Raw genomic sequence first — 109,982 nt, forward strand, 5'->3', positions numbered from 1 at the left:
TGTTTGACCCAGGTCAGCGGGTAGTGGCCGAGCAGCACATCACGCACCGAGCCGCCGCCAAGGGCCGTGACGCACGCGATCAGCACCACGCCAAACCAGTCCATGCCACGACGGCCGGCCGACAAGGCACCGGTCATGGCTTCAGCGGTGATGGCAATGAGGTAGAGCATCAACAGCATGATGGCGATCCTTGCAATGAGGCGCGCAGTCTAATCATTTGGCGCAGGCACCAAAAGGGGGCGCGCGGCGAAAGACCCAGTCGCACCCAATCGCGAACACCATAGAATCAAGCCTTGATGAAATGCTTGCGGTAATGCTGCAACTCGGCAATCGACTCACGAATATCGTCCAGGGCCAGGTGGGTGCTGCCCTTGTGGAAGCTGTCCTTGACCTCCGGTGCCCAGCGCGCGGCCAGTTCTTTCAAGGTCGATACGTCCAGGTTGCGATAGTGGAAATAGCTCTCCAACCCCTTCATATGGGTATAAAGGAAGCGCCGGTCCTGGCAGATGCTGTTGCCACAGATCGGCGACTTGCCCTTGGGCACCCACTTTTCCAGGAAGGCAATGGTCTGGGCTTCAGCCTCGGCCATGCTGATACGGCTATCGCGCACGCGCTGGGTCAGGCCCGAGTTGCCGTGGGTGCGGGTGTTCCACTCGTCCATGGTGGCCAGGACCGCATCGCTATGGTGGATGGCGATCACCGGACCTTCGGCCAAGGTGTTGAGGTTGCTGTCGGTGACGATGGTCGCCATCTCGATGATGACGTCGGTGTCAGGGTTCAGACCGGTCATTTCCAGATCGATCCAAATCAGGTTCTGTGGGTTTTGCATGTCGTGGTTCCTTGGCACCTTGGCGTAGCTGCGCAGTTTAGCAGGCGGCGGCGTGCTAGACTCGCGACCGTTTTACCCAACCTTTTGCATTATCGACACGGAACACCAATGGCCAAACGCCAGCTCAACCGTCGCCAAAACTGGCGCATCGAAAAGATCCAGGGTGAACGCGCTGCCCGCGCCGCCAAACGTGAATCCTCTGCCGTGGAAGCGCTGGAGGGTGGCGACCTGGGCCCCGAGCAAACGGGCCTGGTGATCGCGCACTTTGGCGTGCAGGTCGAAGTCGAGGCGCTGGAAGGCGAACTGGCGGGCCAGGTTTTCCGCTGCCACTTGCGCGCCAACCTGCCGGCACTGGTAACCGGCGATAAAGTCGTCTGGCGTGCCGGCAACCAGGGCATCGGGGTGATCGTCGCGCAGCTGCCGCGCACCACCGAACTGCGTCGCCCGGACAGCCGCGGCCAACTCAAGCCGGTAGCGGCCAACGTCGACATGATTGTCATCGTCTTCGCCCCGCTGCCCGAGCCGCACGCCAACCTGATCGACCGCTATCTGGTGGCGGCCGAACACGCCGGCATCCGCCCGCTGTTGCTATTGAATAAATTCGACCTGATCGACGAACAGAACGCGCCAGCGCTCAATGCATTGCTCGCGGTTTATCGGCAGTTGGGTTACCCGGTGCTGGAAGTCTCGGCGCACCATGGCAATGGTATGGAACAACTGCAACAGCAGTTGGACGGGCGCATCAGCGTGTTCGTCGGCCAGTCGGGCGTGGGCAAGTCGTCGCTGGTCAACAGCCTGCTGCCGGAAGTCGAAACCCGCGTCGGCCCGCTGTCGGAACTGTCCGGCCAGGGCACGCACACCACCACCACCGCCCGCCTGTTTCACTTCCCGGGGGGCGGCGAGTTGATCGACTCACCAGGCATCCGTGAGTTCGGCCTGGGTCACGTCAGCCGCAGCGACGTGGAAGCCGGCTTCATCGAGTTCAACGACTTGATCGGCACCTGCCGCTTTCGTGACTGCAAGCACGACCGCGAGCCGGGCTGCGCCTTGCTCAAGGCACTGGAAGACGGACGCGTGCAGCAGCAGCGGATGAACAGCTATCGCTCGATCATCGCCAGCTTGCCGGAGAGCAGCTACTGAACAGCCATGCCTTGATACATATAAATTGCGCCCTAAGACCCGCTACTCCATTGATTTAATGAGGGTTGGCATCAAGACTTCAGAGCAACTGGGTGGCTCGTCATGCAAGCCCGCTTGAATTCGAAATTCCTGATGCCCATAATCGCTCCGTCACCGGCACAAGCCGGCAGGAGTCTGGATCCTTTGCGAAGTTGATCCAGCGGCGCAGAAGGGGCGAAGCAAGCTCCACTGCGTGTCGAATGAAGCCGCCTTCGGGCGGCTTTGCTTTTTGCAGGACATTCGATTGACTCTCTACTATCACCCCAAACAAGGCGACGTTCTTCTCTGCGATTTCACACGTGGCTTTGTCGCCCCCGAAATGCTGAAGATTCGTAAAGTCGTGGTGATATCCCCTACCTCCACTCACAATCGCAAACTCTGCACAGTGGTGCCGATCTCTTCAACAGCCCCCCAGATCCAGCATGATTGGCACCACCTGCTACGCACCAACCCGCTTCAATCAGATGGCTACAAGGAGCTTTGGGTGAAATGCGACATGATTTATACCGTGAGCTTCGAGCGCCTCGACAAACTCCACAGAAAAACCCGGTCAAAGGGGCGAGAGTACTTCGTACCGCGCCTGCATATCGATGACATGCAAGGTGTGATCGGTGGCGTCAAAGCCTACCTCCCGCTCTGACCAGAAATGAAAACGCCCCGATTGATCGGGGCGTTTTCATTGGGGCAATATGTCATTACCCGCTTACGAGCCCGGCGTAGGCAACGTAGGCTCCTTCACCCCACCCTCATCAAACAGATTGAGCTTCTGTCGCAACTCATGGGCCGGCAATGGCTCCTGCTCTGGCGGCAAGGCGTTCGGGTCCACCGGCACTTCGCCCGGCGCACCCTCGCCCTGGGTCGGCACTGGCGGCGTTGGCACCTGGTCACCTTCAATCGCACGCTGGGCCTTCTTGGTCAGCACCACAATATCAATGCGCCGGTTGACCGGGTTGAACGGGTCCTGGACATCAAACAGCTGTGACGAGGCAAACCCCACCACGCGCGCTACTTGTGGATCCGGATAACTGCCGGCCACCAGGGCACGGCGCGCAGCGTTGGCACGATTGGCGGAAAGCTCCCAGTTACCGAAGTCACCCTGCCCCGAATAAGGCTTGGCATCGGTATGGCCGCTGACGCTGATCTTGTTCGGCACCGCCTTGATGGTGTCAGCCATGGCTAGCAGGATGTCTTCGAAGTAGGGCTTCAGACGTGCGCTGCCCGAATCGAACATCGGTCGGTTGGCGGCATCCATGATCTGGATACGCAGGCCATCCGGAGTGATCTGGAAGTGGATCTGGTCCTTGAATTTTTGCAGTTGCGGATTCTCATCCACCTTGTTCTGCAACTCTTGCAGCAGCAACTCCAGGCGTTCCTGCTCGACCTGCTCGGCCATGCTTTCGACGGTCTGGCGCTCGATCGGGATGTTTTCCTGGGGCGCTTCGGTCTGCACCTCCGGGTTGATGGTGCGTTCGGGGGCCAGTTCTGGGGAGCCACCCAGATCGATCACAAACGGCGTGCCGCTCTCGGAGAATCCGATGGGGTCCTTGAAGTAGCCGGCAATGGCGATTTTCTGTTCCGGGGTTGCAGTGGACATCAGCCACAGCACCAGGAAGAACGCCATCATCGCTGTCGCAAAGTCGGCGAACGCAATTTTCCAGGCGCCGCCGTGGTGCCCGGCAGCGAAGCGCTTGACGCGCTTGATGATGATTGGCTGGTTGTTTTCCATGACTTAGCGACCGCGAACTGCTTGTTCCAGCTCGGCAAAGCTTGGACGGTGCTTCGGATACAGCACCTTGCGCCCGAATTCCACCGCCAGGGATGGCGGCATGCCCGAGGCGGAGGCCACCAGGGACGCCTTGATCGCTTCGTAGATGTTCAACTCTTCCTTGGCATCGTGGGCCAGGGAGGTGGCCAACGGGCCAAAGAAACCGTATGCGGCGAGAATACCGAAGAAGGTGCCCACCAACGCCGCACCAACGTGCATGCCGATCGCAGCCTGGTCGCCTTCGCCCAGGGATGCCATGGTCACTACGATGCCGAGTACCGCCGCGACGATACCGAAGCCAGGCATGCCGTCGGCGATACCGGTCACCGCGTGGGAGGGGTGTTCGAGCTCTTCCTTGAGACTGAACAGCTCCATGTCGAACAAGCCTTCGAGCTCGTGCGGGGCCATGTTGCCGGAGGACATGATGCGCAGGTAGTCACAGACGTACGCCGTCATGCGGTCGTCCTTGAGCACGGCCGGGTACTTGGCGAAGATCGGGCTCGCCGCAGCGTCCTCGATATCAGCCTCGATGGCCATCATGCCTTCGCGGCGGCTCTTGTTGAGGATCTCGTAGACCAGGCCCAACACCTCCAGATAAAAGGTGTGGGAGAAACGTGAGCCGAACATGCCCAGCGATTTCTTGATCACGTGCATGGTCATATAGCTTGGGTTAGCCTGCAGGAAAGCGCCAAACGCCGCACCGCCGATGATCAGCACTTCGAAGGGCTGGATCAGCGCAGCAATTTTACCGTGGGACAGAACATATCCGCCGAGCACGCTTGCGATGACGACGATGATGCCGATAATTTTAGCCATAGGGGATGAGTACTTGCGCCGTCGGGTTCATGGACATATTCGGAAGATCTAAAAACTCTTCTTCTACTTATCGGCAAATCTGCGCCAGACTATAGCCCGTTAAGGCGAAAAGCCAGTTCGGCCCACTCCGGGCGTGTTGACCGCAAGTGATGATCGCGCCCCAATCATGGCAAATGAAACGACAGTCCCAACTGCAAAACCCAACTCCCTGGCTGGCTGGATCAAGCGTCTGGACGAGGTTCACCTGCCCGTCCCGCAAGCGAGCCACGTTGCCGTGTGCAAGGCCATCGGCGACAGTCGCCGTTCGTTGCGAGATATTGCAGAGCTGATGCAAGACAGCCCGGCGCTGGTCCTGAGCGTCATGCGCGAGGCCAACAACCAGGCCCACGGCAGCCTGGCAGAGCCCGCAGAAAACCTTGAAGTGGCGATCAACCGCCTGGGTTTGAAGCGCACTGAAGAACTGCTCGCCCGCCTGCCGTCAGTCCCGCTCAATGAAATCCCCGTGGCCCTGCGCCAACTGCAACTGGTCAGCCAGCATGCCTCGCAACAAGCCAGCGGCCTGTTCGCCAGCCGTCTGGCGCGCCTGTGGCAGGATATTCACTGGGGCAGCCTGCTGTTTCTCTCGCCGTTGTGGCCGATGGCCGTTGCCTACCCCAAGCTCCTGGAAGAGTGGGAACTGCGGGTGATCCACAAGGGCCAATCGGCGCACAAGGTCGAGCAGGAATTGTTTGGCGTGCGCCTGCTGGAGTTGTGCCTGGGCTTGACCGAAGCCTGGCGCCTGCCGATCTGGGTCTCCCAGGGCTACCAGTTACTGCTCAAGGAACAACGTTTGCTGGTCAAGGCCCTGCATATCGCCCGCGATGAAGCGCCGTTGAGCCAGCAGCAAAAACTCGATGCCGACCCGGCGCTACGGCGCTGGTTGAACCAGCCCGCCAACACTGTGCTGCTAGCCAATGGCATGGCGCTGGCGGCGCAGGAATCCTGGACCTGCCCGCACACCCAGCGCTGGCAATACCTCACCGCGCTGTACCTGCAACAACCGCTGGCCGACGTTCAGCAACAGGTGCACCAACAGGCCGTGATCAGCGCCCGACACACCTTGAGCGCCAGTCTCTGGCATCCGGCGCTGGCGCTGATCTGGCCGTGGCATGTGCAACGGGTCCATCGCGGCCTGCTGCCAGCACCGCCACCCACGGCCGAAGCCCTGGCGATCTGGCGCAAGCGCTGCAGCGAATTACTGGTGGAGCCGAGCCGCTTCGCCAACGCCATGCACTTGACCACCTGCGCCAAGGAAGCCCTGGCGGCCAGCGGCATGCAGCGCGTCATGCTGCTGATGGCCGACAAGGCCCTGGCCACGTTGCGCGTGCATCAGGTCGATGGCCTGCCCAAGGACGCCGCCAACCTGACCCTTGAGGCCGCACAAAGCACGCTGCTGCAACGCTTGCTGGAAAAGTCTGCGCAGGTGCGCCTGACCCCGGACAATCACGCGCAATTCGCAGCACTGCTGCCTGCCTCATTGCGCCGCCTGTTCGTTGGCGAGCACCTGCTGTTGCGCTCCCTGAGCTGTAACGGCCGGGTGGTGATGCTGATGATTGCCGACCAGGGCGGCGGGCCGTTCTCCGAAACCACCGTCCAGGCCTTCGGCAAAACCGCCCAGTGCATCGAAAAAGCCCTGCACTGCTTTACCAACCGCAGCGCCTGATGCTTGCGTTACAATCGCCCTCTTTTATCGCTCAACCTAGTGCCCGGGAGACCTCACATGCCTGACTTTTCTGGCTTGCCGCTGGTGATCGAGCCCAGCGACCTGCTTGGCCGGCTCGCCGCCGAGCCGTTGATTCTGGTGGATCTCACCAGCGCCGCACGCTACGCCGAAGGGCATATCCCCGGCGCGCACTTCGTTGACCCAAAGCGCACCCAACTGGGCCAGCCACCCGCACCAGGGCTGCTGCCAGCCAAGGCCGATCTGGAAAAGCTGTTCGGCGAACTGGGCCACACCCCGGATGCCACCTACGTGGTGTATGACGACGAGGGCGGCGGCTGGGCCGGGCGGTTTATCTGGCTGCTCGACGTTATTGGTCACAAGAAGTATCACTACCTCGATGGCGGCCTGCTGGCGTGGCTGGATGAAAAACACCCTGTGTCCACCGAGGTCGCCGCACCCGTCGGCGGCCCGATCAGCCTGACCCTGCACGACGAACCCACCGCCACCCGCGAGTACCTGCAAAGCCGCCTCGGCGCTGCTGACCTGGGGATCTGGGATGCACGCGGGCCGCTGGAATACTCGGGAGAGAAAGTCCTTGCAGCCAAAGGCGGGCATATTCCCGGCGCCGTGAACTTCGAATGGACTGCGGGCATGGACAAGGCGCGCAACCTGCGGATCCGCCGCGACATGCCGCAGATCCTCGAAGACCTGGGCCTGACCAAAGACAAAGAAATCATTACCCACTGCCAGACTCACCACCGTTCTGGCTTCACCTACCTGGTGGCCAAGGCGCTCGGTTATCCGCGAGTCAAAGGTTATGCCGGTTCCTGGGGCGAATGGGGCAACCACCCCGACACCCCCGTCGAGATTTAAGGTTTAAGGACAGTTCATGAAAAAGCGTTTGTTTATCCTCAGCCAGTACCTGCTGCCTCACCACCTGCTGTCGCGCCTGGCCGGCTGCATTGCCGAGTGCCGCGTGCGTTGGTTCAAGAATGCCTTCACCACATGGTTCGCCAAGCGCTATCAGGTGGACATGTCCCAGGCCCTGGTCGAAGACGTGACCGCTTACGAGCACTTCAACGCCTTCTTCACCCGCGCCTTGAAAGAGGGCGCACGCCCACTGGATCAAACCCCTGGCGCGATCTTGAGCCCGGCAGACGGCGCCGTCAGCCAGCTCGGCCCGATTGAACACGGCCGAGTGTTCCAGGCCAAGGGTCACAGCTTCAGCGTGCTGGAATTGCTCGGTGGCGACGCCGCTGTTGCCGCACCCTTCATGGGCGGTGACTTTGCCACCATCTACCTGTCGCCAAAGGACTACCACCGCGTGCACATGCCACTGGCCGGCACCCTGCGGGAAATGGTCTACGTGCCTGGGCGGATTTTCTCGGTCAACCAGACCACCGCCGAAAACGTGCCGGAACTGTTCGCACGTAACGAGCGCGTTGTCTGTGTGTTCGATACCGAACGTGGGCCGATGGCCGTGGTATTGGTCGGCGCGATGATTGTGGCGTCGATCGAGACCGTCTGGGCCGGCCTGGTGACGCCGCCTAAGCGCGAACTGAAAACCGTCCGTTACGACGAAGCCGCCCGCGCACCGATCCACCTGGGAAAAGGTGCGGAACTGGGGCGTTTCAAGCTGGGTTCGACCGCCATCGTGCTGTTTGGGCCGGATCAGGTGAAGTGGGCCGAAGAACTGGCGGCGGGTACGCCGGTGCAGATGGGCCAGGGTATCGCGCTGCCGAAAGCCTGATCCGAATACAGCGAAAATCAAATGTGGGAGCGGCGGTGCGAGCAAGTCGAATCGTCGCACCGCCGCTCCCACATTTTTGACCGCGTTCCTGTCGTTATTGGCCGTCGCGGTCGCGAAAGCCCAACAGATACAGCACACCGTCCAGCCCCAGGGTCGAAATCGCCTGCTTAGCCGATTGCTTGACCAAAGGCTTGGCACGGAACGCTACGCCCAGCCCGGCGATTGCCAGCATCGGCAAGTCGTTGGCACCGTCGCCGACCGCAATGGTCTGCTCCAGACGCAAACCTTCCTTGTGCGCCAACTCCCGTAGCAGATCAGCTTTGCGCTGCGCGTCGACAATCGGCTCGACCGCCACGCCCGTCACCTTGCCATCCACCACTTCCAGCTCGTTGGCGAACACATAGTCGATGCCCAGCTTGGCCTGCAATTGCTTGGCGAAGTAGGTAAAGCCGCCCGACAGGATCGCGGTCTTGTAGCCCAGGCGCTTGAGTTCGGCGAACAGGGTCTCGGCGCCTTCGGTCAAGCGCAGGGATGCGCCGATGGAGTCCAACACACTGACATCCAGGCCCTTGAGCAGCGCCAGGCGCTCCTTGAAGCTGGCGCGAAAGTCCAACTCACCCGCCATCGCGCGTTCAGTGATCGCGCAAACTTGCTCGCCAACGCCCGCAGCCTTGGCCAACTCGTCGATGACTTCGGCTTCGATCAGCGTCGAGTCCATGTCGAACACCGCCAGGCGGCGGTTACGACGGAACAGCGAGTCTTCCTGGAAGGCGATATCGACATTCAACTCCTGGGCAACACTGAGGAACTCGGCGCGCAGGGCCTGCGGATCGGCCGGCTCACCGCGCACGGAGAACTCGATACAGCCCTTGCCCTGGTCTGCCGGGGTATCCAATGGCATGCGACCCGACAGACGGTCAATATGGTCGATGTTCAAACCGTACTGCGCGGTGATCGAACTGACACGCTGCAATTGCTCGGCGGTCACCTTGCGCGTCAGCAGCGTGACGATATGGCGCTTTTTGCCTTGGCCGGCCACCCAGTGCTGGTAATCCTCTTCGGAAACCGGAGTAAAGCGAACCTGCTGATCCAGCTTATAGGCCGTAAACAGGATGTCTTTGAGCACGGACGAGGCCTGCTCGGTGCTCGGGATCTCGACCAGGATGCCGAACGACAGGGTGTCGTGGATCACGGCCTGGCCGATGTCGAGAATGGTCACGCCACCCTGGGCCAGAACACCAGTGATGGCCGCGGTAAGACCCGGACGGTCCTCACCTGTGATGTTAATCAGGACAATTTCGCGCAAAGCGCACCCCCGGGCTGGAAAAAAACCGCATTCTACCCACTTTCAGTGACCATCGGGCACAGCCAGCGCTTTGCCGGTCTTGGGCCTGTCGCTATACTGCGCGTCAACTTCACGGACCAAGAGCCGAGCGCAAGTGAACCGGCCCACGCCAGTAAAAACCGATAACTTCTTCCTGCTGATCTTCCGGGCACTGCGCCACCGCCGTGTACCGATCGCATTACGCATCGCCAGCCATAACGTGATCCTGGTCGCCCTGGCCCTGGTGATCTATGCGTGCGTGATGGGTTTGCAGTTCAAACAGGCCATGCACGAGCAAGCCGACGCCCTGGGCGAGAGCTTGACGACCCAGACCGCCACCTCGGCGACTGAGTTGCTGGTGTCCAACGACATCCTCAGCCTCAACGTGCTGCTCAACAACCTGACCAAGAACCCGCTGGTGGCCCACGCCGCCATCTACAGCGTGGACAACCGGATCATGGCCGAGGCTGGGCAACGCCCGAAGAACGGCCTGCTGGGTGAAGCCGAAGGCCTGTACCAGAGCAATATCACGTTTCAGGATGTGAAGGCCGGTCAATTGCGTATCAGCCTGGACATGCAACAGTTCCAGCAGCCGATGACCATCAGCCTGCAAAGCATGGGGATCCTCAGCGCGATCCTGCTGGCGCTGGCCCTGGCCTTGAGCCTGCGCCTGGGCCGGCATATCTCCACGCCTCTGATGCAATTGCGCATCTGGCTGCGCGATATCGACGAGCACACCCCGGCCACTGACCGCCAGGATGAAATCGGCGACCTTGCCCGCCAGTTGCACACCAGCTTCGCTCCAGAGCCCGTGGTACAGGAAGTCGAGCCTGAACCGGAGCTTGACGACACCGATTACGACGACGAACCCGAGTTTGAAGTGCGCAACCTGCGCGACCCGAGCTTCGACGAGTCGGCGCCAGTGGCGGGCCTCAAGCCAGTACCGCGCACAGCCATCAAGGCCGACGAAGACAGCCTGGACGATGACGACCCGTTTGCCGACCTGCGCGACGAGTCGGTGCCTACCCCGGTGGTAGCGCCAAAACCTGCGGTCTCGCACAACACACAGCCACAGCACAGTGCGGTATTGGCCGTGCAACTGGGCGCCCAGGAACAGCTGCGCCGCCTGCCCCGCGCACGCTTGACCGAGCTGCTGGAACGCTACCGCGACTGCCTCGACCAGGCGGCCTCGCTGTACCAGAGCGAGCTGCACACCCTGAACGACGGCAGCACCTTGATGCTGTTCCACAGCGAAGACAGCGGCGAAGACTACCTGACCAACGCTATCTGCTGCGGTGAGCTGTTGCGGGCGCTGGGCCATGCGTTGCAGATCGAAGTCGCTGATAGCGGCATCACCCTGCAACTGCAACTGGGCCTGACCCTGGGCGACGACCTGTATGGCATGAGCCAGATCGACCTGCTGCTGACCGAAAACGCCCAGGACGCCCTGGCCTTGTCGCAACACAGCCGCAACCTGCTGCTGGTGGAGCGCAAGATCAGCGACGACGCCTTGATCCGCCAGCGTGCGCGGATCCGCCCGATTGCAAGCCCCGAAGGCGCGTGCTGTGTAGAGCGGTTGATGGAGCCTTATCCGTCGATGCTGGAGCGCCAGTTGGCGCGGATGCATGAGACCCGCAACAAGGGGTGAATCCTCCCCCAATAAAAAGCCCACCCATGAGTGATCATGGGTGGGCTTTTTATTGGCTCTGTGTAGGAGCGAGCTTGCTCGCGAAGATCGTCAACGTTAACGCGCTTATCCTGAATGAGCGCGTTGCCCTTGAGTTTTTCGCGAGCAAGCTCGCTCCTACAGGGGGCTGTTACCTCAGAAGCGGAACACTTCCATGTCCGTGCGAATCGGCGAAGCCATTGGGATCTTCGGCTTTTCCGGGGCTGCCGGCTTGGCAGGAGCCGGGGCCTGTTTGCGCGGGGCCTCGGCAATCGGTGGCTGGTTGGCCAATGGCTTGAGGGCTACCGACAGTTGTTCTGCCAGGCGCTGCAACAACACACCCTGGGCCTGAACCTGGGAAGCGGTACTGCCAGCGTGTTGTTCTTGCAGATGCACGATGCGGTTGTCCCGCACCTGGCCGCGGCGGTCGATCAGGCGCCATTGCGCATCAAGGATTGCCGGCTGCGATGCCCCGGAGTCCAGGCGCGTGATGGTCAGCAGCACCTGAACATCGGGCGAGAAACTGGTAGGTGCCGGCGACAGCACCACACGCTGGCTGTCGAGGTGGCCGGCCACCTGGCGCAGCATCAACTGGTTGATATCCGACGACAGGCTGCCCGCCCAACGGCCATCGACGGAGCCTTGCAGGCTGCCATCGTCCTGGCGTTGCAGCAGGGTTTCACGTTGCAGGTAATCGGCAACCACGACCGGCCCGAGCAAGACCGCCATGCCAGCACTTTGCGCTGGCTGCGCAGGGTTTCCGCTATCCAGTTGGTACAGCGACACCGGCTGGTGCGTAGCGCAACCCGCCAACCCCAAAAGGCCAGCGAGCATCAAAAATAAAGGAAGGCGTGGAGCAGTCATCATCCCATCCAGGTGGCTGCCACAAGGCAAACCACAATGTAATACTAAAAATAACCTATACGCGCTCAGCCACGCCGGCGCTGGAAAGGCCATATCATCCGTGAATATGCGCCATGACTCCAGCGCGAAAGCGCCGATCTACGGGTTAAATTCGTAGATCGGGTGCTCTATATCGCCTTAAGCCGGTGTTTCCACCAGCAATGCATCTACTCGCTGGAAGCCACGGGGCAATTTGTTCCCGCGGCGACCGCGCTCGCCCTTGTAGTGCTCAAGATCGTCAGGACGCAGCGACAGCGTGCGTTTGCCGGCCTGCAGCACCAGGGTCGAACCTTCCGGGATCACTGCGATGTCGGTCACGTACTCTTCGCGACTGGCCACCCGCTCTCCTGGAATCCCAATGATCTTGTTGCCCTTGCCCTTGCCCAGCTGCGGCAGGTCGCTGATCTTGAACACCAGCAAGCGCCCTTCTGTGGTCACCGATGCCAGCCAATTGCCTTCACGGTCCTCGACCGGACGCGGCAAGATCACCTTGGCGTTGTTCGGCAGGCTCAACAGGGCCTTGCCCGCCTTGTTCTTGGCCTGCAAATCCTCGCCCTTGACCACGAAGCCGTAGCCGGCGTCGGAGGCGATGACGTACAGCGAGTCATCATCAGGCAGCAATACACATTCAAAACTTGCCCCTGGCGGTGGTGTCAGGCGCCCGGTCAACGGTTCGCCCTGGCCTCGTGCTGACGGCAAGGTATGCGCCGGCACCGAATAACTGCGCCCGGTGGAGTCGATAAACACCGCAAACTGGTTGGAGCGCCCGGCTGCAGCAGTCTTGAACCCATCGCCGGCCTTGTAAGACAGGCCGGTGGCGTCAATATCATGCCCCTTGGCGGAGCGAACCCAACCCTTTTCCGACAGAACGACGGTAATTTTCTCGTTGGGCAACAGCTCGGTTTCGGTCAGGGCCTTGGCTTCGGTACGCTCGACAATCGGCGAACGACGGTCGTCACCATAGGTTTCTGCGTCCTTGATCAGCTCGCTGCGCACCAGTTTCTTGAGCTTGGCTTCACTACCCAGCAGCGCTTGCAGCTTGGCTTGTTCCTTGAGCAACGCGTCCTGCTCGTCGCGCAACTTCATCTCTTCCAGGCGCGCCAACTGGCGCAAACGGGTATCGAGGATGTAGTCGGCCTGGATCTCGCTCAACTCGAAACGCGCGATCAACTCGGCTTTCGGGTGCTCGGCGGTACGGATGATATGAATCACTTCATCCAGGTTGAGATAGGCAATCAGCAAGCCGTCCAACAGGTGCAGGCGACGCTCGACCTTGTCCAGGCGAAATTGCAGGCGGCGGCGTACGGTATTGACCCGGAACTCCAGCCACTCCACCAGCAGGTTGCGCAGGTTTTTCAGCTGCGGCTTGCCATCCAGGCCGATGATATTGACGTTGACCCGGTAACTGGATTCCAGCTCGGTGCTGGCAAACAGGTGCTGCATCAGCACTTCATGGTCGACCCGGCTGTTGGTCGGAATGATCACGATGCGGCACGGGTTTTCGTGGTCGGACTCGTCACGCAGGTCTGCGACTTGCGGCAGTTTCGACGGCTTGGCCTGCATCAGCGCGGCAATCTGTTCCAGCACTTTGGCGCCGGAGACCTGGTGCGGCAAGGCGGTGACGATAATGTCGCCATCTTCGATGTGGTACACGGCACGCATGCGCACCGAGCCCTTGCCGGTCTCGTACATTTTCAGCAGGTCGGCGCGCGGGGTGATGATTTCCGCTTCGGTCGGGTAGTCCGGGCCCTGGATATGCTCGCACAACTGCTCGACCGTGGCCTTGGGCTCATCGAGCAAACGCACGCAGGCCGTGGCGACTTCGCGCAGGTTGTGCGGCGGTACGTCGGTGGCCATGCCCACGGCGATGCCGGTGGTGCCGTTGAGCAGGATATTGGGCAGGCGCGCCGGCAAGACCAGCGGTTCGTCGAGGGTGCCGTCGAAGTTCGGGCCCCAGTCTGCGGTGCCCTGGCCCAGCTCGCTGAGCAGCACTTCGGAATAGCGCGACAGCCGCGCCTCGGTGTAACGCATGGCGGCGAACGACTTGGGATCATCCGGCGCACCCCAGTTGCCCTGGCCGTCGACCAGGGTGTAGCGGTAGCTGAACGGCTGGGCCATCAGCACCATGGCTTCGTAGCACGCCGAGTCGCCGTGGGGGTGGAACTTGCCGAGCACGTCACCGACGGTACGCGCCGATTTCTTGTGCTTGGAGTCGGCGTCCAGGCCCAACTCACTCATGGCGTAGATAATGCGCCGCTGTACTGGTTTCAGGCCGTCGCCGATATGCGGCAGGGCACGGTCCATGATCACGTACATGGAGTAGTTGAGGTAGGCATTTTCGGTGAAGTCAGCCAGCGACCGGCGTTCTACGCCGTCTAAGCTGTCTGCAAGGATGTCACTCATGCGGGCCTCATCATTGTCTGGTCTGGCGCAGCAGCATGGTGCCGCCGCGCTGGGTAAATTCAAGTTGTTTCAATGCGCTCATGCCCAACAGCACTTGCTCGCCACCCAGGCCCGGCGCCACCAGGGCACGCACGTCCTGCAAGACGATATCGCCCAGTTGCAGGCGGTCGAGGTGGGTCCGATAGCCCTGGCTGCGGCCGTTGGCGGTGCTCAAGGTCACCGGCAAACCGCGCTTGAGCCCCAGGCGTTCGGCCAGCTCGGCCGGTACCGCCACGTCGGTGGCGCCGGTATCGAGCATGAAATCCACCGGCTGGCCGTTGATCTGGCCAGTGGCAACAAAATGCCCCTGGCCGTTGCCGACCAGTTTCACTTCTATATAACCCGCGTGTTGCTGCGAGGTGACCACGGCGTTGGGGTTTTCCTGACGCGCTTCCCATTGCCCAAAAAACCGTGTTGCCAGAAACAGCCCGGCGCCCCACGCCACGAACATCAATATACGTCCGGCGCGCTTGCCAGGCGCTTGCGCGCTCATGGCTGGGCGCTCCAACCACCGGCCGGCGCAGCAAAACGGTAGACCACCGGGCGTTTTTCACCATCGGCCCGGGCGCCGAAATTATTGTCGATACCCACCCAGGCGCCCTCGGCATCAATCAGCAAGGCTTCCGCCAGGCCATAGCTCTGGGGATAACGTCGATTCGGCACCAGGGCCTCATCGGCGTACGACCAGCACCGCTCGACCTTGGCCGTCACGCTGTCGCGCCGGCAGATCTGGAACGCATTGCGCTCCAGGGTAAACAGCTTGCCGTTGAACAGCGCAAGGTCAGCAAAATCCTTGGAAACGGCCTTGGCGCCCGGAAACTGCGCGGGTTGCATTTCCTGGCCAGCCTCGCTCAACAGCACGCACGGCCCGTCACAATCCCAAACGCTTTGCCCACGCTTGATCGAAATCAGCCCGCGCCGTTCACGTTCGGCCGCCAGCCAGATCTGATTGCCCTCGGGGTTGACCGCCAGGCCTTCAAACAAGGCATTGAAGTGCAGCAACAGGCCACTGGCCCGCGCCTCGCGAACCATCCCAGGGGCAATCTTCAGCCATTCCGGATCCCCACTTGCCGGTACCTGCAGCACCGCCGCGTGGGCTTCGCTGACGATATAACGATTACCCGCGGCGTCACAGCTGATGCCTTCAAAATCCAGGTCGCCGCCACGAATCACCGAAGCCGCCGTGGTGCGTGCGCGCAAGCCCCACGGCAAGCCCGATTCAGGCACTGGCGGCACGTCGATCCTGACCGTTTCGGCCTGCCAGGTCTCGGCACGGGTATCGAGGCGGTAGATCTGGTCGTCGTCGCGGTCGGAGACCGTCCACAAGTCCTTGCCGCACAAGGCCAGGCCCGACAGATTACCGCCGCGCATGCCCTCGACCGGGTGTTCGGACAACAACTTGAGCTCAACCGCAGGTTCGGCCACTGCCAACCCACTCAACAACAGTATCGCCAGGGCGAAACCGCTGCGCATCAGCCCAATACCTCGGCCAGGTTGCCTTTGGACTCCAGCCAGGCCTTGCGGTCACCGGCGCGCTTCTTGGCCAGCAGCATGTCCATCATTTCCGAGGTGGCGGCGTAGTCTTCCAGGGTCAACTGCACCAGGCGCCGGGTGTTCGGGTCCATGGTGGTTTCCCGCAGTTGCGGCGGGTTCATTTCACCCAGGCCTTTGAATCGAGTGACTTGCGGCTTGCCGCGCTTCTTCTCGGCCACCAGGCGGTCGAGGATGCCGTCGCGCTCGGCTTCGTCCAGGGCGTAGTAGATCTCTTTGCCCAGGTCGATACGGTACAGCGGTGGCATGGCGACATAGACGTGACCGGCATCCACCAGCGGGCGGAAATGCTGGACGAACAGTGCGCAGAGCAAAGTAGCAATGTGCAGGCCGTCGGAGTCGGCGTCGGCGAGGATGCAGATCTTGCCGTAGCGCAGTTGGCTCATGTCCTCGGCGCCCGGATCGACGCCGATGGCCACGGCGATGTTGTGCACTTCCTGGCTGGCCAGTACTTCGCTGCCGTCGACTTCCCAGGTATTGAGGATCTTGCCGCGCAACGGCAGGATCGCCTGGAACTCTTTATCCCGCGCTTGCTTGGCGGAACCGCCGGCAGAATCACCTTCCACCAAAAACAGTTCGGAGCGCATCGGGTCCTGCCCGGCGCAGTCTGCCAGCTTGCCGGGCAATGCCGGGCCCTGGGTGATGCGCTTGCGCTCGACCTTTTTGCTGGCCTTGAGACGACGCCCCGCGTTGTTGATCGCCAGCTCGGCCAGGGCCAGGCCCAGCTCCGGGTGCTCGTTGAGCCACAGGCTGAACGCGTCCTTGACCACACCCGAGACAAACGCCGCCGCCTCACGGGACGACAGGCGTTCCTTGGTCTGGCCGGAGAATTGCGGCTCCTGCATTTTCATCGACAGAACGAAGGCGATGCGCTCCCAGACGTCCTCCGGCGCCAGCTTCACGCCGCGCGGCAGCAGGCTGCGGTATTCGCAGAACTCGCGCATGGCATCCAGCAAACCCTGGCGCAAACCGTTGACATGGGTGCCGCCCTGGGCAGTGGGGATCAGGTTGACGTAGCTTTCCTGGACACTGTCGCCGCCCTCGGGCAACCACAACAGCGCCCAGTCAACCGCTTCCTTATTGCCCGCCAAACTGCCGCAGAAAGGCTCATTGGGTAGGCGTTCGAAGTCGCTGACCGAATCTTCCAGATAGGAGCGCAGACCGTCTTCGTAATGCCACTCGACCTTTTCGCCGGTGCCTTTGTCTTCGAAACTGACCAGCAGCCCCGGGCACAATACGGCCTTGGCCTTGAGTACGTGCTTGAGGCGGCTGATGGAGAATTTGGGGGAGTCGAAGTATTTCGGGTCCGGCGCGAAGTACACACTGGTCCCGGTATTGCGCTTGCCGACGGTGCCGACCACTTCCAGCTCAGTGGCTTTGTAGCCATCGGCGAAGGTCATCTGGTACTCGTTGCCGTCGCGCTTGACCTTGACCCGAACCTGCGTGGACAGGGCGTTGACCACGGAAATACCCACACCGTGCAAGCCGCCGGAAAACTGATAGTTCTTGTTGGAGAACTTACCGCCCGCGTGGAGCTTGGTGAGGATCAGCTCGACACCCGACACCCCTTCTTCCGGGTGAATGTCCACCGGCATGCCGCGCCCGTCGTCGGACACTTCCAGGGAATGGTCGGCGTGCAAAATGACCTGTACCGACTTGGCGTGCCCGGCCAAGGCTTCGTCGACGCTGTTGTCGATGACTTCCTGGGCAAGGTGGTTCGGCCGACTGGTGTCGGTGTACATGCCGGGGCGTTTGCGCACCGGGTCGAGGCCCGAGAGGACTTCGATGGCGTCGGCGTTATAAGAGCTAGCGCTGGGAGTGGCCATGGGGTCTCATCGTGAGTCGTTCGATTAAAAAGTAACCTGCGGTTTCACAATGCCGTGAAATCGAAGGATTGGTACTGATCTGCGCCAATGCCGGCAAAACTCAACAGCGCCGGCAACTGTCGGCCAAAGCCCTGGTAACTGTGGTCGCCGCCGGCCTGGATACGCAAGGCACAGGCCCGGTAATACTGCTCGGCGAGGCGATAATCCAGTGTTTCGTCCCCGGTCTGCAACCATACCTGATAGCGCTGGGCATCCTGGGGCGCCGCCACTTCAAGCTCAGCCAGGGCCGCGACGTGATCGTGGGTCAATTCCCAGGTTTCATCGGTGTAGAGGTTCTTCTGGGTGCCCAGGTAACCGTCGAACATGCGATGGGGGCTGACCGCCGGGTTGACCAACAGGGCCTTGAGACCATGGCGTTCGGCAAGATGGGTTGCATAGTAGCCGCCGAGTGAGCTGCCGACCAGCAGTGGCCGCCCCAGCTCGCTGATCGCCTGCTCCAGCTGGGCAATCGCCTGGCGCGGGTGGTGATGCAGGGCCGGCACCCGTAGCTGGTCGGCCAGACCCAGACTGTCCATCACGCCCATCAGTTGGCTGGCCTTGGTCGAGGCTGGCGCGCTGTTGAAACCGTGGATATACAAGATCGAAGCGGACATGCCGGGCTCTCCGTGCGTTATCGGCCAAAGGGGCGCAGTTTACAGGGAACGGGGGGGTTGTGGGTGCAGCCCATCGCCGCTGGCGGTACTATCGGTTCCGCCGCGTTGATGAGCCGCCAAGCAGGAAAACCGCATGCAACTTGAATGGCTTGAGGATTTTATCGAACTGGCCCGCACCCGCAGCCTGTCGCGTGCCGCCGAAAATCGCTGTGTCACGCACCCCGCGTTCGGCCGACGTATCCGGGCGCTGGAAGAATGGGTCGGCACGCCATTGATCGAGCGCAAACAACCCCTGTCACTGACGCCTTGCGGCGCGCTGTTCCTGGATGCTGCGACACAATCACTGCAATTGCTGACCGCTGTCAGAGCGCAATTCAAAGGCACCACCCTGAGCCGCGACGAACCCGTGCGCATCGCCACCGGTCGGACCCTGGCCTGCGATTTTTTCCCGGACTGGTACGAGTCATTGCACCAGCGCCTGGGCAATTTTGCGGTGTCATTGGTCACCAGCGGGGCGCAAGAAGCGATCAGTAAGTTGTCCGCCGGCGAGGTCGACCTGCTGTTGAGCTTTTCCAGCCCATTGACCCATACGCTGTTGGACCCGGAGCGTTTCGACTCCCGAGTACTGGCCAATGAGGAACTGCTGCCGGTCAGCGCGCCAGACACAAAGGAGCAGCCGCGACAGCGGATATCCGTCGATCATAACGCCCTGAGCATCCCGTGGCTGGCCTTCTCACCCTCCCTGGCCCTACGCGGCGTGCTGGCCCAGCACCTGGAGCGGCTACCACAGCACCTAGCGTTGCGGATGGTCTACCAGGCTGATTCTTATGACGCCATCCTGGAAATGGCCAAGCGTGGCAGAGGCCTGGCGTGGCTGCCGCGCATGGTGGTCAAAGGTGCGCTGGCCTCGGGCGAGCTGGTGATTGCAGGCGGCCCCGAGTTTCACGTGGCCTTCGACGTCTCGCTGCATCGCCTGCGCGCCAACCAGAGCGAAATGGTCATGAATATCTGGGAAGGCCTGTGACGCTGTCGTTGCATCAACTTAAAGACGCGTAAATCCCAATGCCTGTCGGCCCCGTGCCAAAACAGCTCAAACCTGTGCCGAAACAGCAATTGCTGTTGACCCGCACTTGATTCAATTTCACCCGGGCTTTCACCCATAACAATTAATGCCTTCGATCTCGCCAGGCCACCCTGCGGCTCGGCGAATCCGAATGCCAACTGTGAAACAGACCCGGTGCACATCCATGACAGTCCCATCATCCGTCTTATCATCGGCACAGGCTCCAACCCAGCGAGGTCCATGGAAGGAAATCATCGCTGCCAGTGTCGGCAACGCGCTGGAGTTTTATGATTTGCTGATCTACGGCTATTTTGCGGTAGTTATCAGCAAACAGTTTTTCCCGTCCGATAACGAAACCACCTCACTGTTGCTGGCCGTAGGCTCATTTGGCATTTCCTTCCTGATGCGCCCGCTAGGTGCCATCGTGCTCGGTTCATACACCGACAGGGCTGGCCGAAAGGCATCGTTGACGATGTCCATCATGATCATGCTGATCGGCACCGCAATGATTACCTTCGCCCCGACCTATGAGCAGATCGGCTTGGCTGCACCGCTGTTGATCATCGTTGCGCGCATGCTCCAGGGGTTTTCTACGGGCGGTGAGTTTGGTGCGGCCACCGCGTTTATGGTCGAACATGCAGATGCCAAGCGTCGTGGTTTCTTTGCCAGCTGGCAATTGTCGACCCAGGGGCTGGCAACGGTACTGGCCGCAGGTGTCAGTGCAATCCTCAGCTATGCGCTGTCGGATGTGCAGTTGAACGACTGGGGTTGGCGCGTGGCATTCGGCTTCGGCCTGCTGATCGGGCCGGTGGGCTTCTACATTCGCACGCAAATCGATGAAACCCCGGACTTCAAGAAAACCGTAGCCAGCACAGTGGTGAGGACGCCGCTACGAGATGTGTTGATCAAAGGACACGTCAGCCTGTTACTGGCTATCGGGGTGGTGGCCGGTGCGACAGCGTTCAACTACGTGCACAAGCTGTACATGCCTATCTACGCCCTGAAACAACTGAATATCACCGCTACCTCCTCGTATCTCGGGGCGCTGATGACCGGCATCACGCTGATGCTGATGGCTCCGATATTTGGCGGTTTATCCGATCGCCACGGACGTTTTCGGGTACTGACGATCGCATTGCTGATTACCGGGTTTTCGTCTTATCCGATGTTCGTTCTGCTTAATACCTTCCCAAGCTTCACTACGCTGCTGATTGTGCAAGCGATTGTCGGTGTGCTGATCGCCGCCTGCCTGGGGCCGATTCCGGCGATGCTTGCCGACATCTTCCCAACCAGTATTCGCGGGACCGGTCTGGCGCTGAGCTACAACTTTTCCGTCACTCTATTTGGTGGCTTTGCGCCATTGATCGTGACCTGGATGATCGACGCCACCGGCAGCAAGCTGGCCCCCAGTTTTTATGTGATGGCGACCATTTTGATCAGCGTACTGGCGATTGTCTGCCTGGGCCGCCGCATGCGCGGCACCCACCCCGCTGCCAATTAAACACACTCTTCCTGCTTGTCGCGCCCCAACCCCTCGCGACAAGTACACACATCGGTCAGTCGGAGACTGAAATGAAAACCCTTGAGCAGGTTCGTGCATCACTCAAACCCTACCCCGTGGAAGTCCAGTTCCCTGACCTGAGCCAATGGAAAACCGGTAACTGTGGAATCGACTACATCCACAGCTTCGACAGCGGCAAGCCAGGACCGCATGTGCTGGTCATGGCGCTGACCCATGGCAATGAAGTCAGTGGGGCAATCGCGGTGGATACCCTGTTACGCAGTGGGGTGCGCCCGCGCCAGGGGCGGTTGTCACTGGGGTTTGCCAACATACAGGCCTATCAACGCTTCGACCCACAGGACATTGATGCGACCCGCTTTATTGACGAGGACATGAACCGTATCTGGCTGCCATCGGCCCTCGACGGCCCGCGCGACTCCGCCGAACTGCGCCGAGCACGGGAGTTACGACCGCTGATCGACAGTGTTGATTTGTTGCTCGATATCCACTCAATGCACGAAGAATCCCCGCCGCTGATGATGTGCGGTGCATGCGCCAAAGGCTTGGAGTTCGCCCAATCATTAGGTGTACCTGCAACCATCGTCGCAGACGCCGGCCATGCCAACGGCCGGCGCATGCGTGACTACGGTGGGTTTGGCGATGCCGCCAGCCCCAAGAATGCGCTGCTGATCGAGACGGGCCAGCATTTTTCAAAAAAGAGTGAATACGTCGCCCTCGATGTGACAGCACGCTTCCTGATTGCGACTCAAGCAGTTGCCGAGGCTGATGTGTCGAGGTTTCTTAGCCAGGAAAAGCCTGCGCCCCAGCAATGCCTGCAAGTCACCGACCCGGTGATCGCCCACAGCATGGACTTCAGTTTCACTGATGATTTCCGTGGACTGGAGCGGATCACTCACGCTGGAACGGTGATCGCCCGAGATGCTCAGCGCGAGATCGTCACACCGTATGACAATTGCGTGCTGATCCAGCCATCGCTGCGGCATCTGGGGCAAGGCGTCACGGTGGTGAGGTTAGCCCGGGACTATCGCCATCAGTAGCCAGTACTACCGTAATCGACGGTGAATGCAAACCCCTGGACCCGCTCCACGCCTGTTTCCAACCGCCCATCGGGATGCAGACGCAGCCAGCGATAGCCCGGTGCCTCTTCGCTGACCTTGAAATCCTCACTGCCCGGGGCGAACTGGATGCAGGTCGACGGCGACGCCAGCAGGCGCACGCCGTTGCGTTCCCGGTCGATCTCCTGGTGCACATGCCCCCACAACACCGCCCGCACCTGGGGAAAACGGTCGAGCACAGCAAACAGCGCCTCGGGGTTACGCAAACCGATGGGCTCCATCCAGGCACTGCCAATGGGCACGGGGTGATGATGGAAGCAGACCAGATGATGGCGACCCGGCGCTTCACTCAAGGCTTGCGCCAGCAGTTGCAGTTGCGGCTCGGCCAGATAACCCGGCACCGAACCCGGCACGGCGGAGTCCAGCAAGGTAATGCGCCAGTTGCCCACATCCACCACCGACTCCAGCAACGCACTGCCCATGGTCGCCTGGGCCATGATTTGCGGCTCATCGTGGTTGCCGGGAATCCAGCGCGCCGGGGCGCCGATTGGCTGGGTCAGGTCGCGAAACAGCTGGTAGGACTCAAGCGTACCGTCCTGGGACAAGTCGCCGGTGGCCAGCAGCAAATCAATCTGCGGCTGCCGGGCCCGCACCAGCTCGATCACCCGTTGCAGGCTGTCACGGGTATTCATGCCCAGCAGCGTACCGTCGGCCTCGGCAAACAAGTGGCTGTCAGACAGTTGCACCAGCAACGCCGGTGCATCAGGGTTCACGGTGGATACGCTCGGCAAGGCGTTCTCCCAGGGCGATCACGAAAAATGGGCAATGGGCGCAATTATGCTGGGGCAGGACGCAAAGAGGAAACCTGTGAAGCAGACGCAGTTCACATCTACCGCACGACTTCAAACTCATGGCCCAAGGCCAGGCAATGGCTCAACCATTCACCGAGGAACACATTGAGCTGTGCTTTCTCATCGGGCTGGTGCATGAACACATTGGGATAAGGATAGATGCTGCGAAAGCGCCGCGCATGTTCGGCGCTGATCACCTCAGCCATCCGCGCATCGTGATACACCTGCACTTCCAACTGCGGCACCGGCAACCATGGCAGGCTGTGTTCCTGGCGCACGCGCAAGGTGCTGGTATACGGGCAAGTGAGGATCACTTCCAGGGTCAGCACGCCGAGCATCTGGTCGCCATGGGTCACGGCAATGCGCCGCGCCTCGGGCGTGTGGCGCATGTCCGGCAGCAAGCGCATCAGCCGTGCGTAGTTGGCCTCGCAAGCGGCTTGCAAGCCGATCAGGTCGACCCGGTAACGTTCCCGTGCCTTTACTGCCATAGCCCCCTCACTTCCGCGCGATTAAGCGCAAGCCATTGCAGGGCGATAATGCTGGCTGCGTTGGAAATCTTACCGTCGCGTACCGCTTGCAGGGCATCTTCAAAGGCCCACACGGTGACGCGGATATCTTCTGCTTCTTCGGCCAGGCCATGAATGCCGCCAGCACCGCTACTGTCGCAACGCCCCAAAAACAGGTGGACGAATTCGGTGCTGCCCCCTGGCGAGGGGAAATACTGGGTGATCGGCCACAGCGCGCTGAAGGTCAACCCAGCTTCCTCCTCGGCTTCGCGGTGTGCAACCTCCTCCGGTTGCTCGTCCTTGTCGATCAGCCCGGCAACCATCTCCACCAGCCAGGGGTTGTCGGTGCGGCCCATGGCGCCAACGCGAAATTGCTCGATCAGTACCACTTGATCACGTTGCGGGTCGTAGGGCAGTACACACACCGCGTCATGGCGCACAAAGACTTCACGATCGATCACCCGGCTCATGCCACCGTCGAACAGCTCGTGACGCAGCTGCACGCGATCGAGCTTGTAGAAGCCCTGGTAGGCATTGTCGCGCTGAACCACTTCAATTCTGTTCGGCGTCGATTTCGCACTGTCGGTCATATCAACCCTCGTTTATTGCGGTGTGTGTCTTGGCATCGCGCCATCCTACAGCGCCCGCGTCCCTCGGTGCAGCCCCTTTGCGGTTGCCGGGACAGGCGGCTCAGGTCAAACTCACTGTAATCAGCTTAGTGGCGAACTGACTGGGATGCCGGTAGTCGAAGCCCCATATCTTTCGCTCTTCTCCGCTTTATGAAGGACGCCCATGTCGCTGTTAAAAGTCGCCTCCGTGGCCTGTATTGCCTTGACCCTCGGCGCTTGCCAGAGCCTGTTCCAACCCAGCTACCGAGCGCCGCTGGAAGCCACCCGCGATGCATCCGAAGTGGTGCAACCCGGCTGCACCACTGCCGATTGCCCACTGGTGAACATCGACACCGTGCATTTCGCCAGCGAGCCCAAGCTCGATGCGCTGATCGAGCAGCGCCTGCTGGAAATGACCCGCACCACCCCCGGCGCGCCACTGCCGGCGTCGCTGAACGCCTATCGGGAAAAATTCCTGCGCGAATCCGGCCCGCGCAACAGCATGTACTTGCAGGCCAAGGTACGGGAGCAGCATGACGGCTTGGTGATCATCGAGCTGTCCAGCTACCTGGACACCGGCGGTGCCCATGGCGAACCTGGCCGCGGCTTCATCAACTACTCGCGCCAGCAGCAAAAAAACCTGACCCTCGCGGACATGCTGCGTCCCGGCAAGGAAGACGCGTTCTGGAAAGCCGCCCAGGTGGCCCACAACAGTTGGCTGATCAGCACCCGCCTGAGCCTGGAGCCGGACTACGTGAAAAGCTGGCCCTTCCAGAAAACCCCGAACGTGGCGCTGACCTATGGAGCAGTGGTGCTCAAGTACCCTACGACCACCATTGCGCCCTACGCCATGGGCCACGTCGAGTTGCAGATCCCTTATGCGCGCCTCGACGGCATCATCAAGCCTGAACTGGTGCCCGTGCGCCACTGAAGGCGCGCCCGAGGATAAATTGCAGCAGCCCTGTCAGCGCCAGTGCCGGCAGGGTTGCGCCGATATCCGGGTACAGATTGGCCAACAGATGATAGGTGCTGATACCACCCAGCCAGGCCAGCAGCGCACCGGTTTGCAGGACCATCAGGCCGATACCGAGGGAGAACCACAGGGAGAACAGATCGCGGGCGCCGAAGACACGTTGGTCTATGGGGACTGCAATGTCGGGAGAGTAGGTACTCGGTTGAATGCTCGGGGGTGGAATCTCTGAGGAGTATTGGTTGTTTGAGAGATTGCTTTCGCGAGCAAGCCCGCTCCCACATTCGATCGCATTCCATGTGGAGCTCGATCGAGTGGGAGCGGGCTTGCTCGCGATGAGGCCCTTACAGGCGCCTGCGATCTCGGATCAAACCTTTTTGTAGAGCTGGCTGCCTTCCTGCTTGAACCGCTCCGCCTGCTCGGCCAAGCCCTTGGCCACATCCACATCCACCGCCTCGATACGCTGGTTGGCCGCGTACTCGCGCACTTCCTGGGTAATTTTCATCGAACAGAATTTCGGCCCGCACATCGAGCAGAAATGCGCGACCTTGGCCGAATCCTTGGGCAGGGTTTCATCGTGGTAGGAGCGCGCGGTGTCCGGGTCCAGGCCGAGGTTGAACTGGTCTTCCCAACGGAACTCGAACCGCGCCTTGCTCAAGGCGTTGTCACGGATCTGTGCGCCCGGATGACCTTTTGCCAAGTCTGCCGCATGGGCCGCGATCTTGTAGGTGATGATCCCGGTCTTCACGTCATCCTTGTTCGGCAAGCCCAGGTGCTCCTTGGGCGTGACGTAGCAGAGCATCGCGCAACCGAACCAGCCGATCATCGCCGCGCCGATGCCGGAGGTGATGTGGTCGTAGCCCGGTGCAATGTCAGTGGTCAGCGGGCCGAGGGTGTAGAACGGCGCTTCGTCACAGCACTCCAGCTGCTTGTCCATGTTCTCCTTGATCAACTGCATCGGCACGTGGCCCGGGCCTTCGATCATGGTTTGTACGTCGTGCTTCCAGGCGATCTTGGTCAATTCGCCAAGGGTTTCCAGCTCACCGAACTGCGCAGCGTCGTTGGCGTCGGCAATCGACCCCGGACGCAGGCCATCGCCGAGGGAGAAGCTGACGTCGTAGGCCTTCATGATTTCGCAGATTTCATCGAAATGCGTGTAGGTGAAGTTCTCTTTGTGATGCGCCAGGCACCACTTGGCCATGATCGAGCCGCCACGGGAAACGATACCGGTGACACGCTTGGCGGTCAGCGGTACATAGCGCAACAGCACGCCGGCGTGGATGGTGAAGTAGTCGACGCCCTGCTCGGCCTGCTCGATCAGGGTGTCGCGGAACAGCTCCCAGGTCAGGTCTTCGGCAGCGCCACCGACTTTTTCCAGGGCCTGGTAGATCGGCACCGTACCGATCGGCACCGGCGAGTTACGGATGATCCACTCGCGGGTTTCGTGGATGTGCTTGCCGGTGGACAGGTCCATCACCGTGTCCGAACCCCAGCGAATGCCCCAGGTGAGTTTCGCCACTTCTTCTTCGATGGACGAGCCCAGGGCGCTGTTGCCGATGTTGCCGTTGATCTTCACCAGGAAGTTACGGCCGATGATCATCGGTTCCAGTTCGGTGTGGTTGATGTTGGCCGGGATGATCGCCCGGCCGCGGGCGATTTCTTCGCGCACAAATTCGGGAGTGATGATTTTCGGCACGCTGGCGCCGAAGCTGTGGCCGGCGTGTTGCTGGGTCAGAAGACCGGCGGCGCGGGCTTCTTCAAGCTTCATGTTTTCGCGGATGGCGACGTATTCCATCTCGGCGGTGATGATGCCCTGGCGCGCGTAGTGCATTTGCGTGACGTTGGCCCCGGCCTTGGCGCGGCGCGGGTTTTTCACGTGGGCAAAACGCAGGGCGGTCAGTTCGGCGTCGCTCAGGCGCTGCTGGCCGAAGTGCGAACTGAGGCCCGACAGACGCTCGGTGTCGCCACGGGATTCGATCCACGGCGAACGCACATCGCCCAGGCCCTTGCGCACGTCAATGATGACATTCGGGTCGGTGTACGGGCCGGAGGTGTCGTAGACCACCACAGGCGCATTGATTTCGCCGCCGAAGTCGGTGGGCGTCACGTCGAGGCTGACCTCACGCATCGGTACGCGGATGTCCGGGCGGGTGCCCTGCACATAGACTTTTTGCGAGCGGGTAAACGGCTGCACGGATCCCGAGTCAACCTTGGCCGACTCACTCAAATGCACGGTGTTTTTTAGTTTTGTACTCATCACGGGCTCTCCAGACACATCCAGGCAGTGGATTTTTGTCGGAGCGAACCTGTGACGGACGGACGCACTGGAACCAGTGCTGTGCTTGGCGCACGAGGGCTGTTCGATTGTCGAACAACATCCCGGACGAAGCACAAGAGGACTCGCCGGGTGACGAGAAATCTTGTTCCCTACGCAGGCGCTAACCTGATCAGGTTCAACGGGATCCGGTATTTACCGATCTCAGCCTCATAACAAGGCACCCCGACAAGAACGCGGCCAGTCTAGACCATGGAGCAGGCAAATTGCCAATAGCGGTGCATTCAGCGTGATGAATGGCGCAATTACAGGATTGTTGCGCCGTGATACGGCCACTACACTCGGCTACTGTCTCAACGCCTTGACGCTATGGATTGCTCGTCGTAGCCTTGGGCGCTAAATTATCGCCGTAATATTTATCTAGGAATCGCCTCATGCTGCGCAAACTTTCACTGGCTCTTGCCGTGTCTTGTGCGACCAATGGAATGGTCTGGGCAGCTGAAGCGCCCTTGTCGACCAAAACCGACCTGGTCAGCGTCTACCAGGAAGCGGTGGACAATAATGCCGACCTGGCCGCCGCCCGTGCGCAATACGGCGCGCAGAAAGAAGTGGTGCCCCAGGCCCGTGCCGGCCTGCTGCCCAATCTCTCGGCCGGTGCCGACATCAACAATGTGCGCACCCAGATCGACACACCGTCGGCCACCGCCAATCGCGACGCCCATACCTGGCGCGCAACCTTGAGCCAGCCGCTGTTCCGTGCCGACCGCTGGTTCCAGTTGCAAGCCGCCGAAGCGGTCAACGAGCAGGCTGCACTGCAACTCTCGGCCACCGAACAGGAACTGATCCTGCAAAGCGCCGAAAACTACTTCGCCGTGCTGCGCGCCCAGGACAACCTGGCCTCGACCAAGGCCGAAGAGGCTGCCTTCAAGCGCCAACTGGACCAGTCCAACGAACGTTTCGACGTGGGCCTGTCGGACAAGACCGACGTGCTGCAATCCCAGGCCAGCTACGACACCGCGCGGGCCAACCGGATCCTCGCCCAGCGCCAGGTGGATGACGCGTTTGAAGCGCTGATCACCCTGACCAACCGCCAGTACAACGCGATCCAGGGCATCGTCCACACCCTGCCGGTATTGCCGCCGTCGCCCAACGACGCCAAGGCCTGGGTCGACACCGCCGGCCGGCAGAATCTGAATTTGCTGGCCAGCAACTATGCAGTCACCGCCGCCGAAGAAACCCTCAAGCAACGCAAGGCCGGCCACGCGCCGACCCTGGACGCCGTGGCGCAATACGAGAAAGGCGACAACGACGCCCTGGGTTTCAGCAACCCCAATGCCTTCGGCCAGCCGTATCGCGGCGATGTCGAACAACGCACCATCGGCCTGCGCCTGAATATCCCGCTGTACAGCGGCGGCCTCACCAGTTCCCAAGTGCGCGAATCCTATTCGCGCCTGGGCCAGACCGAGCAGCAACGCGAAGGCCTGCGCCGCCAGGTGGTGGAAAACACCCGCAACCTGCACCGCGCAGTGAATACCGATGTGGAACAGGTGCAGGCACGCCGCCAGTCGATCATCTCCAACCAGAGCGCAGTGGAAGCCACGGAAATCGGTTACCAGGTGGGCACACGCAATATCGTCGATGTGCTGGATTCGCAGCGCCAGCTCTACGCGTCGGTGCGCAACTACAACAACAGCCGCTACGACTACATCCTCGACAACCTGCGCTTGAAGCAGGCGGCGGGGACATTGAACCCGGGGGACTTGCAGGATCTGGCGCGCTACCTGAAGGCTGACTACAACCCGGACAAGGACTTCCTGCCGCCAGACCTGGCCAAGGCTGCGGCCGAACAACTGAAGGCCCGCCCCGGCTACTAAACCCACCGCATAATAAAATGTGGGAGCGAGCTTGCTCGCTCCCACAAGGTCAGCGGTTGATCAGGCGATCGAGGCCATCGAGCAAGCGCTTCAACGCCCCCTGATTGCCCTGCATCACCTTGAGCCCCGCCTGCGCCATCTTCTGGGCATCCTGCGGCAGTTCAAACAACTGCCGCACTGCCTCGGCCAATCCCTCGGCATCCTCCACCTCCCGCAACGCCCCGGCTTCGCGCATCATCGCGGCGATTTCGAGGAAGTTGAACAGATGCGGGCCGCTGATCACCGGTTTGGCCAACGCTGCGGGCTCCAGCAGGTTGTGCCCCCCATTGGGCACCAGGCTGCCGCCGACAAAAGCGCTGTCGGCCAAGGCATACAAAAACAGCAACTCGCCCATGGTGTCGCCCAGCAACACCGAGGTCTGGGCGTTGACCGGCGCGCCGCTGGAGCGCCGTACCGTGGCAAAACCCTGCTGCTGGCACAGCTCAAACATCGTGTTGAAACGCTCCGGATGCCGGGGCACCAGAATCAACAGGGCGTTGGGATAGCTGACCAGCAACTGCCGGTGGGCCGCCAGCACCACTTCATCTTCACCCTCGTGGGTACTGGCCGCGATCCACACCGGGCGCTCGCTGGCCTGCCACTGCTCGCGCAACGCGGCGGCACGCTCCAGCAATTGTGGGTCAATGGTCAGGTCAAACTTGATCGAGCCGGTGACTTCGACCGTTTCCGGGCGTGCGCCCAGGCTGCGAAAACGCTCGGCCTCGGTGGCGGTCTGCACGGCGAACAGGCTCATTTCTGCCAGCATCGGTGCTGTCAGTTTGGCGAAACGTCCGTAGCCCTTGGCAGAGCGGGCCGACAGCCGCGCATTGGCCAGGGCCACGGGAATCCCGCGCTTGGCGCATTGGTGGATATGGTTGGGCCACAACTCGGTCTCCATGATGACCGCAAGCCTGGGCTGGGCCCGGTCCAGAAAACGCTTGGCCGCACACGGCAAGTCATAGGGCAGGTAGCAATGCTGGATGCGCGGCTCATTGGCGAACAACGCCTGGATCCGCTCGGAACCGGTGGGCGTCATACAGGTGACGGTGATCGGCAATCCAGGGTGGCGCTCCAGCAAACCGCGGATCATCGGCGCGGCAGCGATGCTCTCGCCCACCGACACCGCGTGCACCCAGATCCCGCCGGGCTTGAGTACCGGCAAACCGTAGGAAAAGCGCTCGCTGACGCGCTTGGCGTAGGCCGGCGCCTTGCGTGCCCGTAGCCATAGACGTAAGGCCACCAACGGTAGCGCCAGATAAAACAGACAGCTGTAGAGAGTTCTATTCATGGCGGCGGAGTTTATCGACTTTTTCAGCCGATCGCCTGCAAACACTCGGTAAACCGTTCGGCAAGAAAGCGCGCCGCCGGGCCCAGGGGTTCATCCCGGCGCCAGACTAGCTCCACCACCAGGGCCGGCGGCGTCCATTCGCTATCCAACTCGACCATCTGCCCGTGATAGGTCGGGTATTGCACCACATGCCGCGGCAACCAGGCCCAACCCAGGCCACGGGCCAGCCACTCGGCCAGCACGTAGAAGCTGTCGGCACGCCAGACCTGCGGGCTGGCCGCCTCGCTGCCGGGGTAAACACTGGTCTGGGTCGACATCAGCAACTGGCGAAACTGCGCCAGGCGCTGGCAATCGACAAAACCACCGCTGGCCAGCGGATGGCCGACGCCGCACACCGTGACCATCTCCACACTGCCGACCACCCGCCGCTCCAGCGCTTCGGGGATCTGGTCGTGATAGAACAGCAATCCCAGGTCCGCTTTGCGCTCGACTAATTTGCGTGCGACATCCCCCTGGGCCGTGCTCGATAATTGCACTTCCAGGCTAGGAAACTTCCCGGCCAGCGCCTCAAGGCTGTCGAGTACCGGCTGATACAGCATGGCTTCGTCCTGGGCCAGGCGCAGCCGTGCTTCTTCGCCACGCATCAGGGACAAGGCGCGGCCATTGAGGCGCTCGCACTGGCGCAGCACTTCCCGGGCCTCTTCCAGCAGCACCGTGCCGGCCTCGGTCAATCGGGGCTGGCGGCCGCTGCTACGATCAAACAGGCTCACACCCAGGTCGGCCTCCAGCAAGGCAATACCATTGCTCACCGCCGATTGCGCCTTGCGCTGGTCCCGCGCCACCGCCGAAAACGAGCGCTGTTCGGCGACGCTGACAAACAGGCGCATCTGCTCCAGGTTCCATTGCACGCTCATGGGTTAAACCTATCTTTAATTCGGATAGGTAATGACTTTACCCCATCTGAGAACGCACTAAAATGCCCACCTTTGTAGGAGCGAGCTTGCTCGCGAAAAACCCAAGAACACCACGTTCAACCAGGTTATACGCGTAATCGTTAACGATTTTCGCGAGCAAGCTCGCTCCTACAGTATTGAGCCCATTCCGAGGATTGCCCCATGACCGCCGCCTACTACTATCTGGCCATTGCCATTTGCTCGGAAGTGATCGCCACCGTTTCCATGAAAGCGATCAAGGGCTGGAGCACGCCGATTCCTCTGCTGTTGGTGATCGTGGGTTACGGCGTGGCGTTCTGGATGCTGACCCTGGTGGTGCGCACCGTTCCGGTGGGCGTGGCCTACGCGGTGTGGGCGGGGCTGGGGATCGTCATGGTCAGCATCGCGGCGCTGTTTATCTATGGGCAGAAGCTCGATCTGCCGGCGATGCTCGGGATGGGTTTGATTGTGCTGGGAGTGGTGGTGATTCAGTTGTTTTCGAAAACGGCAGGGCACTGACCTCCTACAGTTGTTGATCCTGAGCAAAGATCCCGCCGTCGAGTCTGTATACTTGGCCTCTTGTTCTGAACACTGAGGTCGCCCCATGCCATCCGTTATTTCCACCGACGTCCTGATTGTCGGCGCCGGGGTTGCCGGCCTCTGGCTCAATGCGCGCCTGCGCAGCCAGGGGTTTTCCACGATTGTGGTGGAGAACGCGACCCTGGGTGGCGGGCAGAGCGTGAAGTCCCAGGGGATCATTCACGGTGGTGCGAAATACGCCTTGCACGGCGCCCTGACCGGCGCCTCCGAAGCCATTGCCGACATGCCGCGACGCTGGCGTGAAGCGCTGGCGGGCACAGGCGAGTTGGACCTGACAGGCGTGCGCCTGCTGTCCCAGGCCCATTACCTGTGGTCGCCGGGCACCCTGGCCGGCAATCTCACCAGTTTCTTCGCCAGCAAAGCGGTGCGCGGCCGTGTCGACCAGGTCAAGGGCGACGATTTGCCGCCGGCCCTGCAAAACCGTCGCTTCAAGGGCAAGGTCTATCGCCTGGCCGAACTGGTGGTGGATGTGCCGAGCCTGATCGAACGCCTGGCGCAACTGGCCGGTGACGGCCTGCTCGCCGGGCAACAGATCGAGCCACTGCTTGAGGGTGGCATCCTGGTTGGCCTGAAAGTCGATGGCCGGGCGATTCGCGCCCAGCGCATCGTGCTGAGTGCCGGCGGTGGCACCGCCGAGTTGCTGACGGCCCTGGGCCTGAGCCAGCCAGCCATGCAAAAGCGCCCGCTGCATATGATCATCGCCAAGGGCCCTGGCCTCAAACCCTTGTACGCACATTGCCTGGGTGGCGGTACCAAGCCACGGATCACCATCACCACGCACCCGGCCGCCGATGGCAATTGGGTGTGGTACATGGGCGGCGATATCGCCGAGGCCGAAGGTGTGCACCGCACGCCCGCCGAGCAGATCGCCACGGCGCAAAAGGAGCTGGCGCAGTTGCTACCGTGGATCGATATGAACCAGACCCAATGGGCAACCTTGCGTGTAGATCGCGCCGAGCCCCTGCAATCAGGCCTGACCCGGCCGGACAACGCGTTCCTCGCCGAACAGGGCCGCCTGCTGGTGGGCTGGCCAACCAAGCTGGCCCTGGCGCCGGACTTCGCCGACCGAGTGCTCAACGCCCTGGAACGTGACGGCATCCAGCCAGCACCCAGCGAACCCTTGCCGGAACTGCCGCGCCCAGCCATCGCCCAACCTGCCTGGGAGCAATTGTTGCCATGAGCCTGCCGACCCTGCACGACCTTCATCGCCCCCTGGGCAGCACCGGCCTGTTGGTGTCGCCACTGGGCCTGGGCACCGTGAAGCTGGGGCGCGACCAGGGCGTGAAGTACCCCAATGGTTTCCAGATTCCCGATGATGAGCAGGCGCGGATGTTACTGCGCCAGGCGCGCGAGCTGGGGATCAACCTGATCGACACCGCCCCCGCCTACGGCCACAGCGAAGAACGCCTGGGCCCGCTGCTGCGTGGTCAGCGCCAGGATTGGGTAATTGTCAGCAAGGTCGGCGAAGAATTTGTCGACGGCGTGTCCCATCACGATTTCAGCGCAGCCCACACCCGGCTGTCCGTGGAGCGCAGCCTGAAACGCCTGGAAACGGATTTTATCGACCTGGTGCTGGTGCACTCCGATGGTAACGATTTGCATATCCTCAACGACTGCGAGGTCTACCAGACCCTGGCGGACCTCAAGGCCGAGGGCAAGATTCGCGGTTTCGGCTTCTCCGGCAAAACCGTCGAAGGCGGCGTGAAGGCTCTGGAACAAGGTGATTGCGCCATGGTCACCTACAATCTGAACGAACAAAACGAAAAGGCCGTGATTGATTACGCCGCCGCCCACGGCAAAGGCATCCTGGTGAAAAAGGCCCTGGCCAGTGGTCATGCCTGCCTTGAGCCAGGAGTGGATCCAATTCATGCCAGTTTCATCTTGTTGTTTGCGCAAACGGGCGTGGCCAGTGCTATTGTCGGGACCATCAACCCGTTGCACCTTGCCCACAATGTGGCAACCGCTGCCAAGATCATTCGCCAATCCTGATGCCGCCGACGCGGCCGACCCCGACGCAAGAAGGAGCCGACATGCCGCGAACGCTCATAAGAAAAAACCCCAGTAACTTTAAAACACTGCCGCTGTACGTCGAAGCCACCCCCGAAGGCCTGAGCTACCAGAGCGTGGGCATGCCGCTCAATTTTGCCCAGACCCTGCAGCGGCGCAAGCCGGTAGAAGTGGCAGACGCCGAGCGCTTCGCCCTGGAACTGGCCAACCTCGGGGTGTCGGTGCGACTGACATTGCATTGGCAAAACCGCGATTACTGGGTGCTGGTGCGCCAGCGTCGCCAGGACCGTGGCGATGTGGTGCTCAAGTTGATTTCCGGCTACGTGCCGGCCCACGAGTTGAACCTGCCGCTGCACACCGCCATTCAGGAAATCGCCGAGGAATGCCTGCTGGAAACCCCGGAGGGCTGGCTGGGCGGACGTTTCAACGATACCTGGCTGCCGGCGCCCTACTCCAGCGCGCTGCATTACCGTGAGGCCTTGCCGTTTCGTCTGTCGCCGTTGTCCGGCGCCGCCCGCCCGGTGCGCTGCGCCAACATGCAGTTGATCGAACGCCCGCGGGCCTATGTGCACCTGCCCACGGCCTCACTGCAATTGATCTACGACCTGCGCCTGGAAGTGCCGAAGGAAGCCAAGTCCCTGAGCTTGTTCCATGTCGATGAACGCCTGGAGGGCGATCAACTGGTGGCACGCCTGGACCGCCAGCGTCCGGACTTGTACCTGATGCCCCTGAAGGACGGCCAGCCTTGCGCCGAGCTGTATACCCTGAAGAAGGATCAACTGGTGCCGGCGAGCACGCGCGGGTTGTACCTGGCCGAAAGTTTTGCCCAGCAGGAAGGCTGGCTGGTGCGCGATGAGCGGATTCGCTGGAAGGACTGGCTCAGGCAACAGGGCCTCAGCGCGCCGGAGAAGGAATCGAAGTTGAAACAGCTGACTGGCCGGGCCCGGCAGATCTTGCGCAAGATCGTACCGAAGAAGGCGGGTCACTAAAGCAGCCCCGCCTGTGGCAAGTGGTACTTACTGGTTGAGCAGTTTTTCCAGCCCAACCTTCAGCGGCGTCGGCTCAGGCAATGTGAAACTCGCTGCCAAGCGCTGGTTATTGGCCCTTGAGTGCCGGATGTCCCCCGAACGCGGTTCTGTGTAGCTGACAGCCGGCAACGAACCGATGATTTCCGACAGCGCCTGCAGCAACTGCTTGAGCGTGGTGGTGCGGTTCCAGCCGACATTGATCGCACCCAGGGGTGCCTCGGCCATTTCCACCGCTTGCACCAACACCGCCACCAGATCCCCGACGTACATGAAGTCCCGGGTTTGCTCCCCGTCGCCAAACACCGCAATCGGCAGGCCTTTTTGCGCACGCTCGCTGAAGATGCTGATCACCCCGGAATACGGCGATGAAGGATCCTGGCGCGGGCCAAAAATATTGAAGAAGCGGAAAATCACCGGCTCCAGGCCATGCTGGCGACGGTAGAAATCGAAGTAGTGCTCGCTCGCAAGCTTGTCCGAAGCATAAGGCGTCAACGGCGCCTTGGCGGTTTGCTCATCGATGGAGTCGCCCTCGCCGTTGTTGCCATACACCGCAGCACTGGAGGCAAACACCACGCGCTTGACCCCGGCCTGGCGCATGGCCTCGCAGACATTCAGGCTACCGACAAAGTTGCTCTGGTGCGTACTGACAGGGTCATCCACCGACGCCTGCACCGAAGCGACTGCCGCCAGGTGCACCACTGCCGTCGCCCCTACAGCCGCTCGGGCCACCAGTGCAGCATCGGCCACGTCGCCTTCGAGCAATTGCAGGCGCGGGTTGTCCAGGGGCAGGTTACTGCGCTTGCCAGTGGACAGGTTATCCAGCACCCGCACCGCATAGCCCTTGGCAAGCAGTGCATCAACCAGATTGGAACCGATAAAGCCGGCACCGCCGGTAATCAGTACGAGAGCATCAGACATAACGGTAAAACCTATTGAGCGGCATCGTTGGTTTGGCGGATTTTTTCGACAATCGCGGTGGTCGAGCTGTTTTCCACCAACCCGAGGACTTTGACCTTGCCACCATAGGCGTTGACGATATCGGCGCCGACCACCTGGTCGACCGAGTAATCACCGCCCTTGACCAACACATCAGGCTTGACCTGGGCCAGGAGATTTTCCGGGGTGCCCTCGGAGAAGCTGATAACCCAGTCCACCGCGCCCAACCCAGCCAGAACCGCCATGCGCCGGTCGACACTGTTGATCGGCCGGCCCGGCCCTTTCAGGCGGCTGACCGAAGCATCGTCGTTGATCGCCACGATCAGGCGATCACCCTGGGCGCGAGCCTGCTCCAGGTAGGTCACATGCCCGGCGTGCAGAATGTCGAAACAACCGTTGGTGAAAACGATGCTTTCGTTATGGGCACGGGCATCGTCAATCGCCAGCAGCAATTGGTCCAGGCTCAACACACCACGCTCCGAGCCTTCCTCGCGCTGGATCGCACGGCGCAGTTCCGGGGCGCTGATGGACGCCGTACCGAGCTTGCCCACCACGATGCTCGCCGCCAGGTTGGCCAGGGCTACCGCATGGGGCAACTCCTCCCCCGCCGCGATCGCCGCCGCCAGGGTGGAGATCACCGTGTCGCCGGCACCAGTGACGTCGAACACTTCCCGCGCACGCGCCGGCAAGTGCATGGCCGGGTGACCGGGGCGCAGCAGGGTCATGCCGTGTTCGCCACGGGTTACCAGCAAGGCGCCGAGGTCGAGCTCGGCCATCAGGCTTGCGCCTTTGCTCACCAGTTCGTGCTCATCGGCGCAGCCGCCGACGATGGTTTCAAATTCGCTGAGGTTCGGCGTGATCAGGCTGGCGCCCCGGTAAACCGAGAAGTCCTTGCCCTTGGGATCGGCCAGCACCGGGATGCCACGGGCCTTGGCGGCCTGGATCAGCATCTGGTGGTTTTTCAGTGCGCCTTTGCCGTAGTCCGACAGCACCAGCACCTTGATGCCTTCGAGCAACTCGTCGACCTGCTCACTGAGGGCCAGGGCGTCGGTGGCAAAAGGTTCTTCAAAATCGATACGCAGCAATTGCTGGTGACGGCTCATGACCCGCAGCTTGACGATGGTCGGCTGATGGGCGATGCGCTGGAACAGGGCACGCACACCAGCGCCGCGCAGGCTGTTGGTCAGGCTGTCGGCGGCTTCGTCGTCACCGGTCACGCCGACCAGGGAGGCCGGGGCGCCGAGTGCGGCGATGTTAAGGGCGACGTTGGCAGCGCCGCCTGGACGGTCTTCGATTTGCTCGACCTTGACTACCGGTACCGGTGCCTCAGGGGAAATCCGTGAGGTACCGCCATGCCAGTAACGGTCGAGCATGACATCGCCGACCACCAAGACAGGGGCTTGATCGAATCGCGGCATGGACAACTTCATGGAGCAACCCACATACAAAATGAACAGGGGCGCGATATTAGCACAGGGAAAAGCATCGACCGCTTCAATCCTGGCGGTCGATTCCAGCCCGGCGCCAATGACGCCTCAATAGGCATCCGTCACGTGGGAGGGCGCCACCGGGTCGCCTTCTTCAAACTCCTTGGCGTGCAGGCGGGCGTAGTAGCCATTCTTCGCCAGCAACTCGACATGAGTGCCGCGCTCGACAATCTGGCCATCGTCCATCACCAGGATCAGGTCGGCTTTCTCGATGGTGCTCAAGCGGTGGGCAATCACCAGGGTCGTGCGGTTCTTCACCACATGGTCCAGGGCGGCCTGGATGTGGCGCTCGGACTCGGTATCCAGGGCCGAGGTCGCCTCATCGAGAATCAGCAGCGGTGCATCCTTGAGCAAGGCCCGGGCAATTGCGATGCGCTGGCGCTGGCCGCCGGACAGCAGCACGCCGTTCTCGCCCACCATAGTTTCGTAGCCCTGGGGCATCTTCACGATGAACTCATCGGCATACGCTTCGCGAGCGGCATGGTGCACGGCGTCGGTTGGCGCGCCGGCCAGATCACCATAGGCGATGTTGTTGGTCACGGTGTCGTTGAACAAGGTGACCTGCTGGGTCACCAGGGCAATTTGCCGGCGCAGGTTGCGCAGAGTGAAATCCTGCACGCGCACGCCATCAAGCAGAATCTGCCCCTGCTCATGCTGATAGAAGCGTGGGATCAAGCCCGCCAGGGTCGACTTGCCGCTGCCCGAACGCCCCACCAACGCGACCATTTGCCCAGGTTCGACGATAAAGCTGATGTCGTTGAGCACCTTCTTGTCGCTTTCCGGGTATTGGAAGCTGAGGTTGCGCACTTCAATGCGCCCAGCCAGACGTTCATGCTCAATCACGCCCTGGTCGACTTCTACCGGCTCATCCAATTGCTCGAAAATACTCTCGGCACCCGCCACGCCCTTCTGGATGGTGGAGCTGACTTCGGAAAGCTGGCGAATCGGCTTGGGCAACAAGCCGGCCATGGTGATATAGGCCACCAAGTCACCCGGCGAGGCATCGCCACGCAAATACAGGACCAGGAACATGACCACGGCCATCGCGCTGTAGGTCACCAACTGCAGCATCGGCGTGTACACCGCGCCGGTCTTGGTCATCGCCAGTTGTTTCTCGGTATTGCTCAGGCTCGCCTGTTCGAAGCGCACCTTTTCATACTGCTCGCCGCCAAAGCTGCGGACCACGCGGTAACCGTGGATCGTCTCGGAGGCCACATGGGTCACGTCGCCCATGGACACCTGGATCTTCTTGCTTTGCTTGCGGAATTTACGGCTGGTGCTGTTCACCATCATGCCGATCACCGGCAGGATCGCCAGCATCACCAGGGTCAGCTTCCAGTTCATCCACACCAGGGTGCAAAACAGGAAAATCACGGTCATGCCTTCACGGATAACCACCTTGATCGCATCGGTGGCAGCCCCGGTGACCATGGTGACGTTGAAGGTAATGCGGGAAATCAGGTGGCCGGAGTTGTTCTTGTCAAAGAAGCGGTTCGGCAGCTCCAACAGCTTGTTGAACAGCACCACGCGCAAGTCGTGGACCAGCCCCAGGGAAACCCGGGCCAGGAAGAAGTTGCCGAGGAAAGAACCCACGCCCTGCCAGGCTGCGATCAGCACGATCATCAGCGGCACGGTTTCCAGCAACTGCAACTTGCCAAGATAAGGGTTACCGGGGAACAGGCTGGCCTCGGGGTTCGCCAGGCCATCGACGAAATACTTGAGGATGTAAGCGAGCATCGGCTGGGTCGATGCGAAGATCAGGAACCCGACGATACTCAGGATGAACAGACCCACATAAGGCCGTACGTAAGTCAGGAGGCGAAAGTAAATCGCCAGCGTCGACTGGGTTTTCGGTTCAGGACTGCTCATGGGAATCCGCGCAAATCAGTAAGGCGCGGATCATATCACAGGCCTCTTCGCCCCAAAAAACACGAGCAGGGGCCAGCCTTGCACCAAGTCGGTTAAGATAACCGGCTATTGATGGGAGTCAGGCATGCAAGTAATCGATCACAACACCTACGAGGCATTGCGCGCCGGCGCGCAGGTGCTGGAAGCCGATGGTTCTGGCGACAAGGTGCTCCGGTTGACCGATGGTTGCATACTCAAACTGTTCCGGCGCAAGCGTCTGCTCAGTTCGGCGCTGTTCTACCCCTATGCACAACGCTTCGCCAACAACACCCGCGCGCTACAGCAACGGGACATCCCCTGCCCGCGCATCATTGCGGTGTATCGCATCCCCAGCATTGTGCGGGATGCGGTGTACTACAGCCCGCTGGCCGGGGAAACCATCCGCCAACTGAAACTCGCCAAGCAAGACGCCGACGCCCTGCGTGGGCGCCTCGGCTGTTTCATCGCGCAATTGCATGAGAAAGGCGTGTACTTTCGCTCGCTGCACTTTGGCAACGTGGTCCTGACACCGGAAAACACCCTGGGGCTGATCGACATTGCCGACCTGAGCTGCCAGAGCGTCCCGCTGAGCCAGAGCAAGCGGCTGCGCAACTTCAGCCATCTGCGGCGCTATCCCGAGGATCGGCAATGGCTGCTGGGGGATGATGCCGGGCAAGCCTTCTTCGATGGCTATCGCCAAGGCTTGCCGGCAGGTAGCCAGCAGGCGCCGTTGATTGAGCGCCTGCAGCAATTACTGGGCTGACTTTACTGGGTGATGACCAGTACCGTGGCGCCTCGGCGATTGGCGAAGCGCTCGACAATGCGCAGGTTGCGCTCGGCCAGCCAGCTGGTGAGCCAGGGTTCGTTACCGCGGGCCTCGATCAGGAAGTAGCGGAATTTATCTGCATGGGCCGGCGACATGGCCGCTTCCCGGGTCAATTGCTTGAGCAGATAACCACGCCCGGCGTAATAGCCGATCCGGCCGTCATCGAAATAGGCCGGGACGTCCGGCTCGACATTCGCCGCCATCCAACGCCCAGCGTCGACGTACTGGACCTTGCCCGGCCCGGTGGACACCACGTTGGATAGCATCACCAGCAGGCACACCGCCACCAAGACCTTACCGAGGCGCGGGAACTGCCGGGCAAACATCTGCAGCGCTATCGCCAACGCCGGCACAAACAGCAGGTTCAAGAAGCTCATGTAGCGCACATTCATGAACTGCTGCTGGATAAAGAACAGCAGCAACACCAGCAGGTACAACGCCGCCGCCCAGGCAAAAGGCCGATATTCATGCCAATAGCGCTTTATTGCCTGCCAATTGCTACCCCGTAAAAACGGCACGGCAAAGGGTCCGCAAATATTCACAAAGCTGATGGCCATGGCCGCCAGAATGCCAAAAAAGATGATGCGCCCCGTTTCATCCTGGGAGTACTTGTTGATCAGCGAGTTGGCAAACTGCTCGCGCAGCAAATCGAATGACGCCAGCACACTGCTTGGGTTGATCAGGTCCAAATAGTAGGCAACACGGGCCGATGTAAAGCCGCCCGTCACCGAGATCAGCACCATCCCCGCCACAACCGCAAGCAGCGGCAGCGCGACAAACTGCAAGAGCGCCAGGCGCCGCTCGCGCACCCACAGGCCAGGCAACTGCCACAAACCCAACGCAGGCAACAGCAACAACGCTTCCAGCCGGAAAGCTGCCGCCGCGACAATCGCCAGATGGATGGTTATTGCCCGCAGCCACCCGCCTCGGGCCTGCCAACGCATGGCCAGCCAGAGCGTCAGGATGCAGAAGAACCAGAAGCCGAACTCACGCAGGATCTCGCCACGAAACATATTGAATGCTGGCATCGCCAGCACCACCAGGCAAGCCCATGGCGCCACCTGTACCGAGCGCTGGCGCACGCAGTCAACCAGCAGCGCACAGGTGCCCGCGGCAAACAGCGAGCACCACAAGTAAGCGCTCAGTTCTATGGGCAGGCCTGAAACCGAATGGGTACCCGCCAGGAGCAGGGAGAACCAGGGCCAGTTGAAGACGGCAAAGGCGACTTTCGGGCCGTGGACTTGAACATCCTGGGCAATGGTCAGGTAGAAAGCAGCATCACGCCCGACAGTCGCCGCGCCCAGCACGGCGATCAGGGAGAGCAGCAGGCTCCCAAAAAATGCCACTCGAACGGGATGTTCGACGACCACATTCAAAGCCCGAGCCCACACCTTGCTACCTATACCAACCACACCCCCCCCTTAAAACCTGGCGTCACATCGCGTGCACAAGATTTGGAAAACATCCATTTCAGAAAACCATCACGCCGCCAAAAACCAAGCGCCCGGTCGTTGCAATCAACTCAGGCGCTGTATTGGTGATTCACGGCGTAGCCTAACAGGCTATAAAACTCTTACTTGAACAACAGCTGAAGCGCCTTGCGGGTGTACGACCAACGTGTCAGCGCGCGCCAGTCGGTACGCACCGCCTGGCAGTAAAACTGCCGGGCCAGCGTGTATTCACCAGCGCTCAGGCAATTGCGAAACAGAGACAGGCAGCGCTGCGCGAGAAACGCACTGCGCAGGCCTTGCAACGCCTTGGGCATACGCACTGGCGAGAAGACCTCGTCAACCAGACTTACGCCTACCGCGACGCTGTGCTGGATGTCATGCCGCAAGCTGTCAGAATGTTTGTATATCAGCGCCAGGGGCTGATCAATGACACTGCAGGAAAAGCGCGCCAGAGCCTGGGCAAATATCGGAATATCTTCAGCATTACGCAAATGCTCTGGGTAACGACCTACGCTAAAGATGTCTCTGTGCATCACGCATGCGCCATTGGAGAAAGCCAGAGTCTTGTCCAGTAAGTAACCACGTACCCGCAGATAAGCACTGGCAGGAAGCGACTTGACGGTATGCAATCGACGCTTGCCATCCCCGAATACCGACCAGTGGCCACCGACGATTAAGCGGCTGTCCGGATGTGTCGCAATATGTTGCGCCACTGCTGCCAGTGCCCCAGATGCCATTTCATCATCGGCATCCAGAAACATCAGGTAGTCACCCACACACTCTTCAATCCCTAAGTTACGGGCCGAAGCCGCCCCGCCATTGGGTTTGCGTAGAGTGCGGAAACGCCCGGGGTGCTTGGCCAACAAAGCCTCCAGCACTTGCGGCGTCTCATCGGTAGAGCCGTCATCAATCACCAACAACTGCGCATCGGCTTCGTCGAGTTGTGCCAGCACCGATTCAACCGCGCGCCCCAGAGTGCGCGCATAGTTGTAGGCGGGGATGACGACGCCAATCAGTGCTTCAGTCAATGACTTGCCCTTCCACACCGTCTTTGACGACCAGGATGTCTTCCATGATCAGGTACTGCAGGTCAGAGCCGAAGAACATGTTCAGTGCGTCGGTCGGCGAGCAGATCATCGCTTCGCCACGGCGATTGAGCGAGGTGTTCAGGGACACGCCGTTACCGGTCAGCACTTCCAGCTCTTTCATCATGTCGTAGTAGCGCGGGTTGTATTCGCGCTTGAGCACCTGGGCGCGGGAGGTGCCATCTTCATGGACCACTTCCGGCACGCGGGTTTTCCATTCCTCCGCCACTTCAAAGGTGAAGGTCATGAACGGGGCCGGGTGATCGACCTTGATCATCTGCGGGGCCACGGTGTCGAGCATCGACGGGCAGAAAGGCCTCCAGCGCTCGCGGAACTTGATCTGGTGGTTGATCCGGTCAGCCACGCCCACGGCGCTCGGGCAACCGATGATCGAACGACCGCCCAAGGCACGTGGACCGAACTCCATGCGGCCCTGGAACCAGGCCACCGGGTTGCCGTCGACCATGATCTGGGCGATGCGCTTTGGCATGTCGTCGATCTGGCGCCACTTCGGCTTGCTCGGGTGCTTGGCGCACGCGGCAATCACTTCTTCGTTGCTGTAGGACGGGCCGAGATAGACGTGCTCCATCTTCTCTACCGGTACACCACGGGCATGGGACACATAGGCCGCCGCGCCCACGGCGGTGCCGGCATCGCCGGACGCCGGCTGCACGAACAGCTCCTTGACGTCGTCGCGGGCAATGATCTTCTGGTTCAACTTGACGTTCAGCGCACAGCCGCCGGCGAAGGCCAGCTTGCCGGTTTCCTTGAGGATATCGCCCAGGTAATGGTCGATCATCTGCAAGGCCAGTTTCTCGAACAGGGCCTGCATGCTCGCCGCGTAGTGGATGTACGGTTCGTCGGCGATGTCGCCTTCGCGCTTGGGACCCAGCCATTCGATCAGTTTTGGCGAGAAGTAGAACCCCTTGCCCTTCTCTTTATAGCGGCGCAGGCCGATGACGTTGGCGTAGTCGGTATTGATCACCAACTCGCCGTTTTCAAAGGAGGCCAGGCGCGAGAAGTCGTACTTGCTGGCATCGCCATACGGCGCCATGCCCATGACCTTGAACTCGCCATCAAGCATCTCGAAACCGAGGAACTCGGTGATCGCGCCGTACAGGCCGCCGAGGGAGTCCGGATCGTAGAACTCCTTGATCTTGTGGATCTTGCCGTTCTCGCCGTAGCCGAAGAAGGTAGTGGCGTACTCACCCTTACCGTCGATCCCGAGGATCGCGGTCTTCTCCTGGAAACCCGAGCAGTGATAGGCGCTGGAAGCGTGGGCCAGGTGGTGCTCAACCGGCTCGATCTTGATCTTCTTCGGATCGAAGCCCAGTTGCTCCAGGCACCAGACAATCTTGTTGCGATAGCGCTTGTAGCGGCGGTTACCCATCAGGATCGCGTCAAGGGCGCGGTCCGGGGCGTACCAGTACCGCTTGGCATAGTGCCAGCGGGCCTCGCCGAACAAGCTGATCGGGGCGAACGGGATCGCTACCACATCAACGTCGGAAGGCTTGATACCGGCCTGCTCCAGGCAGAATTTCGCCGATTCGTAGGGCATGCGGTTCTTTGCATGTTTATCGCGTACGAAGCGCTCTTCTTCGGCAGCCGCGATCAGCTTGCCGTCGATATACAGGGCTGCGGAAGGATCATGGCTAAGGGCGCCGGACAGGCCAAGAATCGTCAATGCCACTGGGGTCTAGCCTCTTTTAGTCTGCAAGCAGGCGCTTGCGCCTGAAAAATGTGTGCCCCTCGCCTCGGCGAGAAAAGCTAAAGGGCGGGATTATAGCTTAAAAGAGGCAAAACGCCTCTAGCTGCAAATGGCAGGGAGAAACAAGAGGTGTTATCGGAAAATCTCGATACTGCCATCGCGACTCTGCCGGTAGACGGTGTAGGGCAGTACCAAAGTATCGAGAACGCCTGACAGGGCGAAATCAACGGCAATCCACGGCAGCGGGCCGATCTGCTGGTCGTCCAGGCTTTTCTTGCTGTTGGGTTCGCCATTCAGGGAGCAGAAGTCGTACACCACGCCGCTGTAGATACGGGGCACGCTCTCGCAATGGCTGCGCAGGTCCTTGAGTTTCTGGCTGGCCACCGCGTCTTCGCGAAACACCGTATCGATGGTGCCACAGGCCGTGGTCGAAAGGACAATGGCGGCAAGCAGCAGAATGTTTGTAGGATTCACGGGCAACCCTCCTTTGGCATGAGGCGGGCAGCCTAACCCAAGACTGCGTAAGACGAATATGCCGAAATTGTGCGGGAATATTCTTCGGAAAAGCCTCACAGAATCGTTAAACTCGCGCCCTTTTTTCCGCGCCCGCGCTGCGCGTCATGGAAGTTGGTTCGCTCATGAAAGTCGTTGTCCCCACCTGTTTTGCGATGTTGCTCCCCGGCCTGCTGGGCCTGCAGCAACCCGCCCAGGCAGAAGATGCCCCGCTGATCCTCGACCCCAGCGTGGTGACAGGCTCGCGCAGCGTCAGTCGCAGTTTCGACCTGCCCTACTCGGTGGACAGCATCAGCCGTGAACAGATCAGCGATGGCCAACTGGGCATCAACGCTTCGGAGGCCCTGGCCCGCGTGCCGGGGCTGGTGGTGCAGAACCGCCAGAACTATGCCCAGGACCTGCAGATTTCGTCCCGGGGCTTTGGCGCGCGCTCGGCGTTTGGCGTGCGCGGGATCAAGCTGATTGCCGATGGCATCCCCGCCAGCACCCCGGATGGCCAGGGCCAGGCGGCCACGTTCAACCTTGACACTGCCGAGCGCATAGAAGTGCTGCGCGGTCCAGCCGCCACCTTGTATGGCAGCAACGCCGGCGGGGTGATCCAGATGTTCTCGCGCAACGGCGAGGGCCCGCCACGCATCGGTGCCGAAACCCTGTTCGGCAGCGACGGCCTGAACAAGAACCACCTCAGCGCCGAAGGCGCGGTGGACGGTGCCGGGTTTGTCCTCGACGCCTCGCGCATGGACACCGACGGCTACCGCGACCACAGCAGCGCCCGTCGCGACCAGACCTTCGCCAAGCTTAATGTCGAGCCCGATGACGACAGCAAGCTGGCCCTGATCTACAGCAGCCTGGAGCAGAACGGCACCCAGGATCCACTGGGGCAAAAGTGGGCTGACTATAAGGCCGACCCGCGTTCGGTCACCAGCAACGCGTTGACGTATAACACGCGCAAGAGCATTGACCATCAGCAGTTGGGGATGAATTACGAGCGGTACATTGGCGATGCGACGTTGCAGGTGAATGCCTATACCGGGCGGCGGAGTGTGATTCAGTATTTGTCGATTCCCAAGGGCGTCCCAAGCAACGAACGCGGTGGCGGCGTGGTGCAATTCGACCGCAAGTTCTACGGCGCCGGCGTACGCTGGATGCAGCCCATCGCCAGCGTGCCGGGTGAACTGATGATCATCACCGGCCTGGACTTCGACCAGAGCGAAGACAGCCGCCACGGCTACAAGAACTACAACGGCAACACCCTGGGCGTGAAAGGCGAATTGCGCCGCAATGAAATCGACACCGCCCGCAGCCTCGACCCATATATCCAGGCCAACTGGGCCATTGACCGCTGGACCCTGCAAGCCGGGCTGCGCCACAGCACCATGGAACTGGACGTCGATGACCAATTCCTGAGCAATGGTGACGCCAGCGGCAGCAAGACCTATCAGAAAAACACGCCCTCGATGAGCGTGATGTACGCCTTCACCCCTGATCTGCATGGCTACGTCAGCGCCGGCAAGGGATTCGAAACCCCGACCCAGGCCGAACTGGCTTATGCGCCCGGCGATGTAGAGGGTTTCAACTTTGGCCTGAAACCGGCTGAAAGCACTCAGTATGAAGTAGGTCTAAAGGCACAAATCAACAACAGCACACGGGTCAATGCTGCGGTGTTCCAAATCACAACCGATGATGAGCTGGTAGTCACTGCCTCAAAGGATGGCCGCACCAGTTACCAAAACGCCGGCCGCACCCTGCGCCGCGGCTTTGAACTGGGCATCGAAAGTCAACTGAGCGAGCAGTGGAGCGCCAACCTCGCCTACACCCGCCTGCAAGCCACCTACGACAGTGACTTCAGCAACAACGGCAAATCCATCGACAAAGGCAACTACCTGCCCGGCGTCCCGCAGACCCTGCTGTTTGCCGAGCTGAACTGGAAACCACGGGATTGGCTCAGCACCGCTGTCGAAGGCATGTACCGCAGCAAGATCTATGTCGAGGACACCAACCAGGAGCGTGCTGCGCCGGGCTACAGCGTCTTCAACTGGCGTGCACGGTTTGAGCAGAAGGTGGAGCACTGGACCTTTCATCAGACTTTGCGCCTGGATAACTTGCTGGATCGCCAATACGTGGGGTCGGTGATCGTAGGCGACAGCAACCAGCGCTATTACGAGGCCGCGCCAGGCCGATCCTGGTATGCCGGTGCAGGAGCCCAATACAGCTTCTGAACAATACAAAACCGATGGGCAACTTGCGCTGCCCAATCGGCTCCCATGTTAATCACAGACATTACCTACAAACCATCAGCAAAATAACTACATAGCAAACAACAAAACGAAAGCCCCATGCGACTTTCAAGCAATCACCTGCTGCCGTTTGATTGCACCCAATCACCATTCGGTCCAGCCACTATTTCAAAATCTATAGGCTCCCGATACGGATCACCGAGATTTGCATATCCACCGCTTCCCTTACCATCAGAGGCCGTTGGCTGCCACTCCTGGGTTTCAGCACTGAAATACTCGGCATCATCGCCAGCAGTAGGGTCCAGCGGATTACGAGAACCCGACTGCACGTTATCTATTGGCCGAACAGGGTTCACGGGATCTATTGGTTTGTTTTTATTAGCAAGATCATTATAAAAAGAAAATGAGGGGGAACCAGTAATTGATGTCATTTGCACACTCCCAAGATTAAGTCACCGGACACTTGATGAAATTATCCAGACAGACAAACCCACCAAGTACCGGCACAACTTATTAACCCCGAGAAATAAAGTCCAGAGTGCAACTTAGTCAAAACATTAATCAGGCGCGATCCCCTTGGGCAAACGCTGATCAATTACCCGGTAAAGCGCGCTACTCTCAGGCCAATTGCGCATAAACCGCGCGCGATCCTTGGCAAACGCCGGGGCGAAACTGCCTAGGGATCCATGCTGGCACATCGAGTCCAGGTCAATCATCACCCAGCGCCCCTCCTGCCAGAACAGATTGCGTCCCTTGAAATCACCATGACTGATCCGCTCACGAATCAGTTCGCCAAACAAGCGCTCCAGGGCCAGCAGTTCAGGCTCGGGCACCTCGCCGTTTTCCACGTACGGCGCCAGATGCTCAATCAGGTCCGGCCCGGTCAAGTGTTCCGTCACCAGGTAAGCCCGGCTGCGCAGCCAGAAAAACCGCCGCTCCAGGAGTGCCAGCGGCTTGGGTGTGGCGATTCCCAGGAACGCCAGGCGGTTGCCTTCGCACCAGGCGTGCCAGGCGCGGCTTGGTCGCCAGAAGCGCTTGAGCCAGTGGGCAAAGCCCTTGATATTGTAACGCTTGATCACCAGCGGACGGCCCGCGACATCCACCCCGGCCACCGTGGCCGAGGCGCCGGCCTTGTACATTTGGCCCTGGTCGATAAACGCATCGACCTGCGCCAGTACCGGCAGCAGGGTCGCTTCTTCTTCACGACGAATCGCCCGCAGCCCAAAGGCCCCGCGCACGACACTGAACAAGGTACATTCGCGGCCAACCTTGCCCAGGAAGTCTTTCAGGCGCCAGGCCCGGACTTTGCGCACCTGCTTTTGCAGGGCTTCAAGGGGCAAGGCGTGCTCGCCATTGCTTAACAGGTAATGCACCAGCAATTCTTCGGTAAACGGCTCAAGGTTGCTCGGCAACTGGGCAAAAAACACCCCGAGGTTTTCCAGTACCCGGTTGCGTGACAGGGGGTTCCCCGCCTGTTCGACGCAGATCCCGCCACCATCGATCAAATACAGTTTTTCGCCCTGGCGCATCAGGTTGTCCAGGTGCAGGTCTTCCTGCCACAGTCCCTTGGCGTGCATCTGTGCAATCGCGCCCAGCGCTTCGGCCAACACAGCCTGCTGCTCATCCGCCAGAGGCGGCATGGTTTCAACAGCCGCCCAGGCCTCAGCCAGGCTTTGTGCGCCTTCGAGAAATTCGAACAGCAGCCAGCCGCCCTCACCGTCTTGCAGACCGTCAGCCAGCAACAGCGGCGTGCTCAGGCCTTGTTCGGCCAGCAGGCGCACACCCTGGAGTTCACGCTGGAAATGCCGGGCCGCGCTGCCACCCACCAGCAACTTGGCCAGCACCGGCCGGCCGCGCCAGATAGCCGCGCCCACATAACGCTGGCCCGGCAACACCCGCAGCAGGCTCAGCAGTTGCAATTGCCCAGGCCCCGCCGCATCCGCCAACTCAATACTCAAGGGCAGCGCAGGGGTGCGCCCGGCGTTTTTGAGTTCAGACAGGCGCATCAACGGGCCTCCTTGTGACTGCGTCGACCCGCCAGGAGCTGCGCCCAGTTATCGACCAACGAGCTATCCAGAGGCTGATCGAGGTAGGCCGCCAGAAACTGTCGTACTTGCTCTTGCGACCACGCCCCGGCGCGGCGCAGCAGCGGCTCAAGGTCCTTGACCCGATCGCGCCGGCCCAGCAACAGCGGCCGGGTTTTTTCCAGGTCGATCAACTGCGCCGCGTAACCGTCGCCGGTGGCCTGCAGGAAGATATGCTTGGGGTAAAAACAGCCATGCACCTGGCCGACACCATGAAGCTTGCGCGCCAATTGGCCGCAGGCCACGAGGATTGCGCGGTGCTGGGCGTCGCTCAGGGTCGGCCACTGTTCCAGCAGTGAATCCAGGTCATTCCAGCCATCCAGCGCGCGGGTCAGCAACAAGGCGCGGTATTCGCCGGCGACTTTGCGCTCCCCATAAAAGGCCGCCTGCAAGGCCGGGATCGCCTTCTGCCGATAGCGGCTAATGTTGCGAAACTCACGGGCAAAGGTCGGCTCGCCCAACGGCCGATGCAGGGTGCGCGTCAGGTAGTTGCTCTGGCGCTTGAGGTAAAAGCCACGGCCTTCCAGCTCCAGGCGAAACACGCTGCTCCAGCCGCCGCGACTGGTGTTGGGCTCATCCACCGCATCCAGTTGCCTGGCCCACAGGGCATCGAAATCAGCCAGGCCATGCCGTTCCAGCAAGGCCCGGTCTTCAGTTGCCAGGAAGTCGTTCATTCGCGTCCCTCGAAAAACTTCAGCACATGGCGAATCCGTTGCTTGTCCGACACGTTCAAGTGCTTGCGCCGACAATATTGCATGTAGAAACGCAGGCGTTGGGTGGCCGACAGATGGTATTTGGCGACCTTGTCCAGGCACGCCAGGTCCTTGGTGATCCGGTACTTGAGCCAGAACCCGCGCCAGAAGTCGCCGTTGGGGCAGTCGATCAGGTACAGGGTCTGCTGGTCGTCGATCAGCAGGTTGCGCCACTTCAAATCGTTGTGGGTAAACCGCTGGTCGTGCAGGGTCCGGGTGTATTCGGCGAGCTGGCGGCTGACCTTGTCGACCCACACCGGGTCGGACAGTTGCGGATCCTTGCGCTCGGCCAAGGCTGCCAGGTCTTCGGTCCTGGGCAACTCGCGGGTGATCATCGCCCCACGGTCATAGGCCAGGCCCTTACGCTCCAGGCCCCAGGCCACGACTTCGGCGGTGGGAATGCCCCACTTGGCGAAGCGCTTGAGGTTCTGCCACTCGGACTTGACCCGTGGCTTGCCCAGGTAACGGCGCAAGCCTTTGCCGGCGCCGGTGTAGCGCTTGACGTAATAGTTGACCCCGCCGCGCTCTACACGAATCACTTCGGACAACGGGTCGCGGGTCAGCCGCTCGCCTTGCAGGGCAAACACTGCGTCGAGGCTACCAAAATCGTCCACAAGCTCCGAGTAAGCAGGTTCCAGGTTCCAACCCGCCATCAGAGCGCGCCTCCGTACCGGACTTTGCGGTCATAGAGCTTGCTGGCCTTGCGCTCCAGCCACTGCAGCAACGCGCCTTCTTCGGCCAGGATCTGGCGCAGGGGTTGCTGGAAGTAGTCTTTGAGGAAGCGCAACTTGTCGCGGCGGGTCAGGCCGATATCCAGGATCGAGAAATACAGGGCCGCCAGGTCCTTGTTGCGCCAGCGCTGGCTGATGCGCGGCCGCACCTGGGCACGGTGCAGGTCGATCACCGAGAGTTTGAAGTCATCGGCCGTCACCGGTTTGTCGGTGTGCAGCAGGAAATGGCAGATGTAGCAGTCGCGATGGTTGACGCCCGCGCGGTGCATCATCCCGGTCATGCGCGCTACTTCGGCAATCAGCGCGCGCTTGAGACGCGGCTCTGGCGGTTGCTTGAGCCAGTCCATGCTCAAGTCTTCCAGGCTGATGGTCGGCGCCAGCTCTTCGGTGACAATAAAGGAATGCTGGTCGGCCGGGTTGGCGCCGCGTTCGCCGTAGGCCACGGCGGTCATGGTCGGTACGCCAACTTCGTGCAAGCGCTGGATTGCCTGCCACTCCTGCCCGGCGCCCAGCACCGGCAATTTGGCGGTGAACAGGTTCTTGAAGATTTCACCCCAGCCGATGCCACGGTGGATTTTCACAAAGTAGCCGCGCCCATCCACCTCGGTACGCAAGGTGCGACGGGCTTCCAGTTCACGGTAAACCTCGCCGTCCAACAGCTCGACTTCGGCGAACGCATCGCGTCCGGCCCAAAGGCTTTTGAACGGTTCGGCAAGAATCAACTTCATCAGTGTTGCTCCGCCAGAATTACATCCGCAGCGTGCTGCGGCATGCTATAGAGGTCGGCCGTCTCGGCGAAGGCCAGACCATTGCGGCTCCAGGCCGCACGTTGCTGCTGATCACCGAGCATCCCGGCCAGGTAGTGGTTGAGCTGGGCCTGTTCGAACGGCTCGTCCAGCACGCGCCCGCAATCAGCCTCGCTGATGTAATGGGCATACCCGCACACTGCCGTGACCAACACCGGCAACCCGGCCACCACTGCTTCGAGCAGCACAGTCCCGGTATTTTCGTTGTACGCCGGGTGAATCAACAGGTCGGCGCCCAGCAGAAAACGCGGGATATCACTGCGCCCCTTGAGGAACTGCACATTGTCGCCCAGGCCAAGGGTAGCACTCTGCAATTGGAATACTTTGGGGTCGTCCTGGCCAATTACAAACAGGCGGGTGCGTTTTTTCAGATCCGCGGGCAGTGCGGCCAGCGCCTTGAGGCTGCGGTCCACGCCCTTGGTCTTGAAGCCCGAACCGATCTGCACCAGCAGCAAATCGTCGTCCGCGAGGTTGAATTCGGCGCGAAACCCCGCACGAATCTCGGCCGCATTCGGCGGCGCCCGACGATCCTGGGCAATGCCCGGCGGCAACAGGTGGAAGCGCTCAAGCGGCGTGTCGTAATGCTTGATAAACAACGGCTGCTGGACCTCGGAGATCATCAGGACTTCAGTCTTGGCGTCCTTGGCAAACACCGCGCGCTCGTACTCGGAAAAGTGCCGGTAGCGACCAAAACTGCGGTACAGCGAGTGGCGCAGGTTTTGCGCCTTGTCTTCAAAACAGCCATCTGCCGCGTAGTACACATCCAGGCCTGGCATTTTGTTGAAGCCGATCAAGCGGTCCACCGGGCGCTTGGCCAGGTCAGCCTGCATCCAGGCGGTCAGCTTCTCGTTGCGGCGGTGGTTGAAGAACGCCTTGACCGGCGCCACCAGCACTTCAAAACCTGGCGGGATGTCGCCTTCCCAAATCAGGGTATAGACACGGATCTGGTGGCCGCGCTGCTGGCACTCAAGGGCGATGCGCATGAAGTCGCGCTGCAAGCCACCAAAGGGGAAATATTTGTACAGAACAAATGCCAGTTGCATCAGTGCAGCTCCTCAGCCAATAACAACGTGCTCAGTCGGCTGGCCACACGCTCAGGGTTCAGGCGAGTAAAGCACAGTGGCCACTCGCGCTTGAGATCAAACCGACGCTGGTCTTCAGCGGTCGGTTGGTAGGTACATTTTTTTTGCAGGCACGGCGCGCAGGGGAAATCGCTGCCCAAGTGGATCTGCGCCTTGCCATAGGCACCGGTCAGGCCCGGGTTGGTTGGGCCGAACAGGGAAATCGTCGGTACATCCAGTGCAGCCGCCAGATGCCCCAGGCCGGTATCCACGGCGACACAGGCCCGGGCGCCAGCCAGGACGCGCGCCACACCGGCCAGATTCAATTTAGGCAACACTTCGGCGTTGGCCAGGCCTTGGGCCAGGCGCTCGGCACGGGCTTTTTCGGCGGCATTGCCCCACGGCAACTTCACATCCACGCCCAGGCTGCCCATGCGCTCGGCCAGGTCGCGCCAGTAGGCTTCGGGCCAATGCTTGGTGTCCCAGGTGGTGCCATGAAGCAGCAGCACGAATGGTTTTTTCGGCGGCAGGCCCAGCAGTTTTTCGGTGCTCAAGCCGTAATCCCCCAGCCCCTTGGGCAGGTCATAACCCAGGGCCACGGCGAACAACTGGCGTAAGCGCTCAACCGCATGCTGGCCACGGGCAACCGCCAGGCGACGGGAATAGAAACGTGCGGCGATTGGCTCGCGGGCCGACTGCTTGTCGAAGCCGGCCACCGGTGCCCGCACATAGCGGGTCAGCCAGGCGCTTTTGAGCAAGCCCTGGGCGTCGATCACCAGGTCATATTTGGTGGACTGGATCTGCTTCTTGAAGCGCCGCCACTCGCCGCTCTTGAAGGTCTGCCAGAGGTTCTTGCGCCAGCGGCGAATCGCCACCGGGATCACCTTGTCCACCGCCGGATGCCAGGTGGGGATTTCGGCGAAGCCTTCTTCCACCACCCAGTCGAAACGAATCCCCGGAATCGCCCGGGCCGCGTCGGTCAATGCCGGCAAGGCGTGAATCACATCGCCCAGGGATGAGGTCTTGATTACCAGTACCCGCAACTCAGTGAACCTCGACCACGTTGCCCTGCAACCGCTGCAAGGCTTCAGTCACCGGCTCTGGCAGCAATTGGCGCAGGCAATTGTAGTGACCGAAACGGCAGGTACGGTCAAAGCAGGGACTGCAATCGAGGCCCAGGCGCACCACTTCGACCTTGTCGGCCAACGGCGGCGTAAAGCCTGGCGAAGTGGAGCCATACACTGCCACCAGCGGGCGGTTCAGCGCAGCAGCCACGTGCATCAGGCCGGAGTCGTTGGACACCACCGAATCGGCACAGGACAGCAGGTCAATGGCCTCGGCCAGCGAGGTATCGCCACTGAGGTTGACCGCTTCTTCGCGCAGGCCGGGGATCAGGCGCTGGCGGATGTCTTCACCCACCGAATGATCGTTTTTCGAGCCAAACAGCCAGACTTGCCAGCCTTCGCGGATTTTCAGCTCGGCAACCTTGGCGTAATGCTCCGACGGCCAACGCTTGGATTCGCCAAACTCGGCACCAGGGCACAGCGCCAGCACCGGCCGGTCCAGGGTCAAGCCGAACTTGGCCAGGGCCGCATCGCGGGTAACCGGGTCGATTTGCAGGCTCGGCCGTGGATACGGCGTCGGCAACTCGGCATCGGGCGCGTAGGCCAGGGCCATGAAGCGCTCGATCATCAGCGGGTAGCGGGCCTTGTCGAGCTTGCGCACATCATTGAGCAAGCCATAGCGGAACTCGCCACGCCAGCCAGTGCGCTTGGGGATACCGGCGAAGAACGGCACCAGCGCCGACTTCATCGAGTTGGGCAGCAGGATCGCCTGGTCGTACTGGCCGGCCAGGGACTTGCCGATACGCCGCCGGGTCGCCAGCTCCAGCGCGCCATGGCCGAGCGGGAAGCTCAAGGCCTGGCGCACCTCGGGCATGCGCTCCAGGATCGGCCGGCTCCACTCGGGGGCGAGCACGTCGATTTGGCAGTCGGGATGACGCTGTTTCAGGCACTGGAACAGTGTCTGCGCCATCACCATGTCACCGACCCAACTGGGCCCAACGATCAGAATATTCATGTAGTTTCCACAAACGATTCGGGGAGGCTCATGCCTCCCCGCCTCGATATAACTGTAAGACCGTACTCATGTGAGTGCAGGCTTGTGTGGGAGCGGGCTTGCTCGCGATAGCATCGCCGCGGCCTGACTGACAGACCACAGCGCCTGCATCGCGAGCAAGCCCGCTCCCACATAAGTCCTGCTCCCACATCAGCATCGTGTCGCTGTGTTGATCTGGTTCAGTTTAGCCCCAGCTCATGCCAGATCCGTTTCACCTGGCGCCGTTCGTCAGCAAACTGATCCCCGGCAACCACCCCTGCCTCGTTCTGCAAGGCCTGGCGATGGGCCGCCGAGCGATAAGCCTTATACACCTCACGCAACAGGTGGGCATCGGCGGCGGGCATCAGCCCGACCTGCTCCAGGCCTTCCAGGATGCGGATGTTATCGGTATAGCGCAGCAACGATGGATGTTGCGCAGACCACGCCAAAGCGGCGTATTGCACCATAAATTCAATATCGACGATACCTCCGGCATCCTGCTTGAGATCGAACACCGCCGTGGGCTCGAAGGCATTCGCAGCTGTGCCGGCCCCGGTCGACTTGGTGCCCAGGTTGTCGCGCATCTTGGCGCGCATCTCGCTGACCTCCTGGCGCAGCTTCGCCAGGTCCTGCGTGCGCCCCAGCACCTGCGCCCGCACGGCCTCAAACGCCCGGCCCACGTCCTGGCTGCCAACCAACACCCGTGCCCGCACCAGGGCCTGGTGCTCCCAGGTCCAGGCCTCGTTTTCCTGATAACGGGCAAAGGCCCCCAGGGAGCTGACCAGCAGCCCGGATGCGCCAGAAGGTCGCAGGCGCATATCCACTTCGTACAGCTGCCCGGAGTTGGTCTGGGTGGTCAACAGGTGAATGATCCGCTGGCCCAGCCGGGTAAAGAACTGCGCACCGTCGATCGGCTTGGCGCCGTCGGTTTCGGCTTGCGGATCACCGTCATGGATAAACACCAGGTCCAGGTCCGAACCATGGCCCAGCTCGATACCACCAACCTTGCCATAACCGACAATGATGAAGCCCGGATCGCACAAGGTCCCGTCCAACCGCTGCGGCGAACCATGGCGGGCGACGGTCTGGCGCCAGGCCAGGGCCAGCACTTGCTCAAGAATCGCCTCGGCGAGCCAGGTCAGGTAATCGCTGACTTTCATCAATGGCAGGCTGCCGGCGATTTCCGACGCCGCGACCCGCAGGCGGTGCGCCAACTTGAAGTGGCGCAAGGCCTCCATCTGCTGCTCAAGATCATCCTCAGGGATACGCGTCAGGCGCTCGCGCAATTCGGCAGCCAACTCCGGCGCCAACGGCGGCTTGAACAGGCGGCCTTCGTTAAGCAATTCGTCCAGCAGCAACGGGAAGCGGGTGATCTGCTCGGCAATCCACGGGCTGGCGGCGCATAGGGTCAACAGCCGACGCAGGGCGTCAGGGTTTTCCGTCAACAGCACCAGATACGCAGAACGTCGGGCAACGGCTTCTACCAGCGGCAGTACGCGCTCCAGCACCAGGTCCGGGTTGGCGTGCTCGACCGCCTGGGCCAGCAGGCGCGGGATGAATGCGTCCAGACGCTCACGCCCCAGGCGCTGCATCGCCCGCAGTTGCGGGCTGCTGCGCAGGCCGGCCAAGGCTTTCAGGGCCTTGGGCGCGTCGGCAAAGCCGCCTTCAGCCAATTGGCGACAGGCAGCCTCTTCATTTTGGGATTCTTCCCACAGGGGCAACCACTCACCGCCCACCACCAATTCGCTTTCTGCACCGTCCTCTTCGTCCGGATCGGCAATCACCTGGCGGAAATGCCAGTCCACCCGGCCACGCCAGTACATCAATTGCTCATGGAACGCGGTCCAATTGGCAAAACCCAGCATGAACGCAATACGCGCCTGGTCTTCATCATTGTTGGGCAGCATCTGTGTCTGACGGTCGGCGATGGCCTGGATCGCATGTTCGGTGTAGCGCAGGAACTCATAGCCACTGCGCAACTCGGCAATCACCGCCGGCGGCAGGTAGCCCTGGCCTTCCAGGGTGCCCAGCACCTTCAACAATGGCCGTTGTTGCAGGCTCAGGTCACGACCACCGTGGATCAACTGGAACGCCTGGGCGATAAACTCCACCTCGCGGATGCCGCCAGCGCCCAGCTTGATATTCTCGGCCATGCCCTTGCGCCGCACTTCCTGCTGGATCAACTGCTTCATGGTGCGCAGCGCTTCGATGGCGGAAAAATCCAGGTAGCGCCGATAGACGAACGGGCGCAACAGATCGAGCAACTGCGCGCCGGCCTGTTGATCGCCGGCCACCACCCGCGCCTTGATCATCGCGTAGCGTTCCCAGTCGCGGCCCTGATCCTGGTAGTACTGCTCCAATGCATTGAAACTGAGCACCAGCGCCCCGGCCGAACCATAGGGCCGCAGGCGCATGTCGACACGGAACACAAAGCCGTCGACGGTCATCGGGTCCAGGGCCTTGATCAGTTTCTGGCCCAGGCGGATAAAGAACTCCTGGTTATCCAGGGCACGCTTGGCGCCCACGGTCTCGCCGCCCTCGGGGTAGGCGAAGATCAGGTCGATGTCCGACGACAGGTTCAACTCCACCGCGCCCAGCTTGCCCATGCCGAGGATGACCATCTGCTGCGGCTCGCCGCTGCGCCCGCCGGTGGGGATGCCGAATTGCGCGCAGTGGCGCTGGTACAACCACTGGTACGCCTGGTCGATGCTGGCGTCGGCCATGTCCGACAGGTCACGGCAGGTCTGCACCAGGTCCGCCTGTCGGGTCAGGTCGCGCCAAATAATCCGCACTTGCTGGCGAGTGCGTTGGCGACGCAGCACGCGGCCCAGTTCTTCTTCTGTTTCAGCCTGCTGCACCGCTGCGGCAATCTGCCCGCACAGTTCATCGGGCGCAAAGCCGCGATCCAGCTCGCCCTTGGCCACCAGTTCGAGCAACATCAAAGGGTCACGAACACTCTGTTCAATGACGAAATCACTGGCAGCGCATACCCGGGAAAAGTCAGCCCAGCGTTGCGGCGTCCACGCGGACAGGCCATGATCGGCCTCCAGCATGGCCACCGCGTCACGAAATGACTGCTCGGCCCTGCTCGCAAATGGCAACAGAATGGCTGGGAGTTCAACCAGCATTGGAAGGCTCATGGTCTATCCTTGATCGGCGCGCAAATGGCTTGTGGCTGTGAACGCAAGAACCGCGCGCGATGAAGGACTGTCGAACAAAAGTTAGAAATAGCTGAAAAAACATTAATTTTGGCAGGCAACATTAAACTTCTACCTTTTCTCGTTCGCAAAAGATCAACAATAACGATTATGCTCACCAGCCAGACCGAGCCATACGCTCAGTCTTGTGTAGTTTTACTACTCGTATATACATTCGAAAGGCTGAAATGGCCGACGATTTGTAGTAAAACTACAGGACGCCGAAGCAACCTTCGGCCATCCAAGAATTTATGTCGTCTGCCCACAAGGCCAGTCGCAAACTTCAGGCAACCGATTCTGGTAGCCTTTCCGCCCTGGAGCAAGCCATGCAAGACCTCGATCCCGTCGAAACCCAGGAATGGCTGGACGCCCTGGAATCGGTTCTCGATAAAGAAGGCGAAGACCGTGCTCACTACCTGATGACCCGTATGGGCGAACTCGCGACCCGCAGCGGCTCGCAACTGCCCTACGCCATCACCACGCCATACCGCAACACCATCCCTGTTACCCACGAAGCACGCATGCCTGGCGACCTGTTCATGGAACGCCGCATTCGCTCGCTGGTACGCTGGAACGCGATGGCGATGGTTATGCGCACGAACTTGAAAGATTCTGACCTGGGCGGTCACATCTCCAGCTTCGCTTCCAGCGCAACCCTGTATGACATCGGCTTCAACTACTTCTTCCAGGCCCCGACCGACGAACACGGCGGCGACCTGATCTACTTCCAGGGTCACACCTCGCCAGGCGTCTACGCCCGTGCGTTCATGGAAGGTCGCATCACCGAAGACCAGATGAACAACTTCCGCCAGGAAGTCGACGGTGGCGGCCTGTCGTCCTACCCGCACCCTTGGCTGATGCCTGACTTCTGGCAGTTCCCGACCGTTTCCATGGGTCTGGGCCCGATCCAGGCGATCTACCAGGCACGTTTCATGAAGTACCTGGAAGCCCGTGGCTTCATCCCCGAAGGCAAGCAGAAGGTCTGGTGCTTCCTGGGCGACGGCGAGTGCGACGAGCCGGAATCCCTGGGCGCAATCTCCCTGGCCGGCCGCGAGAAGCTGGACAACCTGATCTTCGTCATCAACTGCAACCTGCAGCGCCTCGACGGCCCGGTTCGCGGCAACGGCAAGATCATCCAGGAACTCGAAGGCGTGTTCCGCGGTGCTCAGTGGAACGTGACCAAAGTCATCTGGGGCCGTTTCTGGGACCCACTGCTGGCCAAGGACGTCGACGGCATCCTGCAACGTCGCATGGACGAAGTCATCGACGGCGAATACCAGAACTACAAGGCCAAAGACGGCGCGTTCGTACGTGAACACTTCTTCAACACGCCAGAACTCAAGGCGATGGTTGCAGACCTGTCCGACGACGAGATCTGGAAACTCAACCGTGGCGGCCACGACCCGTACAAGGTCTACGCGGCGTACCACGAAGCGGTCAACCACAAAGAACAACCTACCGTCATCCTGGCCAAGACCATCAAGGGTTATGGCACCGGTGCCGGCGAAGCGAAGAACACCGCGCACAACACCAAGAAAGTCGATGTCGACAGCCTGAAGTTGTTCCGTGACCGCTTCGACATCCCGGTCAAGGATGAAGAACTGGAAAACCTGCCGTTCTTCAAGCCGGAGCCAAACAGCGCCGAAGCCCGCTACCTCAGCGAACGTCGCACTGCCCTGGGCGGTTTCGTGCCACAACGCCGCGCACAGAGCTTCGGTGTGCCGACACCAGACCTCAGCACCCTCAAGGCTATCCTTGACGGTTCGGGCGACCGTGAAATCTCCACCACCATGGCCTTCGTGCGGATCCTCGCGCAACTGGTCAAGGACAAGGAAATCGGCCCGCGCATCGTCCCGATCATCCCGGACGAAGCCCGTACCTTCGGTATGGAAGGCATGTTCCGTCAGTTGGGCATCTACTCCTCCGTCGGCCAGCTCTACGAGCCAGTCGATAAAGACCAGGTGATGTTCTACAAAGAAGACAAGAAGGGCCAGATCCTCGAAGAAGGCATCAACGAAGCGGGCGCCATGAGCTCCTTCATCGCTGCCGGTACTTCGTACTCCAGCCACAACCAGCCGATGCTGCCGTTCTACATCTTCTACTCGATGTTCGGCTTCCAGCGCATTGGCGACCTGGCCTGGGCTGCCGGCGACAGCCGTACCCGTGGCTTCCTGATCGGCGGTACTGCCGGGCGGACCACGCTGAACGGCGAAGGCCTGCAACACGAAGACGGTCACAGCCACATCCTGGCTGCCACCATCCCGAACTGCCGCACCTTTGATCCAACCTACGGCTACGAGCTGGCGGTGATCATCCAGGACGGCATGAAGAAGATGACCGAAGAGCAGCAGGACGTTTTCTACTACATCACCGTGATGAACGAGTCCTACCAGCAGCCAGCCATGCCGGCCGGTGTTGAAGAAGGCATCATCAAGGGCATGTACCTGCTCGAAGAAGACACCAAGGAAGCGGCACACCACGTACAGCTGATGGGCTCCGGCACCATCCTGCGCGAAGTGCGTGAAGCGGCGAAGATCCTGCGTGAAGAGTTCAACGTCGGCGCTGACGTGTGGAGCGTGACCAGCTTCAACGAACTGCGTCGCGACGGCCTGGCCGTAGAGCGCAGCAACCGCCTGCACCCTGGCCAGAAGCCAGCCAAGAGCTATGTCGAAGAGTGCCTGGCCGGCCGTAAAGGTCCAGTCATTGCCTCTACCGACTACATGAAACTGTTTGCTGAACAAATTCGCCAGTGGGTCCCGTCCAAGGAATTCAAAGTCCTGGGCACCGACGGTTTCGGCCGCAGTGACAGCCGCAAGAAGCTGCGTCACTTCTTCGAAGTCGACCGTCACTTCGTGGTGTTGGCAGCCCTGGAAGCCTTGGCTGACCGTGGTGAGATCGAACCCAAGGTGGTGGCGGATGCCATCGTCAAGTTCGGGATCAACCCGGAAAAACGCAACCCACTGGACTGCTGAGGAGACTATCTGTGAGCGAGCTCATTCGCGTACCTGACATCGGCAGCGGTGAAGGTGAAGTAATTGAACTGTTTGTGAAGGTCGGCGACAAAGTCGAAGCCGACCAGAGCATCCTGACCCTGGAGTCGGACAAGGCGAGCATGGAAATCCCTGCTCCCAAGGCCGGCGTGGTCAAAAGCCTGAAAGTGAAGCTGGGCGACCGCTTGAAAGAAGGCGACGAACTGCTTGAGCTGGAAATCGAAGGTGCCGCTGATGCGGCCCCTGCGGCGGCCGCTCCTGCTGCTGCCCCGGCTCCCGCTGAAAAGCCTGCCGCTGCTGCCGAGGCCCCAGCGGCCCCGGCTGCTGCACCTGCCGCCGCTGCTACCGTCCAGGACATTCACGTTCCGGACATCGGCTCGTCGGGCAAGGCCAAGATCATCGAGCTGCTGGTTAAAGTCGGCGACACCGTCGAAGCCGACCAGTCGCTGATCACCCTGGAGTCCGACAAGGCCTCCATGGAAATCCCATCGCCGGCTGCCGGCGTGGTGGAAAGCATTGCCGTGAAGCTGGAAGACGAAGTCGGCACTGGTGACTTCATCCTCAAGCTGAAAGTAGCGGGCGCTGCGGCTCCTGCTGCTGCCGCTCCAGCCGCCGCTGCTCCGGCCGCCAAGGCTGAAGCTGCACCTGCTGCTGCCCCGGCGCCTGCGGCAAAAGCCGAGGCCGCTCCGGCCCCGGCTGCTGCCCCAGCACCAAGCGGTGCCAAGACCCATGCCGGTCCTGCTGTGCGCCAACTGGCCCGTGAGTTCGGCGTCGAGTTGAGCGCAGTCAGCCCAACCGGTCCGCACGGTCGTGTGCTCAAGGAAGACGTACAGGTTTACGTCAAATCCATGATGCAAAAAGCCAAGGAAGCTCCGGCTGCCGGCGCTGCTACCGGTGGCTCGGGCATTCCGCCAATCCGCACCGTGGACTTCAGCCGCTTCGGCGAAATCGAAGAAGTGCCGATGACCCGCCTGATGCAAATCGGCGCAGCCGGTCTGCACGCCAGCTGGCTGAACATTCCGCACGTGACTCAGTTCGACCAGGCCGACATCACCGACCTGGAAGCTTTCCGCGTTGCGCAGAAAGCCGTGGCCGAGAAGGCCGGCGTGAAACTGACTGTACTGCCACTGCTGCTCAAGGCCTGCGCGCACCTGCTCAAGGAACTGCCGGACTTCAACAGTTCGCTGGCACCCAGCGGCAAAGCGATCATTCGCAAGAAGTACGTGCACATCGGTTTTGCGGTCGACACCCCGGATGGCCTGCTGGTACCGGTCATCAAGAACGTCGACCAGAAGAGCCTGCTGCAGCTGGCTGGCGAAGCGGCTGCACTGGCTGCCAAGGCCCGTGACAAGAAGCTGACTCCGGACGACATGCAAGGTGCCTGCTTCACCATCTCCAGCCTCGGGCACATTGGCGGCACTGGCTTCACGCCAATCGTCAACGCGCCGGAAGTGGCGATCCTCGGTGTCTCCAAGGCCACCATCCAGCCTGTGTGGGACGGCAAGGCCTTCCAGCCGAAGCTGATGCTGCCGCTGTCGTTGTCCTACGATCACCGTGTGATCAATGGCGCGGCCGCTGCACGTTTCACCCAGCGCCTGAGCCAGTTGCTGAACGACATCCGCACGATCCTGCTGTAACCCAACGGGCCTCCCCTTCACCGGGGAGGCCTGGCTGCACCGATTTCCGAGCGCCACGCTCGTACCTCAACCCCGCCAATTTGGCGGGGCTTTTTTTGCCCACCTGAATTGCCCATGCCCTTCTGTAGGAGCGAGCTTGCTCGCGAAAAAACTCAAGGACGCCACGCTCATTCAGGTTAGGCGCGTTATCGTTAACGATTTTCGCGAGCAAGCTCGCGCCTACAAAGGGCATGCAGGATAACCGTCCATCATTGCGACTGTAGAAAACCGCTGCGCGGCCGATAACCCACTTATAGCACTTAGCCTTCATCCTCACTTGTCAGTCCGTGCTGCATGATGCAACCTTGCCGCAGACAACAGTAAAGAGGGCGATAGCCCGGCGCGATGCGCATTTTTCCAAGCGAGTTTCCCCATGAAAAGCCAACCCGATGTCGCCCGAACGGCGGCCGAGGTCGTGACGCAATTACCGGTGCCTTCGCGCCTCGGTATGCTGCGTTTCGAGCGGCTGAATGAGGCAAGCTGGGCGCTGCTGTACCTCGACCCCAATTGTGAACGCCAATTCGGCCTGCCCGCGGTAGAGCTGTGCTCGCTGGTCGGCTCGCCCTACGCCAGCCTGATGGAGCCCCAGGCGCGCTACCAACTGCACGATGCGATCCAGCAGCAACTGACCCTCAGCCCCCATTACCTGGTGCGCTACACCCTGCACACCAACGACGGCCCGCTGAGCCTGCTGGAGGTGGGTGAGGCCTACAAGCAGCACAATCGCCATCTGCTGCGCGGCTACCTGATGGTGGTGGACGGTTTGTTCAGTAACCTGACACCTGTGCCCGCCGCCGACCTGGAAGACCAGAACAGTCGCCTGCAGATCGCCCTGGAGCTCAACCAGCGCGCGCAGCAGGAGCAGTTGCAGCACCTGGAACGGGTGCGTGCCCAACAGGAACTGATCCTGCTGCTGGCCCGCCAGCGCTACAGCACCAACAACTCCCTGCAAGAAGCCGCCGAACTGATCACCCGCAGCGCCTGTGACATCTACCAGATCGACTGTGCCAGCATCTGGAACCTGGAAGGTCAGCAACTGGTGCCGATTTCGGCCTTTAATCGCGCCGACCAACAGCACCATCTGCCATTGTCGATTGATGCCAGCGGCTTCCCGGATTATCTGGAAGCCCTGCACAGCAGCCGTGCCATCGATGCCAGCAATGCCATGCGCGACCCGCGCACCCGGGAAATGGTCGAAACCCTGCGCCCCATGGACGTCCACGCGATGCTCGATGCCAGCATCCGCATCGACGGCCAGGTAGTGGGCGTGCTGTGCCTGGAGCAAAGCACCGGCACCCGGGATTGGCTATCTGATGAGATAGCCTTTGCCGGCGAGTTGGCCGACCAGTTCGCCCAGGTCATCAACAACCATAACCGCCGCGCCGCCACCAGCGCCCTGCACCTGTTCCAGCGCGCCGTGGAGCAAAGTGCCAATGCCTTCCTGCTGGTCAATTGCGACGGCGTGGTGGAGTACGTCAACCCCAGCTTCACCGCGATCACCCAGTACAGCACCGAGGAAGTCCACGGTCATCGCCTGGCCCAGTTGCCGGCCCTGGAAAACCTCAGCGAACTGTTGTTCGACGCGCCCTCCAGCCTGGCCAAGAGCAACAGCTGGCAGGGCGAATTCAAGAGCCGGCGCAAAAACCTCGAACCGTACTGGGGCCAACTGTCGATTTCCAAGGTCTATGGCGACAATCGCGAACTGACCCACTACATCGGCATCTACGAAGACATCACCCAGACCAAACTGGCCCAGCAGCGTATCGAACGCCTGGCCTACACCGACAACCTGACCAACCTGGGCAACCGCCCGGCATTCATCCGCAACCTCGATGAACGCTTCGCCCGCGACAGCGACGCGCCCATCAGCCTGCTGCTGGTGGACATCGACAACTTCAAGCGGATCAATGACAGCCTCGGCCACCAGACCGGCGACAAGTTGCTGATCAGCCTGGCCCGGCGCCTGCGCAACAGTCTCAATGCCGGCGGTAGCCTGGCGCGCTTTGCCAGTAACGAATTTGCAGTGCTGCTCGACAACGCCGACCTTGAGGTCGGCCAGCAAATGGCCTGCCAACTGCTGATGACCCTCGATAAGCCGATGTTCGTCGACAACCAACTGATCAGTGTCACCGGCTCCGTGGGCCTGGCCTGCGCGCCGCTGCATGGCCGCGACCCGCAGACCCTGATGCGCAACGCCGGCCTGGCGCTGCACAAGGCCAAGGCTAACGGCAAACACCAGGTGCAGGTGTTTACCGAGGCCCTGAATGCCGAGGCCAGCTACAAACTGTTCGTGGAAAACAACCTGCGCCGCGCCCTGACCCAGAACGAGCTGGACGTGTTCTACCAACCCAAGCTGTGCCTGCGCAGCGGTCGCTTGTTGGGCATGGAAGCGCTGCTGCGCTGGAACCATCCGGAAAAGGGCATGATCCGTCCGGACCAGTTCATCAGCGTTGCCGAAGAGACCGGGCTGATCATCCCCATCGGCAAATGGATCGCGCGCCAGGCCTGCCGCATGAGCAAGCAGTTGAGCGCCGCCGGCATGGGCAACCTGCAGGTGGCGATCAACCTGTCGCCCAAGCAGTTTTCCGACCCGGACCTGGTGGCGTCCATCGCCAGTATCCTCAAGGAAGAGCAATTGCCCGCCAACCTGCTGGAGCTGGAACTGACCGAAGGCCTGCTGCTGGAAGCCACCGAGGACACGCGCCTGCAACTGGACCAGTTGAAGAGCTTTGGCCTGACCCTGGCCATGGATGATTTCGGCACCGGTTACTCATCCCTGAGTTACCTGAAGAAATTCCCCATCGACATCATCAAGATCGACCGCAGCTTTATCCATGAAATCCCGGATAACCAGGACGACATGGAAATCACCTCGGCGGTGATCGCCATGGCGCACAACCTCAAGCTTAAGGTGGTCGCCGAAGGCATCGAGACCGCCGAGCAACTGGCGTTCCTGCGCCGCCATCGATGCGACGTCGGCCAGGGCTACCTGTTCGACCGGCCAATCCCCGGCTCCGAGTTGCTGGACAAGCTCAAACGCTATCCACGCGGGCCAATCGCCTGACAGCGCTGTAACACTCGGGCACACTGGTGGTCTGAACTGTTAACTCAACCTGACGAGAGGACTGATCATGGTCTTGCGCTCGGAAATCCTGGTGAATAAAAACGTGCTGCCTACTGCCGAACAAGCTTTGCCTGGTCGTGAAACCCCGATGAGCCTGCCCGAGACGCACTTCGTCAACGGCAATCCGCTGCTGGGCCCGTTCATGGATGATGTGGGATTCGCGATCTTTGGCCTGGGGTGTTTCTGGGGCGCCGAACGCAAATTCTGGCAGCGCGACGGCGTGGTCAGCACCGTGGTCGGCTATGCCGGCGGCTTAACGCCAAACCCGACCTATGAAGAAGTCTGCTCGGGCCTGACCGGTCATAGCGAAGTGGTACTGGTGGTGTATGACCAGGCCAAACTCAAGTACGAAGACCTGCTGAAGATGTTCTGGGAACTGCACAACCCGACCCAGGGCATGCGCCAGGGCAACGACATCGGCAGCCAGTATCGCTCGGTGATCTATGCCACCACGCCAGAGCAACTGGACGCTGCGAATGCCAGCGCACAGGCCTATCAGCAAGAATTGACCAAGGCTGGGCTGGGCGAAATCACCACTGAAATCGACCAGGCGCCGACGGTGTACTTCGCCGAGGCCTATCACCAGCAGTACCTGGCGAAGAACCCGCAGGGTTACTGCGGTATCGGCGGTACTGGCGTGACCTGCCCGATCTAAAAGACAACCCAATCAAAATGTGGGAGCGGGCTTGCTCGCTCCCACATTTGTTCTGTGACCGCCTTTAGATCCGGTTACTCGGCAATCAGCCAATCCATCTGCCACCCACCCTGGGTCTGCCCCAGCTTCTTCGACAGCCACGGCAGCAGCTCACGCAACTCCTCCTCCAGCCCCCACGGCGGATTGGCAATCGCCAGGCCCGAGCCGGTGAGGGTGTTGGGCGTGTCCAGCGGATGCACCAGCAATTCCACGCGCAGCAGCTTTGGCGCGCCGGTACCTGCCAGGTCCTGATAGAAGCGACGCAACATGCGCTGGTCCTTCACCGGGTACCAGATCGCGGCGACCGTCTGGCGCATGCGGCCCACGGCCTCCTTGAGGGAGGCGGCGCAGCGCTGCATCTCGTCGAGTTGCTCGAACGGCGGGTCGATCAGCATCAACGCACGCTTTTCCGGCACCGGCAGCAAAGCCCGTGGCACATGCCAACCTTCGCCCAGATGCACCTTCACCCGGCGGTCGCCCTTCATGTTGTCCTTGAGCAGCACGCCGTCTTCCGGGTGTTTTTCATTGAGCAGCACGCGGTCCTGGGGACGAGTCAGGCGTCGCGCCAGCTCTGGCGAACCTGGGTAATAGCGCAACTGGCCATCCGGGTTCATCTCGTGCAGCACCTGCATGTAGTCAGCGGTCAGCGCCGGCAGGTCCGCCTCGCCCCACAGGCGGGCGATGCCCTCCAGGTATTCACCGGTGCGGTTGGCCTGGTCGCCTTGCAGGTCGTACAGACCAATCCCGGCGTGGGTGTCGAGATAGGCAAACGGCTGCTCCTTGCGCGACATCAGGGCGATGAGGCGGGTCAAGGTCAGGTGTTTGAAGACATCGGCGTGGTTGCCGGCGTGAAAGGCGTGACGATAATTCATGGTTGCTCCTGCGCAGGGGGCGAAGTTTACCTTCTACGCGGGCAAAGGTGCAGGGCTGCATGCCGGGCGGTGCTTTTTGTCGGACACCGGACTGGATTGAGTAGCCCATTTCCCAAAACCGTAAAAGCCCCCCGAATTCAGCCGCCACAAGCACGACAGACGTGAGTCGGGTCCTTAAATTGCTGCGTCATCACCATTCAAAGGAATGCCTGCATGACACGCAACCACCCTATTGTGAAATGCCTCCACACCGACAAAAACTGCTGGGCTTCGCTTCGCTGGGTATAGGTACGGCGGGCGACGCCTGGAGTCGCCATCTGCAAGGCATTGGCAAAACCCTTGAAGACATTGATGCCCTGCACAAACAGTCCCTGCGCCAGGGCGGGGGCACGGTGCGAGATGATTTCCTGGCCCGACGCCAAACCTTGTTTGCCAAGCTGGAGTCGCAGATGCGCGGGTTCGCCCGATATGGCACGGGTTTACGCAATGAGGGCTCGATCAAGAAAATGCTGGGGATATCCACCAGGAGTTACCTGCATACCGGGGAGATCACTCGGTATGCCGAAACCGTTGCGCGGATTTCAAAGACCGCGAAGCTGCTTAAGAACGGCACGCCACTGGGAATTGCGTTGAGTACGACCTCGACGGCGCTGCAAATTAAGGAGGCATGTTCTACTGGAAGAGAAGAGCAGTGCAGGATGGCAAAATATACCGAACTGGGAAAACTGGCCGGCGGGGTTGCTGGTGGCTCACTCGGTGGCGCTGCCGGATCGCTACTATGCCTCACCATTTTAGCCCCCACCACTGGCCCAGGAGCCTTGACTTGCCTGCTGATTGGCGCAGGGATTGGCGGCGCAGCAGGTGGGAGCCTCGGGGGTACGGGCGGCGAAAAGGCAGGATTACTTTTGTATGAATATTGATTATTTCTTGAATCTCCCTGCCAGCGCCCAGATCGTAATCGGCTCGCTAACGGCGGTAGTTATTACCAATATTCTCGGAGTGTTTTTGTGTTATCGAAAGCTTGAGGCTATGGAAGCTCACTTAAACAAGTGTCGACTCGTCAGCTTTCACGGCAGTTACTTCGGGAACTCACCGCGAGGAAGAATGATGAGGCTTTGCGCAGTGTATGCAGCCATTGCGCTGCCCAGGCTGAATGCGCGACGTGGTGTCGTTGACCTTCAGCAGGTACAGGCCTTTCCACGCGACATCAAGATTCTGCTTCACGGAACCGCCCTTCTGGGTGTGGCCGGTATGGCAGGGCTGATCATCACTTACTTCGATTAACTTTGGGCAAAAAAACGGCCCGTCATCCAAAGGATGCGGGCCGTTTTCAGTTCAGCGGGCCATCAAGGCTCGCATGAACGCCTCATTTATTGAGGTTGTAGTCTTTCTCGGCAGCAGTGAAGCGCTCAACCATACCGGCGGTAGGTGCGCCCATCTTGCTCACGAAGTAGATCGCCAGGCTGGCGAAGATAAAGCCTGGGATGATTTCGTACAGGCCCAGCAGTTCGAAGTGCTTCCACACGATCACGGTGATCGCGCCGACCAGGATACCGGCCAGTGCGCCGTTGCGGGTCATGCCTTTCCACAGTACCGAGATCAGCACCACTGGACCGAACGCGGCACCGAAGCCTGCCCAGGCGTAGCTCACCAGGCCCAGTACACGGTTTTCCGGGTTGGCAGCCATCGCGATGGCGATCAACGCAACCACCAGCACCATGATGCGGCCGACCCATACCAGCTCAAGCTGGGAAGCACCTTTGCGCAGGAAAGCCTTGTAGAAGTCTTCGGTCAGGGCGCTGGAGCACACCAGCAATTGGCAGCTCAGGGTGCTCATCACGGCAGCCAGGATGGCCGACAGCAGCACGCCCGCGATCCATGGGTTGAACAGCAGCTTGGCCAGCTCGATGAATACACGCTCAGGGTTTTCGGTCACGGGACCGGCGACTTCTGGGTGCGCCGAGAAGTAGGCAATACCGAAGAAGCCTACAGCCACGGTACCGGCCAGGCACAGGATCATCCAGGTCATGGAGATGCGACGCGCCTTGGCAATCGACTTCACCGAATCCGCCGCCATGAAACGCGCGAGGATGTGCGGCTGGCCGAAGTAGCCCAGGCCCCAGCCCATCAGCGAGATGATGCCGATGAAGGTGGTGTTTTTCAGCATGTCGAAGCTGGTTGGATCTTTCGCTTCAATGGCCAGGAACGTGGTGTCCACGCCGCCGGTGGCCAGCAGCACGATGATGGGCGTCAGGATCAACGCGAAGATCATCAGGGTGGCTTGTACGGTATCTGTCCAGCTCACTGCCAGGAAACCACCGATGAAGGTGTAGGCAATCGTCGCCGCAGCACCGGCCCACAGCGCCGTCTCGTAGGACATGCCGAAGGTGCTTTCGAACAGACGGGCACCGGCCACAATGCCGGAGGCGCAGTAGATGGTGAAGAACACCAGGATCACGACGGCCGAGATAATCCGCAGCAGGCCGCTTTTGTCTTCAAAGCGGCTGGAGAAGTAGTCCGGCAGGGTCAGGGCGTCGCCGTTGTGTTCGGTCTGCACGCGCAGGCGACCGGCCACAAACAGCCAGTTCAGGTAAGCACCGACAACCAGGCCGATGGCGATCCAGCTTTCCGACAGGCCCGACATGTAGATGGCACCTGGCAGGCCCATCAACAACCAGCCGCTCATATCCGAGGCGCCAGCCGAGAGTGCGGTGACGACGCTGCCGAGGCTGCGACCGCCTAGAATGTAATCGGAAAGGTTATTGGTGGAGCGATAGGCCATGAGACCAATCAACACCATTGCCGCGATGTAGATCACAAATGTGATCAGGGTTGGATTACTTACGCTCATTGAGTTACGCCCTGGCTTTGTTTTTATGTAGCGGCGGTCTGTCAGCCCACCTACAAGAGAGTAGCTTGTAGACGAAGCTGCATGCCGCGCATTTATGACTGACGTTTCCCCAGGAAAGCCATCAGCCGATGAACCGAACTTTGCAGATGGTTGCACCTTGGTGCGCGAATGCTATTCAACAAAGCAAATAAGGTGCAACCAGTTTCGTGAGAATTAGTTGCACCTAAGCGCGTTTTTCGGCAAACGGCGGTTTTTTGCTCCTTTTCGGAGCAAGAACAGCCAAATCCAGAAGCAAATGCACCAATATCAAGCAGATTCCGTCGAGTGAAATTGTTTTCTGACGAGCAGCGCGGGTTTCATGAAGAAAATGGGTTGCACCCGGTTGCACCTCGTTCAGCGCAAAGCTAATCTTGCCGCCAGCTGATGCCACGCAGTAGTGGCACCCATGAGGATAAAAATATGGCTACGACCACCCTTGGGGTCAAACTCGATGACCCAACCCGCGAACGCCTCAAGGCCGCCGCGACCTCCATTGATCGCACGCCGCACTGGCTGATCAAGCAGGCAATTTTCAATTACCTGGAGAAACTTGAGGGTGGTGCAACCCTGACCGAGCTCAACGGCTCGGGCATCAAGGACGCAGACGACGCCGGCGAGGTGCAGAACGATCACGCCCACCAGTGCTTCCTGGAATTCGCTGAAAGCATCCTCCCGCAATCGGTACTGCGCGCTTCGATCACTGCTGCTTACCGTCGCCCCGAGCCAGAAGTGGTGCCGATGCTGATCGAGCAGGCACGCCTGCCGGCCCCAATGGCCGAGGCCACCAACAAGCTGGCCGCCTCGATTGCCGAGAAACTGCGCAATCAGAAGAGCGCCGGCGGCCGTGCCGGGATTGTTCAGGGCCTGTTGCAGGAATTCTCCCTGTCGTCCCAGGAAGGCGTGGCACTGATGTGCCTGGCCGAAGCGCTGCTGCGCATCCCGGACAAGGGCACCCGTGACGCGCTGATCCGCGACAAGATCAGCACCGGCAACTGGCACCCACACTTGGGTAACAGCCCATCGCTGTTCGTCAACGCCGCCACCTGGGGCCTGTTGCTGACCGGTAAACTGGTGGCCACGCACAACGAGGCGGGTTTGACCTCGTCCCTGAGCCGCATCATCGGCAAAAGCGGCGAGCCGATGATCCGCAAGGGTGTCGACATGGCCATGCGCCTGATGGGCGAGCAGTTCGTCACCGGCGAAACCATCGCCGAAGCCCTGGCCAACGCGAGCAAGTTCGAAGCCAAGGGTTTCCGTTATTCCTACGACATGCTCGGTGAAGCCGCACTCACCGAACACGATGCGCAGAAATACCTGGCCTCGTACGAGCAAGCCATTCACTCCATCGGCAAAGCCTCCCATGGCCGTGGGATTTATGAAGGCCCGGGTATCTCCATCAAGCTGTCGGCCCTGCACCCTCGCTACAGCCGCGCCCAGTACGAGCGCGTGATGGACGAGCTGTACCCGCGTCTGCTGTCCCTGACCCTGCTGGCCAAGCAATACGACATCGGCCTGAACATCGACGCCGAAGAAGCCGACCGCCTGGAACTGTCCCTGGACCTGCTGGAGCGCCTGTGCTTCGAGCCTCAACTGACCGGCTGGAACGGCATCGGTTTCGTGATCCAGGCTTACCAGAAGCGTTGCCCGTACGTGATCGACTACGTGATCGACCTGGCACGCCGCAGCCGTCACCGCCTGATGATCCGCCTGGTAAAAGGCGCGTACTGGGACAGCGAAATCAAGCGCGCCCAGGTCGAAGGCCTGGAAGGCTATCCGGTCTATACCCGCAAGGTGTACACCGACGTTTCCTACATTGCCTGCGCACGCAAGCTGCTGTCGGTACCGGAAGTCATCTACCCGCAGTTCGCCACGCACAACGCCCACACCCTGTCGGCCATCTACCATATTGCCGGCCAGAACTATTACCCCGGCCAGTACGAGTTCCAGTGCCTGCACGGCATGGGTGAACCGCTGTACGAACAGGTTGTAGGCAAGGTTTCCGAAGGCAAGCTGAACCGTCCGTGCCGCGTGTACGCCCCGGTTGGCACCCACGAAACACTGTTGGCCTACCTCGTGCGTCGCCTGCTGGAAAACGGCGCCAACACTTCGTTCGTCAACCGTATCGCCGACCAATCCATCTCGATCCAGGAGCTGGTGGCCGATCCAGTGGCCAGCATCGAGCAGATGGCGACGCTGGAAGGCGGCTTCGGCCTGCCGCACCCGCGTATCCCGCTGCCGCGTGACCTGTATGGCAGCGAGCGTGCCAACTCGGCCGGTATCGACCTGGCCAACGAACACCGCCTGGCGTCACTGTCCTGCGCCTTGCTGGCCACCGCGCACAACCACTGGAAAGCTGCGCCGATGCTCGGTTGCGCGTCCAGCAATGAAGTTGCTGCGCCGGTACTGAACCCGTCCGACCTGCGTGATGTGGTCGGCCATGTCCAGGAAGCCACCGTCGAAGACGTCGACAACGCGATCCAGTGCGCCCTTAACGCCGCACCGATCTGGCAGGCTACCCCGCCGGCCGAACGCGCGGCGATCCTGGAACGCGCCGCTGACCTGATGGAAGGCGAGATCCAGCCATTGATGGGCCTGCTGGCCCGTGAAGCCGGCAAGACCTTCGCCAACGCCATCGCCGAAGTGCGTGAAGCCGTGGACTTCCTGCGTTACTACGCGGTGCAGGCCCGTAACGATTTCACCAACGACGCCCACCGCCCATTGGGCCCGGTGGTCTGCATCAGCCCGTGGAACTTCCCGCTGGCGATCTTCAGTGGCCAAGTCGCCGCTGCACTGGCCGCCGGTAACCCGGTGCTGGCCAAGCCGGCCGAACAAACCCCGCTGGTGGCCGCGCAGGCCGTGCGCCTGTTGCTGGAAGCCGGCATTCCGCAAGGCGTGCTGCAACTGCTGCCGGGCCAGGGCGAAAGCGTCGGTGCCCGACTGGTCGGTGATGAGCGCGTCAAAGGCGTGATGTTCACCGGTTCCACCGAAGTGGCGCGCCTGCTGCAACGCAACGTCGCCGGTCGCCTGGATGCCCAGGGCCGCCCGATTCCGCTGATCGCCGAAACCGGCGGCCAGAACGCAATGATCGTCGACTCCTCGGCCCTCACCGAGCAGGTGGTGATCGACGTCGTCTCCTCGGCCTTCGACAGTGCCGGTCAACGTTGCTCGGCCCTGCGTGTACTGTGCCTGCAGGAAGATTCGGCAGACCGCGTCATCGAAATGCTCAAGGGTGCCATGGCTGAATGCCGCCTGGGCAACCCGGAGCGCCTGTCCGTGGATATCGGCCCGGTGATCGACGCCGAAGCCAAGGCAGGCATCGAGAAGCACATCCAGGCCATGCGCGACAAAGGCCGCACCGTGTACCAGGTGGCGATTGCCGACAGCGAAGAAATCAAGCGCGGCACCTTCGTGATGCCAACCCTGATCGAGCTGGAAAGCTTCGACGAGCTGCAACGGGAGATCTTCGGCCCGGTGCTGCACGTGGTGCGCTACAAGCGTAAAGAGATCGACCAGTTGATCGGCCAGATCAATGCTTCTGGCTACGGCCTGACCCTGGGCGTGCACACCCGTATCGACGAGACCATCGCCAAGGTGATCGACAACGTCCATGCCGGTAACGTCTACGTCAACCGCAACATCGTCGGTGCCGTGGTCGGCGTGCAGCCATTCGGCGGCGAAGGCCTGTCGGGCACTGGCCCGAAAGCCGGTGGCCCGCTGTACCTGTACCGCTTGCTGTCGACGCGCCCTACCGATGCGATCGAGCAATCCTTCGTACGCGGTGATGCACTGGCCGCGCCGGATGTACGCCTGCGTGACGCCATGAGCCAACCGCTGACCGCCCTGAAAACCTGGGCCGACAGCAACAAGTTCAGCGACCTGAGCAGCCTGTGCAGCCAGTTCGCGGCGCAATCGCAGAGCGGCATCACCCGCCAACTGGCCGGCCCGACCGGCGAGCGCAACAGCTACGCCATCCTGCCCCGCGAGCACGTGCTGTGCCTGGCAGAGGTGGAAGGCGACCTGTTGTCGCAACTGGCGGCCGTACTGGCTGTGGGTAGCTCGGCAGTGTGGCCGGAATCCGACCTGACCAAGGCGCTGTTCCCACGGCTGCCGAAGGAAGTTCAGGCGAAGATCCAGCGTGTGGCCGACTGGACCAAGGACGAAGTGATCTTCGATGCGGTCCTGCACCACGGCGACAGCGACCAACTGCGTGGGGTTTGCCAGCAAGTGGCCCAGCGCAGTGGCGCGATTGTCGGGGTCAACGGCCTGTCTTCGGGCGAAACCAACATTGCGTTGGAGCGCCTGGTGATCGAGCGCGCGTTGAGCGTCAACACCGCTGCGGCCGGCGGTAATGCGAGCTTGATGACTATCGGCTGATCAATGCCAACGTGGGGCGCCTGCAATGGGCGCCCCACTGCATTGCATCAGTCGAAACCAGCTCCTACATTGACCGCGTCATACCTTTACGTTGTGTTTTGCTGCTCTATCACCCAGATCAATCTTGCTATCGCGCCTCTATTCCCAGACTTAGACTCCGACCTATTCCCTCATAGGTAAGCCGCCATGTCCGAGACGCTCCTCAGTTCCCGCAATCTGGCTTTCGAGCTGTACGAAGTCCTCGATGCCGAGGGCCTGACCCAGCGCGAGCGGTTTGCCGAGCACAACCGCGAAACCTTCGATGCTGCCATTGGCACCGCCCGCAACATCGCCGAAAAGTACTTCGCACCGCACAACCGCAAGGGTGACGAGAACGAGCCGCGCTATGAAAACGGTCAGGCCATCCTGATTCCAGAAGTGAAACCTGCCGTTGATGCCTTTCTCGAAGCCGGCTTCCTCAACGCTGCCCGCAGCTTCGAAGCAGGCGGCATGCAACTGCCAACCCTGCTGTCCCAAGCGTGTTTTGCGCACTTTCAGTCAGCCAATGCGGCCTCGACCTCGTACCCGTTCCTGACCATGGGCGCGGCCAATCTGATCGAGAGTTTTGGCAGCGCGGAACAGAAACAACGCTTCCTGCAACCGATGATCGAAGGCCGCTTCTTCGGCACCATGGCCCTGACCGAGCCCCATGCCGGTTCGTCGCTGTCGGATATCCGCACCCGCGCCGAGCCCGCGCCAGATGGCACCTACCGCCTCAAGGGCAACAAGATCTTCATCTCCGGCGGCGATCATCCGCTGTCGGAAAACATCGTGCACATGGTGCTGGCCAAGCTGCCGGATGCGCCCGCCGGGGTGAAGGGCATTTCGCTGTTTATCGTGCCCAAGTTCCTGGTCAACGATGATGGCAGTCTGGGCAAGCGCAACGATGTGTTGCTGGCCGGGCTGTTCCACAAGATGGGTTGGCGCGGCACCACCTCCACCGCACTGAATTTCGGCGATAACGGCGAGTGTGTCGGCTATCTGGTGGGCAAGCCGCACCAGGGCCTGGCCTGCATGTTCCAGATGATGAACGAGGCACGGATTGGCGTCGGCATGGGTGCGGTGATGCTCGGCTACGCCGGTTACCTGTATTCCCTGGACTACGCCCGGGAGCGCCCGCAAGGCCGACTGCCGGACAGCAAGGACCCGAACACCGCCCCGGTGTCGATCATCCAGCACGCCGATATCAAGCGCATGCTGCTCACGCAAAAAGCCTATGTGGAAGGCGCCTTCGACCTGGGCCTGTATACCGCGCGGCTGTTCGATGACACCACCACCCTGGACAGTGAGGCCGGACGCAAGCAGGCCCATGAGTTACTGGACCTGCTGACCCCCATCGTCAAGTCCTGGCCCTCGGAGTTCTGCCTGAAGGCCAACGAGCTGGCGATCCAGATTCTCGGCGGCCACGGTTACACCCGTGAATACCCGGTGGAGCAGTACTACCGCGACAACCGCCTGAACCCGATCCACGAAGGCACCCACGGCATCCAGTCCCTGGACCTGCTGGGGCGCAAGCTCGCACAAAACGGCGGTGCGGGCTTGAAGCAGTTGATCCGCCTGATCGCCGAGACCGGAGCCCGGGCCCAGCAATATGAGTCACTCACAGCATTGCGCGAGCCGTTGGAGCAACTGGTGGCACGCCTGCAAAGCGTGACCCTCGGGTTGTTGGCGGATCTCGCCCAGGGCAAGGTCAACAGCAGCCTGGCGAACTCGGCGCTGTACCTGAAAGTGTTTGGGCATACGGTGATTGGCTGGCGCTGGCTGGAACAGGCGATCCGCGCCGAAGAAGGGCTGGCCAAAGGCAATGCGGCGGATGTGGCCTTCTATAAAGGCAAGCTGCAAGCCGCCCGGTACTTCCTGACCTGGGAAATACCGGGGTGCCATCATGAACTGGCGATCCTGCAGGCACGGGACGATACGTGCCTGGCCATGCAGGACGAATGGTTCTGATCAGGGCTGGCCGATGGCCTTGGAAATCACCTCGACCGTGGCGCTGACTTGCTCTTGGTAACGGTCGAGTTCCTGCTGGTGACGCTGCTGCATCTCGATCTGCTCGGCACATAGGTTCAGCGCCGCCAGCACCAGCAGTTTGTCGCCGATCAAGGTCGGGTACTTCTGCTTGGTGGTGGCCAAGGATGCCTTGAGCAGGGTCACAGCCTTGAGCAGGGTGTTGTCTTCCCCGTCCGGGGCCTTGATCGAGTAATCCTCACCGAGAATCGAAACGACCTTTATCCCTTCATTCATGCGCTGACAGGACCTGCGCTCACACGCTCAACCAACGCCTGGATACGGGCTGCGGTGGCGCCCTGCTTTTCTTCCTGCTCCATCAGGTTCAGCTGCAAGCTGTCGTTTTCGTCCTTGGCACGGGCCAGTTCCGCCTTGAGGGATTCATTGGTGCCCAGCAGTTCCTGATTCTGCTGTACCAGGTCACTGACCAGTTGTTCCAGTTGGCTGAGGGATGTTTCTAACATTTTGAATTCTCGGGCTTTTTCAAAGGGCGGTGACGATAAAGAAAATTCACCGTGGAAGCCAGGGATATCCTGGCGCGCAGCCTTGATTGCACGGGGCAGGCCACGCTTGCGAGCCTTAGTGACTGCATTTACGCCATCTGGTTCCTGAATCCATTCCGATCCACCGAGGGTGCGACAAAAGCGCGCAGCCCCTCAAGACTTTAGTCGTACGTCCGATAGGTCATGCATACCCCGCCTCAACGCCGCACGGATCGCGCCTCTCCCAGGACCATTGCATGTCTCTTCGTAATATGAATATCGCGCCGCGCGCGTTTCTCGGCTTCGCGTGCATTGGTGCGCTGATGTTGTTTCTCGGTATTTTTGCCCTGAACCAGATGAGCAAGATCCGTGGCGCCACCGAAGACATCACCCTGCGCAGTGTGCCAAGCATTCGCGCCCTCGATGACTTCACCCAACTGACCCTGCGCCTGCGCGTGCTGTCCTACCGCTTGCTGACCAACCGCGAACCGGAGGTGCAACAAAAGACCCTGGAAGCCTTCGAACTGCGCAACCAGCAGATCCGCGAAGCCCAGACTGTCTACGAAAAGCTGATCGACAGCCGTGAGGAGCGTTCAGCCTACGACGATTACGTGCGCCTGTTGGGCCAGTACCGCCAGATTGAAGAGCGGATGAAGAGCCTGTCGCGCAACAACCAGACCGAAGAGCTGCGTACCTTGCTCAACACCGAACTGTTGAGCAACTCCGAGGCGGTCAACACGGTCCTGACGCGCCTGCTGGACATCAACAATTCGATGGCCAACGACAGCAACCAGAAAGCCGCCGATCAATATGATTCAGCCTTTGACCTGGTGGTTGCCTTGTTGGTGCTGGCCACGGCGCTGACAGTGCTGTTCGCCTGGCTGCTGACACGCAGCATCACCCTGCCCATCGCCCAGGCCCTGGACGCCGCCGAGAACATTGCCGAAGGCAACCTGACCCGGCCGATCAAGGTCGATGGCGACGACGAAGCCGGCCGCCTGTTGCGGGCAATGAATAAAATGCAGGAAAAATTGCGCGACACCCTGCAGCGTATTTCCGGCTCGGCCACCCAGCTCGCCTCGGCAGCGGAAGAACTGAACGCCGTCACCGACGAAAGCGCTCGCGGCCTGACCCAGCAGAACAACGAGATCGAACAGGCGGCCACTGCAGTCAACGAAATGACCAGCGCCGTCGAAGAAGTCGCGCGCAATGCCGTCAGCACCTCCGAAGCCTCGAAAAACGCCACCACCTCTGCCGGCGACGGGCGTGATCTGGTGCAGGAAACCGTCAGCGCCATCGAGCGCATGAGTGGTGACGTGCAAGGCACAGCCACCTTGATTGGCGCCCTGGCCGAAGAGTCCCGGGACATCGGCAAGGTGCTGGACGTGATTCGCGGCCTGGCCGACCAGACCAACCTGCTGGCCCTGAACGCCGCCATTGAAGCAGCCCGCGCAGGGGAAGCCGGCCGCGGCTTTGCCGTGGTTGCCGATGAAGTGCGGGCCCTGGCCCATCGCACCCAGCAGTCCACCAGCGAAATCGAGCGGATGATCGGCAGCATCCAGGCCGGCACCGAACAGGCAGTGGACTCGATGCGCAACAGCACCGAGCGTGCCGAATCGACGCTGAATATCGCCAAAGGCGCAGGAATATCCCTGGATACCATCAACAGCGCGATCGTCGAAATCAACGAGCGCAACCTGGTGATCGCCAGCGCAGCGGAAGAACAGGCGCAAGTGGCGCGGGAAGTGGACCGCAACCTGGTGAACATTCGCGACTTGTCGGTGCAATCGGCGACGGGTGCCAGCCAGACCAGTGCGGCCAGCAACGAGTTGTCGCGCCTGGCGGTGGATTTGAATGGGATGGTGGGGCGTTTTCGGCTCTGATTGAAATAATGAAGAATGGAGGGCATCAACCTCCATTCTCAGCCCGAAGCATTTCAAACGAGTTTGTATTTATATAAACCCCTCCTTCCAACCAACTCATCGCACGCCGAACTATTCAATAGCCCGCCAAGTACTTTCCCCCCAAGAAAACCCACTATAAAAATAATATCAAAAACGCAAACATTCGAAACACACCCGCCATGGTAAATAAAAAGTCAGTCATGGAATACTTAATTCTCGCACTAGCGAAAATCAAACCATTTAATTCGGGACACACATTCAAACAAAGAGAGAGTAAAACATCATGACCATTTCGAGCGTGAACACCTTAGAAACAGCCTCATCCATTCAGGACTCCTCCACCACCCCAGCGGACACAGCCCGCGGCATCAGAGTAAGCCCCAACGATACAGGAGGAAACACCTACTCGATCTACGGCCCATCCAACCCAAGCGCCGGTTCTCATAAAATCTATGGTTTCCAAACCGGCAACGATCGCATAGACCTTTCTGACACTCTGAAACACATGGGGCTGGACTCTTTCACCATCCAGACCCTAGGTCCTGAGGCCATAAAAAAACCGGGCGACACGTTTTTGAACTGGGACTCGGAAGAAGGTAAAACCCATATTTTTGTGCTCGGCCGGCAGCCTCTTAGCATTACTGTAGAAGGGCAAGTAAAGAATGGAGACCTTGTCGGTTCCGGCTGGACGTGACCATCCTACTAAAGTTGTCCAAGCCAATAACAGACAGACCACTCAACTAGACATACAAGTTCATGCCTTTCAATTGGCGCATAAAAACCAACTCTGACCGTACAAACACATATTGATTTGATAAATAGCCGCAGGCCTGCGACGAGTACTGGAACTGCCCGCCATTTTATAGGCACAACCTGAAAGCTTTTGACAGCGCAGCAATTCAACAGGTTAGAATCGCTGGCACGCAGACTGCATGGTCAGTCTGCGCCTCGCCTTTCTTTCCGGAGTACTGCCTTTGAATGCAACAACCATCAACAGCCTGTTCTTGATCGGCGCGTTGCTGGTAAGTGCGAGCATTCTGGTGAGTTCTCTTTCGTCCCGCCTGGGGATTCCGATCCTGGTGATCATCCTGGCCGTGGGCATGCTCGCCGGCGTCGATGGCGGCGGGATTATTTTCGATAACTACCCGACCGCGTACCTGGTGGGCAACCTGGCATTGGCAGTGATCCTGCTCGATGGCGGCTTGCGTACGCGGGTCGCGAGTTTTCGCGTGGCACTGTGGCCAGCCCTGTCGCTGGCGACCGTGGGGGTGTTGATTACCACCGGCCTCACTGGCATGGCGGCGGCCTGGCTGTTCGACCTCAATATGATCCAAGGCCTGCTGATCGGCGCCATCGTCGGCTCCACCGACGCCGCCGCCGTGTTCTCGCTGCTGGGCGGCAAGGGCCTGAACGAACGGGTCAGCGCCAGCCTGGAAATCGAATCCGGCAGCAACGACCCCATGGCGGTGTTCCTCACCGTGACCCTGATCGACATGCTCGCCAGCGGCCAGACCGGCCTGCACTGGAGCCTGTTGACCCACCTGATCCGCGAATTCGGCATCGGCGGCATTATCGGCCTGGGCGGCGGCTGGCTGATGCTGCAATTGGTCAACCGCATCAACCTGGCCAACGGCCTGTATCCGATCCTGGTGATCGCCGGCGGCCTGTTCGTCTTTGCCCTGACCAACGCCTTGCACGGCAGCGGCTTCCTGGCCGTGTACCTGTGCGGCCTGGTGATCGGTAACCGCCCGGTACGCAGCCGCCACGGGATCCTGCATATGCTCGACGGCATGGCCTGGCTGGCGCAGATCGGCATGTTCCTGGTGCTGGGCCTGCTGGTCACGCCTCATGACCTGCTGCCGATCGCCCTGCCGGCCCTGGGCCTGGCGCTGTGGATGATCCTGTTTGCCCGGCCGCTGTCAGTGGCGGTTGGCCTGCTGCCGTTCAAGGCGTTCCATGGCCGCGAAAAAGTGTTTATCGCCTGGGTCGGCCTGCGCGGCGCGGTGCCGATCATTCTTGCGGTGTTCCCGCTGATGGCCGGCCTGCCCCACGCCCAACTGTATTTCAACCTGGCGTTCTTTATCGTGCTGGTGTCGTTGCTGGTCCAGGGCACCAGCCTGCCTTGGGTCGCCAAGTTGCTGAAAGTGACGGTACCGCCCGAGCCCGCGCCGATTTCCCGGGCAGCCCTGGAAGTGCACGTCACCAGCGAGTGGGAGCTGTTCGTCTATCGCCTGGGTGCCGAAAAATGGTGCATCGGCGCCGCCCTGCGCGAGCTGAAAATGCCCGAAGGCACGCGGATCGCTGCGTTATTTCGTGGCCAGCAACTGCTCCACCCGTCGGGTAGTACAGTGCTGGAAGTCGGTGATCTGCTCTGTGTCATCGGCCATGAACACAACCTCGCCGCCCTCGGCAAACTGTTCAGCCAGGCACCACAACGGGGCCTGGACCTGCGCTTCTTCGGTGATTTCGTGCTGGAAGGCGACGCCCAGTTGGGCGCGGTCTCGGCACTCTACGGGCTCAAGCTCGACGGTATCGACCCGGACATGCCGCTGGGCCAGTTCATCACCCACAAAGTCGGCGGTGCGCCGATTGTTGGCGACCAGGTGGAGTGGAACAACACCATTTGGACCGTCGCGGTGATGGAGGGGAACAAGATCGGCAAAGTCGGCGTCAGATTCCCCGAAGGAAGTCGCCCGGGCCCCGGACTCTTCCTCTAAACTGCGGGGCGACGGCGTGCCATTGGATGCCAGGACGCCCCCTACTCTTCATCTTGTTCGACCGGTCTCTATGACAATCCTGCGCACTTTTTTAGCCACTGCCCTGCTCGGCCTGAGCCTCTGCGTCAGCCCTGTGTATGCCGCCGACCCGCCGAGCACCGAGAGTGTCCAGCAGACCCTGGACAAACTGCCTGACCGAAAATTGCCTGACGCCGACATGAAGGCGCTGCAAAACGTACTGCAGCAGACCCTGACATTCCTCGGCAACAAGCAGGATTACGAGCAACGCCTGGCCGATCTCAAGCGCCAGCTGGAAGACGCCCCGCGCCAGACCACGGAAAACGCCCGCGAACTGACCCGGCTCAAGGCCAGCAAGGTCGTCCCGGTCGCGCAGCGCTATGCCAGCCTGCCAATCCCGCAACTTGAACAACTGCTGGTGCAGCGCAGCACCCAGCAAGGTGATCTGCAAAAGGAGCTGGCCGACGCCAACAGCTTGAGCATCGCCGCCCAGACCCGGCCCGAGCGCGCCCAGACCGAGATCAGCAACAGCCAGACGCGCATCCAGCAAATCAACGCCACCCTCAAGGCCGGCAAGGACAATGGCAAACCCCTCACTAGCGACCAGCGCAACCTGCTGAACGCCGAACTGGCGGCGCTCAATGCCTTGATCCCGTTGCGCCGCCAGGAGCTGGCAGGCAACAGCCAACTGCAGGACCTGGGCAACAGCCAGCATGACCTGGTGGTGGAAAAAACCGCGCGCATGGAACAGGAAATCCAGGACCTGCAGACGCTGATCAACCAGAAGCGCCTGGCCCAGTCCCAGGAGACCGTGACCCAGCAGTCCATCGAAGCGCAGAAGGCCGGCGGCAGCAGCCTGCTGGCGACGGAAAGTGCAGCCAACCTGAAACTCTCTGACTACCTGCTCAAGAGCACCGACCGGCTCAATGAGCTGACCCAGCAGAACCTGCAGACCAAGCAGTTGCTGGACAACGTGACCCAAAGTGACTCGGCCCTGGACGAGCAGATCAACGTGCTCAAGGGCAGCCTGTTGCTGTCGAAGATCCTCTACAAGCAGAAGCAGGCATTGCCGCGCCTGAAGGTCGACCGCGACCTGGCCGACGATATTGCCAACATTCGCCTGTACCAGTTCGAGGTCAACCAGCAGCGCGAACTGATCAGCTCGCCGAGCACTTACGTCGAAAACCTGCTGGCCAATCAGCCAGAGGATCAGGTCACCCCGCAATTGCGCCGCACCCTGATGGAACTGGCCGTGACCCGCAGCGACCTGCTGGAGCGCCTGAGCCGGGAACTGAGTGCGCTGCTCAATGAATCCATCACCCTGCAGTTGAACCAGAAGCAACTGCTGAGTACCGCGTCCAGCTTGCGCGCGACCCTCGACGAACAGATGTTCTGGATCCCCAGCAACAAACCGCTGGACATCGAATGGCTGGAAACCGTACCCAACCGCCTGGAAAAGCAGGTCGACACCCTGCCCTGGGCTTCCAGCCTCAGCGAGTTGTATGACGGCCTGACCCAACGCCCGCTGCTGTTTTTACCCCTGCTGCTGTTGATCGGCGCACTGTTGTGGCGGCGCAGCAACCTGTACGAGCGCCTGAAAAAGATCCACATGGATATCGGTCACTTCAAACGTGACAGCCAGTGGCACACTCCCATCGCAATTCTGGTCAACATCTTCCTGGCTCTGCCGGTGAGCCTCGGCCTGGCGCTGTGCGGCTACGCCCTGCAAATCGACGCCCGTGGGCAGAACGCCAACCTGGGCATGGCCCTGGTGCAGATCGCCCAGGCATGGCTGGTGTTCTACACCGCCTATCGGATCCTGGCGCCGGGCGGTGTGGCCGAGCTGCATTTCCGCTGGGAAAAACCCCAGGTCGAATTCCTCCAGGGCTGGATCCGTAAGCTGGGGCTGGTGGTCCTGGCGCTGGTGGCCGTGGTGTCGATCGCCGAACATCAACCTGCCGCCCTGGCGGACGATGTGCTGGGTATCGCCGTAGTCCTGACCTGTTATGGGCTGATGGCCTGGCTGCTCAGCCGCCTGTTGCTCAACAGCCCGACCCATGAGAAAGCCTCGCTGTTTCGCAAACTGGTGGGCGTACTGTTTACCGCGCTGCCTATCGCTCTGTTTATCGCCGTGTGCTTTGGCTACTACTACACCGCCCTCAAGCTCAGTGATCGCCTGATCAACACCCTGTACCTGTTGATGTTCTGGCTGGTGATCGAAGCCACCTTCGTCCGTGGCCTGAGCGTTGCCGCGCGGCGCCTGGCCTACTCCCGGGCCCTGGCCAAGCGCCAGGCTGCCAAGGAAGCCGGCGATGGCGAAGTGGTGGTCGAAGAGCCGACCCTGGACATCGAGCAGGTCAACGAACAGTCCATGCGCCTGATTCGCCTGGCCCTGCTCGGCGGCTTTATCGCCGCGCTGTACTGGGTCTGGTCGGACCTGATCTCGGTGTTCTCCTACCTGGACAACGTCACCCTCTACGAATACACCAGCGGCACCGGCGCCAATATCAGCATGGTGCCCATCAGCATCGGCGACATGCTCGGCGCACTGATCATCATCGGCATCACCTTCGCCCTGGCGCGCAACCTGCCGGGGCTTCTGGAAGTGCTGGTGCTGTCCAAACTCGACCTGGCCCAGGGCAGCGCCTACGCCACCACCACCTTGCTGTCGTATGTAATTGCCGGCGTGGGTTTCGTGTCCACCCTGTCGACCCTCGGGGTGAGTTGGGACAAGCTGCAATGGCTGGTGGCGGCACTGTCGGTGGGCCTGGGTTTCGGCATGCAGGAGATCTTCGCCAACTTCATCTCCGGCATCATGATCCTGTTCGAGCGCCCGGTACGGATTGGCGACACCATCACCATCGGCAACCTGTCGGGCACGGTGAGCAAGATCCGTATCCGCGCCACCACCATCACCGACTTCGACCGCAAGGACATCATTGTCCCGAACAAAACCTTCATCACCGGGCAACTGATCAACTGGTCGCTCACCGACACCATCACCCGAGTCACCCTCAAGCTGGGCGTGGACTACGGCTCCGACCTGGACCTGGTGAAGGAATTGCTGCTCAAGGCCGCCAGGGATAACCCACGGGTACTGAAAGATCCGGAACCCCACGTGTACTTCCTAAACTTCGGCGAAAGTACCCTGGACCACGAATTGCGCATGCACGTACGCGACCTGGGCGACCGGAACCCGGTGATCGATGAGGTCAACCGCTTCATCAACCGTGAGTTCAAGAAGCAGAGCATCAACATTTCGTTCCGCCAGATGGAGGTCTACCTGAAGAACCTGCACGGCCAGGAATACAAGCTGGTGGAAATCGAGCCCCTGAGCAAACCGGCGAATGACGGTTCGCCACAACCACCACCGCCCACCAAACTCGACTAACCGCGCTATCCCCAGCAGAATGCTCGGACATTCTGCTGGAGACGGCCAGTGAAAGCCCTCGACGAACTGACCTTCGACAACCGCTTCGCCCGCCTGGGCGATGGTTTCTCAACCCACGTCCTGCCCGAACCCATCGACGCCCCGCGCCTGGTGGTGGCGAGCAATGCGGCCATGGCCCTGCTTGATCTCGACCCGGCTATCGCCCAAACACCGGTATTCGCCGAACTGTTCAGCGGCCATAAGCTGTGGGCCGAAGCCGAACCGCGGGCGATGGTCTATTCAGGGCATCAGTTCGGCTCATACAACCCGCAACTGGGTGATGGCCGGGGCTTGCTGCTGGGCGAGGTGTATAACGCCGCTGGCGAACACTGGGACTTGCACCTCAAGGGCGCCGGGCAAACGCCCTACTCACGCATGGGCGATGGCCGTGCGGTGTTGCGCTCCTCGATCCGCGAGTTTCTCGCCTGCGAAGCCTTGCATGCCCTGGGCATTCCCAGCAGCCGCGCCCTGTGCGTGATCGGCTCCGACACCCCGGTGTGGCGCGAAAAACAGGAGCGCGCCGCGATGGTCCTGCGCCTGGCACCGAGCCATATCCGCTTTGGGCACTTCGAATACTTCTACTACACCCAGAAAACCGAGTTGCACCAGCAACTGGCCGAGCACGTCCTGAGCCTGCACTTCCCCGAGTGCCAGGAACAACCCGAGCCCTACCTGGCGATGTTCCGCGAGATCGTCGAGCGCAACGCCGAACTGATCGCCAAATGGCAGGCCTATGGCTTCTGCCATGGGGTGATGAATACCGACAACATGTCGATCCTGGGCATTACCTTCGACTTCGGGCCATTTGCCTTCCTGGATGACTTCGACGCCCATTTCATCTGCAACCACTCCGATCACGAAGGGCGTTACTCCTTCAGCAACCAGGTACCGATTGGCCAATGGAACCTCAGCGCCCTGGCCCAGGCGCTGACGCCGTATATCAGCGTTGACGCCCTGCGCGAAACCCTCGGCCTGTACCTGCCGCTCTACCAGGCCCACTACCTGGACCTGATGCGCCGCCGCCTGGGCTTGACCAGCGCCGAAGACGACGACCAGAAACTGGTGGAGCGATTGCTGCAATTGATGCAGGACAGCGGCGTGGACTACACCTTGTTCTTCCGCCGCCTGGGGGATGAGTCCGCCGCACTGGCCGTGGCGCAGTTGCGCGATGACTTTGTTGACCTCAATGGGTTCGATACCTGGGCAGACCTATACAAAGCCCGTGTCGAGCGCGATGGCAACAGCCCCCAGGCAGAACGCCGCGAGCGGATGCACGCAGTGAACCCGCTGTACATCCTGCGCAACTACCTTGCACAAAACGCCATCACCGCCGCCGAGTCAGGCGACTACCATGAAGTGCGAAGGTTGCATGAGGTGTTGAGCAAGCCATTTGAAGAACAGGCGGGAATGGAGCAATACGCGCAGCGGCCGCCCGATTGGGGCAAGCATTTGGAGATCAGTTGCTCCTCTTGAGGGCACTGTTGCTTGATAAGTCTTCGCAACGGCTCCAAATAACAATCATTGGCCACATCAACCACAGAGCCCACCATGTCCGATCCCCTGGTAATCCCCTGCCCTCATTGCAACGGCCTCAACCGCATCCCCCACGAACGCCTGGGTGATGCGCCCAAGTGCGGGCGCTGCAAGCAGCCGGTGCTGCTGAACAAACCGTTTGACCTGAAACAGGGCGACTACTCCAGCCAGATCAAGGGCGATTTGCCGCTGCTGGTGGATGTGTGGGCCGAGTGGTGCGGGCCGTGCAAGTCGTTTGCGCCGGTGTTTGAACAGGCGGCTGGGCAGTTGGCGGGCAAGTGCCGCCTGGCCAAGCTCGATAGCGAGGCCAACCAGCAACTGTCGGCGCAATTGGGGATTCGCTCGATACCCAGCCTGATCCTGTTCAAGAACGGCCGGGAAGTGGCGCGCCAGAGCGGGGCATTGGCGTTACCACAGTTGATGAGCTGGTTGCGCAGCCAGGGAGTATGACCCCCTCACTGTAGGAGCCGGCTTGCCGGCGAAGAACCCGAGAACAATACGGGGCACCAGATGCCCCGCGTTATTGTTGACGTTTTTCGCCGGCAAGCCGGCGCCTACATGGATCAGGTGTTTTCCAGCAGGTTATGCAGTTCCACGAACTGTCGGGTGAGTTTGTGTCGCGGGTCGAGGTGGATCAGCGGTTTGCTTTCCTGGTGGGACTCACGCATGCGCACCGAGCTGGCCAGGTACACCGGCAGCACCGGCAGGCCTTCGGCAATCAACTCATCGAGCATTTGCTGTGGCAGGCTCGCCCGGGCCTGGAACTGATTGACCACGATGCCTTCCACTTCCAGGCCTTCGTTGTGGTCGTCCTTGAGTTCTTCGATTTCCGCCAGCAGGCCGTACAGCGCCTGGCGCGAGAAGCTGTCGCAATCGAACGGGATTAATACGCGATCAGCTGCAATCAGCGCGGAAACCGCATAGAAGTTCAAGGCCGGCGGCGTATCCAGGTAAATTCGGTCGTAATCCTCGGCCAGCTCATCGAGCAGCTTTCGCAGCTTGTTGATCTTGTGCTTGGCCTCAAGCTTGGGCTGCAGGTCTGCCAGTTCTGCGGTGGCGGTGATGACGTGCAGGTTGTCGAAGGGGGTTTCGTAGATATCGACCTGGTTTTTCTTCGAAAACGGCCCGGAAGACAGGGTCTGCTTGAAGAAATCGGCAATGCCCATGGGGATATCGTCGCCCGTCAACCCCGTCAGGTACTGGGTCGAATTGGCCTGCGCATCGAGGTCCACCAACAGGGTTCGATAGCCTTCACTGGCGCTGACTGCCGCCAGATTACAGGCGATGCTGGATTTGCCAACACCACCTTTTTGATTGAACACCACGCGCCGCATGGAAAAACCTCCGTGTATCAATGAATGATCGAGTGTAGAGGGCAAAAGCGCCGGTTAGCTACCTTGTTCACTCCTGTACTACAACATCGACGGCTAGATCTCACCTCACAAACCTGTAGCGGCCCTACAAAGTAGGAGCCTTCTGATATTCGCCCCCACCGCCATAACGGACAATCAGTGATTCTTTTCAGAAAATTTGTAATATCCCGTGAACAATTCTTTACCAAAGTTTGCTAGAACCCCACCGCACCGGGATAATGCGCGCCACTCGGCCATCGCGCCATGCCCCGGTTTTATGGGCAATTTGCAGCACAAGGAAGCCCGCAGGGGCGGGATATTTTCTCAGTGATCAACTTCAACATCGCCCAATGGCGCGCCTGGGCCCCCGGGCTCGACAGCGTGGATGCCTGGCGCGACTGGTGCCAGGCCCCGACGTTGCTGGCCCAAAGCGATGCTGCTCCCGATGTGTCGTTTCTGCCCGCCATGCAACGCCGGCGCCTGAGCCGCCTGGCCCGGATGGCCTTCAGTGTCGGCTGGCCATTGGCCGAAGGCCTGCAGGACCTGCCACTGGTGTTTGTTTCACGCCATGGCGAAACCCCGCGCACCCTGGATATCCTCAGCGACCTGGCCAATGACCAGCCCCTGTCGCCCACCCAGTTCAGCCTGTCGGTACACAACGCGGTGATTGGCCTGTGGTCGATCCTGCGCAATGAAACCAGTGAAATGACCGCCCTGGCCGCAGCAGGCGATGGCCTGGAGCACGGTATGCTGGAAGCCGCAGCCCTGCTCAACGAAGGCGCACCGGCCGTGCTGCTGGTGATCACCGAAGAACAGCCACCCCAAGCCTATGCCAGTTGGATCAACGACGTGCCGTTCCCTTACGCCCTGGGCCTGTTGCTGACCCCAGGCGACGAATGGCAACTGGCGCTGCACACCGCGACTGTCCAACCGACCAACACCCAGTGGCCTCACGCCCTGAACCTGCTGCGCACCCTGCTCACCGAGCAAGGCGCCTGCCAACATGCCTGGAAGAACCGAGTATGGAACTGGCAACGCAAACACTGACCGACAAACCCCGGGACGCCTACTACTGGCGCCTGTTTGCCACGGCGGCCAGCTTCACGCTGTTTGGCCTGGGCGGCCTGTGCCTGCGCCTTCTGGTGTTTCCGCTGCTCAGTTGCCTGCCGGGGGACGCACAGCAGCACCAACGGCGGGCGCGCCTGACCATCGGGCGGTTGTTCTGGTTCTTTATCAACATGATGCAGCGCGCCGGCATCCTGACCTACAGCGTCGAAGGCGCTGAGAAACTCGGGCGCCCCGGGCAGATGATCATCGCCAACCACCCGTCGCTGATTGACGTCGTGGTGCTGATCGGCCTGGTGCGCCAGGCCAATTGCGTGGTCAAGCAAAGCCTCTGGCAGAACCCCTTCACCCGTGGCCCGGTGAGCGATGCCGGCTATATCAGCAATGACGGCAGCATCGACATGCTCGATGCCGCAGCGGGCGCCCTGCGGGGCGGCCAGACCCTGATTATCTTCCCCGAAGGCACCCGCACCGTGCCAGGCGCAGCGCCGGCCTTTCATCGCGGGGCCGCCGCCATCGCCCTGCGGGGTGCGACAATCATCACCCCCGTGGTGCTCAAGGTCAGCCCGACCACGCTGACCAAGGCCGAGCCCTGGTATCGCATCCCCCACCGCCGCTTTCACTTCAGTTTGCAGGTGGGTGCCGATATAGACCCACAGGTGTTTGCCTCACAAGGGTCCGCACCCCAGGCCTCACGCAAGCTCAACGATTACCTGCATCACTATTTCATTAAGGAGCTCGCCGAAGATGAGCAACCCCAACAGCCTTGAGCACGAAATTAAAACCCTGATCATCGAGGCCCTGGGCCTGGAAGACATCGATGCCTGCGACATCGGCAGCGAGCAAACCCTGTTCGGCGAAGGCCTGGGCCTGGATTCGGTAGACGCCCTGGAATTGGGCCTGGCGATCCAGAAAAAGTACGGCATCAAGATCGATGCCGACGCCAAGGACACCCGCAATCACTTCATCAACGTGGCCAGCCTCGCGGCGTTCGTCACGGCCAGACAGGCAGCTTGAGACTTAACCATGCAAACTCGTGACGATATCTTCAACACCCTGCGCGATGCCTTGGTGGAATTATTTGAACTGGACCCGGCACGGGTCACCCTCGACGCCAACCTGTACCAGGACCTGGAAATCGACAGCATCGACGCGGTGGACCTGATCGACCACATCAAGCGCCAGACCGGCAAGAAAATCGCCGCCGAAGAGTTCAAGGCTGTGCGTACGGTCAACGACGTGGTCGAGGCGGTCTACCGTCTGGTCCAACCGGCCGCATGAGCCGGCTGATCGGCCTTGGCCTGTTGCTGGTAGGGCTGCTGTATCCTTTTGCGGTGTATTACGGCACGGAGCATTTCGCCCCGTGGCAATTCGGCCTGCTGCTGGCCAGCCTGTGGCTGCTGCGCGCACTGACCGGTGCCCGGCGCCCCGGCAGCGGCTGGATGGCCTTTGTCGCGGTCGTGTTCTGCCTGCTGCTGGCCTGGTTCGACAACCCGCAGATGCTGCGCTGGTACCCCAGCCTGGTCAGCGTCTTCATGTTGGCGCTGTTTGGCCTGAGCCTGAAATACGGCCCGCCGATGGTCGAGCGCCTGGCACGCCTGAGCGACCCGCAATTGCCCGAGAAAGCCATTGCGTACACACGCAAGGTCACCGTGGTGTGGAGTGTATTTTTCTTGTGTAACGGCCTGCTCGCCGCCGCGCTCACCCTGTGGGCACCGCTGAGCTGGTGGATGTTGTACAACGGTCTGATCGCCTATGGCTTGATGGGCCTGTTGTTTGCCGTGGAATGGCTGGTACGACAAAGGGTTCGAGGCCGCGTATGAATTGGGTCAATCTTGAGCACCTGTTGCTTGAGCCTGTGCAACTGCGTTCGGTCACCACCGAGCCTTCGATGAGTCACGCACAGCTGTGTGAGCGGGCCCTGAGCCTGGCGGCCGGGCTGCAAACCCGTGGCATCCAGCGCCTGGCCGTCCATCTGACCGATGCCGGCCTGCTGGCTGTGGCCTTGCTAGGTGCCTGGCGTGCCGGGGTCAGCGTATTGCTGCCTGCCGACCTGCAACCCCAGACCCGCCAACGCTGGGCCAACGAGGTGGACGCCTGGCTGAGCGAAGCCGACGACCTTGAGGCGCTCTACCAAACGCCGCTCAGCGCCGCAGCCCTCGACCTGGAGGTGTGCCAATTGAGCCTGTGCACCTCCGGCTCCAGCGGCGCCCCCAAGCGCATCGACAAAACCCTGCGCCAACTGGCCAATGAGGTCCAGGCCCTGGAAACCCTGTGGGGCGCCGACCTCGGCCGGGCGTGCATCATCGGCAGCGTCGCCACCCAACACATCTACGGTTTGCTGTTTCGCGTGCTGTGGCCGTTGTGCGCCGGCCGTACCTTTGTGCGCCAGCAACTGCCGTTCCCGGAAGACTTGCAACGCGCCAGCCGCGAGCAGCCGCACTTTGCCTGGGTCGCCAGCCCGGCGCTGCTCAAGCGCATGGGCGACAACCTCGACTGGCCGGCACTGAGCCAGGTCAAGCGGGTGTTTTCCTCCGGTGGCGCACTGCCCGCAGACGCTGCCCAGAGCCTGCAGCAACGCCTGCAACAGTGGCCGACCGAGATCCTCGGCAGTTCGGAAACCGGCGGCATTGCCTGGCGCCAGGGCCAAACGCCGTGGCAGCCGTTTGCCGGAGTGCAACTGAGCCAGGACGCCGACGGTGCGTTGCGCATTGCCTCGCCGTACCTGCCGGCCGGGCATGTGGAGCAGACCGCCGACGCCGCCCTGATCCACGCCGACGGGCGCTTTGAGCTGCTGGGACGGCTGGACCGGATCGTCAAGCTGGAAGAAAAACGCATCTCCCTGCCGATGCTCGAACAAGCCCTGGCGGAGCACGCCTGGGTCGCCGAGGCACGCCTGGGCGTGGTCCAGGAAAACCGCGCCTCGCTGGGCGCCCTGGTGGTCCTCAGTGGCGACGGCCTGCACGCCTTGCGTAACCAGGGCCGGCGCACCGTCACCCAGACCCTGCGCCAACACCTGGGCCAACACTGCGAAGCCCTGGCCCTGCCCCGCCGCTGGCGCCTGTTGCGCCAGTTGCCGCTCAATACCCAAGGCAAGCTGCCCCAGGCGCAAGTCGAGGCACTGCTGTTGGCGCCTCGGCCCAAGGCCCCGGAAGTCCTGGCGCAAACCGAGAACGACGGCGAATGGACTCTGCAGCTGAGCATCCCGCCGGACCTGGCCTATTTCAGCGGACACTTCCCGCACACACCGGTGCTGCCGGGAGTGGTGCAGGTGGAATGGGCGTTCAATCTGGGCCAGCAACTGCTCGACCTACCGCCGACCTTTGCCGGCATGGAAGTACTCAAGTTCCAGCAACTGGTACGCCCCGGCGATGTGATCGAACTGCACCTGCGCTTTGATCGTGAGCGAGGCAAGTTGTACTTCGCTTATCGCAATGACAGTGCGGCATGTTCCAGCGGGCGAATTTTGCTGGAGAATTTTCATGCATAGGTTGGGTGAGCGCTGCGCGCTCAATCGCGGGCAAGCCCGCTCCCACATTGGTTTCATGCCAAACACAAATCCAGTGTGGGAGCTGGCTTGCCTGCGATGCAGTCGACTCGGTCCATCAGGCGTCCACCACCATGCATAACCCCTGCGCCCTGATCCCGGTCTACAACCACGAAGCCGCCGTGCCCGCCGTGGTCCGCAACTTGCTGGACCACGGCCTGCCCTGCCTGCTGGTAGACGATGGCAGCAGCCCGGCCTGCGCCGCGGTGCTGGCGCAACTGGCGAGCCTGGATAACGTATCGCTGCTGACCCTGCCCACCAACCAGGGCAAGGGCGCAGCGGTGATGGCGGGCTTTCGCGAAGCCGCGCGCCTGGGCTTCACCCACGCCCTGCAAGTGGACGCCGACGGCCAGCACGACCTGCGCGAAGTCGCACTGTTTCTCGACGCCTCGCGCGCGCACCCCGACGCATTGATCTGCGGCTACCCCGAATACGACGACAGCGTGCCCAAGGGCCGCCTCTACGCCCGTTACCTGACCCACGTCTGGGTGTGGATCAACAGCCTGTCGTTGCAGATCCGTGATTCGATGTGCGGGTTTCGTATCTACCCACTGCCACCGGTACTGACGCTGATGGACTCGGCGCGGATCGGCAAGCGCATGGATTTCGACTCCGACATCGTGGTGCGCCTGTCGTGGCGCAACCAGCCGATGCGCTGGCTGCCGACCAAGGTGCATTACCCGGCCGATGGCCTGTCGCACTTTCGGATGGTCCACGACAACGCGCTGATTTCCTCGATGCACACCCGGTTGTTCTTCGGCATGTTGGTGCGCGCGCCGATGATCCTCTGGCGACGGTGGCAGGCATGAGCGACACCCCCCGGCATTGGGCCGACCGCCAGGAGCGCGGCAGTTTCCGGCTGATGAAATTCACCGCGTTCGCCGCCAGGGTCCTCGGCCGCCGCGTGTTGAGCCCGCTGCTGTATGGCATCGTCCTGTACTTTTTCGTGTTTGGCCGTGCCGCCCGCCAGAGCATCTGGCAATACCAGCAGCGCCTGGCCGACTGGAGCGGGCGCGACGACCTGCGCCCCAGCCACACAAGGGTCTTTAGCCAGTTCATGGCCTTTGCCGACGCCTTGCTGGACAAGCTCGACGTATGGAACGGCAAGCTGCGCCTGGAACAGATCGAAATCATCGACCCGGCGCAGCTGCGCGGGCAACTGCGCGGCGAGCGCGGGCAGATGCTGGTAGGGGCGCACCTGGGCAACCTGGAAGTGTGCCGCGCCCTCGCGGAGCTTGGCGAGAAAGTCACCATGAACGTGCTGGTGCACACCAAGCATGCCGAACAGTTCAACCGCCTGCTGGGTGAAGCCGGGGCGAACAACTTGCGACTGATCCAGGTCAGCGAGCTGGACCCGGCAGTGATGCTGCTGCTCAGCCAGCGCCTGGACGACGGCGAATGGCTGGCGATTGCCGGTGACCGCGTACCATTGCACGGTGGACGCACGGTGCGCGTGGACTTCCTCGGCCATGACGCGGCATTCCCCCAGGGCCCGTGGCTGCTGGCAGGCCTGCTCAAATGCCCGGTCAACCTGCTGATGTGCCTCAAGCACCAGGGCCGCTATCGCCTGATCATCGAGCCCTTTGCGCAATTGATCGAATGGAAACGCAGCGACCGCCAGCACGTGATCGCCCACTGGACCGCCCGCTATGCCGAGCGCCTGGGCCAGTTCTGCCTGCAAGCGCCCCAACAATGGTTCAACTTTTACCCTTTCTGGAAGACCGATGACGACGCATCTGCTTGAGCCGGTAACCTTCGGCGAACTCCCTTTGCGCATCGAAGACGTGCTGGCCCTGGCCAACCGTCAGGCGCCTACCCGCCTGCAAGACGATGCCGGTTACCGCCAGCGCATCGCCAAGGGCGCGCAGTTCCTCGATTCGCTGCTGGACAAGGAAGGCGTGATCTACGGCGTGACCACCGGCTACGGCGACTCGTGTGTGGTGGCGGTACCGTTGCAGCATGTCGAGGCTTTGCCGCGTCATCTGTACACCTTCCACGGCTGCGGCCTGGGCAAGCTGCTCGACGCCCAGGCCACCCGTGCGGTGCTGGCGGCGCGCTTGCAGTCACTGTGCCATGGCGTGTCCGGGGTGCGGGTTGAACTGCTGGAGCGCCTGCATGCGTTCCTTGAACATGACATCTTGCCGTTGATCCCCGAAGAGGGCTCAGTGGGTGCCAGCGGCGATCTGACGCCGCTGTCGTATGTGGCTGCGACCTTGTCCGGCGAGCGCGAAGTGCTGTTTCGCGGCGAGCGCCGCCAGGCTGGCGATGTGCATCGCGAACTGGGCTGGACCCCGTTGGTGCTGCGGCCCAAGGAAGCTCTGGCACTGATGAACGGCACCGCAGTGATGACCGGCCTTGCCTGCCTGGCCTTCGCCCGCGCCGACTACCTGCTGCAACTGGCCACACGCATTACCGCGTTGAATGTGGTGGCGTTGCAAGGCAACCCGGAGCACTTTGACGAGCGCCTGTTCGCCGCCAAGCCGCACCCCGGCCAAATGCAGGTCGCGGCCTGGTTGCGCAAGGACCTGGCCATCGACGCCCCGACCGCGCCGCTGCACCGCCTGCAGGACCGCTACTCGCTGCGCTGCGCGCCCCACGTCCTTGGCGTGCTGGCCGACAGCTTGAGCTGGCTGCGTTCGTTTATCGAGATCGAACTCAACAGCGCCAACGACAACCCGATCATCGACGCCGAGGCCGAGCGCGTGCTGCACGGTGGGCATTTCTACGGCGGGCATATCGCCTTTGCCATGGACAGCCTGAAAAACCTGGTGGCCAACGTCGCCGACCTGCTCGACCGGCAACTGGCACTGCTGGTGGACGAGCGCTACAACCATGGTTTGCCGAGCAACCTGTCGGGCGCCCCGGCGGATCGCGCGATGATCAACCACGGCTTCAAGGCCGTGCAGATCGGCACCAGCGCCTGGACCGCCGAAGCGTTGAAAAACACCATGCCGGCCAGCGTGTTCTCGCGCTCCACCGAGTGCCACAACCAGGACAAAGTGAGCATGGGCACCATTGCCGCCCGCGATGCGATCCGCGTGCTGGAGCTGACCGAACAGGTCGCCGCCGCTACCTTGCTCGCCGCCAACCAGGGCGTGTGGCTGCGCGCCCAGGTCGCCGATGCACGTCCGTTGCCGCCGGCCCTGGCGGCCATGCATATCGAGCTGGCCAAAGACTTCCCGCCAGTCATTGAAGACCGCGCCCTGGAAGGCGAACTGCGCCTGTGCCTGCAACGTATCGCCGCGCAACACTGGAGGCTGCATGCGTAGCCCCGGCGTATTGCACAGTGACACACAGATTCTCGTGCCGTTCTTCGACATCGACACGATGAACGTGGTCTGGCATGGCCATTACGTGAAATACCTGGAAATCGCCCGTTGCGCGCTGCTGGACAAGCTCGGCCATAACTACACGGCCATGCTTGAGTCGGGCTACGCCTGGCCGGTGATCGACATGCAACTGCGCTACGTGCGTGGCGCCACCTTTGGCCAGACTCTCAACGTGCGCGCCAGCCTGGTGGAATGGGAGAGCCGCTTGAAGGTCAACTACCTGATCACCGACCTTGCCAGCGGCGAACGCCTGACCCGCGCCAGTACCGTGCAAGTGGCCGTCGAAATTGCCAGCCGCGAAATGCAGTTGGCCTCGCCCAAAGTATTCACTGACGCCGTCGAAAGGGCCCTGAAATGCTGACCCCTGTAGGAGCGGGCTTGCCCGCGATGGTCGCCAACGATAACGCGGGACGCCTGACACTGCGCGGCGCCCTCAGGTTTTTCGCGAGCAAGCTCGCTCCTACAGAGGGCCGTCGAAGGGGCTTTGAAATGCGGCCCCCTGTAGGAGCGGGCTTGCCCGCGATGGTCGCCAACGATAACGCGGGACACCTGACACTGCGCGGCGTCCTCAGGTTTTTCGCGAGCAAGCTCGCTCCTACAGAGGGCCGTCGAAGGGGCTTTGAAATGCGGCCCCCTGTAGGAGCGGGCTTGCCCGCGATGGTCGCCAACGATAACGCGGGACGCCTGACACTGCGCGGCGGCCTCAGGTTTTTCGCGAGCAAGCTCGCTCCTACAGGGGCTGGGTTGTTGCTGAGTTTTGGGGCCTATGCTTTTGACTTGCAGCAGCTCAGCGACCAACTGGCCAAGCCCTCGGTGATCCACGGCAACTTCATCCAGGAAAAACACCTGCGCGCCCTGCCCCAGCCGCTGACCAGCAAGGGCACCTTTGTATTGGCCCGGGACCACGGCCTGCTCTGGCTGCTGAAAACCCCGCTGCAACAGGACTATCGCATCAACGCCCAGGGCATTGCCCGCCGCGATGCCAACGGCTGGCAGCCACTGCCCAACAAAAGCGCCGGGGCCGAGCAGAACCGTTTGTTCCTCGCGGTGCTGCAAGGTGACAGCAGTGGCTTGCAGCGCGACTTCGAGTTGCAGCTGCAAGGCACGGCCACGGCCTGGAAGCTCATGCTGACCCCACGCTCGCTGCTGCTCAAGCAGGTGTTCACCCAGATCAATATCGACGGTGGCGAGTTGGTGCACACCATCCAATTGCTGGAAACCCAGGGCGACAGCACGGTGTTGCGCATGCAGGACAGCACCAGCACGCAACCTTTGAGCGACACGGAGCAACACGACTTTGCCCAGTGAGCGCTGGTTGCCGCGCCTGTTCCTGATCCTGCTGGTGGCCGTGCTGGCCCTGGCCGGCTGGCAGTGGCGCCATGGCGCGCCGCTGTCGGCCAACCTGATGGAACTGGTGCCAGGCAACTCGCCGGATGCGCTGGAGCTTATGGCCGAGCAACGCATGCAAGAGCCGCTGAACCGCGAGATGCTGGTGCTGGTCGGGCATACCGATCGCCAGCAAGCCCTGGGCATGGCCCAACAACTCGGCGAACAGTGGCAAGCCAGCGGCCTGTTTGAAAAGGTCACCTGGACCTTGCAGGCCGACTTGCCCGCCCTGCGCGAGCAACTGTTGCAAGGGCGCCTGGCGATGCTCTCGGCCAAGGACCGCGAACAGTTGATCGCCGAGCCCGAAGCGTTTATCCAGCAGCGTGTGCAATCACTGTTCGACCCCTTCACCGGCTTCAGCCTGGTGCCAAGCCAGGATGATTGGCTGGGCCTGACCGGACGCATCCAGAGCAGCCAGCCGCAACACGGCGCGGTGCAACTGGATATTGGTAGCGGCGCGTTGATCGCCGATGCCGACGGCAAAAGCTGGGTGCTGCTGCGTGCGCGCACCCAGGGCAATGCCTTTGATATGAAACTGCCGTTGCAAGTCGCCGACTTGCTGCAAACCAGCCGCGCACAGGCCGCCGAGCACGACGTACAACTGCTGGCCGCCAGCGGCCTGCTGTACGCGGCCAATGGCCAACAACAGGCAAGCCGGGAGATGACCTGGGTCGGCGGCGGTGCCACCGTCGGCATCCTGCTGTTGCTGTTACTGGCGTTCCGTCGTTGGCGCGTGTTGCTGGCGTTTGTCCCGGTGCTGGTGGGCATGCTGTTTGGTGCAGTGGCCTGCGTGGCGCTGTTTGGCCATATGCATGTGATGACCCTGGTGCTGGGGGCGAGCCTGATCGGCGTGGCGGTCGACTACCCGCTGCACTACCTGTCCAAGAGCTGGAACCTGCAACCCTGGCGCAGTTGGCCGGCCTTGCGCCTGACCCTGCCGGGCCTGAGCCTGAGCCTGGCCACCAGTTGCATCGGCTACCTGGCCCTGGCCTGGACGCCATTCCCGGCACTGACCCAAATCGCCGTATTCTCTGCCGCAGGTCTGGTCGGGGCCTATTTGTCGGCGGTGTGCCTGTTGCCGGCGCTGCTCAACGGCCTGGACCTGCGCCCGGCGCAGTGGCCGCTGCGGGTCGCCGAGTTCCTGCTGGGGGTGCGCGAATCGCTGCTCAAGCGCTTGCCGAGCCAGGCGTTGCTGGTGCTGGCCCTGCTGTTTTGTGCCGGTGGCCTGTGGCAGTTGAACAGCAAGAACGATATTCGCCAGTGGATCGGCGCGCCGCCGCAGTTACTGCAAGAAGCCCAGGCCATTGCACGCATTACCGGCTACCAGCCCACCAGCCAGTTCTTCCTGGTGCGTGCGGATAATCAACAGCAGTTGCTGGAACGCCAGGCGGCCCTGAGCCAACGCCTGGATCAACTGGTGCATATGGACAAGCTTCAGGGTTACCTGGCGCTCAATCAACTGGTCAGCACGCCTGACGAACAGCAACAACTGCGCAAGGCCCTGAAGCAATTGCCGGCGCTGTGGCAACCGCTGCTGGACCTCGGCATTCCGGCCAGCGCCCTGCAAGGGGAGCTGGCGCAGTTGCAGACGCTGCCCACCGCAGATATCAACGCGGCCCTGGCCGGCCCGTTGGCCGAGCCCTGGCGCCTGTTGTGGCTGGGCAATGTCGATGGCGGCGTGGCGGCAATGGTCAGCCTGCAAGGCTTGAACAACCCGGCGCTGTTGCGCATCCAGGCCCAGGACTTGCCTGGCGTGCAACTGGTGGATCGCCTCGGCGACCTGAACCAGGTCTTTGCCGCGACCCAGGTCAGCGCCGCCGAATTGAAATTATTGTCCTGTGTACTGATCGTCTTGCTGCTGCTCTTGCCCTTTGGCCTGGGCGGCGCGCTGCGGATCGTCGCGCTGCCGCTGCTGGCCGCCCTGTGCAGCCTGGCCAGCCTCGGTTGGCTGGGGCAGCCGCTGACCCTGTTCAGCCTGTTCGGCCTGCTGCTGGTGACGGCGATCAGCGTCNCGAACAGATCGGCGGGGCCGCGGTCAGCCTGCTGGGGACGTTGCTGGCAGCCGTCACCACCTGGCTGTCCTTTGGTTTGCTGGCGGTGTCCAGCACCCCGGCGGTGAGTAACTTCGGCCTGTCGGTGAGCCTGGGCCTGGCCTTCAGCTTTATGCTGGCGCCGTGGGCTGGCCGCCAGGAACATGCGCAATGATGCCCACTAATTTTATCGAGTTGAATGTGATGATCGCCAACGCGGCAAGGAGCCACAGTGCCCACAGTTGAAATGGAACATCGCCAGGTCGTGGTGATCGGTGCCGGCCCGTCCGGCGCCATTGCGGCCGCGTTGCTCAAGCGTAAAGGGCATGATGTGCTGATCATCGAGCGCCAGCACTTCCCGCGCTTTTCCATCGGCGAAAGCCTGCTGTCCCACTGCATCGACTTTATCGAAGAAGCCGGCATGCTCGACGCAGTCAACGCCGCCGGCTTCCAGCTGAAAACCGGCGCCGCGTTTGCCTGGGGCGAGCGCTACAGTGCCTTCGATTTCGGCGATACGTTCAGCGATGGCAAGCCCACTACCTTCCAGGTCCAGCGCGCCGATTTCGACAAGTTGCTGGCCGATCAGGCCGCGTTGCAAGGGGTAGAGATCCGTTACGGCCAGACCCTGGTCGGCGTGGATTTCGCCGCCGGCCACCGCTACCTGCACGTACGCCGCGAAAATGGCCGCGAATACCACATCAAGGCCGGCTTTGTCCTCGACGCCAGCGGTTACGGCCGCGTGCTGCCACGCTTGCTGGACCTCGAAGCACCGTCGAACTTCCCGTTGCGCCAGGCGGTGTTCACCCACGTCGAAGACCGTATCGAGCACCCAGGCTTCGACCGCAGCAAAATCCTCATCACCACCCACCCGACCCAGCGCGATATCTGGTTCTGGACCATCCCGTTCAGCAACGGGCGCTGCTCGGTAGGTGTGGTGGCGGCCAAGGCGCATTTCGACGGTCACGACGCCGACCTCGATGCCTGCCTGCGCGGCTTTATCGAGCAAACGCCAAGCCTGTCCCGCGTCCTGGCCAACGCGCTCTGGGATACTCCGGCGCGGACCATCGGCGGTTACTCGGCCAATGTCACGACGCTGCATGGTCCGGGCTTCGCGCTGCTGGGCAACGCCGCCGAATTCCTCGACCCGGTGTTCTCCTCTGGCGTGACCATCGCCATGCGCTCGGCCAGCATGGCCGCAGGCCTCTTGCACCGCCAGTTGACGGGTGAAAGCGTCGACTGGCAAACCGAGTTCGCCGAGCCACTCAAACGCGGGGTCGACACCTTCCGCTGCTACGTCGAAGGCTGGTACGCCGGCACGTTCCAGGATGTGATCTACCACCCAGGCAGCTCGCCGGAAATCCGTCGCATGATCAGCTCGATCCTTGCCGGTTATGCCTGGGACGAGCGCAACCCATTTGTCAGCGAACCCAAGCGCCGTTTGCGGATGCTCTCGGAAATTTGTGCAGGGGATAACGTATGAGCAGCTCGTCTGTGCAAAAAGAGTACTTGAGCAAAAACTACGTCGAAGAAACCAGGTTCGGCTTCTGGTTCCTGCGCAGCCACACCTGGCAGCATCACGTATTGCGCGTGGCGATCAACGACCTGCGCAACCTGTTCAGCGACCCGTTGCCTGAGGCGCCGGTGCTGCTGGATGCCGGTTGCGGCCAGGGCAAATCGTTCCGCTACTTGCAGCAGGTGTTCGCCCCCGAACGCTTGATCGGCCTTGACGCCGACCCCCACAGCCTCGATCTGAGCCGTGCCGAAGCCGCGCGCCAGGGCATTGATATCGAATTGATCGGCAGTGATTGCGCAACCCTTGAGGTGGCCGATGAAAGTGTCGACATCCTGTTCTGCCACCAGACCTTCCACCACCTGGTGGAGCAGCAACGGGCGCTGACCGAGTTCTACCGAGTGCTCAAGCCCGGCGGCTACCTGCTGTTTGCCGAGTCCACCGAAGCCTATATCGACACCTGGGTGATTCGCTGGCTGTTCCGCCACCCGATGCACGTGCAGAAAAGTGCCGCAGAGTACCTGGAGATGATCCGTGACCAGGGCTTCGAGTTTGGCCCGCAGAATGTGTCGTACCCCTACCTGTGGTGGAGCCGCTCGGCGGACTTCGGCCTGTTGGAGCGTTGGGGCCTGCGCCAGCCCAAGCCGTTTGGCGAGCGTGAAGAGACCCTGGTGAATGTGGTCGCACGCAAGCCACTCGCAGGCCCGGCAGCATGATCCGTGCGCTGTTGATCGGCTGCCTGTTGCTGCTGGCCGCCTGTGCCAGCCAGCCGCCGCTGCCTGTGCACACCCCAAGCCTGGCCCTGCCGCTGCAATTGCATGTAGAACGCGAACAGGATGGCCTGCGCCAGGACTGGTTGCTGGTGATCCAGCGCGAAGGCGATGCCTTGCGCTGGTCGCTGATGGATCCGCTGGGCATCCCCCAGGCCCGGCAAAAGCTGGTGGAGGGGACTTGGCAGGCGGATGGTTTGTTGCCACCCAATCCCCAGGCCCGCGAGTTGTTTGCCGCCTTACTGTTTGCTTTGACGCCCGCCGCCGAGCTGCCAGGCAACTACCCCCAAGCCCGTGAAGACGATGGCGTGCGGGTGCTCAAGCCACACTGGCAAGTGATCTACCAGGCGCCCTTGGCATTCAGCGTGAGCATGCCTGGCCAGCATCTGAACTATCGCGTCAGCGCGCTTGGGAACACCCCATGACGGCTTACCTCAATGCCCTCGGGATCATCTGTGCCCTGGGCCGCGGCCAGGACGAAGTGCGGCGCAACCTGTTTGCCGGCGATAGCAGCGGCATGCGCAGCGAGAGCGGCTGGGTGCCCGAGCGGGTATTGCCGGTGGGCAGCGTGCCCGGTGAGCTGGCACCGCTACCGCCGCACCTGGCACAACAGAACAGTCGCAACAACCAGCTGTTGCTGGAGGCCGCCTTGCAGATCGAAGGCCCGATCCAACAGGCGATCCAGACCTTTGGCGCCTCGCGCATCGGCATCGTGCTGGGCACCAGCACCTCGGGCATCGATGAGGCCAGTCGCGGTATCGCCGACTACCTGCGTGAAGGGCACTTCCCCGCAGATTATGACTATCGGCAACAAGAGCTCGGCGCCCCGGCCAATTTCCTCGCCGACTGGCTGCAACTGAGCGGCCCGGCCTATGTGATTTCCACCGCCTGCACGTCCAGCGCCCGCGCCCTGATGAGCGCGCGGCGCCTGCTGGACCTGGGCCTGTGCGATGCGGTGCTGTGTGGTGGGGTCGACAGCCTGTGCAAGTTGACCCTCAACGGTTTTACCTCCCTGGAAGCGGTATCCGCCCAGCGTTGCAACCCGTTTTCGGTGAACCGCAACGGCATCAACATCGGCGAGGCGGCGGTGCTGTTCCTGATGAGCAAAAGCCCGGCGCCGATCGCTTTGCTGGGCAGTGGCGCGAGCTGCGATGCCCACCATATTTCCGCCCCTGAGCCCAGCGGCAAGGGCGCATTGCAGGCGATGAGCAAAGCCCTGGCCAGCGCCAAATTGACACCCGCGCAGATCGGTTACCTGAACCTGCACGGCACCGCGACCCAGCATAACGATGCGATGGAAAGCCTTGCCGTGGCAGCGCTGTTTCCCGCTGGTGTGGCCTGTTCCTCGACCAAGCCGCTGACCGGCCATACCCTCGGCGCCGCGGGTGCGCTGGAAGCGGCGTTCTGCTGGTTGAGCCTGATGGAAGGTACCGTGCCGCCGCATGTCTGGGACGGTCAAGCCGACCCGGCGCTGCCTACCCTGCATTGGGCCAAGGTCGGCGACACCCTGCAAACACGCTGCCTGATGAGCAACTCGTTTGCCTTCGGCGGCAATAACGTCAGCCTGATTATCGGAGACGCCCCATGATCAATTGGCCGCTCGCCGAACTGCTGCCCCACGCCGGGGACATGATCCTGATCGACCAGGTGCTGGCGTTCGATGAAGAGCAGATCCGCACCCGCCTCACCGTCAAGCCCGGCGGGCTGTTCAACCGTGCCGACGGTAGCTTGCCGGCCTGGGTCGGCGTCGAGCTGATGGCGCAAAGCGTCGCCGCCTATGCCGGCTGTCGGGCACGGCAGAACGGCGAAGCCGTCGAGCTGGGGTTCCTGTTGGGCACCCGTAAGTTCGAATGCAACGTCGAGCACTTTCCCGCCGGCACCGAGTTGACCATCCACGGCCTGCGCTCACTGGAAGACGACAACGGCATGGGTGTGTTCGAATGCCACCTGACCGGCGACGGCATCCAGGCCAGCGCGCGCCTGAACGTATTTCGACCGCCCCAGGCGGCCAACTATTTAGCTGAATCGAAGGACACGCGTCATGACTGAATCCGTACTGGTCACCGGCTCCAGCCGGGGTATCGGCCGCGCTATCGCCCTGCGCCTGGCCCAGGCCGGCCATGACATCGTGCTGCATTGCCGCAGTGGCCGCGCCGAGGCGGATGCCGTACAGGTCCAAATCCAGGCCCTGGGACGCAAGGCGCGGGTGCTGCAATTTGATGTGGTAGACCGTGCCACCTGCAAGCAGACCCTCGAAGCCGACGTTGAAGCCCACGGCGCCTATTACGGTGTAGTGCTGAACGCCGGGCTGACCCGTGATGGCGCGTTTCCAGCCCTGTCGGAGGATGACTGGGACGTGGTGATGCGCACCAATCTCGACGGGTTCTACAACGTACTGCACCCGGTGATGATGCCGATGATCCGGCGCCGCGCGGCCGGGCGCATTGTGTGCATCACTTCAGTCTCGGGGCTGATCGGCAATCGTGGCCAGGTCAACTACAGCGCGTCCAAGGCCGGCTTGATCGGTGCGGCCAAGGCGCTGGCAATCGAGCTGGGCAAGCGCAAGATCACTGTCAACTGCGTGGCCCCCGGCCTGATCGACACGGCAATGCTTGATGAGAACGTGCCGGTGGAAGAACTGCTGAAGATGATCCCCGCGCAACGCATGGGTACGCCAGAAGAGGTCGCCAGTGCGGTGAACTTCCTGATGTCGGCCGAGGCCGGCTACATCACCCGCCAGGTCCTGGCCGTGAATGGGGGCCTGTGCTGATGAAACGTGTGGTAGTCACCGGCATGGCCGGCATGACCTCCCTGGGCTGCGACTGGGAAACCATCGTCGCCAACTTCCGCGCCCAGCGCAGCGGCATCCGGCGCATGGATGAGTGGGATCGCTTCAGCGAACTGAACACACGGCTGGCCGGGCCGATTGACGATTTTGTGGTGCCGGCCCACTGGACCCGCAAGCAACTGCGCAGCATGGGCCGGGTCTCGCGCCTGGCCGTGTGGGCCGCCGAGCAGGCGTTGCAGGACGCCGGCCTGCTGGGCGATGCGTCGATCAAGGACGGGCGCATGGGTGTGGCCTGCGGCTCATCCACCGGCAGCACCGATGAGATCAAGGCGTTTGGCAATATGCTGCTCAACTCGGTGGCCGAGGGCCTGAACGCCAACTCCTATGTGCGCATGATGCCGCACACCACAGCGGCCAATATCAGCATTTTCTTTGGCCTCACCGGACGCCTGATCCCCACGTCCAGCGCCTGCACCAGCGGTAGCCAGGGCATCGGCTATGCCTATGAGGCAATCAAATTCGGCCGCCTGCCGCTGATGCTCGCCGGCGGCGCTGAAGAGCTGTGCCCCACCGAAGCCATGGTGTTTGATGCGCTCTACGCCACCAGCCTGAAAAACGACGCCCCGCAGACCAGCCCACGCCCCTACGACAGCGGCCGCGACGGCCTGGTGATCGGCGAAGGCGGCGGCATGCTGGTGCTTGAGGAGCTGGAACATGCCTTGGCCCGTGGCGCGCATATCCATGCCGAGATCGTCGGCTTTGGCAGCAACGCCGACGGCCAGCACACCACCCGTCCCGAGCAGGTCACCATGCGCCGGGCCATGGAGCTGGCCCTCGAAGATGCCAACCTGACGCCGGATGCCATCGGTTACGTGAACGGCCACGGCACCGCCACCGAACAAGGCGACATTGCCGAAACCCTGGCCACCAGCAGCCTGTTCGGCAGCCGTATGCCCATCAGTTCGCAGAAGAGCTTCCTGGGCCACACCCTGGGTGCCTGCGGCGCGTTGGAGTCGTGGTTCAGCATCGAGATGATGAACCACGACCAGTACGTGCCGACCTTCAACCTCGATCAAGTCGACCCGCGCTGCGGCGAACTGGATTACCTGCGCGGCGAGTTCCGCCAGATGCACAACAACTACGTGATGAACAACAACTTTGCCTTTGGCGGCGTCAACACGTCGCTGATCTTTCGCCGCTGGCAGTAAGCCTTTTATTTGATTGGAGAGAACGGAATGTCTTCGTTGCTACGCGCCACCCTCATCGCCCTGACCCTGCTGACCGCTGCCGGCTGTACCAGCAAGCCGGTACTCAACACCCAGCACGCGCTCGCCGCCAACGAGCAGGTCAGCGAAGAGAAAATGAAACAGAGCATCCTCACCGCCCTGGACAAGCGCAACTGGACCGTCCAGCGCGCCGACCCACGCCTGATCCAGGCCCAGATCAACGTGCGCAACCGCTACTACGCCGAGATCGACATCCGCTACACCGGCACCCGCTACGCCATCACCTATCGTGACAGCCAGGAACTGGGCTACAAGGACGGCAAGATTCATCGCAACTACAACCGCTGGATCAGCATGCTCGACCGCGACATCATGGCCGGGCTGCGCGCAAGCGGCGCGGCGCAAGCGGGTACGGCGGAGCAGTTGTTCAAGGAGACGGGGACGTCGAAGCAGAACTGATCGATGCCTCCGACATAACACCAGAAACGACAAAGGGCGCCTTTCGGCGCCCTCTTCACAAGCAGGCTGGCTTGTCATCGCCTTTGTCCTGCCCGGCTCTGCGATGGCTGGATTTCCAGGATCCTCAGAGTCTCACAAGCCCCTTTCGGGAACTGGGGCAGTATGCCTGAAAAGCCGGACAGGACAATCCATGGCAAAACGCCTCCTGTCTTTGGGTTGATAGAGAAGTGTCATCCATGTCACTCAGTGAAAAAGAAACGATTTTGCGCAACTCCAAGGCAAATCACTAAACCGGTTCCATTACCTGATATGTGAGTGCCGCTACACCAACGCCTTGCGCGTCAGCAGCTCGACAAACGCCTTGGCCATGGGCGACTGCTGGTCTTTACGCTGCACCAGCCACACCGCCGTCACTGCCTCAGGGTCGAGCAAGGTGCGGTAGACCACGCCGTCGATGCGGATGCGCTGATATGAGGCCGGCAACACCGACACCCCCAACCCCGCTGCCACCAGGCCGATGATGGTCATGGCCTCTCCGGCCTCCTGGGCGAAGTGCGGGCTGAAACCGGCATCGCGTGCCAGGTTGATCAGTTGGGCGTACAGACCACTGCCGTAGGCCCGTGGGAAAAATACAAAAGGTTCTTCAGCCAACTGCGCCAGGTGCAAACCGCGCTCGCTGCCTTCTACCAGTGGGTGGCCGGCACTCAGCACCGCCACCAGAGGCTCGCGCATCAGCTCCACGACACTTAATGAGTCCGGCAGCGGCAGCGGGCGCATCAGGCCGACCTGGATCGACTCGTCCGCCAACGCGCCCGCCACCTCGGTACTGCTCATCTCTTGCAGGTTCAGGTGCACCGCCGGGAAGGCCTGGCGAAAAGCAAAAATCGCCTGTGGGATGCTGGAGTTGAACGGCGCCGAAGAGGTGAAGCCGATCTTCAGCTCACCCAACTCCCCCAACTGCGCCCGGCGGGCCACATCCGCGGCCTTGTCGACCTGGGCCAGTACCAGGCGGGCTTCTGTGAGGAACAAACGCCCGGCCTCACTCAGCTCAACCCGACGATTGGTACGTTCAAACAAGCGGGCGCCCACTTCCTGTTCCAGCGCCTGGATCTGCTGGCTCAACGGCGGCTGGGAGATGCCCAGGACCTGGGCCGCCCTGCCGAAATGCAACTCTTCAGCCACGGCGATGAAGTAGCGCAAGTGGCGCAATTCCATGAAAACCTCATTAGGTCGTAAAAGCTATCAAACAGGTCGAACAATATATTGGAAAGAATCATTAGCCAGCTATATTCTTTTTTCATTGCCAGTCCTGGCAGCCTTTGCCCCCGAGGTCCCGCGTGAAATCTGCTGTCGCTCCACTCGCCCAGGAACTGCCACCCACCGCCCTCGACGAGGTGGTGGCGCAGCTCAACGATGTGTACATCGAAAAAGATACGCCGATGTTCATGCGCACGGTGCTGGCACTGTTTTCCGGCGGCTTTGCCACCTTTGCCCTGCTGTATTGCGTGCAGCCGATGATGCCGGCGTTGTCCCACGAATTTTCCATCAATGCCGCGCAAAGCAGCCTGATCCTCTCCGTCTCCACGGCGATGCTCGCTTTTGGCCTGTTGATCACCGGGCCGATTTCCGACCGCCTGGGGCGCAAGCCAGTGATGGTCACCTCGCTGTTCTGCGCGGCGGTATGCACCATCGCCAGCGGCCTGATGCCGACCTGGGAAGGCATCCTGTGGCTGCGCGCGTTGCTGGGCCTGTCCCTTAGTGGCTTGGCGGCCGTGGCCATGACCTACCTCAGCGAAGAGATCCATCCGCAGCACATCGGCCTGGCCATGGGCCTGTATATCGGCGGCAATGCGATTGGCGGCATGAGCGGGCGCCTGATCACCGGCGTACTGATCGATTTCGTCAGTTGGCACACGGCAATGCTGATCATCGGCGCGCTGGCACTGATTGCGGCGACGGTGTTCTGGAAAATCCTCCCCGAGTCGCGCAACTTCCGCGCCAGCAGCCTCAAGCCGCGCAACCTGCTCAATGGCTTTGTCATGCACTTCAAGGATGCCGGCCTGCCGTGGCTGTTTCTCGAAGCCTTCGTACTGATGGGCGCCTTTGTCACGCTGTTCAACTACATCGGCTACCGCTTGCTGGCCGCCCCTTATGACATGAGCCAGGCGGTGGTCGGCCTGCTGTCAGTGGTGTACCTGTCAGGGATCTACAGCTCAGCGAAGATCGGCTCGCTGGCCGACCGCCTGGGCCGTCGCCGGGTGCTCTGGGCCACTATCGTGCTGATGCTCGCCGGCATCACCCTGACCCTGTTCAGCTCGCTGCCGCTGATCATCATCGGCATGCTGATCTTCACTTTCGGCTTCTTCGGCGCCCATTCGGTGGCCAGCAGCTGGATTGGCCGGCGTGCGCTGAAAGCCAGGGGGCAGGCCTCGTCGCTGTACCTGTTCAGCTACTACGCGGGGTCGAGTATTGCCGGTACGGCGGGTGGGGTTTTCTGGCACTACGCGGGGTGGAACGGGATTGGCGGGTTTATCGTTGCGCTGTTGACCGTTGCGCTGCTGGTGGCGTTGAAGCTGGCAAAGTTGCCGCCGCTGGGGAACGTAAAGACCTGATACGGTGTTGCTTCAAATGTGGGAGCGGGCTTGCTCGCGAAAGCGGTGTATCAGTCATGAATGTATCAGCTGACATTCCGCATTCGCGAGCAAGCCCGCTTGTATGTTTAAACTTGAAGGGGTGGGCGGTGACTAAAAGCCCGATTCCGACTCTAGCCAGTACGGACCGTGGGAGACTTCTCGTCCCGCCCTTTCTACCCCAAGCGCCGATAAGGAATTCATCGGGAAAACCGACGATAGAGGCAAGCCAGCGCTGGGGTAGACCCCGACAAGCCCTTAAACACTAGCTCCGAGGATTTGTTATGACAATCCTTACTTCACCAACGGTTCTGGGTATCGATGTGGCCAAGGCCGACGTCGTCGCCTACCGCGAAGACCTCAAAGCCATTCAAACCATTACCAACGACCGCGATGCTCTTGGCCGCTGGCTCAAAACGCTACCTGCCAACAGCTCAATTGCCCTGGAAGCCACCAGCACTTACCACTTGGACACAGCTGAACTCGCCCATGAAATGGGACATCGGGTTTACGTTGTAGACGCTTATCGGTTGAGCCATTACCGCGAAAGCATTGGCCAACGGGCGAAAACAGACCCTTGCGATGCGCGTTTGCTGGCGCGCTACCTGAGCAGCGAGCAGGAACGGCTGCGGCTCTGGAGCCCACCTCCGCAGGCTTATAAGCTATTGAAAAGCTTACTGCACCGACGTGCAGAGCTTATCAACTTGCGCGTGAGCCTAACGCTGAGTTGGTCGGGCGAACCGCTTTTGAAGGACGAATTGGCCCAGCAGTTAAAGTCCTTCAAACAAGCTGAGCTGGTCATTCAGAAGTTGCTGCACAAAGTCAGCAAAGAGGCAGGCATCACCGAAAACATCAAGCGCTGCAAAGCCATTGAAGGGGTTGGTGATCTTACGGCTACGGGTCTAGCGACAGCCTTCATGCGTGGCCATTTCGCCAGTGGCGATGCATTCATCGCTTTCTTGGGGATGGATCTGAGACCAAAAGACTCCGGAAAGAAGGCCGGTCCTCGGCACCTGAGTAAAAAGGGCGATTCGGAGTTACGGCGCCTTGCTCACAACGCAGCAATGGCCGCTAGCCGATCGCCGACCTGGAAACCCTATTACGAGTCCTACCTGGCCCGAGGATTGGCAAAGACCCAAGCCCTGGTGATCCTCGCCCGCAAGCTCTGCCGGGTGGCATTCGCGCTGATGAAAAACCAGAGCGAATATCAGCCGAATTTAAGGTTGCAGGGTTTCCCTGCAACATAGAATCTCCCACA

At 61.3% G+C, this 109,982-nt stretch carries 92 protein-coding genes, 3 pseudogenes and 1 riboswitch (1 of these 96 only partly in view); of the genes and pseudogenes, 55 read left to right on the top strand and 40 right to left on the bottom strand.

The features are described 5' to 3' along the window. A protein-coding gene (locus BFQ03_RS08800; protein ID WP_169851492.1) for a trimeric intracellular cation channel family protein crosses the window boundary here: on the bottom strand, window positions 1-182 show its 5' portion. Its footprint begins 433 nt before the window's first position; 182 of the gene's 615 nt are visible here — the first part of the coding sequence; it begins with the start codon at window positions 180-182; its stop codon lies beyond the left edge, outside the window. Window positions 183-286: 104 nt separating this feature from the next. Continuing rightward, window positions 287-829 carry an oligoribonuclease gene (orn, locus tag BFQ03_RS08805; protein ID WP_003188046.1) on the bottom strand — a complete coding sequence of 181 codons (543 nt, stop codon included), beginning with the start codon at window positions 827-829 and terminating at the stop codon, window positions 287-289. A 108-nt stretch (window positions 830-937) separates the two neighbouring features. On the opposite strand from orn, the gene rsgA reads away from it, so the two are divergent. Next, window positions 938-1,969 carry a small ribosomal subunit biogenesis GTPase RsgA gene (gene rsgA, locus BFQ03_RS08810; RefSeq protein WP_032862057.1) on the top strand — a complete coding sequence of 344 codons (1,032 nt, stop codon included), beginning with the start codon at window positions 938-940 and terminating at the stop codon, window positions 1,967-1,969. Between the two features lie 232 nt (window positions 1,970-2,201). Next, the gene (locus BFQ03_RS08815) at window positions 2,202-2,648 is read left to right on the top strand and encodes a type II toxin-antitoxin system PemK/MazF family toxin (RefSeq protein WP_239695232.1); all 447 of its coding nucleotides are present in this window, start codon (window positions 2,202-2,204) and stop codon (window positions 2,646-2,648) included. A 63-nt stretch (window positions 2,649-2,711) separates the two neighbouring features. On the opposite strand, the gene motB is transcribed toward BFQ03_RS08815, so the two are convergent. Continuing rightward, a complete protein-coding gene (motB, locus tag BFQ03_RS08820; RefSeq protein WP_032862059.1) occupies window positions 2,712-3,734 on the bottom strand; it encodes a flagellar motor protein MotB in 1,023 nt (340 codons plus the stop codon). A gap of 3 nt (window positions 3,735-3,737) precedes the next feature. Further along, on the bottom strand, window positions 3,738-4,589 hold the full coding sequence (gene motA / locus BFQ03_RS08825) for a flagellar motor stator protein MotA (protein ID WP_032862061.1): 852 nt from the start codon (window positions 4,587-4,589) through the stop codon (window positions 3,738-3,740). Between the two features lie 166 nt (window positions 4,590-4,755). Between motA and BFQ03_RS08830 the strand changes: the two genes are divergently transcribed. From BFQ03_RS08830 to asd, 3 genes are read left to right on the top strand one after another with little or no spacing between them, the layout of a single operon-like run. Further along, complete coding sequence (locus BFQ03_RS08830; protein WP_065942915.1) at window positions 4,756-6,291, top strand: HDOD domain-containing protein; 1,536 nt, start codon at window positions 4,756-4,758, stop codon at window positions 6,289-6,291. 57 nt (window positions 6,292-6,348) lie between these two features. Next, on the top strand, window positions 6,349-7,164 hold the full coding sequence (gene rhdA, locus BFQ03_RS08835) for a thiosulfate sulfurtransferase (protein ID WP_032862064.1): 816 nt from the start codon (window positions 6,349-6,351) through the stop codon (window positions 7,162-7,164). Between the two features lie 16 nt (window positions 7,165-7,180). Continuing rightward, window positions 7,181-8,041: an archaetidylserine decarboxylase gene (gene asd, locus BFQ03_RS08840; RefSeq protein ID WP_065942882.1), complete on the top strand. Its 861-nt coding sequence runs from the start codon at window positions 7,181-7,183 to the stop codon at window positions 8,039-8,041. 94 nt (window positions 8,042-8,135) lie between these two features. Here asd and serB read toward each other — a convergent pair whose 3' ends face one another. After that, a complete protein-coding gene (gene serB / locus BFQ03_RS08845; protein WP_032862066.1) occupies window positions 8,136-9,347 on the bottom strand; it encodes a phosphoserine phosphatase SerB in 1,212 nt (403 codons plus the stop codon). A gap of 133 nt (window positions 9,348-9,480) precedes the next feature. Between serB and BFQ03_RS08850 the strand changes: the two genes are divergently transcribed. Then, window positions 9,481-11,013: an AhpA/YtjB family protein gene (locus BFQ03_RS08850; protein ID WP_065942883.1), complete on the top strand. Its 1,533-nt coding sequence runs from the start codon at window positions 9,481-9,483 to the stop codon at window positions 11,011-11,013. A 174-nt stretch (window positions 11,014-11,187) separates the two neighbouring features. Here BFQ03_RS08850 and BFQ03_RS08855 read toward each other — a convergent pair whose 3' ends face one another. The 6 genes from BFQ03_RS08855 to BFQ03_RS08880 all read right to left on the bottom strand — a co-directional run bounded on the left by BFQ03_RS08855 (window position 11,188) and on the right by BFQ03_RS08880 (window position 18,406). Continuing rightward, window positions 11,188-11,895 (bottom strand): PqiC family protein, encoded by a 708-nt coding sequence (locus BFQ03_RS08855; RefSeq protein ID WP_082445647.1) that lies wholly within the window; start codon window positions 11,893-11,895, stop codon window positions 11,188-11,190. Between the two features lie 177 nt (window positions 11,896-12,072). Next, a complete protein-coding gene (gene parC, locus BFQ03_RS08860; protein WP_032862071.1) occupies window positions 12,073-14,337 on the bottom strand; it encodes a DNA topoisomerase IV subunit A in 2,265 nt (754 codons plus the stop codon). 10 nt (window positions 14,338-14,347) lie between these two features. Continuing rightward, the gene (locus BFQ03_RS08865) at window positions 14,348-14,869 is read right to left on the bottom strand and encodes a retropepsin-like aspartic protease family protein (protein WP_032862072.1); all 522 of its coding nucleotides are present in this window, start codon (window positions 14,867-14,869) and stop codon (window positions 14,348-14,350) included. Further along, window positions 14,866-15,849: an esterase-like activity of phytase family protein gene (locus tag BFQ03_RS08870; RefSeq protein WP_032862073.1), complete on the bottom strand. Its 984-nt coding sequence runs from the start codon at window positions 15,847-15,849 to the stop codon at window positions 14,866-14,868. The genes BFQ03_RS08865 and BFQ03_RS08870 overlap by 4 nt, the downstream gene beginning before the upstream one ends. Next, window positions 15,849-17,753 carry a DNA topoisomerase IV subunit B gene (gene parE / locus BFQ03_RS08875; protein WP_032862074.1) on the bottom strand — a complete coding sequence of 635 codons (1,905 nt, stop codon included), beginning with the start codon at window positions 17,751-17,753 and terminating at the stop codon, window positions 15,849-15,851. The genes BFQ03_RS08870 and parE overlap by 1 nt, the downstream gene beginning before the upstream one ends. Before the next feature lie 44 nt (window positions 17,754-17,797). Further along, window positions 17,798-18,406 carry a YqiA/YcfP family alpha/beta fold hydrolase gene (locus BFQ03_RS08880; protein ID WP_065942884.1) on the bottom strand — a complete coding sequence of 203 codons (609 nt, stop codon included), beginning with the start codon at window positions 18,404-18,406 and terminating at the stop codon, window positions 17,798-17,800. A 133-nt stretch (window positions 18,407-18,539) separates the two neighbouring features. Between BFQ03_RS08880 and BFQ03_RS08885 the strand changes: the two genes are divergently transcribed. From BFQ03_RS08885 to BFQ03_RS08895, 3 genes are all read left to right on the top strand, one after another. Further along, entirely contained in the window at window positions 18,540-19,430 is an 891-nt protein-coding gene (locus BFQ03_RS08885) for a LysR family transcriptional regulator (RefSeq protein ID WP_065942885.1), read from the top strand. A 223-nt stretch (window positions 19,431-19,653) separates the two neighbouring features. After that, entirely contained in the window at window positions 19,654-20,970 is a 1,317-nt protein-coding gene (locus BFQ03_RS08890) for an MFS transporter (protein ID WP_032862078.1), read from the top strand. A gap of 71 nt (window positions 20,971-21,041) precedes the next feature. After that, the gene (locus BFQ03_RS08895) at window positions 21,042-22,028 is read left to right on the top strand and encodes a M14 family metallopeptidase (protein WP_065942886.1); all 987 of its coding nucleotides are present in this window, start codon (window positions 21,042-21,044) and stop codon (window positions 22,026-22,028) included. Here the strand turns inward: BFQ03_RS08895 and cpdA are convergent. From cpdA to BFQ03_RS08910, 3 genes are all read right to left on the bottom strand, one after another. After that, window positions 22,022-22,837 (bottom strand): 3',5'-cyclic-AMP phosphodiesterase, encoded by an 816-nt coding sequence (cpdA, locus tag BFQ03_RS08900; protein ID WP_032862081.1) that lies wholly within the window; start codon window positions 22,835-22,837, stop codon window positions 22,022-22,024. The genes BFQ03_RS08895 and cpdA overlap by 7 nt on opposite strands. 98 nt (window positions 22,838-22,935) lie before the next feature. After that, on the bottom strand, window positions 22,936-23,385 hold the full coding sequence (locus tag BFQ03_RS08905) for a DUF1249 domain-containing protein (RefSeq protein ID WP_032862082.1): 450 nt from the start codon (window positions 23,383-23,385) through the stop codon (window positions 22,936-22,938). Next, a complete protein-coding gene (locus BFQ03_RS08910; protein ID WP_032862084.1) occupies window positions 23,376-23,993 on the bottom strand; it encodes an NUDIX domain-containing protein in 618 nt (205 codons plus the stop codon). Before BFQ03_RS08910 ends, BFQ03_RS08905 begins: the two co-directional genes overlap by 10 nt. Window positions 23,994-24,195: 202 nt before the next feature. Here BFQ03_RS08910 and BFQ03_RS08915 point away from each other — a divergent pair, with 202 nt between their 5' ends. Then, window positions 24,196-24,942 carry an RsiV family protein gene (locus BFQ03_RS08915; RefSeq protein WP_032862086.1) on the top strand — a complete coding sequence of 249 codons (747 nt, stop codon included), beginning with the start codon at window positions 24,196-24,198 and terminating at the stop codon, window positions 24,940-24,942. On the opposite strand, the gene BFQ03_RS30565 is transcribed toward BFQ03_RS08915, so the two are convergent. Both BFQ03_RS30565 and thiC read right to left on the bottom strand, forming a co-directional pair. Further along, window positions 24,911-25,087 carry a hypothetical protein gene (locus BFQ03_RS30565; protein WP_239695233.1) on the bottom strand — a complete coding sequence of 59 codons (177 nt, stop codon included), beginning with the start codon at window positions 25,085-25,087 and terminating at the stop codon, window positions 24,911-24,913. The two genes, BFQ03_RS08915 and BFQ03_RS30565, sit on opposite strands and share 32 nt — an antisense overlap. A gap of 261 nt (window positions 25,088-25,348) precedes the next feature. After that, the gene (gene thiC / locus BFQ03_RS08920) at window positions 25,349-27,238 is read right to left on the bottom strand and encodes a phosphomethylpyrimidine synthase ThiC (RefSeq protein ID WP_065942887.1); all 1,890 of its coding nucleotides are present in this window, start codon (window positions 27,236-27,238) and stop codon (window positions 25,349-25,351) included. A gap of 150 nt (window positions 27,239-27,388) precedes the next feature. After that, window positions 27,389-27,494, bottom strand: a riboswitch (TPP riboswitch). A 196-nt stretch (window positions 27,495-27,690) separates the two neighbouring features. Here thiC and BFQ03_RS08925 point away from each other — a divergent pair. Next, on the top strand, window positions 27,691-29,130 hold the full coding sequence (locus tag BFQ03_RS08925; RefSeq protein WP_065942888.1) for a TolC family outer membrane protein: 1,440 nt from the start codon (window positions 27,691-27,693) through the stop codon (window positions 29,128-29,130). Between the two features lie 49 nt (window positions 29,131-29,179). On the opposite strand, the gene waaA is transcribed toward BFQ03_RS08925, so the two are convergent. Further along, window positions 29,180-30,457: a lipid IV(A) 3-deoxy-D-manno-octulosonic acid transferase gene (waaA, locus tag BFQ03_RS08930; protein ID WP_065942889.1), complete on the bottom strand. Its 1,278-nt coding sequence runs from the start codon at window positions 30,455-30,457 to the stop codon at window positions 29,180-29,182. A 23-nt stretch (window positions 30,458-30,480) separates the two neighbouring features. Next, window positions 30,481-31,371 carry a LysR family transcriptional regulator gene (locus BFQ03_RS08935; RefSeq protein WP_065942890.1) on the bottom strand — a complete coding sequence of 297 codons (891 nt, stop codon included), beginning with the start codon at window positions 31,369-31,371 and terminating at the stop codon, window positions 30,481-30,483. Between the two features lie 201 nt (window positions 31,372-31,572). Between BFQ03_RS08935 and BFQ03_RS08940 the strand changes: the two genes are divergently transcribed. From BFQ03_RS08940 to BFQ03_RS08955, 4 genes are all read left to right on the top strand, one after another. Continuing rightward, a complete protein-coding gene (locus BFQ03_RS08940; RefSeq protein ID WP_032862093.1) occupies window positions 31,573-31,908 on the top strand; it encodes a DMT family transporter in 336 nt (111 codons plus the stop codon). An 85-nt stretch (window positions 31,909-31,993) separates the two neighbouring features. Continuing rightward, window positions 31,994-33,169 (top strand): NAD(P)/FAD-dependent oxidoreductase, encoded by a 1,176-nt coding sequence (locus BFQ03_RS08945; RefSeq protein ID WP_065942891.1) that lies wholly within the window; start codon window positions 31,994-31,996, stop codon window positions 33,167-33,169. After that, window positions 33,166-33,978 carry an aldo/keto reductase gene (locus BFQ03_RS08950; RefSeq protein WP_032862096.1) on the top strand — a complete coding sequence of 271 codons (813 nt, stop codon included), beginning with the start codon at window positions 33,166-33,168 and terminating at the stop codon, window positions 33,976-33,978. The genes BFQ03_RS08945 and BFQ03_RS08950 overlap by 4 nt, the downstream gene beginning before the upstream one ends. 41 nt (window positions 33,979-34,019) lie before the next feature. Beyond that, window positions 34,020-34,985: a hypothetical protein gene (locus tag BFQ03_RS08955; RefSeq protein WP_032862097.1), complete on the top strand. Its 966-nt coding sequence runs from the start codon at window positions 34,020-34,022 to the stop codon at window positions 34,983-34,985. 27 nt (window positions 34,986-35,012) lie between these two features. Here the strand turns inward: BFQ03_RS08955 and BFQ03_RS08960 are convergent, their stop codons facing one another. The 3 genes from BFQ03_RS08960 to msbA all read right to left on the bottom strand — a co-directional run bounded on the left by BFQ03_RS08960 (window position 35,013) and on the right by msbA (window position 39,316). Next, window positions 35,013-35,942 (bottom strand): NAD-dependent epimerase/dehydratase family protein, encoded by a 930-nt coding sequence (locus BFQ03_RS08960; protein WP_065942892.1) that lies wholly within the window; start codon window positions 35,940-35,942, stop codon window positions 35,013-35,015. Window positions 35,943-35,953: 11 nt separating this feature from the next. Then, on the bottom strand, window positions 35,954-37,390 hold the full coding sequence (hldE, locus tag BFQ03_RS08965) for a bifunctional D-glycero-beta-D-manno-heptose-7-phosphate kinase/D-glycero-beta-D-manno-heptose 1-phosphate adenylyltransferase HldE (protein WP_032862101.1): 1,437 nt from the start codon (window positions 37,388-37,390) through the stop codon (window positions 35,954-35,956). Window positions 37,391-37,495: 105 nt separating this feature from the next. After that, window positions 37,496-39,316 (bottom strand): lipid A export permease/ATP-binding protein MsbA, encoded by a 1,821-nt coding sequence (gene msbA, locus BFQ03_RS08970; RefSeq protein ID WP_032862102.1) that lies wholly within the window; start codon window positions 39,314-39,316, stop codon window positions 37,496-37,498. Window positions 39,317-39,440: 124 nt separating this feature from the next. Between msbA and BFQ03_RS08975 the strand changes: the two genes are divergently transcribed. Continuing rightward, window positions 39,441-40,097: a phosphotransferase gene (locus BFQ03_RS08975; protein ID WP_065942893.1), complete on the top strand. Its 657-nt coding sequence runs from the start codon at window positions 39,441-39,443 to the stop codon at window positions 40,095-40,097. A gap of 2 nt (window positions 40,098-40,099) precedes the next feature. Here the strand turns inward: BFQ03_RS08975 and BFQ03_RS08980 are convergent, their stop codons facing one another. The 4 genes from BFQ03_RS08980 to BFQ03_RS08995 all read right to left on the bottom strand — a co-directional run bounded on the left by BFQ03_RS08980 (window position 40,100) and on the right by BFQ03_RS08995 (window position 44,878). Continuing rightward, window positions 40,100-41,506 (bottom strand): hypothetical protein, encoded by a 1,407-nt coding sequence (locus tag BFQ03_RS08980; protein WP_239695234.1) that lies wholly within the window; start codon window positions 41,504-41,506, stop codon window positions 40,100-40,102. A 227-nt stretch (window positions 41,507-41,733) separates the two neighbouring features. Next, window positions 41,734-42,639 carry a glycosyltransferase family 2 protein gene (locus BFQ03_RS08985; RefSeq protein WP_065942895.1) on the bottom strand — a complete coding sequence of 302 codons (906 nt, stop codon included), beginning with the start codon at window positions 42,637-42,639 and terminating at the stop codon, window positions 41,734-41,736. After that, a complete protein-coding gene (locus BFQ03_RS08990; RefSeq protein WP_065942896.1) occupies window positions 42,632-44,386 on the bottom strand; it encodes a carbamoyltransferase family protein in 1,755 nt (584 codons plus the stop codon). The genes BFQ03_RS08985 and BFQ03_RS08990 overlap by 8 nt, the downstream gene beginning before the upstream one ends. A gap of 150 nt (window positions 44,387-44,536) precedes the next feature. Next, entirely contained in the window at window positions 44,537-44,878 is a 342-nt protein-coding gene (locus tag BFQ03_RS08995) for a YceK/YidQ family lipoprotein (RefSeq protein ID WP_032862107.1), read from the bottom strand. Between the two features lie 164 nt (window positions 44,879-45,042). Between BFQ03_RS08995 and BFQ03_RS09000 the strand changes: the two genes are divergently transcribed. Next, a complete protein-coding gene (locus BFQ03_RS09000; RefSeq protein ID WP_065942897.1) occupies window positions 45,043-47,136 on the top strand; it encodes a TonB-dependent receptor family protein in 2,094 nt (697 codons plus the stop codon). Between the two features lie 134 nt (window positions 47,137-47,270). Here the strand turns inward: BFQ03_RS09000 and BFQ03_RS29690 are convergent, their stop codons facing one another. From BFQ03_RS29690 to glnE, 9 genes are all read right to left on the bottom strand, one after another. After that, window positions 47,271-47,585 (bottom strand): hypothetical protein, encoded by a 315-nt coding sequence (locus BFQ03_RS29690; protein WP_139115664.1) that lies wholly within the window; start codon window positions 47,583-47,585, stop codon window positions 47,271-47,273. A 126-nt stretch (window positions 47,586-47,711) separates the two neighbouring features. Next, window positions 47,712-49,160 (bottom strand): lipopolysaccharide kinase InaA family protein, encoded by a 1,449-nt coding sequence (locus BFQ03_RS09005; RefSeq protein WP_032862108.1) that lies wholly within the window; start codon window positions 49,158-49,160, stop codon window positions 47,712-47,714. Continuing rightward, window positions 49,160-49,912 carry a lipopolysaccharide kinase InaA family protein gene (locus BFQ03_RS09010; RefSeq protein ID WP_032862110.1) on the bottom strand — a complete coding sequence of 251 codons (753 nt, stop codon included), beginning with the start codon at window positions 49,910-49,912 and terminating at the stop codon, window positions 49,160-49,162. The genes BFQ03_RS09005 and BFQ03_RS09010 overlap by 1 nt, the downstream gene beginning before the upstream one ends. Next, window positions 49,909-50,643: a lipopolysaccharide kinase InaA family protein gene (locus BFQ03_RS09015; RefSeq protein WP_065942898.1), complete on the bottom strand. Its 735-nt coding sequence runs from the start codon at window positions 50,641-50,643 to the stop codon at window positions 49,909-49,911. Before BFQ03_RS09015 ends, BFQ03_RS09010 begins: the two co-directional genes overlap by 4 nt. Next, the gene (rfaP, locus tag BFQ03_RS09020; RefSeq protein ID WP_032862113.1) at window positions 50,643-51,449 is read right to left on the bottom strand and encodes a lipopolysaccharide core heptose(I) kinase RfaP; all 807 of its coding nucleotides are present in this window, start codon (window positions 51,447-51,449) and stop codon (window positions 50,643-50,645) included. Before rfaP ends, BFQ03_RS09015 begins: the two co-directional genes overlap by 1 nt. Continuing rightward, window positions 51,449-52,570, bottom strand: coding sequence for a glycosyltransferase family 4 protein (locus tag BFQ03_RS09025; RefSeq protein ID WP_065942899.1), 1,122 nt, complete (start codon window positions 52,568-52,570; stop codon window positions 51,449-51,451). The genes rfaP and BFQ03_RS09025 overlap by 1 nt, the downstream gene beginning before the upstream one ends. Beyond that, window positions 52,570-53,631, bottom strand: coding sequence for a lipopolysaccharide heptosyltransferase I (gene waaC / locus BFQ03_RS09030; protein WP_032862116.1), 1,062 nt, complete (start codon window positions 53,629-53,631; stop codon window positions 52,570-52,572). The genes BFQ03_RS09025 and waaC overlap by 1 nt, the downstream gene beginning before the upstream one ends. 1 nt (window position 53,632) lies before the next feature. Next, window positions 53,633-54,667, bottom strand: coding sequence for a lipopolysaccharide heptosyltransferase II (gene waaF, locus BFQ03_RS09035; protein WP_032862117.1), 1,035 nt, complete (start codon window positions 54,665-54,667; stop codon window positions 53,633-53,635). Window positions 54,668-54,885: 218 nt separating this feature from the next. Beyond that, window positions 54,886-57,825 carry a bifunctional [glutamate--ammonia ligase]-adenylyl-L-tyrosine phosphorylase/[glutamate--ammonia-ligase] adenylyltransferase gene (glnE, locus tag BFQ03_RS09040; protein WP_032862118.1) on the bottom strand — a complete coding sequence of 980 codons (2,940 nt, stop codon included), beginning with the start codon at window positions 57,823-57,825 and terminating at the stop codon, window positions 54,886-54,888. A gap of 383 nt (window positions 57,826-58,208) precedes the next feature. Between glnE and aceE the strand changes: the two genes are divergently transcribed. The 4 genes from aceE to msrA all read left to right on the top strand — a co-directional run bounded on the left by aceE (window position 58,209) and on the right by msrA (window position 66,327). Then, window positions 58,209-60,854 (top strand): pyruvate dehydrogenase (acetyl-transferring), homodimeric type, encoded by a 2,646-nt coding sequence (aceE, locus tag BFQ03_RS09045; protein ID WP_032862120.1) that lies wholly within the window; start codon window positions 58,209-58,211, stop codon window positions 60,852-60,854. Window positions 60,855-60,865: 11 nt separating this feature from the next. Then, window positions 60,866-62,509, top strand: coding sequence for a dihydrolipoyllysine-residue acetyltransferase (gene aceF / locus BFQ03_RS09050; protein ID WP_065942900.1), 1,644 nt, complete (start codon window positions 60,866-60,868; stop codon window positions 62,507-62,509). 412 nt (window positions 62,510-62,921) lie between these two features. Further along, window positions 62,922-65,612: a putative bifunctional diguanylate cyclase/phosphodiesterase gene (locus tag BFQ03_RS09055; protein WP_032862123.1), complete on the top strand. Its 2,691-nt coding sequence runs from the start codon at window positions 62,922-62,924 to the stop codon at window positions 65,610-65,612. Between the two features lie 67 nt (window positions 65,613-65,679). Next, window positions 65,680-66,327: a peptide-methionine (S)-S-oxide reductase MsrA gene (gene msrA / locus BFQ03_RS09060; RefSeq protein ID WP_032862125.1), complete on the top strand. Its 648-nt coding sequence runs from the start codon at window positions 65,680-65,682 to the stop codon at window positions 66,325-66,327. Between the two features lie 74 nt (window positions 66,328-66,401). Here the strand turns inward: msrA and rlmJ are convergent, their stop codons facing one another. Then, complete coding sequence (gene rlmJ, locus BFQ03_RS09065) at window positions 66,402-67,238, bottom strand: 23S rRNA (adenine(2030)-N(6))-methyltransferase RlmJ (protein WP_032862126.1); 837 nt, start codon at window positions 67,236-67,238, stop codon at window positions 66,402-66,404. Window positions 67,239-67,417: 179 nt separating this feature from the next. Between rlmJ and BFQ03_RS09070 the strand changes: the two genes are divergently transcribed. Together BFQ03_RS09070 and BFQ03_RS09075 are read left to right on the top strand one after the other, a co-directional pair. Continuing rightward, window positions 67,418-68,158 carry a hypothetical protein gene (locus BFQ03_RS09070; RefSeq protein ID WP_223232731.1) on the top strand — a complete coding sequence of 247 codons (741 nt, stop codon included), beginning with the start codon at window positions 67,418-67,420 and terminating at the stop codon, window positions 68,156-68,158. Beyond that, entirely contained in the window at window positions 68,148-68,522 is a 375-nt protein-coding gene (locus tag BFQ03_RS09075) for a hypothetical protein (protein ID WP_032862129.1), read from the top strand. Before BFQ03_RS09070 ends, BFQ03_RS09075 begins: the two co-directional genes overlap by 11 nt. A gap of 82 nt (window positions 68,523-68,604) precedes the next feature. On the opposite strand, the gene putP is transcribed toward BFQ03_RS09075, so the two are convergent. Further along, window positions 68,605-70,089 (bottom strand): sodium/proline symporter PutP, encoded by a 1,485-nt coding sequence (gene putP, locus BFQ03_RS09080; protein WP_032862131.1) that lies wholly within the window; start codon window positions 70,087-70,089, stop codon window positions 68,605-68,607. 459 nt (window positions 70,090-70,548) lie between these two features. Between putP and putA the strand changes: the two genes are divergently transcribed. Continuing rightward, entirely contained in the window at window positions 70,549-74,502 is a 3,954-nt protein-coding gene (gene putA / locus BFQ03_RS09085; protein ID WP_065942901.1) for a trifunctional transcriptional regulator/proline dehydrogenase/L-glutamate gamma-semialdehyde dehydrogenase, read from the top strand. Window positions 74,503-74,688: 186 nt separating this feature from the next. Further along, the gene (locus BFQ03_RS09090; protein WP_065942902.1) at window positions 74,689-76,491 is read left to right on the top strand and encodes an acyl-CoA dehydrogenase; all 1,803 of its coding nucleotides are present in this window, start codon (window positions 74,689-74,691) and stop codon (window positions 76,489-76,491) included. On the opposite strand, the gene BFQ03_RS09095 is transcribed toward BFQ03_RS09090, so the two are convergent. Both BFQ03_RS09095 and BFQ03_RS09100 read right to left on the bottom strand, forming a co-directional pair. Then, window positions 76,492-76,785 (bottom strand): cell division protein ZapA, encoded by a 294-nt coding sequence (locus BFQ03_RS09095; RefSeq protein ID WP_032862135.1) that lies wholly within the window; start codon window positions 76,783-76,785, stop codon window positions 76,492-76,494. It lies immediately after the preceding gene. Then, on the bottom strand, window positions 76,782-77,012 hold the full coding sequence (locus BFQ03_RS09100) for a hypothetical protein (protein ID WP_032862136.1): 231 nt from the start codon (window positions 77,010-77,012) through the stop codon (window positions 76,782-76,784). Before BFQ03_RS09100 ends, BFQ03_RS09095 begins: the two co-directional genes overlap by 4 nt. 275 nt (window positions 77,013-77,287) lie before the next feature. Here BFQ03_RS09100 and BFQ03_RS09105 point away from each other — a divergent pair, with 275 nt between their 5' ends. From BFQ03_RS09105 to trxC, 6 genes are all read left to right on the top strand, one after another. Continuing rightward, the gene (locus BFQ03_RS09105) at window positions 77,288-78,913 is read left to right on the top strand and encodes a methyl-accepting chemotaxis protein (protein WP_065942903.1); all 1,626 of its coding nucleotides are present in this window, start codon (window positions 77,288-77,290) and stop codon (window positions 78,911-78,913) included. A 304-nt stretch (window positions 78,914-79,217) separates the two neighbouring features. Next, window positions 79,218-79,628 (top strand): hypothetical protein, encoded by a 411-nt coding sequence (locus BFQ03_RS09110; RefSeq protein WP_065942904.1) that lies wholly within the window; start codon window positions 79,218-79,220, stop codon window positions 79,626-79,628. 280 nt (window positions 79,629-79,908) lie between these two features. Then, window positions 79,909-81,651: a potassium/proton antiporter gene (locus BFQ03_RS09115; RefSeq protein WP_032862142.1), complete on the top strand. Its 1,743-nt coding sequence runs from the start codon at window positions 79,909-79,911 to the stop codon at window positions 81,649-81,651. Window positions 81,652-81,721: 70 nt separating this feature from the next. Beyond that, entirely contained in the window at window positions 81,722-85,060 is a 3,339-nt protein-coding gene (gene mscK / locus BFQ03_RS09120; RefSeq protein ID WP_032862143.1) for a mechanosensitive channel MscK, read from the top strand. Between the two features lie 48 nt (window positions 85,061-85,108). Beyond that, the gene (locus BFQ03_RS09125; RefSeq protein ID WP_032862146.1) at window positions 85,109-86,572 is read left to right on the top strand and encodes a protein adenylyltransferase SelO; all 1,464 of its coding nucleotides are present in this window, start codon (window positions 85,109-85,111) and stop codon (window positions 86,570-86,572) included. 75 nt (window positions 86,573-86,647) lie between these two features. Next, entirely contained in the window at window positions 86,648-87,082 is a 435-nt protein-coding gene (gene trxC, locus BFQ03_RS09130) for a thioredoxin TrxC (RefSeq protein ID WP_032862147.1), read from the top strand. Between the two features lie 113 nt (window positions 87,083-87,195). Here the strand turns inward: trxC and BFQ03_RS09135 are convergent, their stop codons facing one another. Next, window positions 87,196-87,966 (bottom strand): ParA family protein, encoded by a 771-nt coding sequence (locus BFQ03_RS09135; protein ID WP_029296134.1) that lies wholly within the window; start codon window positions 87,964-87,966, stop codon window positions 87,196-87,198. Window positions 87,967-88,311: 345 nt separating this feature from the next. Between BFQ03_RS09135 and BFQ03_RS09140 the strand changes: the two genes are divergently transcribed. From BFQ03_RS09140 to BFQ03_RS09235, 22 genes and pseudogenes are all read left to right on the top strand, one after another. Further along, window positions 88,312-89,031, top strand: a complete 720-nt coding sequence (locus tag BFQ03_RS09140) for a beta-ketoacyl synthase chain length factor (protein WP_065942905.1) — start codon at window positions 88,312-88,314, stop codon at window positions 89,029-89,031. Then, window positions 89,007-89,819, top strand: coding sequence for a lysophospholipid acyltransferase family protein (locus tag BFQ03_RS09145; RefSeq protein WP_065942906.1), 813 nt, complete (start codon window positions 89,007-89,009; stop codon window positions 89,817-89,819). The genes BFQ03_RS09140 and BFQ03_RS09145 overlap by 25 nt, the downstream gene beginning before the upstream one ends. Beyond that, on the top strand, window positions 89,797-90,066 hold the full coding sequence (locus BFQ03_RS09150; RefSeq protein WP_032862152.1) for a phosphopantetheine-binding protein: 270 nt from the start codon (window positions 89,797-89,799) through the stop codon (window positions 90,064-90,066). The genes BFQ03_RS09145 and BFQ03_RS09150 overlap by 23 nt, the downstream gene beginning before the upstream one ends. A 9-nt stretch (window positions 90,067-90,075) precedes the next feature. Next, window positions 90,076-90,330 carry an acyl carrier protein gene (locus BFQ03_RS09155; protein WP_032862153.1) on the top strand — a complete coding sequence of 85 codons (255 nt, stop codon included), beginning with the start codon at window positions 90,076-90,078 and terminating at the stop codon, window positions 90,328-90,330. After that, window positions 90,327-90,872 (top strand): COG4648 family protein, encoded by a 546-nt coding sequence (locus BFQ03_RS09160; protein WP_032862156.1) that lies wholly within the window; start codon window positions 90,327-90,329, stop codon window positions 90,870-90,872. Before BFQ03_RS09155 ends, BFQ03_RS09160 begins: the two co-directional genes overlap by 4 nt. Continuing rightward, window positions 90,869-92,539, top strand: a complete 1,671-nt coding sequence (locus BFQ03_RS09165; RefSeq protein ID WP_032862158.1) for an acyl-CoA synthetase family protein — start codon at window positions 90,869-90,871, stop codon at window positions 92,537-92,539. Before BFQ03_RS09160 ends, BFQ03_RS09165 begins: the two co-directional genes overlap by 4 nt. A 131-nt stretch (window positions 92,540-92,670) precedes the next feature. Further along, a complete protein-coding gene (locus tag BFQ03_RS09170; RefSeq protein ID WP_032862161.1) occupies window positions 92,671-93,405 on the top strand; it encodes a glycosyltransferase family 2 protein in 735 nt (244 codons plus the stop codon). Continuing rightward, on the top strand, window positions 93,402-94,340 hold the full coding sequence (locus BFQ03_RS09175) for an LpxL/LpxP family acyltransferase (protein ID WP_065942907.1): 939 nt from the start codon (window positions 93,402-93,404) through the stop codon (window positions 94,338-94,340). The genes BFQ03_RS09170 and BFQ03_RS09175 overlap by 4 nt, the downstream gene beginning before the upstream one ends. Further along, complete coding sequence (locus BFQ03_RS09180) at window positions 94,321-95,865, top strand: HAL/PAL/TAL family ammonia-lyase (RefSeq protein WP_032862165.1); 1,545 nt, start codon at window positions 94,321-94,323, stop codon at window positions 95,863-95,865. Before BFQ03_RS09175 ends, BFQ03_RS09180 begins: the two co-directional genes overlap by 20 nt. Next, window positions 95,858-96,286, top strand: coding sequence for an acyl-CoA thioesterase (locus BFQ03_RS09185; RefSeq protein WP_032862167.1), 429 nt, complete (start codon window positions 95,858-95,860; stop codon window positions 96,284-96,286). Before BFQ03_RS09180 ends, BFQ03_RS09185 begins: the two co-directional genes overlap by 8 nt. After that, a pseudogene (locus BFQ03_RS30570) lies at window positions 96,280-96,390 on the top strand (outer membrane lipoprotein carrier protein LolA); the annotation flags it as partial. The gene BFQ03_RS09185 and the pseudogene BFQ03_RS30570, both read left to right, overlap by 7 nt. A gap of 24 nt (window positions 96,391-96,414) precedes the next feature. Then, a pseudogene (locus tag BFQ03_RS30575) lies at window positions 96,415-96,525 on the top strand (outer membrane lipoprotein carrier protein LolA); the annotation flags it as partial. A gap of 24 nt (window positions 96,526-96,549) precedes the next feature. After that, the gene (locus BFQ03_RS09190) at window positions 96,550-97,233 is read left to right on the top strand and encodes an outer membrane lipoprotein carrier protein LolA (RefSeq protein ID WP_083204819.1); all 684 of its coding nucleotides are present in this window, start codon (window positions 96,550-96,552) and stop codon (window positions 97,231-97,233) included. Further along, window positions 97,223-99,516 (top strand): annotated as a pseudogene (locus BFQ03_RS09195) (hypothetical protein). Before BFQ03_RS09190 ends, BFQ03_RS09195 begins: the two are co-directional and overlap by 11 nt. 57 nt (window positions 99,517-99,573) lie before the next feature. Continuing rightward, a complete protein-coding gene (locus BFQ03_RS09200; RefSeq protein ID WP_083204820.1) occupies window positions 99,574-100,821 on the top strand; it encodes an NAD(P)/FAD-dependent oxidoreductase in 1,248 nt (415 codons plus the stop codon). 11 nt (window positions 100,822-100,832) lie between these two features. After that, complete coding sequence (locus tag BFQ03_RS09205) at window positions 100,833-101,567, top strand: class I SAM-dependent methyltransferase (RefSeq protein WP_139115666.1); 735 nt, start codon at window positions 100,833-100,835, stop codon at window positions 101,565-101,567. After that, complete coding sequence (locus BFQ03_RS09210; RefSeq protein WP_065942911.1) at window positions 101,564-102,046, top strand: hypothetical protein; 483 nt, start codon at window positions 101,564-101,566, stop codon at window positions 102,044-102,046. The genes BFQ03_RS09205 and BFQ03_RS09210 overlap by 4 nt, the downstream gene beginning before the upstream one ends. Then, window positions 102,043-103,209 (top strand): beta-ketoacyl-[acyl-carrier-protein] synthase family protein, encoded by a 1,167-nt coding sequence (locus BFQ03_RS09215; protein WP_065942912.1) that lies wholly within the window; start codon window positions 102,043-102,045, stop codon window positions 103,207-103,209. The genes BFQ03_RS09210 and BFQ03_RS09215 overlap by 4 nt, the downstream gene beginning before the upstream one ends. After that, window positions 103,206-103,670, top strand: a complete 465-nt coding sequence (locus tag BFQ03_RS09220) for a hotdog family protein (protein WP_032862182.1) — start codon at window positions 103,206-103,208, stop codon at window positions 103,668-103,670. Before BFQ03_RS09215 ends, BFQ03_RS09220 begins: the two co-directional genes overlap by 4 nt. Beyond that, complete coding sequence (gene fabG, locus BFQ03_RS09225; protein ID WP_065942913.1) at window positions 103,663-104,391, top strand: 3-oxoacyl-ACP reductase FabG; 729 nt, start codon at window positions 103,663-103,665, stop codon at window positions 104,389-104,391. The genes BFQ03_RS09220 and fabG overlap by 8 nt, the downstream gene beginning before the upstream one ends. Continuing rightward, window positions 104,391-105,617 (top strand): beta-ketoacyl-ACP synthase, encoded by a 1,227-nt coding sequence (locus tag BFQ03_RS09230; protein ID WP_032862186.1) that lies wholly within the window; start codon window positions 104,391-104,393, stop codon window positions 105,615-105,617. Before fabG ends, BFQ03_RS09230 begins: the two co-directional genes overlap by 1 nt. Before the next feature lie 27 nt (window positions 105,618-105,644). Further along, window positions 105,645-106,094: a hypothetical protein gene (locus BFQ03_RS09235; RefSeq protein ID WP_032862188.1), complete on the top strand. Its 450-nt coding sequence runs from the start codon at window positions 105,645-105,647 to the stop codon at window positions 106,092-106,094. Window positions 106,095-106,415: 321 nt separating this feature from the next. On the opposite strand, the gene BFQ03_RS09240 is transcribed toward BFQ03_RS09235, so the two are convergent. After that, a complete protein-coding gene (locus BFQ03_RS09240) occupies window positions 106,416-107,309 on the bottom strand; it encodes a LysR family transcriptional regulator (RefSeq protein WP_065942914.1) in 894 nt (297 codons plus the stop codon). Between the two features lie 122 nt (window positions 107,310-107,431). Here BFQ03_RS09240 and BFQ03_RS09245 point away from each other — a divergent pair, with 122 nt between their 5' ends. Together BFQ03_RS09245 and BFQ03_RS09250 are read left to right on the top strand one after the other, a co-directional pair. Further along, window positions 107,432-108,706, top strand: a complete 1,275-nt coding sequence (locus BFQ03_RS09245) for an MFS transporter (RefSeq protein WP_032862192.1) — start codon at window positions 107,432-107,434, stop codon at window positions 108,704-108,706. 302 nt (window positions 108,707-109,008) lie between these two features. Then, window positions 109,009-109,971, top strand: a complete 963-nt coding sequence (locus tag BFQ03_RS09250) for an IS110 family transposase (RefSeq protein ID WP_065942825.1) — start codon at window positions 109,009-109,011, stop codon at window positions 109,969-109,971. Window positions 109,972-109,982 lie beyond the last annotated feature (11 nt).

Source organism: Pseudomonas sp. 25 R 14, from assembly GCF_900004755.1.
Classification (GTDB): domain Bacteria; phylum Pseudomonadota; class Gammaproteobacteria; order Pseudomonadales; family Pseudomonadaceae; genus Aquipseudomonas; species Aquipseudomonas brenneri.

Bases quoted from the DNA above. Each gene is read 5' to 3' on its own strand.
- orn (WP_003188046.1), bottom strand. From the start codon at position 829: ATGCAAAACCCACAGAACCTGATTTGGATCGATCTGGAAATGACCGGT.
- rsgA (WP_032862057.1), top strand. From the start codon at position 938: ATGGCCAAACGCCAGCTCAACCGTCGCCAAAACTGGCGCATCGAAAAG.
- motB (WP_032862059.1), bottom strand. From the start codon at position 3,734: ATGGAAAACAACCAGCCAATCATCATCAAGCGCGTCAAGCGCTTCGCT.
- motA (WP_032862061.1), bottom strand. From the start codon at position 4,589: ATGGCTAAAATTATCGGCATCATCGTCGTCATCGCAAGCGTGCTCGGC.
- BFQ03_RS08830 (WP_065942915.1), top strand. From the start codon at position 4,756: ATGGCAAATGAAACGACAGTCCCAACTGCAAAACCCAACTCCCTGGCT.
- rhdA (WP_032862064.1), top strand. From the start codon at position 6,349: ATGCCTGACTTTTCTGGCTTGCCGCTGGTGATCGAGCCCAGCGACCTG.
- asd (WP_065942882.1), top strand. From the start codon at position 7,181: ATGAAAAAGCGTTTGTTTATCCTCAGCCAGTACCTGCTGCCTCACCAC.
- BFQ03_RS08855 (WP_082445647.1), bottom strand. From the start codon at position 11,895: ATGACTGCTCCACGCCTTCCTTTATTTTTGATGCTCGCTGGCCTTTTG.
- parC (WP_032862071.1), bottom strand. From the start codon at position 14,337: ATGAGTGACATCCTTGCAGACAGCTTAGACGGCGTAGAACGCCGGTCG.
- BFQ03_RS08865 (WP_032862072.1), bottom strand. From the start codon at position 14,869: ATGAGCGCGCAAGCGCCTGGCAAGCGCGCCGGACGTATATTGATGTTC.
- BFQ03_RS08870 (WP_032862073.1), bottom strand. From the start codon at position 15,849: ATGCGCAGCGGTTTCGCCCTGGCGATACTGTTGTTGAGTGGGTTGGCA.
- parE (WP_032862074.1), bottom strand. From the start codon at position 17,753: ATGGCCACTCCCAGCGCTAGCTCTTATAACGCCGACGCCATCGAAGTC.
- BFQ03_RS08880 (WP_065942884.1), bottom strand. From the start codon at position 18,406: ATGTCCGCTTCGATCTTGTATATCCACGGTTTCAACAGCGCGCCAGCC.
- BFQ03_RS08885 (WP_065942885.1), top strand. From the start codon at position 18,540: ATGCAACTTGAATGGCTTGAGGATTTTATCGAACTGGCCCGCACCCGC.
- BFQ03_RS08890 (WP_032862078.1), top strand. From the start codon at position 19,654: ATGACAGTCCCATCATCCGTCTTATCATCGGCACAGGCTCCAACCCAG.
- BFQ03_RS08895 (WP_065942886.1), top strand. From the start codon at position 21,042: ATGAAAACCCTTGAGCAGGTTCGTGCATCACTCAAACCCTACCCCGTG.
- BFQ03_RS08905 (WP_032862082.1), bottom strand. From the start codon at position 23,385: ATGGCAGTAAAGGCACGGGAACGTTACCGGGTCGACCTGATCGGCTTG.
- BFQ03_RS08910 (WP_032862084.1), bottom strand. From the start codon at position 23,993: ATGACCGACAGTGCGAAATCGACGCCGAACAGAATTGAAGTGGTTCAG.
- BFQ03_RS08915 (WP_032862086.1), top strand. From the start codon at position 24,196: ATGTCGCTGTTAAAAGTCGCCTCCGTGGCCTGTATTGCCTTGACCCTC.
- BFQ03_RS30565 (WP_239695233.1), bottom strand. From the start codon at position 25,087: ATGGTCCTGCAAACCGGTGCGCTGCTGGCCTGGCTGGGTGGTATCAGC.
- thiC (WP_065942887.1), bottom strand. From the start codon at position 27,238: ATGAGTACAAAACTAAAAAACACCGTGCATTTGAGTGAGTCGGCCAAG.
- BFQ03_RS08925 (WP_065942888.1), top strand. From the start codon at position 27,691: ATGCTGCGCAAACTTTCACTGGCTCTTGCCGTGTCTTGTGCGACCAAT.
- waaA (WP_065942889.1), bottom strand. From the start codon at position 30,457: ATGAATAGAACTCTCTACAGCTGTCTGTTTTATCTGGCGCTACCGTTG.
- BFQ03_RS08935 (WP_065942890.1), bottom strand. From the start codon at position 31,371: ATGAGCGTGCAATGGAACCTGGAGCAGATGCGCCTGTTTGTCAGCGTC.
- BFQ03_RS08940 (WP_032862093.1), top strand. From the start codon at position 31,573: ATGACCGCCGCCTACTACTATCTGGCCATTGCCATTTGCTCGGAAGTG.
- BFQ03_RS08945 (WP_065942891.1), top strand. From the start codon at position 31,994: ATGCCATCCGTTATTTCCACCGACGTCCTGATTGTCGGCGCCGGGGTT.
- BFQ03_RS08950 (WP_032862096.1), top strand. From the start codon at position 33,166: ATGAGCCTGCCGACCCTGCACGACCTTCATCGCCCCCTGGGCAGCACC.
- BFQ03_RS08955 (WP_032862097.1), top strand. From the start codon at position 34,020: ATGCCGCGAACGCTCATAAGAAAAAACCCCAGTAACTTTAAAACACTG.
- BFQ03_RS08960 (WP_065942892.1), bottom strand. From the start codon at position 35,942: ATGTCTGATGCTCTCGTACTGATTACCGGCGGTGCCGGCTTTATCGGT.
- hldE (WP_032862101.1), bottom strand. From the start codon at position 37,390: ATGAAGTTGTCCATGCCGCGATTCGATCAAGCCCCTGTCTTGGTGGTC.
- msbA (WP_032862102.1), bottom strand. From the start codon at position 39,316: ATGAGCAGTCCTGAACCGAAAACCCAGTCGACGCTGGCGATTTACTTT.
- BFQ03_RS08975 (WP_065942893.1), top strand. From the start codon at position 39,441: ATGCAAGTAATCGATCACAACACCTACGAGGCATTGCGCGCCGGCGCG.
- BFQ03_RS09000 (WP_065942897.1), top strand. From the start codon at position 45,043: ATGAAAGTCGTTGTCCCCACCTGTTTTGCGATGTTGCTCCCCGGCCTG.
- BFQ03_RS29690 (WP_139115664.1), bottom strand. From the start codon at position 47,585: ATGACATCAATTACTGGTTCCCCCTCATTTTCTTTTTATAATGATCTT.
- BFQ03_RS09005 (WP_032862108.1), bottom strand. From the start codon at position 49,160: ATGCGCCTGTCTGAACTCAAAAACGCCGGGCGCACCCCTGCGCTGCCC.
- BFQ03_RS09010 (WP_032862110.1), bottom strand. From the start codon at position 49,912: ATGAACGACTTCCTGGCAACTGAAGACCGGGCCTTGCTGGAACGGCAT.
- BFQ03_RS09015 (WP_065942898.1), bottom strand. From the start codon at position 50,643: ATGGCGGGTTGGAACCTGGAACCTGCTTACTCGGAGCTTGTGGACGAT.
- rfaP (WP_032862113.1), bottom strand. From the start codon at position 51,449: ATGAAGTTGATTCTTGCCGAACCGTTCAAAAGCCTTTGGGCCGGACGC.
- BFQ03_RS09025 (WP_065942899.1), bottom strand. From the start codon at position 52,570: ATGCAACTGGCATTTGTTCTGTACAAATATTTCCCCTTTGGTGGCTTG.
- waaF (WP_032862117.1), bottom strand. From the start codon at position 54,667: ATGAATATTCTGATCGTTGGGCCCAGTTGGGTCGGTGACATGGTGATG.
- glnE (WP_032862118.1), bottom strand. From the start codon at position 57,825: ATGAGCCTTCCAATGCTGGTTGAACTCCCAGCCATTCTGTTGCCATTT.
- aceE (WP_032862120.1), top strand. From the start codon at position 58,209: ATGCAAGACCTCGATCCCGTCGAAACCCAGGAATGGCTGGACGCCCTG.
- BFQ03_RS09055 (WP_032862123.1), top strand. From the start codon at position 62,922: ATGAAAAGCCAACCCGATGTCGCCCGAACGGCGGCCGAGGTCGTGACG.
- msrA (WP_032862125.1), top strand. From the start codon at position 65,680: ATGGTCTTGCGCTCGGAAATCCTGGTGAATAAAAACGTGCTGCCTACT.
- rlmJ (WP_032862126.1), bottom strand. From the start codon at position 67,238: ATGAATTATCGTCACGCCTTTCACGCCGGCAACCACGCCGATGTCTTC.
- BFQ03_RS09075 (WP_032862129.1), top strand. From the start codon at position 68,148: ATGAATATTGATTATTTCTTGAATCTCCCTGCCAGCGCCCAGATCGTA.
- putP (WP_032862131.1), bottom strand. From the start codon at position 70,089: ATGAGCGTAAGTAATCCAACCCTGATCACATTTGTGATCTACATCGCG.
- putA (WP_065942901.1), top strand. From the start codon at position 70,549: ATGGCTACGACCACCCTTGGGGTCAAACTCGATGACCCAACCCGCGAA.
- BFQ03_RS09090 (WP_065942902.1), top strand. From the start codon at position 74,689: ATGTCCGAGACGCTCCTCAGTTCCCGCAATCTGGCTTTCGAGCTGTAC.
- BFQ03_RS09095 (WP_032862135.1), bottom strand. From the start codon at position 76,785: ATGAATGAAGGGATAAAGGTCGTTTCGATTCTCGGTGAGGATTACTCG.
- BFQ03_RS09100 (WP_032862136.1), bottom strand. From the start codon at position 77,012: ATGTTAGAAACATCCCTCAGCCAACTGGAACAACTGGTCAGTGACCTG.
- BFQ03_RS09105 (WP_065942903.1), top strand. From the start codon at position 77,288: ATGTCTCTTCGTAATATGAATATCGCGCCGCGCGCGTTTCTCGGCTTC.
- BFQ03_RS09110 (WP_065942904.1), top strand. From the start codon at position 79,218: ATGACCATTTCGAGCGTGAACACCTTAGAAACAGCCTCATCCATTCAG.
- mscK (WP_032862143.1), top strand. From the start codon at position 81,722: ATGACAATCCTGCGCACTTTTTTAGCCACTGCCCTGCTCGGCCTGAGC.
- trxC (WP_032862147.1), top strand. From the start codon at position 86,648: ATGTCCGATCCCCTGGTAATCCCCTGCCCTCATTGCAACGGCCTCAAC.
- BFQ03_RS09135 (WP_029296134.1), bottom strand. From the start codon at position 87,966: ATGCGGCGCGTGGTGTTCAATCAAAAAGGTGGTGTTGGCAAATCCAGC.
- BFQ03_RS09145 (WP_065942906.1), top strand. From the start codon at position 89,007: ATGGAACTGGCAACGCAAACACTGACCGACAAACCCCGGGACGCCTAC.
- BFQ03_RS09150 (WP_032862152.1), top strand. From the start codon at position 89,797: ATGAGCAACCCCAACAGCCTTGAGCACGAAATTAAAACCCTGATCATC.
- BFQ03_RS09155 (WP_032862153.1), top strand. From the start codon at position 90,076: ATGCAAACTCGTGACGATATCTTCAACACCCTGCGCGATGCCTTGGTG.
- BFQ03_RS09160 (WP_032862156.1), top strand. From the start codon at position 90,327: ATGAGCCGGCTGATCGGCCTTGGCCTGTTGCTGGTAGGGCTGCTGTAT.
- BFQ03_RS09165 (WP_032862158.1), top strand. From the start codon at position 90,869: ATGAATTGGGTCAATCTTGAGCACCTGTTGCTTGAGCCTGTGCAACTG.
- BFQ03_RS09170 (WP_032862161.1), top strand. From the start codon at position 92,671: ATGCATAACCCCTGCGCCCTGATCCCGGTCTACAACCACGAAGCCGCC.
- BFQ03_RS09175 (WP_065942907.1), top strand. From the start codon at position 93,402: ATGAGCGACACCCCCCGGCATTGGGCCGACCGCCAGGAGCGCGGCAGT.
- BFQ03_RS09180 (WP_032862165.1), top strand. From the start codon at position 94,321: ATGACGACGCATCTGCTTGAGCCGGTAACCTTCGGCGAACTCCCTTTG.
- BFQ03_RS09185 (WP_032862167.1), top strand. From the start codon at position 95,858: ATGCGTAGCCCCGGCGTATTGCACAGTGACACACAGATTCTCGTGCCG.
- BFQ03_RS09190 (WP_083204819.1), top strand. From the start codon at position 96,550: ATGCGGCCCCCTGTAGGAGCGGGCTTGCCCGCGATGGTCGCCAACGAT.
- BFQ03_RS09210 (WP_065942911.1), top strand. From the start codon at position 101,564: ATGATCCGTGCGCTGTTGATCGGCTGCCTGTTGCTGCTGGCCGCCTGT.
- BFQ03_RS09215 (WP_065942912.1), top strand. From the start codon at position 102,043: ATGACGGCTTACCTCAATGCCCTCGGGATCATCTGTGCCCTGGGCCGC.
- BFQ03_RS09220 (WP_032862182.1), top strand. From the start codon at position 103,206: ATGATCAATTGGCCGCTCGCCGAACTGCTGCCCCACGCCGGGGACATG.
- fabG (WP_065942913.1), top strand. From the start codon at position 103,663: ATGACTGAATCCGTACTGGTCACCGGCTCCAGCCGGGGTATCGGCCGC.
- BFQ03_RS09230 (WP_032862186.1), top strand. From the start codon at position 104,391: ATGAAACGTGTGGTAGTCACCGGCATGGCCGGCATGACCTCCCTGGGC.
- BFQ03_RS09235 (WP_032862188.1), top strand. From the start codon at position 105,645: ATGTCTTCGTTGCTACGCGCCACCCTCATCGCCCTGACCCTGCTGACC.
- BFQ03_RS09240 (WP_065942914.1), bottom strand. From the start codon at position 107,309: ATGGAATTGCGCCACTTGCGCTACTTCATCGCCGTGGCTGAAGAGTTG.
- BFQ03_RS09250 (WP_065942825.1), top strand. From the start codon at position 109,009: ATGACAATCCTTACTTCACCAACGGTTCTGGGTATCGATGTGGCCAAG.